Genomic DNA, 114,224 nt, shown 5'->3' on the forward strand with positions numbered 1-114,224 from the left:
GTCCATGATGGGTACCCAGATAGTTGCCTTCGCTCAACGAAAAAACCTCGCCGCCTGGCGCCGTGATCAACGCCACATGGCGGCTACCCATGCGCAGCGTACCCACCAGCCGGAGCTCCTGGAGGAGATAACGCTCCAATGGCTCCTCAGGGCGCTGCTGGTTTGGGGCCAATCGATCGTCAAACGATTCATCTGGATCGGAAAGGATCGCTTTGCGAGGTAGAAATGGGCTGCGTAACGCCTCGTTACGATATTCCAGTGGCTGGTATTCAGGTACCACGGGGATCACGATTCGCGGCGGCCCGCCCGGCATCTCGCGAATTTTCTGCATGCGTTGGTCAAGCTGGCCTAGCTGGGGGTCACCACAGCCGTAAAGCCCAATTCCCGCCAGGAGCACACCGCACAGAAGTCGCCCCATCACCCGCCGGGAGCTCATCATTCAGCCTTCTCCTCGGCACGGTAATTGTAAGTGCGTGCCAACATGGATAGGCGCAATTCATCACCCTGTGATTGATCACCCTGGCGTGCCACTGGCTCCAAGGTAAAATCGTGCTGAGTCACAATGCGCGGCAAGGCGGCCATATCGGCAATGAAGTTGGCAATCTGGTGATACCCCCCACGCACCTGAATATCAAAGGGCTGTTCGACGTAATGCGTGCGGGCTATTGAAGAGCGCAACCGAATGGCATCGATCATCAAACGGTTATCGATAGCGGCATCACTGATACTGTCAAGTAATGAAGGCACTTCCGCAGTGGTAGGCAACATGTCGCGTAGACGTTGCATCTGAGTTTCAAGTGACATCAGCTGTTCCTGCATCTCCGGCAAATGCGACGCTTCCGCCGCTTTCATGCGATAGTCGTCAAGCAGGCTGGCCTCACGACGCTGGGCGCTTTCCAGCGTATCGCGTCGTTCGCTGATCACGAACCAGTCCATTGCCGCCAAAGCGACAACCAGTCCCAGCACGCAACATAGTATCTTGAGCAGCAAAGGCCATGAACCGGCTTCCTTGACATCCAGCTCACGCCAGTCGGTATTTTTCAGGCGTCGTCCTTCCTCCGCCAACCGCTCCCATTGGGCATTGAGATTCACGCCTCATTCTCCCCGCTGTCGTCCTCGGTAACCAACAATGAATCCGGGGCTTTCAAGATGACCGAAAGGCGAAAGCGACGCCCGGCGCCTCCGGATTCGCTTTCCACCTCGGATAGCTTGGGCACATCGAAGGCCGGGGCGTTCGCCAGGCTACGCAGCTGGTCGGAAACTTGGCGATTACTGGCAGAAAGGCCCGTCACATTCAAGCTCTGACCAATGAGTTCCTGGTGAGTGTAATACACGCCATCAACCAAGCTTTCGGCAAGGTTATTGAAGACCTGCACCACTTGCGTCCGCCCTGACTGAAGCTCCTGGAACACCATGATTTGCTTCTCGAGACGATTCAAATTGCTTTCATAATCCTGGATGGCGCGTATATCCGCCTCCAGCTGGCGCACTTGACGAGTGATATGGGTGTTACGTTGCTGCTGGTTATCCAGTGCCATTTGGTAGCCTTGGGCTACGCCGAACCCGATGATGGTCCCCAGCGTCACCATGAACCCCACCAGCAGATGAACATGCCGCGTGCGTTTTTCGCGTCGGGCTTCACGCCACCCCAGCAGATTGATATCCACGCTCATTTATCCCCTCCCCTGACAAGCCCTTTGCCTACTCGCATGGCAAGCCCGCAGGCGGTAAGCATCGCCGGAGCATCGTTGGCCAAGGCTTGAACATCGAGACGCTTGTTAATTTTCATGTTTTGAAAAGGGTTAGCGATAGTGACTTGCATACCGCTGTCCTCGGCAATGCGCTCGGCCAGCCCTGGAATCACGCTGGAGCCACCCGCCAGGATAATCTGCTTGACTTCCTGTTTGCGCCCAGCGGTGTAATACAGCTGTAACGAACGTCCCACCTGCTGGACGACGGTTTCCAGGAAAGGATTGAGCACGCTTTCCTGATAATCGTCGGGTAGTGCGCCACGTTTCTTGGCGAACCCCGCTTCATCCATGCTCATACCGTAACGCTCACGAATCGCATCGGTCAGTTGGCGCCCACCGAACACGGTGTCCCGGCTATACACGATGTGACCGTCCTGCATGACATGGAACGCGTTCATGTTGGCACCGATGTCTACCAACCCTACGCTGGCATGCGGATCGTCACCCGCCAGCAACTGGCGCCGCAAAGCGTCGAAAGTGCGCTCCATGGCAAAGGTTTCGACATCCACCGCCGCCGGCTCAAGACCAGCGCGCTCCAGGGTTTCGGTCAACTGGGTAACATCCTGTTGCCGACATGCGACCAGCATCACTTGCTGCTGCTCTTCATCGAACGGCGAAGGACCCAGACACTGGAAATCAAACGCCACTTCGTTGAACGGAAATGGGATGTGGCGGTCTGATTCAAGCACAATACGCTCTTCGATTTCATCCTCTTCGAGCGAGATGGGAAAGTTCAGCGTCTTGGTAATGGCAGCACTCGCCGGCACCGCGACCGCCACCTTACGGGTAGAGGGTTTGGCATGTTCCACCGCACGACTGAGCACGCTGGCCACGGCATCGATGTCGCGAATGCGACGTTCGACCACTGCGCCTTCACGAACCGGGCGTACGGCATAACTTTCCACTTGGTAACCATCGCCGGAACTTTTCAATTCGAGCAACTTGACGGTCGCCGAGGTAATATCGACACCGATCAACCCTTTACTGGGTCTGAGAAAGCGCATCTCGGTTCGGCTCCGCCTGCATAATTGAGTAAATTCGAGGTTACATGATTTTATGGGAACTCACACCCACCCTCATTGTGGCATATCAAGGCTGGTGACCGACTCGCCACTTTTCTATAATGGTTGTCGGTAGAGTCACCCGACAGCCAGCGCGCGCTGACCCCTCATTATTTCCATGGATGTCACTTTTTCATGAAGTTTTTCCGAACTCTGATTTTTTCCCTATTCTGGCTGTTGGTGTCATTGCTGGGCGCCATCTCTCTGTCGGTGGTCGGTGCGGCGTTGTATTTCTCCCCAGGCTTACCCGATGTCCGTCAGCTACAGGATTTCGAACTGCATACCCCCCTGCGCATCTTCACGCGCGACGGCAAGTTGATCGGCGAGTTCGGCGAAGAGCGGCGCATGCCGGTGGATTTCGATGAAATCCCCCAGAACATGGTGAATGCGCTGATTGCCGCCGAAGACAGCAGTTACTTCGAACACCGCGGCGTCGACCCGCGCGGGCTCATGCGGGCAGCCTTCGAACTTGTGCAGAGCGGAGGGGATATCCAGTCAGGGGGGTCGACCATCACCATGCAGGTAGCCCGTAACTACATGCTGACGCTGGACCGTACGTTCACCCGCAAAATTCGGGAAATCCTGTTGGCTCTGCAGATGGAACAATTGCTTTCGAAGCAAGAAATCTTCGAACTTTATGTCAACAAGATTTTCCTGGGTAACCGTGCCTACGGTATCGCGGCGGCGGCTGAAACCTATTACGACAAACCCCTAGCAGAACTCAGCCTGGCTCAGACGGCGATGATCGCCGGTCTACCCAAGGCCCCTTCAGCGTTCAATCCACTGGCCAACTCGGAGCGCTCCTTGATCCGCCGTAACTGGATCCTGTTTCGTATGCGTGGGCTGGGGCATATCGACGAGAGTGTTTATCAGGAGGTGGTGCAAGAGCCGGTTAGCGCCAAGCGTCACTGGACGCAAGCCGAAGTGGAGGCGGCTTACGTGTCGGAAATGGCCCGCCAGTATGCAATCGAGCGTTTCGGCGACAATGCCTATACCGGCGGTTACCGCATTCACACCACCCTCGACAGTGAGCTTCAACCTGCTGCGCGTCTGGCGCTGTCTCGGGGTCTACTCGACTATGATTTGCGTCATGGCTGGCGCGGCCCGGAACAACGCGATATCGCCTCGAGCCTGGTGGAAGCTCAGGAACAGATCACCACGCAAGGCCTGGAGGAAGAGCTTTCCGAATCACCGGAAATTCGCGAGACCGCGCGCCAGGCAGCCGAGCGCAGCCAGACCCAGGTGGAAGGTATCGATGGCGATGTCAGTAACTGGTTGCAAGTGTTGGAACGCACACCCAATTACGGTTTGCTACAAGCTGCCATGGTGGTGGAAAGCGAAGGTCGTGACATGCAAGTCATGTTGCGTGGCGGTGAGCTGCACACCATCGACTGGGATGGCTTGAGCTGGGCACGCGACTATCTTAGCCCTCATAGCCGAGGCGCCGAGCCCGCCTCAGCCGAAGCAATTGCGACTCGCGGCGACCTGGTACGGGTGGTGATCAACGAAGACGGCAGCGCCCGTCTTTCTCAACAGCCGGATGTCGAAGGTTCGCTCGTGGTTCAAGACCCCCGCACCGGCGCCATTCTGGCCTTGCAAGGTGGTTTCGACTTCAACGCCAGCAAGTTCAACCGCGCCGTTCAGGCTCAGCGTCAGTCCGGCTCCATCTTCAAGCCGTTCATCTACCTGGCGGCCCTGGAAGATGGGGAAATGAACGCAGCAAGCGTGGTCAATGACGCCCCCGTGGTACTCCAGGATGGCAGTAGTGAGCTGTGGCGCCCGGTCAATTCCAGCCGTGACTTCCGAGGGCCGACCCGGTTGCGCTCGGCGCTGGCTCGTTCACGCAACCTGGTGACTATTCGCGTGCTTCAGGCCATTGGGCTGGATCACACCATCAACTACCTGGAAGGCTTCGGCTTCGCCCCTGGGCGCTTGCCGCGCGGCCTTTCCCTGGCGCTGGGCAGCGCCAACCTGACTCCGATGGAAATGACCAACGCCTATGCCATTCTGGCTAATGGTGGCTACAAGGTTTCGCCTTGGATCATCGAGCGCGTCACGCGGATCAATGATGACCAGCTCATCGAGCAGGCTACTCCGCATGTCGCTTGCCCTGAGTGCAGCGAAGGCCAGGAAACCGTCACCATCGGTGGGCGCGACTACCCGGTTGCCCCGCGTGTGGCGGATGCCGCCGCCGTATACATTCTGCGTGACATGCTGCGCGATGTTATCGAAGTGGGTACCGGGCGCGCCGCGTTAAGCCTGGAACGAGACGATATCGTGGGCAAAACCGGCACCACCAATGGCCAGCGCGATGCCTGGTTTGCAGGTTACAACAGCGACCTCGTGACCACCGTATGGGTCGGCAAGGACAATAACGAAACCATAGCCGAATACGGCGCCAATGCCGCTCTGCCGGTGTGGATGGACTTCATGGGAGAAGCCCTCGAGGGTCGCCCGGAAGCGGTTCTAGAACGCCCGGAGAACATCGTTACCGTCCGTGTCGACCCCACGACCGGGCGCCGGCTACCTAACGACCAGTCCGGGGGCATTTCCGAGATATTCCATAACGATCATCTGCCCGAGTTTCAGCAGCGCGGCATCAGCCGCGAACTGGAAGAAGTCAGCGGCTCCCAAGGGTCGGGAACCGTTGAATCGATCTTCTAATAAGCTGCTGACCACCTGCAAGACAAGTCTCAGGCCACCGGCGCGACCTCGCGCCGGCTGGCCAGCCAGTTTCCAGCGATGGCGATTGTCATCACCGCAACGCCCGCGACTTCCGCCAGGAAGTTGGGATAAAACACCCCAACGATTGCCGGCACGATCAGCACCCTAGGTATCAATGACATCCGTGTGAACAGATACCCTTCCAGAACGGCGGCAAAGGCTCCTAGCGCCAGAATGGCGATCACTCCGTTCCAGATCACTATCGGCCAGGCCCCTCCCATGATGATTTCCGGATTGAAGACCATAAACAGCGGAATCAGATAAAGCCCCTTGGCAAACTTCCAGGCCTGGAAACCGGTCGCCATGGGCTTACTTCCGGCAATCGCCGCCCCGGCGAAACCGGCCAAGGCGATAGGCGGCGTCACGTTGGAATCCTGGGAATACCAGAACACCACGAGATGCGCGATCAGCAACGGAATACCGAACTCTGCGGTCAAGGCAGGCCCGACCAGCACGATCAACACGATGTAGCTTGCGGTCACCGGCAGCCCCATACCCAGCACCAGGCTGGCCAGCAGCACCATGAATAGCGCCAGGACGATATTGCCGCCGGAAAAGGCCATCATCATAGATGAGAACTTGAGCCCCAGCCCTGTCAGGCCAACCACCCCCACGATGATTCCGGCCACGGCGCAGGCCAGAGACACCGCGACTGCATTACGTGCCCCCAGTTCCAGACCTTGCACGAGTTTGACGATACCCGCCCACACCACATCCAGGGTGCTACGCAACGTCACCGCCTGCCCTTGCGCCGGTGCCACGAAAAAGAACCACGCTGCATAACGCAGCGCAGCCACCAGTACCATCGTGACCACGGCGTAATAACCCACCCGCATCGGCGACATGTTCATCGCCAAGAGGTATACCAATACCCCGAGCGGCAATAGAAAGTGCCAACCGTCGTGCATCACCTGGCGCATTTTCGGCAATTCGGAGCGCGGCATTCCCTGCATGCCTTGTTTCAGGGCAATGATATGCACGAAGAGATAGACGGTGGTGAAATACATGATCGCCGGCAGGATGCTCACCTTGACCACCTCGAGGTACGACACCCCAGTGTATTCGGCGATCAAGAAGGCCCCGGCCCCCATCAGTGGCGGCATGATCTGGCCACCGGTGGAAGCCGCCGCTTCGATCCCTCCCGCCTGATGCGGTTTGTAACCCAGACGCTTCATCAGCGGAATGGTAAAAGCGCCGGTAGTCACCACATTGGCGATGGCGCTGCCGGAAATCGATCCCATGCCCGCCGAGGCCAACACCGCCGCCTTGGCGGGGCCACCGCGCTGGCGTCCGGTGGCGGAATACGCCATATCGATGAAGAACTTTCCCGCTCCGGTACTTTCCAGAAAAGCGCCGAACAACACGAACACGAAGATATAGGTCGCCGCTACCCCCAGTGGCAACCCGAAAATACCTTCCTGGCCCAGATAGAGCTGGCCCACCAGACGGTCAACGTTATAGCCGCGATGTTCGAGAATCCCGGGCAAGAAAGTTCCCAGCCACGGAAGCTCGCCGCGTGGCCCGGCAAAGGCATAGAAAATCGCCGTCAAGCCGATAACGGTCATTCCCAGCCCCACTGCGCGACGGCTGGCTTCAAGTACCGTCACCACGGCGATACCGCCCACCACGATATCGGTCTGGCTCCAGAAACCCGCTCGGCTGATGATCTCATCCAGAAACAAAGCCAAATAACCGCCGGTAACCAAGGCACCGGCAAAAAATACAAGATCGATTGCTCCACCCAATACGCCGCGTTTACGGCGTGGGCCAAACACCGGAAACAGCAGAAACGCCAGCATCATGATCAACATCAAGTGAATGCTGCGCTGGTAGAACAGGCCCAATGGCTGGATACCAGCGGAATAAAGCTGGAACAGTGACAAGGCCACGGCTACCAGGGAGATCGCCCACATGATCGGGCGGGGCTGCAGGACTTGCCCCCCCGAGGCACTGGCGGTGGAAGGGTAAAGATCACTCATGCAGCAGCCTCTCAAGAGCTGTTACCAGCAGAATGCGCCGGCAAACGAAAAGGGAAATTTCAAGGGTCGGTTTGGAGCTGAATAGTCACTGCCTGATCTGCAGCCTGCTCGCTAAGACTGATCCGACGCCCTTCATGCAGCAGGCGATGATTCACTGCAAGCGAACCGACTCGCAAGCGATAGCGATTGCCGGGAACGGGTTCGTTGATGTCTTCGATCCAGTAACCCCCGTCGCCATCCGACACCTGGCGGCCTCGGCCCAGTACATGGCCGAGGCCGGCGGCGAAGTCAGGCTGGTGGCTGCGTTCAAGCACCATGCGCCCGGCATGGTGCCGATAGCAATCCTGCACTCGAATACCGGTCACCGAGTGATTCCACTCCAGGCACCAGGTCGCGCCTTCCGGCATGGGGATACTGACCAACGTATCCCCTTGCGTATTGCGCACCACCAATGCCGCCTCAACCTTCGACTGCGCCATGGACGCCCAGGCGCCGCCGCTATTCAACAAAGCACTGGTCCACAGGGCGCCAGCCACTAGCAAGCTGAAGATGGCCAGGCGACTCATCGCGCTGCTTAAGAAGCCACGATGAGTCGAACGTTCAGGCATGCTTACTTGCGCTGATGGTCGGCAATCTCAGCACCGACCTCTTCGTAGTAGCGCAAGGCTCCCGGATGAAAAGCAATCGGCGTGGAGTTGACGCTGAACTTCACCGTGGTGTCATTGGCCGCCGGATGAATCGCAATCAGGTCTTCGGTTTCTTCGAACAGCAGCTTGGTGACTTGATAGGCCAGCTCCTCGTCCATTTCGCTGTTCGTCACCAGCACGTTGGGAATGCTGACGGTCTGAACGGCTTCATCCATGCCCTCGTAAAGGCCTGCGCGCAGCTCGTATGCAGCAAATACCGGTTCTTCTTCCTTAGCATTGGCGATTTCTTCATCGGAAAGCCCGACCAAGCGGATATCCCTGGTGGTCGCCAGGTTGAGGATCGAACTGGTCGGTGGACCCACGCTCCAGAAGCCGGCAGCGATATCGCCGTCACGAAGGGCATCTGCGGTCTCGTTGAAGTTCAGGCGTCGCGGGTCGAAGTCATCATAACTGATGCCGTTAGCCTCGAGCAGGGTCTGAGCGTTGACCTCGGTACCACTGCCCGGGGCGCCCACGGAAACCGTCTTGCCCTCGAGATCGGAAAGCGACTCGATACCCGAGTCGGCCAGGGTTACCAGCTGCACGGCGTTGGGGTAGATGGACGCCAGTGCCCGGATGTTTTCAAGCTGCCGATCTTCGAAATCGCCGGTGCCGTTATAGGCCGCATACACCGTATCGGCCAGCGCCAGAGCGATATCGGAATCGCCGCGCCACACAAGCCCCATGTTTTCCACGGAGGCGCCGGTGACTTCGGCAACCGCACTGACTCCTTCAATGTGGTTGTTGATAAGCTCGGCCAGGCCGCCACCGTAAGGGTAATAAGTGCCGCCCGTGCCCCCCGTGGCAATGGAAAGCTGCTGCGCAGATGCCGGTAGCGCCACGGCCAGAAGAGATGCCGCCGCTGCATATTTGAGAACGCTCATTATGCTTCCTCCATCCTGATTGGACTTGTTGGTTTCGATGACGAAAAGGAAATGGGAAGACATTTTCTATCACCGCACCTTCTATCAAGCGGTGACAAAGAAACACCTTGATTCGAAATTAGCACGGCTTGTGCGTTGGATGCCAATGGCTTGCGTTAACATGACCAATGATTTAAGTGAGTAGTGCGACGGGAGAGGAGCATGTTCAAGAGGGAAGATTGCATGGACAAGTGTCCATGACGACTTGGGAAGCTATCGCTCTGGTGGGCATTGGAATTATCGCGGGGTTCATCAACGTCCTTTCCGCCGGCGGGTCGATGCTGACTTTGCCGCTGCTGATGTTTCTGGGCTTGCCCCCTCAGGTGGCCAACGGCACCAACCGTGTGGCGATCGTGCTGCAAAGCGTGTCGGCTGTGGGCAATTTCCTGCGTGCCGGGGCCTCGCATATCGGCCTGAGCTTGCGCCTTTCCGTACCCGCCGTGGCCGGTTCACTCCTTGGGGCCTGGCTAGCGCTGCACGTCAGCGATGTACTCTTCGAAGCTATCCTGATCGCCGTCATGGCCGGCTCCGCGGCAATGATGGTATTGCCCCAGCCAAGGCTGGGTACACGCCCATTGACACCCGAGCGTCTGACGCTACCCATCTACGCGGCAATGTTTCTGATCGGCATCTATGGTGGCTTCATTCAGGTCGGTGTGGGGCTCTTGTTTATCGTCGTGCTCTACCGTCTGCTCAAGATCGACCTGGCCCAGGTGAATGTGTTCAAGGTCTTCATCATCCTGATCTACAGCCTTCCCGCCCTGGCGTTATTCATATGGTTCGACCAGGTCCGCTGGAATTACGGTCTGCTGCTGGCGCTGGGCAGCATGACCGGTGCCTGGCTTGCGGTTAAAGTCAACATGAGCCCAAGGGGGGCGCTATGGATCAAGCGCCTGACGCTAGCCGTGATCACCGCGATCTTGCTGCGTTTACTGCTCGGCTAACGATATTATGCAGGCAATAACGGTAAGTTTGCCTAGCTTACTTACCAACCGAACGCACGTTCCATTATGATGGTGGGAAAATTTCGGTTATTTGCTGTTTTATGGACACAATACCTTTATGGACAACACTCCCCGACAAAATCTAGGCATCAGTGCCTACCGCTGGTTGAAAAACGACATCATCAGAGGCGTCTATCAACCCGGTGAAAAACTGTTGATGAGCCGCCTGAAAGATACCTACAACTTAGGTATCGGCCCACTGCGTGAAGCCCTTTCGCAACTTGTGGCGGAACATCTGGTGGTGGCGATCAGCCAACGTGGTTATCGAGTCGCGCCCATGTCGCTCGCCGAACTGCAAGATATCTACGACGCCCGCGCCCAGCTCGAAGCCATGGTTCTGAGGCTGGGCATCGAACGCGGTGACGATATATGGGAAGCGCAAATTCTGGCCAAGGCCCATGCGTTGGCCAAGGTCACCGAGGTCAACACACCGGATGACCTCCTGGAGATATGGGATTCCAGGCATAAAGATTTTCATAGTGCCATTGCCGCCGGGTGCAATTCGCCGCATTTGCTCCAGGTCCGCGAAGGCTTGTTCGACAAGGTGGAGCGTTATCGCCACCTCTGGCTACGGGAAACGGTATTTTCCGATGCCGCCCTTGAAAAAAAGCGCCAGGAACACGCCGCTCTGGTCGACGTCATCTTGGCACGAGATACCCAGCTTGCAACCGATATGATGCGGGAACACCTGATGACGCCGGTGCCCATCATCACCGAGGTCATGCGCCGCCAAGGCATGGCTTGAAAACAGCCTGGTAAAAATGTAGAAATTTTAAAATAATAGCGATACATTGATACTATGCTGGGTTTTGAGGTGGTTTATCGTCACCCGAATCCTTTTGCCTGGATCACGCCAAGGAGTTACGCCATGACCCATTTCAACTGGGATGACCCCCTACTGCTGGAACAGCAACTGAGCGAGGAAGAGCGCCAGATCCGCGACGCCGCCTATGACTATTGCCAGGAAAAACTGCAACCCCGCGTGCTGAGCGCCTTTCGTGAAGAACGTTTCGACCGTGAAATCATGACCGAAATGGGTGAACTGGGCCTGCTCGGCGCTACGGTTTCACCCGAATACGGCGGTGCCGGAGTCAATCACGTGGCCTATGGTTTGATCGCTCGAGAAGTCGAGCGGGTGGATTCCGGCTACCGCTCGGCGATGAGCGTGCAGTCCTCGCTGGTCATGTACCCCATCGAAGCCTATGGCTCGGAAGAGCAGAAGCAAAAATTTCTGCCCAAGCTTGCCAGCGGTGAAATGGTCGGCTGTTTCGGTCTGACCGAACCCGACCATGGTTCCGACCCCGGCTCGATGATTACACGGGCCGAGAAAGTCGACGGCGGTTATCGCCTCACCGGCCAGAAAATGTGGATCACCAACAGCCCGATTGCCGATATCGCCGTGGTCTGGGCCAAGTCCGCCGCTCACGACAACCAGATCAAGGGATTCATCGTCGAGCGTGGTGCCGAGGGTTTCACCACGCCCAAGATCGAAGGCAAGGTCTCGCTACGCGCTTCGATTACCGGGGAAATCGTGCTGGATAACGCCTTCGTCCCGGAAGAAAACCTCTTGCCCAAGGTGGCAGGTCTGAAAGGTCCTTTCGGCTGCCTGAACAAGGCACGCTACGGCATTGCCTGGGGCGTGATGGGCAGTGCTGAGTTCTGCTGGCACGCGGCACGTCAGTACACCCTGGACCGCAAGCAGTTCGGCCGCCCCCTGGCCGCCAACCAGCTGATCCAGAAAAAACTCGCCGACATGCAGACCGATGTCACCCTAAGTCTGCAGGCGGCGCTTCAGGTCGGGCGCTTGATGGATAGCGGTAACTGGGCACCGGAAATGGTCTCGCTGATCAAGCGCAACAATTGCGGCAAGGCGCTGGATATCGCCCGTCAGTCCCGCGACATGCACGGCGGCAACGGTGTCTCCGATGAGTACGGCGTGATCCGGCATATGGTCAACCTGGAGTCGGTCAACACCTACGAAGGCACCCATGATGTTCACGCCTTGATTCTGGGCCGCACCCAGACCGGCATTCAGGCGTTTTTCTGAATGGATGAGCCCATGAACGCTACCTCTACACCCAAGCCGCTGGCCGGGGTCAAGGTGCTCGATCTTTCCCGAGTGCTGGCCGGCCCTTGGTGCGGCCAGTTGCTGGCTGACATGGGCGCCGACGTGATCAAGGTCGAGCGCCCCGGCAGCGGCGACGATACCCGCCACTGGGGGCCGCCGTGGCTCCCGGGCACCCGGGAGTCCGCGTATTACCTCTCCGCCAATCGCGGCAAGCGCTCGGTCACGGTGGACATGGCCAGGCCCGAAGGCCAACAGTTGATCAAACAGCTGGTGGCCCAGTCCGACGTCCTGCTGGAAAATTTCAAGGTCGGCGGACTGGCGAAATACGGCCTGGATTACCCGAGTCTCAAGGGCGAAAACCCGCGGTTGATCTACTGCTCGATCACGGGTTTCGGGCAAAAAAGTCCTTATTCTCACCGTGCCGGCTACGATTTCATGATTCAAGCCATGGGCGGCATCATGAGCCTGACCGGCCAACCGGACGATGCTCCCGGAGGCGGGCCAGTGAAAACCGGTGTGGCCACGGCCGACATCTTTACCGGCCTGTATGCCGCCAATGCGATTCTCGCGGCCCTGTTTCAACGCGAACGCAGCAATAGCGGTACCCATATCGACATGGCGCTGATGGATGTTCAAGTCGGGGTGCTCGCCAATCAGGCATTGAACTACCTGACCTCTCATCAGGTGCCGCAACGCCTGGGCAACGCCCATCCCAATATCGTGCCTTATCAAGCGTTCGCCACGGCGGACGGCCATATGATCCTTGCGGTGGGCAACGACGACCAGTTCAAACGCTGCTGCACGGTGCTCGAACTGGGTGCACTGTCCCATGATCCGCGCTTTGCCAGCAACGGCGCCCGAGTGGCTAACCGCGAACAACTGATACCTACCCTTCAGGCGGCCTTCTTGCGTCATGACACCGCGCATTGGCTGGCGGCGCTAGAAGCCGTAGGAGTGCCCAGCGGGCCGATCAACACCCTGGACCGGGTCTTCGATGACCCCCATGTCAAGGCACGCCAACTCAAGCAGACCTTGCCTCACCCTCAAGCCGGACAAGTGGACCTGGTTTCCAACCCGATTCGCTTCAATGATGTTGCCTTGAATGCCGACATGCCCCCGCCCGGCCTGGGTCAACATACCCAGCAGGTCCTTGAAGAAATGTTGCAACTCGATGCGCAACAAATCGCCACCCTGAAACAACAAGGCATCATCTGACGCTTGATCGAAGGTGCCATTGCTTCCAAGTTTCGTAACTCGGGACAGACCTGCGTATGCACCAATCGTTTTCTGATCCAGGCCGGGGTATATGACGCCTTTGCCGAAAAGTTAGCCGCTCGAGTGGCCTCGCTATTTCGCTTTGAAACGGTTGGCGAGGCCATCGCCATGGCCAACGCCACCGAATTCGGTCTGGCCGCTTATTTCTATGCCCGCGATTACAAGCGTATCTGGCATGTGATGGAAGGCCTGGAATATGGCATGGTGGCAGTCAACGAGAGCATTCTCTCGACCGAATTGGCGCCCTTTGGTGGCGTCAAGGAATCGGGCCTGGGTCGCGAAGGGTCGCACCATGGCCTGGATGAATACACTGAACTAAAATATGTCTGTATCGGCGGTCTGTGATCGCCCAAGCACGTTCCAAACAAGGAGTCAGGATGAACAACGCACAGCTCAACGAACTCAAGCAGAAATATGTCGCCCATGGCGCCGCCAGCCCTGCCACCCAATTCGCCGATCATGCTGAAAATGCCGAACTCTGGGATGCGGACGGCACACGCTTTATCGACTTCGCCGGCGGTATCGGGGTACTGAACGTCGGGCACCGCCACCCCAAGGTGGTGGAAGCGATCAAGGCCCAACTCGATAAACTCATGCATACCTGCCAGACGGTAATGCCTTACGAAGGCTACGTGAAGGTGGCGGAGAAACTCAGCCATATCACCCCGGTGCGCGGTCACGCCAAGGTGATGCTGGCCAACTCCGGCGCCGAGGCCCTGGAAAATGCGGTCAAGATCGCTCGTGCCGCCACTGGCAAGAACAACGTGATCTGCTTCGACGGCGGCTACCACGGCCGCACCTTCATGACCATGGCAATGAACGGCAAGGTCGCGCCCTACCAGACCGACTTTGGCAGCATGCCGGGCAACGTTTTTCGCGCGCCTTATCCGGTGCCGTATCATGGTGTCAGTGAAGATGAAGCCCTGCGTGGCCTGAAGATGACACTCAAAACCGATGCCAATCCCAAGGATACCGCCGCTATCGTTCTCGAGCCGGTGCTTGGTGAAGGCGGCTTCTATCCGGCGCCGACAAGCTTCTTGAAAGCCATTCGTGAGATTTGCGACGAACACGGCATTCTGATGATCGTCGACGAAGTGCAGAGCGGTTTCGGGCGCACCGGCAAGATGTTCGCCATCGAGCACAGCGGCGTGGAGCCGGACATCATCACCATGGCCAAGAGCATGGCCGATGGCATGCCGATCTCGGCCATCGTGGGTACCGACAAGCACATGGATGCCTCCGGCCCCAATTCACTGGGCGGCACCTACACCGGCAGTCCGACCGCCTGTGCTGCGGCCTTGGCGGTGATGGAAGTATTCGAGGAAGAAAACATTCTCGAAAAGAGCCAGGCGCTAGGCGACAAGCTGGCCAAGCGTTTCGCCAAGTGGCAGGAAAGTTACGACTGCATCGATAATGCCCGTAACATGGGTGCCATGGCAGCATTTGATCTGATATCGGACAAAGCCAACCACACCCCGGATGCCAACCTCGCCGGCGCCCTGTGCAAGAAAGCTCGCGAGAATGGGCTGATACTGCTTTCCTGCGGCCTGTACGGCAACACCATCCGCTTCTTGATGCCAGTCACTATCGAGGACAACATCCTCGAAGAAGGCCTGGATATCCTCGAAGCCTGCTTGAAAGAACTGGTCTGAAACGACTGAGCGTCTGACAAGCTGCCGAACCGGCCGTGTCGCCTACGCCCTCCCTGGGGCCGAGGCGGCACGGCCGGTTTTTTTTATTTTTCGGATGAAATTTAATGGCTTGCCGTTATTGTCGCGATCCGGCTCACTGCAATCGTGCTTCGCCAAGCACTTGGGTCAAGCGTTCCAGTACCTGGCCACTATGGCGCCAGAAGTGCCAGTACAGCGGAATCTCGAGTGGCTGTTCCGGGGCGAGGCTGGCGAGCAGGCCTTTTTCCACCCAGGGGGCCACCTGCATCCACGGCATCATGCCATATCCCATACCGGCGGCTGCCAGCCTGAGGAACCCTTCTGAAGAGGGACAGAGATGGTAAGGGAATGCGCCGTGGTAGCCGACCTGGGCCAGGAAGCGGTGCTGGAGCTGGTCGTGGGGGCCGAAGACGATGGCCGGGGCGCGCTGAAAGGCATCCGCCGACAACCCCTGGGAAAAGTAGCGCTCGATATAATCGGGCGTGGCGCAGGGGTGATACAGCATCTTGCCCAAGGGAACGCAGCGCGCCCCGGCGATGGGTTGCGCACTGGCACATAGACAGGCCGCGACATCACCGTCACGCAAGCGTTTCAAGCCGACGTCCTGATCCTCGATGACGATATCCAGCAACAGCCCCTCGGATTGGCAAAAGCGGCCGATCGTATCAGCCCACCAGGTCGCCAGACTATCGGCGTTAAGTGCGATGCGCAGGCGTGGCGAGGCCTCTTCAAGGGTGGGCAGCGTACCGCGCAGGTCGCGCTCCAGCAGTTGCACTTGCTGGTAATGGTTGAGTAGCCGGCGTCCCGCCGGTGTCGGCTGCAGGTGCGGGTGGCGCAGCAACACCGGTTGCCCCAGGCGAATTTCCAAGGCCTTGATGCGTTGAGAAACTGCCGACTGGGAAAGCCCCAGCGCGTCGCCGGCGCGCTCGAAACCGTCGCACTCGATGACCGTGGCCAAGGCTTCGAGCAATTTGTAGTCCAGCATGCGGTACCCAATATAAGAAAAACTGATGTGCCATTAGCAGGATGATTTTTAAGTATAACGGCTTGTCGCTATGCTTGCCGCCACAACAACCCAGGCGCGCCCCTGAGCGACCTGTTTCGTCGCAGGGTCGCAGCCAAGAGTGCAAGGATACGAGAAATGCTGGAAAGCTATCTCACGGGACTGCTGGTGTGCGGTGGGATCATCGTGGCCATCGGCGCGCAGAATGCCTATGTACTGGGCCTGGCGGTACGCCGTGAACACCACTGGTGGTCGGCCGGCCTGTGCATGAGCAGTGACCTGCTGCTGCTCACCGCGGGCATGTTCGGGGTCGGAGCACTGTTGCTGACCTTTCCCGATGCCATGGAAGTCATGCGTTGGCTGGGCGTAGCGTTTCTCGGCTGGTTGGCGGGCCAAGCCCTTTTCCGGGCGATTACCGGCAGGCAGGGGCTGGCATTATCGGCCTCCGGGGAGCGCAGCCTGAAGCAGGTGCTGCTCGCCACTCTGGCGGTAACGGTGCTCAACCCTCAAGTCTACCTGGATACCTTGTTGTTGATCCCGGCGGTCGGCGCCCAGCAGGAGAGCGCGGCTGTGTTCGTCGCCGGTGCCGGTACCGCTTCGATCCTCTGGTTCAGCCTGCTGGCCTGGGGCGGGTCAGCACTTTCGCCCTGGCTTTCGCGCCCTTGGGCCTGGCGCATGATCGACGGGGCCATCGGCCTGATGATGGCAGCGATTGCCTTCCACCTCGCCTTCAGTGGTCTAGGGAGTTAACGATTGCCGCAATGTCCGCATGAACTTGAGCGCGCTCATCTAGACACTCATAAAACCTACCTCGAACTTGAATAGAAAAATTCATAAAAGGCTAACTAAAATAATAATATATGATTAAAAAAATCTAATGCTTAGGCACTGCAAAAGTCACCAAACACCTAAGAGCATCTTAATATAGTTAGCTTATTTTATCCTTTCCCTATTCTATTATAACTTGCATCAACGTTTTTCAGGCAATCTCTCTCTACCTTAATAGGGACTAGGGAACGCCCTAAAGCTGTAAGCATTACGAAGGAGTCGCCAAATGCTAATGACCTCAACAAAAAATCTAAAAACTGCCTCAAGAACAATGCCGAGCACCAGCGTCCAGAGACCTTTTCGTACCTGTTTGCCGGAAGAGCAATTCTTGCTGGCCAGAGATCATGAAATCCAGGAACGCCACCGGTACCGGGGGTTTGAGCTGAGTTTCCTACCTCTCAACCCGGCCACCAGTCAACTGATGGCGATGCTTGGGCTCGAGTGCGAGCAACGACTGGCCAGCCTCGCCCAGACTGCCGGACACCTTCAGCTAGGCGTTGGCCTGGAAGAATGCGAGGTGCATGGCGTTATCCCGCCTGAAATGCGCAGACAACATTTTTTTGTGGTCAATGAAGACATGGCCTATCAGGCACTGAACCATGCCTTGGCTGCAGCACATCATTCTCATCAATTTTATGAGCTTCTGTTGAAATCATGCAGCACTCTGGAACTGCATGTCTTGCTAAAGGAATTCGTCACCCAAAAGAAAAATGCCTGCAGTATTCTCGAGGAAGTGCAAGACAGCCTAAGGCAGCTCGCCGGTTAAAGAAAACGGCTAAATAAAACAAAAGGTCTTGTCCGGCATCATCACGGTGGGCAAAAGAGTCGACTGTCGGTTGCCGGACACACCATAGAAACAGCTGCGAAATGCCATGGAGCCGTTGATGCCTGATTTTTCCTGGGGGAAGCCCTCGCCTGTTATCTCGTATCTTCCAAACCACACCGAAGAACGGCGCCTCGCCGCCTTGCATGCCACCGGCCTATTGGACACCCTGCCCGAAGAGCGCTTCGACCGACTGACGCGTCTGGCGTATCGTCTGTTCGAGGTGCCTATTGCATTGGTATCGATGGTGGATCGAGACCGTCAATGGTTCAAGTCATGCCAGGGGGTAAGCCTTCGGGAAACGCCACGCAATATCGCTTTCTGCTCTTGGGCGATCCAGAACGATGAACTCATGGAAGTGCCCGATACCCGCCTGGATGAGCGTTTTCGCGACAACCCCTTTGTGACCGGCCCACCGTATGTTCGTTTCTATGCAGGCCAGCCATTGCACCTGGCAACAGGCGAGAGGATTGGCACGCTCTGCCTGATAGAACCGGAGCCACGCCAGCTTCTGGCCCGAGAGAAGCAACTACTTTCAGACATTGCGCTGTTGGTCGAACAAGAGTTTTCCCTTGGCACCCAATATCCAACGGATAATATTACCGGGTGCCTGGAGGAGCTGGCGTTTACCCCCCGAGCCACGAACACCCTCGCCTTATGTCGACGTTACGACATCAATGCCGTGTTGATCAGAATACGCATCCTCAACATGGCGCGAATCGGTCAGCTTCATGGTGATGAAGATGGCGGCGAAGTTGGTAGTAACGAGAGCCATCAACTGCTTGAGCAGTTGGGTAAGACCATGGTGAAGATTGCTTCTCAAGCCGAGGTGGTCGGTCGTTATGGCAACGATACGGTCGCGGCGTTGTTAATGGATGCCACCCTAGGGGAAATCAGACTGCTGTGCGCGCAGCTTAAAGCCGCCCTACAGCGCTGGAACGGTCTGCGCCGCCCCGGCGAAACAAAGCTTTACTGTCATATTGAAGTGACTTCCGCCAGCCTCGACGACGAGGAAACCTTAGCGCACCTCTTTGAAGGCGAGTGGACGCACTATTTCACTATCGACGAGAGATGAGGGCCAAAAGCTGAATCTGATAGGTGATAACCGAGAATCGCCGCCCTTTAGACGGCGAGGAGGTCAATGGCTTTCACTTTCCTGGCCGGCGGTCGCCTTCGATGAAATTGGCCGTGAACGCCGCCTTGCCGTGGGTTTCATAGGCCCATTTCATGGTGTCCGAAATCACTCGCATCACCTCATCAAACTCACCGAATAACTGCGTGCTCATGCGGTTGGGATAGACCTCAAGGCCGCTTTGCTCTAGACGTTTGACGATTTCGCTCACGATGGGTTTGAAATCGTCGGTCAGGGGGTAATAGCTGAGTTGCGCGGAAAGATACATGATTCGTCTCCTTAATTTCTGGTTTTCAAGCGCTCCCAAGCCTTGAGCAACGCCTGTCGAGTTTCTTCTGGATGTTCCAACGGAAACATATGAGTACCCGGCACCATACTGAGCGCCACGCCACGTCGGCGTAACCGCCGAATGCGCGCGGGCGTCAACAAGTCCGACTCATCACCGGCAATCACATGGAGCGGCACTGCCGCGCGCTCGGGCAATCGCGATAGATGATCCGGCAAATGACGAAATATCTCGATTTCGACCGCTGGGTCAAATGTCAGCTCGGCTCTGCCGTCTTCCAGCACTCGGGTTCCTGCTTCAATGTAGTCGTGAAGTGCTTCGGGCGTAAAGCGGCGAAACAGCCCCCTTCGGCGCAATGAAATCGCCATGGTCTCGCGACTCGGCCATAGCGTACGCCGCCCCTGGGTTTTGCCTGCGGGCGTGATCCGATCAATGAAACCGAAACGTTTGGCGGCTTTCATGACCCAGGCGTCCATCCCCAGCATCAAGGGCGGGTCGAGCATGATGACGCCCATGAAGCGCTGAGGTTGTTTTTGCGCCGCCATGGCCATCAGGGTACCCCCCAGCGAGTGCCCTACCCCCAGCATCGGTGCCTGCGTCTCGGGCAGGTGAGCCAATAACTCATCCACCAGATTGGCCCAATTGTGGTTGACCGGAAATTGAGGATGGTGCCCAAGACGATCCACCGGGTGCAGATCGAATTTCTCGGCCAGAGGAGCCAGCAGGCTGCGATAGCTCAGGCCGGGAAAACCATTGGCATGGGCGAATACCAGCCGAGGCCGAGGAGAAGCAGGCGAAGACGTCATGGCGAACTCGTGATTGGCAAGTGAATCCAAAGGCTATCATACGACTGTTTTAACACCAGTCTTCAAAACTGTTATCGTCAAAACTGTCGTCAAAACAAGGAAAGCTGCGCCTCGGCACTCACGTCGGCCAGACGATAGCCCACTCCCAACAAGCGCACCGGCTTGCTGCCTCTTTGCCAGCCCACTTCCAACAGCATCTCGAACTGCGCCAGACTCGACACTGGAGCAACATGCTCCACCGTGGTCTGGGTGAAGTCGTTGAACTTCACCTTGAGGATTAGGCCGCGCACCTCACACGGCGGGTCAAGCCGCCCATGGCGGGCATCCAGATCGGCAAGCAGCTCCGGCAGGCGTGCTCGGCAGGCGGCCAGATCGGGCAAGTCTTGCGAATAAGTATGCTCGGTGCTTACCGACTTGCGTTCGCGCGAGGTGCGTACCGGCCGGTCGTCACGGCCCCAGCCGAGTTCATGCAAGCGATGCCCGAAGCGGCCGAAATGCTCCACCAGCTGAGCCAGCGAACGGCAGCGTAAATCAGCGCAGGTGGCGATCCCCAACTCAGCGAGTTTTCCCGCGGTACGTGGCCCCACCCCGTTGATACGTTTGACGGAAAGCGCCTGGACGAAGGCATCTACCTCCTCCGGAGGAATCACGCACAAGCCATCGGGTTTGTGCCAGTCGCTGGCCACCTTGGCCAGGAACTTGTTAGGCGCCACCCCAGCCGAGACAGTAATGCCCACTTCGCTTTCGACCCGATGACGTATCAGCTGAGCGATGCGCGTGGCACTGCCTTGGTAAAGGGTCGTGTCACTGACATCCAGAAATGCCTCATCCAACGACAGCGGCTCGACAAGCTCGGTAACATCGCGATAGATGGCGAAAACCTGATGCGCCACGGCCTTGTACTTGGCCATATCCCCGCGCATGAGGGTCAAGTGCGGGCAACGCTTGAGCGCCTGGGCGGTGGACATGGCAGAGTGGATACCGAACCGGCGCGCCGGATAGTTGCAGGTGGCAATCACCCCGCGCTGCTCGATACTCCCGCCGATTGCCAGCGGAATATCGCGCAGCGCGGGGTTGTCGCGCATTTCCACCGCGGCGAAGAAACAGTCACAATCGCAATGAATAATCTTGCGCCGGCTAACGTCCTGGTTCACTCCCTCGCCCTGAAAAGCTGTATATAATCACAGACTACCACGAATCAGGAATAGTGAAAGAGACGTCATAATCAAGCTTGATCAAGGCGCGGCCTTGAGCCTCTCGCTGCGCCGACGCAGAAACTCCATGGTAATCAACAGCAATGTCGAAAGCAGGATCAGAATGGTAGCCATCGCGGCGATGGCCGGGCTGATATTCTCGCGGATACCGGAAAACATCTGGATCGGCAGGGTACGCTCGGTGGGGCTGGCAATGAACAGCGCCACCACTACTTCATCAAAGGAAGTGGCGAAGGCGAACAACCCGCCGGAAACCATGCCCGGCACGATCTGCGGCAATACCACGGTGAAGAATACCCGTACCGGGCTGGCGCCCAGGCTTGCCCCTGCGCGCATCTGGTTGAAATCGAACCCTTGTAAAGTGGCATTCACGGTGATTACCACGAAAGGCACCCCCAGGACAGTATGCGCCAGCACCAGCCCCGTGTAAGAGTTGAGCAGGCCCACCTGAGCGAAGAAGAAATACATGCCCACCGCCACGATGACCAGCGGCACCACCATGGGCGAGATCAGAAGCGCGAGGATTAGGCCCTTGCCGGGGAAGTCCGCACGATTGAGCCCTACCGCCGCCAATGTGCCGAACGTCATGGCCAGCAATGTCGCCAGCGGCGCCACGATCAAGCTATTCTTGAGCGATTCCATCCACGGACCGTCACTGAAAATTTCTTCGTACCAGCGCAACGAGAAACCGGGCAGCGGATAAGTGAGAAAGGAGCCGCTGCTGAACGACAGCGGAATGATTACGAAGACCGGTGCAATCAGAAACAACAGGACCAGGCCGCAGGAACCGCGGAATATCCAGAACCAGAGCTTTTCCACCGGTGAGGCATAAGGAGGCAAGGCCATCACTTAACTCCTGATCAGCTGTTTGCGGTTTACCAGACGGTGGTAAACCAGATAGAGCAATAAGGTCAACGCCAGCAGGATGCTACCCAGTGCCGCTGCCATGCCCCAGTTATTGGTGGTATTGGTATAGTAGGCCACGTAATAGCTGACCATCTGGTCCGCTGGGCCACCCACCAGGGCCGGAGTGATGTAGTAACCCAACGCCATAATGAACACCAGAATGGTACCTGCCGCCACCCCGGAAATCGTCTGTGGCGCATAGACCTGCCAGAAGGCGGCAAAAGGATGCGCCCCCAACGATACCGCCGCGCGTTGATAGCTGGGCGAGATACCCTTCATCACGCTGTAAAGTGGCAATATCATGAACGGTAGCAAGATATGCACCATGGCAAAGAAAACCCCGATGCGGTTGAACACCAACTGCAACGGCGTGTCGATTATCCCCGTAGCGATCAAGCTCTGGTTTATCAGGCCATTGGATTGCAACAGGATGATCCAGGCTGCCGTGCGTACTAGAAGCGAGGTCCAGAACGGCAAAAGCACCAGTATCATCAACAGATTGCTGGTCTTGGGCGGTAACGTCGCCAACAGATAGGCCAGCGGAAAGCCCAGCGCCAGGCAGATCAAGGTCACCCCACCGGCAATCACCATGGTGCGCTTGAATACCGACTGATAGATGCGATTCTGAGCATCGATGCGCTGAATCTCACCGTCGGCACCACGCTCCAGGTCCAGCGATGCCAGGACATAACGATCCGTGACCGGCGGTGACGCTCGCTGAATCTCGCGCCAAGTGGTGGTTTCGCCCCATGCCGGATCGATCTCGATCAGGGTCTGCGTCCAGTTCTCGCTGCTCGCCGGAAGTCCCCGCAGGGTACGCATCAACAAACCGCGATACTGGTTATCTTCATAGTTGAGACGCCGACCGACCTTGCCCAATCCTCCGCCACGCCGTGAGTCGCGCAACTCAGCGGCGAACGCCGCCAAGGTGGCTTCTTCCGGAAGGTCGCTGCCATCCCATTGCTGCAACCCGGCCACGGTTCTTGGCATGACCGATTCAAGCTCGGTGTTATCCACGCTACGCCACAGCATGCTGCCGATGGGAAGCACAAAGACCACGATCAAGAACAGGGCGAGCGGCGCTACCAGACCGATGGCCTTGAACTTGCGCAGCCGATCGGCACGCTTGAGCTGTTTTTTGAGATTAGCTTCAGGCGGAGCCTCCGGCCTCGCTGCTACCGCATTTGTGCTCATGCCACCCCCAGCGAAGAATATGATGACGCCCCGGCAGAGCCGTGACGTTCAAGAGAAGGGGCAGCGGCCCGAAGACCGCTGCAGGCGCCTTGAATCAGTGTGTCGCCCAGGCGTTGAAGCGTTGTTCCAACTGTTCGCCGTAATCCACCCAGAAGCCTGTGTTGATGGCAAGGGCGCCTTCCAGGTTGTCGGCATGCGTCGGCATGCGCCGAGCTTGCTCTTCATCGAGCTGGTCGATGGCGTCCGGATGCACCGGGCCATAGGGAATTTCGCTGGAATATACCGCCTGATTTTCGGGCTGGCTGGCGAATTCGATGAACTGATAGGCCTCATCCACGTGCTCGCTGCCCGAGACAATCGCCCAATAATCCAGGTCGTAGAGACTGCCGTCCCAGACGATTTCCAGGTTATTGCCCTCTTCCTGGGCGGCGGCGATGCGGCCGTTGTAGGAAGAGGTCATCACCACGTCACCGGCGACCAGCCACTGAGGCGGTTGAGCTCCGGCTTCCCACCACTGGATGTGATCCTTGAGTTCATCGAGCTTGGCGAAAGCACGGTCAACGCCTTCCTCGGTCATCAAGACGTCATAGACTTCTTCGTTGGGCACCCCATCGGCCATCAGCGCAAATTCCAGGGTGTACTTGGCACCGCGACGCAAGCCACGGGTGCCCGGAAAGTCTTCCACGTTCCAGAAATCCTCCCAGGAAGCTGGAGCGGCCTCCAGGGCATCGGCATCGTAGGCAAGTACCGTGGACCACACGAAGGAGCCAACCCCGCATTCATCAAAGGCTGAATCGATCAATACATCGCCAAGCCCCAGACGCTGCCAGTCGATAGGTTCGAACAACCCTTCGAAACAGCCGCGCACCATTTCGGGCGACTCCATTTCCACCAGATCCCAGCTGACGTTACCGGTCTCGACCATGGCGCGGATACGGGAAAGCTCACCGTTATAATCGCCAGGGGTGAGTTCGATGCCGGTCTTTTCCTCGAAGGGCCCGTAGTAAGCCTTTTGCATGGCATCGCCGGAGGCGCCACCGAAGGAGATCACGGTCAATGCCTGCGCACCGGCGGATGCTGCCAGCCCCGCTGTCAATAAACCACTAACCGCCACACTACGGGCCAGACGGGTACGCATAAGGTTGTTTTTTTTCATGCCATTCTCCTGGTCGCAAGCGACCTTTCATGGGTATCGAAAGTGCACGTTGGAAATCGTGCGGTGGAAAATTTTTGTTCTGTAAAGCTAAGCGGTTAGACAAAAAACCAGCTATCAGGAAGCGTTCAAGGCGCGAACATCTTCGTTTCGCCAACCGAGTTCCACGATATCGCCCGGCTGCAAGCGGCTGGAAAAATCATCCACGGGAACGCGAGCCACGAAATCATCGTTGCCTGCCAGCTCGCAGCGCACCCTAAGGTGATCACCCAGGTAGATGAATTCGTGCACCTTGCCTTGCAGGCGATTGGGAAGTTGGGTCGCGGCACCGTTGAGTTTGACTCGTTCAGGGCGGATCGAAAGCCGGGTGGCATCGCCTTGCGCAAGATTCGGGCCGAGCAGCGCCCCGGTGCTGAAACCTTCGCCGAAACTCACCCGGCAATCACGCCCCTGTACCGACTCGACACGACCGGGCAGCGTATTGTTCTCACCGATGAACTGGGCCACAAAAGCGTTGGCAGGGAATTCGTAAAGATTGGTAGGGGTGTCGATCTGCTGGATGACGCCATCGTTGAAGACCGCCACTCGGTCCGACATGGTCAAGGCTTCGCTTTGATCATGGGTCACGAAAACCACCGTCAGCCCGAGCTGTTTGTGAAGATGCTTTATCTCCAGCTGCATTCGCTCGCGCAACTGCTTGTCCAAGGCACCTAGAGGCTCATCCATCAAGATCAATTGCGGCTCGAACACCAGCGAACGAGCCAATGCCACCCGTTGCTGCTGGCCGCCTGAAAGTTGTGTCGGGCGCCGCTTGGCGAATTCCCTGAGCTGAATCATGTCGAGAATGTCGGATACCTTACGCTCGATTTCGGCGGCAGGCAGGCGGCGGGTTTTCAGCGGGTAGCGAATATTTTCTTCCACCGTCATATGCGGGAAAAGCGCATAGTTCTGAAACACCATGCCGAAGTTACGCTTATGGGGCGGCACGCTATTGAGGCGCTGGGACTCGAGGAAGATATCGCCGCTGGTAGGTACTTCAAAACCGGCCAGCATCATCAGGCAGGTAGTCTTGCCGGAGCCTGAAGGCCCCAGCAAGGTAACGAATTCTCCCTTATGAATGGAAAGATTGAGATCCTTGACGACCAGATTTTCGCCATCGTAAGTCTTCTGTACGGCGTCAAAGCGAACCAAGGGTGTCGAGTGATCGGAACTGGAAAGATTCGTATTAGTCGGCATCGATTTTCCCGCGGCGTGAAGGTGGCGCGGTGACGTCATAAAATTCAGACGATCACGCAAAATTTCTACATTAAAAGCTAAGCGTCGACACCTCTGACGTCAAGTAGATTAGCTCAGCTCCTTTTACAGTGTTTCAACGCAAGGCCGCGTCAGCGCTTTACCACCTGATTCAAGTGCCGCAGAAAGTACGTAGCACTTCTTGACTGGGCGCAGGCGGAACGGCCCAGTCACGTGCCTGCTGAGTATCTTCGAACGGCCGTGTCACCAAAGCCAACAATGTTTCGAAGGGAGTGAAATCTTCTTGCTCCACGGCAGCGGCGATCACCTCTTCCACCCGGTGGTTGCGCGGAATGATCAAAGGGTTGGCGTGGCGCATTCGAGCCAGGGTGGCCGGTGTGGGGGTGGCATGTTCCTGACGATGGGTTTGCCACCGCGAAAGCCAGGCTTCAAGTGGCTCGGGGGCTTGGGTAAGCGCCAAGAGCGCTTCATGGGCGGCCCGCCGGGCATTGTCGTCTTCGCTGGCTGCCAGCTGGTATAGCCGATCGAAACTCAAGGTGAAGTCCATCCACCCGGCCTGCATGAGCTCCAGAAAGTCATCACCCAGGGAAAGCGCCTCAGGGTCGTCTTTTTCAAGGCCCAACTTGGCGCTCATGATGACCTGGCGTTGCGCCTGAAAATGCTCGGGGAAGCTCTGAAGGACCTGCGTCGCCCTTTCCACGGCTCGGTCACCGTCATTATCGATCAGCGGCAGCAGGGTTTCCGCCAGGCGAGCCAGGTTCCACTGGGCGACAGTCGGCTGGTTGTGGTAAGCATAGCGCTTGCCTTCATCGATCGAGCTGAAGACGGTCTCGGCATGATAACGGTCCATGAACGCACAAGGACCGTAATCGATGGTGTCTCCAGCCACGCTCATGTTGTCGGTGTTCATCACCCCATGAATGAAACCGACGCCCATCCATTGCGCCACCAAAGCCGCTTGGCGTTGCAAAATGGCATCGAACAAGGCCAGGTAACGTTGATCGTTCGGCAGTTCGCCAAGCTCGGGATAATGACGTTCGATGCTGTGCTCGGCCAGCTCCTGCAGGCTCTTCTCATCGCCTACGTAGGCCAGAAACTGGAAGGTGCCGATCCGAATGTGGCTCGAGGCCACCCTTGTCAACACCGCACCGGGCTCAAAGGTTCGCCGATGTACCCGTTCGCCGGTGGTCACCGCCGCCAGCGCTCGAGTGGTGGAAATCCCCAAGGCGTGCATGGCTTCGCTGACCAGGTATTCACGCAGCACCGGACCCAGCGGTGCGCGGCCATCGCCACCTCGGGAGAACGGCGTGCGCCCGGCACCTTTGAGTTGAATGTCACGCAGCCGCCCTTCCCCATCGCGCACCTCACCCAGCAACAGGGCGCGGCCATCGCCCAATTGAGGAACGAAGGTACCGAACTGATGCCCGGCATAGGCCATGGCCAAAGGATCGGCACCGGGAGGCAGTTGATTGCCACTCACCCACTTGGCCAATTGTTCGGGGTCAGGCGACTCTTTCATTCCCAGTTGCTGGGCAAGCGGTGCATTGAATGCAATCAAGCGTGGCGCAGGCACCGGGGTAGGATCGCAGGCCGTCCAGCAACGCTGTGGCAACTGCCGATAATGGTGTTCGAAATCAAGGAACATGAGCATCTCCTGTTGTCGTATTGACTGTGCGTATACGCATTAGCCTAACAGACATACCCGAGTGGCCAAGTCAGGCTTTCCGTCCCAGAAAAATCAGGCGGAATAATAGTACCCAGCCTAGACGAGTCACTGCTAGAAAGCCGTTTCCCAAGGAGTGCTTAAATGCCTGCCACGCTTTCGATACCACCCCATATGACCCCGCTCTCGCGCGACTTCTATGCCCGCGACACCCTGGTGGTCGCTGAGAATCTGCTGGGATGTCATGTGGTTCGCGAGCTGGAAAGCGGTCTGCATTTGATGGCACGTATCGTCGAAGTGGAGGCTTACATGGGCCCGCATGACAGTGCCTGCCATGCCGCCAAGGGGCGTACCGCGCGCACGGAAGTGATGTTCGGCCCACCCGGCCATGCCTATGTATATCTGATCTACGGCATGCACCACATGCTCAACTTCATCACTTTGCGTGACGGTTATCCGTGTGGCGTCCTGCTGCGTGCCGTGGAACCGGTGCTGGGGGAGCCGCAAATGCGCCTGCTACGCTCCGCCAAAGGCAAGCAACTTAGCAATGGGCCGGGCAAGCTGACACGGGCGCTGGGTGTGGATAAATCGCTTTATGGCCACGACCTGACCTTGGGAACCCAGCTATGGGCCAGCCCTCGATCCGCTGGTTTCAAACCACAGATCGCCTATGGCCCCAGGGTGGGTATCGGTTACGCCGAATCCGAACATCGGGAAGCCCCTTGGCGGTTGTGGTTAAAAGGCAATGAATGGGTGTCTAAAGCCCGCTAGGTGGACTGCAGGCATTTGACCGTCGCTTCCAGGACCGGGGTCAAGGGGGCGTTCAATTTGAGCGATAACAGGGGGTCGGCGCGGGTAACGCCCAAATTGAGTGCGGCCAGGGGAAGCTTGCGGGCGTGGGCATGGCGAAAGAAGCGGTAACCGGAAAACACCATCAAGGACGTGCCCACTGCCAGAACCGCATCGGCTCGGTCGAGTGCGGCTTGAGCCTGTTCACGCCTTAATGCCGGCACCACGTCACCGTAAAACACCACATCGGGTTTGAAGATACCGCCACAACGTGGGCAGTCATGTACCTGGAAGGTATTGAAGTCGGTTTCAAGGTCGGCATCGCCGTCTGGAGCATGGCCGGCATCCAGGGTGGCAAAGGCCGGGTTCAAGTGGGCCATTTCCGCATGCAGGGCATGGCGCATCATGCGGTAATCGCATTGCATGCAGACCACCAGATCCGCTCGCCCATGCAGGTCCACCACCCGCCGCGAGCCGGCGCGCTGATGCAGACGGTCGACGTTCTGGGTCACCACTTGCTCCACATGACCCAAGGCTTCCAGCTGCGCCAGTGCCCGATGAGCACCCCCCACCTTGGCATCGCTCAGCGCCTTGAACCCCACTAGGGCGCGCGCCCAATAGCGTTGACGAACGCTGTGGGAACCCACGAAATCAGCGTGCTGTACCGGCGGCGGGCGCTTCCATTGCCCAGCCGCATCGCGGTAGTCGGGAATACCACTATCGGTACTCACGCCCGCCCCGGTAATCACCCACAGCCTGGGATGGCGCTGCACAAATTCCACCAAGGCCTCGCTGGCCGCATGCACGTTATCGGTAATAAAAGCGCTAGGCTCTGGCAAGACATGGCCCTCGAAACAATACTTGGAAACAATAAGAGTTCATCTATATGACAGCTGATCATGGCGCAAAGTGCCAAAGCTGGCATGTTAACTGAATGCCCGCGTTGAACCTGAATCCCCAGGCTCGACTATGCTGGGATCACGGAATAACAACCACAACGCTCATCATCTGAAAGGAGCCATTATGGCCTGGTTTTCTGGATCTAGCGGTTTGGCGAATGATGTGAATTTTTCTGCCCAGCGCCCGGCTGCGCCGTTGGTATGGGGAATGCTTGTAGGCGCCGGTCTGCTGGCCTCCCAATCCGCCTACGCCTGGGATGGCGTCGTGGAAAAACAGATATTCGAGATGGAGGAATACACAACGCAGGGCGGCGACACCATCGAGGATCTCAAGGTAGGCTGGGAAGCTTACGGCACCCTCAATGAAGCCCGTGACAACGTCATTTTAATTACCCATTTCTTCTCCGGCACCAGCCATGCCGCCGGTCGTTACCAAGAGGATGGCGACAACAACGGCTATTGGGATTCAATCATCGGCCCTGGCAAGCCGCTGGATACCGACCGCTACTACATTATCTCTTCGGATACCCTGGTCAACCTCAATGCCCACGACCCCAATGTCACCACTACCGGGCCGGCCTCGATCAACCCGGCTACCGGCGAGCCCTGGGGGATGGAATTCCCCATGGTCACCATTCGCGATTTCGTCGAGGTGCAGCGTGAGTTGCTGGAAAGCCAGGATATCGATCAACTGCATGCCGTGATGGGCGCCTCCATGGGAGCCTTGCAGGCCATCGAATGGGCCAGTGCCTACCCGGACAAGGTGGAACGCTTGATTTCAGTGATCGGCGCCGGCGTCACCGATCCTTGGTTGCTGACGAAGCTCGGCACCTGGGCGGCGCCCATTCGCCTGGATGCCAACTGGAACGAAGGCGATTATTACGATGATCACCCCCCGCTGGATGGGTTAAAGGAAGCACTCAAGCTGGTCACCATCGATGCCAATCATCCGGAATGGTTCAACGAAACCTTTGATCGCAGCTGGGCGGAACAGAACGCTGACCCCGCACGCAACATCGACGCCCGTTATGCCCTCGAGAAGACCCTGGATGAGCTTGCCGCCGCTCGCGCGGAACAATCCGATGCCAATCATCTGCTCTATCTGGTTCAAGCCAACCAGGCATTTGTTGCCGGCCACGGTGATAGCCTGGAACAAGGCCTCGCTGCAATCGATGCACCCACCTTCATGCTGTACAGCGAGAAAGACCTGATATTCACTCCCGAAGGCGTGCGCCGGACGGCGGAACTGATAGAAGCCGACGGCACTCAGGTGGATATTCAACCCTTGGAAGGTAACCGGGGCCATCTGGATGGTGTGGTGAGTATCGACCAGGCAAGCGAGCAGCTGCGTGAATTTCTGGAGCAGGACTGAACGCCGCTAAAAACGCTACAGAATTGGCGTGACGACATACCCCCTCCCTGCTAGCGGCGTTGAAGCCAAGTGGGGAACTGCTTAGGCTGAAGCCTTGGCAAGATTCCCCGCTGCATCATTCATGAGATTCAGGATCGCATTATGCCCCGTTACCCCGCGCATTTGACCGGCTCCGGCCCCAACAATCCGTTTCCCGGCATCAAGGTACTCGAGCGGCGTCTCGGCCATGAGATTCCCCATCGCCTGGGGTCGAACGAAGGTCTGGACATGCCTCATGCCGCGCTTCGGCGGCATTTCGGCGATGCCATGGTCGAGCATGTGTATTGTTATGGCGATTCGGAAGCCGTGGGCGTGCGCGAGCGGATAAGCCGCCAGCAGACGATCCCGTTCGATGCGCTGCTGGTGGATGCCGGTGCCGACAGCCTGATTGCCCTGACGTTGCGCACCGTCGCCGAACCCGGCACAACAGTGGCCAGCGCTCAAGGGACCTACCCCACCTTCGGATACTTTGCCCGGGGCCAAGGCTGCCGTCTGGTCGAAACGCCTTATCGTGAAGCCCCCGGTGTGCTGGCCCCGGATATCGATGCGCTACTGAAGACCGCCAAGCGCGAACAGGCCCGGTTGGTATATCTGGCCAACCCTGACAACCCCAGCGGCCACTTGCATCGTGACGAGGATATCCGCCGCCTGCGCGCCGACTTGCCCAAGGATTGCTGGCTGCTGTTGGATGAGGCCTACCATGACTTTCGCGATGATGCCGAAAGCCCCTTTGCCTCTGAAGTGATTCCCGGTGTAATCCGCCTGCGCACGCTTTCGAAAGCGCATGGGCTGGCCGGCTTGCGTATCGGCTATGCAATTGCCGAACCGGACACCTTGGCCATGATGATGAAAGTCCGCATCCATTATGCAGTTTCAACCTTGACCCAGGCCGCGGCGGAAGTGGTGCTCGACCACCCCGAGGAGGTAAAGGCGCATATCCAGGCGGTAAAGACGCGTCGCACCCGGTTAGCTGCGCACTTTCAGGGGCTGGGGGCCGATGTCCTGCCCAGCGCCACCAACTTCATCGGCATTCGCCTGCCCAGTGCGGCGCTGGCCGAGCGCATCAACCGTGAATTGCTCGATGCCGGACGCTTGATCGCACGCCCGGTCAATCCAGCCTTGGGGCATATTCTGCGCATCACGGCAGTTGAGGACGCCCTGCAACCGGGGCGCCTGGCGATACTGGAAAACGCCTTGAAATAAAAAATTCGGGGCATCCTGATTAAAGCACCATGAGGGAGACAAGTCCCATGCCGCTTGCACTGATCATCCTGCTGCCCCTCACAGGCGCCTGTCTCCCCGCGCTGATGCGGGGTCAATCATCTCGCCTGCTGGCGTCGGTCTCGGCCCTCCCCGCCCTTTTCTCCCTGCTGCTGCTGCTCAGCTGGCTACCCCACGCCATGAGTGGCGGAGAGACCGTGGTCCAGCAGCTCGACTGGCTGCCCTCACTGGGCCTCAACGTGGCCTTCCGTCTCGACGGCCTGGGACTGCTCTTTGCGCTGCTGATCACCGGCATCGGCTGTCTAGTCCTGTTCTATGCGCGCTACTATTTTGAAGGCAGTAACACCTCGGCGCGTTTCTTCACCCTGATCCTGCTGTTCATGGCGGCCATGCTGGGCATCGTGCTCTCCGAAAACCTGCTGTTCCTGCTGGTATTCTGGGAGCTGACCAGCTTGGTCTCTTTCCTGCTGATCGGCTACCACACTCAGGACCATGCGGCCCGGCTCGGGGCCCGCATGTCGCTGGTGATCACCAGCGGTGGCGGCCTGGCGCTACTCGGCGGCATCGTGCTGCTGGGCCATGCCGCCGGCAGCTACGAACTCTCTGTAGTGCTCGACGCCGGCGAGCGCATCCGCGCCTATGAACACTACGGCCTGATGCTCAATCTGATCCTGCTCGGTGCCTTTACCAAGTCCGCCCAGTTCCCCTTCCACCTCTGGCTGCCCCACGCCATGACGGCGCCGACGCCGGTCTCCGCCTATTTGCACAGCGCCACCATGGTCAAGGCGGGACTGTTTTTGCTCGCTCGGCTGCACCCGGCGCTGGCCGATACCTCGCTGTGGTTCCACCTGGTCACCCTGACCGGCATGCTGACACTCATGGTGGGCGCCTTCGTGGCCATGTTCATGCACGACATGAAGGGGCTGCTGGCCTACTCCACGGTTTCTCACCTGGGATTGATCATGCTGCTGCTGGGCCTGGGCACCTCCATGGCGCTGGCGGCCGCTCTTTTCCATCTGGTATGCCACGCACTGTTCAAGGCGCCGCTGTTCATGATGGCGGGCTACGTGGATCGTGCTACCGGCACCCGCGACATGCGCCGAGTCAACGGCATGTGGCGTTTCATGCCCGTTCTGATGGTGCTGTCCGGCATCTCCGCCGCCGCCATGGCCGGTCTGCCGCTGATGAGCGGCTATCTGAGCAAGAAGATGCTGTTCACCGAGAGCCTGCTACTCTCCACCCCCGACTGGGCGGTCGTGGTGATTCCCGTCTGGGTGGCTCTGGCCGGGCTGTTCTCGGTGGCCTACTCGATCCGCATCTTCCATAACGTCTTCTTCAACGGTCAACCGATCGACCTTCCGGTATGGCCACCCGCCTCGCCGCGGCTGGCGGCCCTATCGCCCATCGTGCTGCTGGCCCTGGCCACGCTGCTGGTGGGACTGGTGCCGGAACACATCTATTCCGCCCTGATCCAGCCAGCCTTCAGCGCCGCGCGTCAGGCGCTTGTCGATTCCTACGATTTCTCGACACTGGGCGGCAGCGTGCCAATGCTCATGAGCCTGTTCGCCCTGGCCGGTGGCGTGCTCTTCTACCATTTCCGCGACCCCCTGTTCCGCCTGCACGCGCGGCTGCCCGAGGTCGATGCCAAGGAGATTTTCGACTGGATCATGCGCCGCTCCATCGCTCTCTCCCAGCGCCGCGTCTTCCAGCTCGAGAACGGCTCCCTGCAGCGCTACCTGAGCTTCATCTTGGCTACTGTGGTGGTGGTGGTCGGCATGGAGCTGCTCGCCGTCACCCACTGGGACGGCGGCGTGGCGCTCTCCCCGCTCGACCCCCTGACCCTGCTGGCAGCCATCCTGCTGTGCCTAGCGGCGATCGGCGTGACGGTCCATCACCATCGCCGCCTGCCGGCGTTGTTGCTGCTCGGCGTCACCGGGCTCTTCATCACCGTCACCTTCGCCCGCTTCTCGGCGCCCGACCTGGCCCTGACCCAGCTGATGGTGGAAGTGATGGCGGTGGTGATCATGATGCTGGCACTCTCCTTCCTGCCTCAAACCTCGCCTAGGGAATCGAGCGGCTTCAGGATGGGCCGTGACCTTACTATCGCCGTGCTGATGGGCCTTGGCGTGGCAGCCTTCAGCTTTGCCATCCTCACCCGTCCCCAGGAGACGATCTCCGACTTCTTCCTGGCCAACAGCGTCCCCGGCGGCGGGGGCACCAACGTGGTCAACGTCATCCTGGTGGACTTCCGCGGCTTCGATACCCTGGGCGAGATTACCGTGCTGGGCATTGCCGCCGTAGCAGTGTTTGCCTTTACCCACGACCTGCACCTCAAGGAGCGCGTGGTCGAGACCAATCCCGCCCACTGGGTGGCCGAGCCGCACCCGATCATGCTCAGTACCGTGGCCCGGCTGGTGCTGCCCATTGCCCTGCTGGTCTCGGCCTATATCTTCCTGCGCGGCCACAACCTGCCCGGCGGCGGCTTCATCGCCGGGCTGATCACCGCGGCGGCGCTGACCCTGCAGTACATGGCCGGTGGCCTGGTATGGGCCCAGGAACGCATGCTGTCCCCTTTCCGGCCGCTGATCGGCGCCGGCCTGCTGACCGCCACCTTTACCGGCCTGGGCAGCTGGCTGTTCGGCTTTCCCTTTCTCACTTCGTCCCACGGTTACCTTCACCTGCCGCTGATCGGTGAATTCGAACTGGCCACCGCCATGCTCTTCGACCTTGGCGTCTACGCCACCGTGGTCGGCGCCACGCTGCTGATTCTGGCCAATCTCGGCAAGCTGATGACGGTGACCGGCCCCGGCAAGGAGATCGGCTAATGGAACTGCTCTACGCACTCACGCTCGGCGTGCTGACCACCTGTGGGGTCTACCTGCTGATGCGGGCGCGCACCTTCACGGTCATCCTGGGACTCACCCTGCTCTCCCACGCAGTCAACCTCTACCTGTTCGCTTCGGGACGCCTGGTCGCTGGCGCCCCGGCCATTGTCGGTCTGTCGCAGCGCTCGGCGGACCCGCTGCCTCAGGCCCTGGTGCTCACTGCCATCGTCATCGGCTTCGCAATGACCGCCTTCGTGGTGGTGCTGGCACTCAAGGCCGCGGTGGAGTTACGCAATGACCACGTGGACGGCGAGAACCCTGAGGAAGACCGCGCATGAATCACGCCCTGATCTTGCCCATCCTGCTGCCCCTGCTGACCGGCGCCGGTCAGCTGCTGTTCTATCGGGCGCCTTTCGCCCTGCAACGCCTGCTGGGGTTCGCCAGCACCGCCTGGCTGGTGCTGATGGGTATCTGGGCGTTGTCCACGGCCGGCTCGGGCGACTACCTGATCTACCAAGCCGGCGACTGGCCGGCGCCCTTCGGTATCGTGCTGGTCCTTGACCGCCTCGCCGCCATCATGCTGGCGCTGACCGCCGTGCTGGGGTTCTGCTGCCTGCTCTATGCCAGCAGCGGCACCGACCAGCGTGGAGCACACTTCCATGCGCTCTTCCAGTTCCAACTGGCTGGGCTCAATGGCGCTTTTCTGACCGGTGATCTGTTCAACCTCTTCGTATTCTTCGAGATCCTGCTGATCGCCTCCTATGCCTTGCTGCTGCACGGTGGCGGCCGCGCCCGCAGCCGTGCCGGCCTCCACTACGTAATCATCAATCTGGTGGGCTCCGCGCTCTTCCTGATCGCCCTGGGCACCCTCTACGGCCTCTCCGGCACCCTCAACATGGCGGACCTGGCCTTGAGGGTGGCAGAGGCTCCGCCGGAAGATGCGCCGCTGCTCGCCGCCGCTAGCCTAATCCTGCTGGTAGTTTTTGGCATCAAGGCCGCCATCCTGCCGCTGCTGTTCTGGCTGCCCCGCGCCTACTCGGCCGCCAGCGCCCCGGTGGCCGCGCTCTTTGCCATCATGACCAAGGTGGGCATCTATGCCATCTTGCGCATCTTCCTGCTGGTCTTTGCGCTGGGCGAGTCCCCGGTTGCCGCGACCGCCTGGGGCTGGCTGTGGCCGCTGGCGCTGCTGACCCTGGCATTGGGCGGCATCGGGGTGCTGGGCTCGGACAGCCTGCGCACCCTGACCGCCTACCTGGTGATTCTCTCGGTGGGCACCCTGCTGGCCACCATTAGCCTCGGCACCGCAGCCAGCCTCGGCGCTGCCCTGTTTTACCTGATTCACAGCACCCTCATGGCCGCGGTCTTCTTCCTTCTAGCCGACCTGCTGGGCCAGCAGCGCGAGACCGGTTACGACCGCTTCTCGGCGACCGGCCCCATCGGGCATCGCTGGGTGTTGGGCACGCTGTTTTTCGTCTCCGCCATCGCCATGGCGGGCCTGCCGCCCTTCGCTGGCTTCGTCAGCAAGGCGTGGATACTCCAGGCCAGCCTCGAGTCGGCCCAGGGGCTGTGGCTATGGGGGGTGCTGCTAGCCTCGGCGCTGCTGGTGATTATCGCCGCCAGCCGCACCGGCAGCAGCTGGTTCTGGCGCCCCGGCGACATGGCCAAGCCCTACCCGCTTGAGCGCGGCCCCCTGACACTGGTGTCCATCATGGTCGGTCTCAACGGTCTGCTGGCCATCTTCGGCGACCCGGTGATGGGCTATCTCGAGCTGACCGCTGAGCAGCTTCGCGCACCAGGCGGCTATATCGCCGCCGTGCTGCCAGAGGTCGGCATCTCACTGGAGGAAATCTCGCCATGAATCTTGCTTACCGACGCTGGCAATACTGGCTGCCGCGCCCGCTGTTCTCGCTGTTCCTGGCGCTACTGTGGTTGCTGATGGTCAACGAATTCAGCGCGGCTCACGCCCTGCTGGGGCTGGCCCTGGGCGTGGCCATTCCCTTCGTGACCCACGGCTTCTGGCCCGAGGAGGCGAAGATCAAGCGCCCCCTGCCGCTGGTGCGCTATCTCCTGGTGCTGTTGGTGGACATTCTGCGCTCGAATCTGGTGGTGGCCCTGCGCATTTTGCGCCCCGCCCGATACCTGAAACCGGGTTTCTTCAGCTACCCGCTTGCCCTGGATGACGACTTCGCCATCACCATCCTGGCCAGCACCATCTCGCTGACCCCCGGAACCGTTTCGATCCACTACGACGCCGAGGCCAACACCCTGCTGGTCCACGCCCTGCACTTGGAGAACGAAGCCGGGATGGTTGCTGACATTCGTGAACGCTACGAGAAACCACTCGAGGAGATCTTCCGATGATTGCTGCCGTCATACCGGTGGCCATGGCACTTTTCGCCATCGCCGCTCTGCTCAACCTCTACCGACTGGCCATCGGTCCCGACATTGTCGACCGGATCCTTGCGCTGGACACCCTGATGATCAACAGCATCGCCTTGATCGTACTGTCCGACATCTGGATGGGGCTCGGCATGCTGTTCGAACTGGCCTTGCTGATCGCCCTGATGGGCTTCATCAGCACCGTGGCCATGAGCAAGTACCTGCTGCGGGGGGATGTGATCGAATGACCAGCATCGACATGCCGTGGTACCTGGAGCTTGTCATTGTCGCCTTCCTGCTATTCGGTGCCTTGGTGGCGCTGATTGGCTCTTGGGGACTGGCCAAGCTACCCGACTTCTATACCCGGCTCCACGGCCCCACCAAGGCCAGCACCCTAGGCGTCGGCTGCACCCTGATCGGCTCGCTGCTCTACTTCAGCCATCAGCAGGATGGCGTCTCCGTCCAGGAAGCCCTGGTGACAATCTTCCTGTTTGCCACTGCCCCGGTCAGTGCCCACATGATGGGCAAGGCCGCCCTCCGACGACGCCTCAAGGGCATACAGGGCACCCGCAACATGCCCGACAGGTAGATATTCGCCGCCTGCGCGCCGATTTGCCCAAGGATCGCTGGCTGCTGCTCTGCGCATCACGGCGGTGGAAGACGCGGAGCGCCTGGCGATACTTGAAAACGCCCTGAAATAAAAAAATCCTTGGTGTATGGTCGCTCCTCTACAGAGGCACAGAGGCGGAAGATTTTCAGATGATCCCTATTGCAGAAGCGTCAAATACAGAAGAGTCAAAGCGTTATGCAGCGGAGGTTAAACGCTGATGGTAGAAAGCATGGTCTTGTTTCTCGCCGCGGGGTTCGGGCTGGGTTGGCTTCCCTGGGCGCCGGGAACCGTTGGTTCGCTGCTCGGCATTCCCCTGGCCTGGTGGCTGCTCGGCCACCCACTGACGAAGCAGGCCACCATCATAGTCCTGCTGCTGATCGTTGGAGTACCGCTCTGCCACTGGGCATCGCAGTGGCTTGGTGGTGGCGATGCCTCGCAGATCGTTGCCGATGAGTTCCTGGCTTTCCCATTAGTCACGCTAGGCCTCGCGGCGGCTCGATCCCCCTGGATGATGGGGGTGGCGTTCGCTTTGTATAGATTATTCGACACCACCAAGCCCCCACCCATCAGCCACCTCGAGGCCATCGGCGGAGGACTGGGAATCGTGTTGGATGATGTTCTGGCCGCCCTACTTGCCTGGATAGTGCTCGCCGTGGGAATCGCCCTATGGCGACGGCGCCAGCCATTGCATACGAAGGGATGACGTTGGAAACCCACAATCTTTCATACAAAAGAGGGGAGTATCAAAGCGCAGCGGTGCCTTGCTGAAACCCACGCATGAAGGCCGCCAGGTTGGCGCTCAGATGTTCGGTTGGATAGCCGCCTTCCTGGACCAATACCATGGGCAGGTCCAGGGCCGCCAGACGTTGGCCGATCTGGAAAAAGGCCTCGGTTTCCAGAACAAAACCGGCCAGAGGGTCATCCTTGTGAGCGTCCAGGCCCAGGGCCACCACCACCGCCTCGGGGCGATAGGCCGCCAATGCTTCCAGCAGCGTTTCCAGAGTGGCTAGAAACAGCGCACCGTCGCTGCCCAAGGGTAACGGAAAGTTGAGATTGCTTCCGTCGCCTTCGCCGCTACCGATTTCTGCCGCCCCGCCCCAGAAGAATGGATAGAACTGTGCCGGGTCGGCGTGTAGCGAGCCCGTCCATACATCGCCACGGGCATAGAAGATGTCCTGAGTGCCGTTGCCGTGATGCAGATCCACATCGACAATCGCCACGCGCTCAAAACGTTCGCGCAGCACCGTGGCCGCCAGTGCCGAGTTGTTCACGAAACAGAAGCCGCCAGCGCGGTCCGGCCCGGCATGATGACCCGGCGGGCGGCACAACGCATAAGCGTGGCGGTCACCGCTCAGCACCGCCTCCGCCGCGGCCTGGGCACTGGCCGCACTGGCTAGAATACCCTTGAAGCTTCCGGCACTGATCGGACAGGCCATGTCATGCAGGTGCCAACCTGCCTGGCCGATAGGATGGTCGGGGTAATGCCATCCGCCTCCGCAAGGATGCACGTTGGGCATTACCATTTCCGAGGCTTGTGGCAATGCCTGCCAGCGCGCATGGATGGTTTCCAGGAAAGTGAGATAACGCGGTGTATGGATACATTCCAGCCGCCTGCGCAACAGCGGACTATCGATCTGTGTCGGCGCGGTAAGCGATAACCCAACCTCGGCCAGACCCTCAGACAACAGTACCGCGCGTTGCGGCCCTTCCGGGGAAGGCACCGGTTGGCCACGCAGCAAGAAGGTGGGCGGTGCGTGATATTCCTGGTCAGGATGGTAAAACAGCTTCATCGAATAATGTCCTTACAGTGAGGCGCTACCCTAGCAGCGACGGTATCCAGGTCGACAGGGCCGGAAAAGCCGCCAATAACAAGATAACCCCGATAAAGGCCACATAAAATGGCAGTGAAGCGATGATGGCCCGCTCATAGGGCACCTCGGCAATACGTGCAGCCGTCATCAATGTCATGCCTACCGGTGGCGTCACATTAGAGATATTGAGCACCACGATCATCAGGATGGCGAAGTGCAGGGGGTCAAACCCCAACTGAATCATCGCCGGCACCAGTACCGGTGCCACCACCACCAGCGCTGGGAGCACATCCATCACTGTGCCGATCAGCAGTAGTAATAGGCAGACCATCATCAACTGCAGAAAAGCCGAATCACTAAAGGTGGTGATGAGCCCCGACGCATCCCGAGCGATACCCGAACGCGTCACGAACCAGCCTAGTACTGCCGAGGTCGCCAGCAGGAAGAACACCACACCCGAGAAACGCACGGTCACCACTAACGAATCCCATATCTTGCGCCAAGTAAGGTTGCGGTAAAACACTACACCGATAACGATGGTGTAGACGGCGGCGAATCCCGAGGCTTCGGTAATGGTGGTAAGGCCCGACAGGATACCGCCCAGAATGATCAACGGCACGATCATGGCGGGCAGCGCCAGCACGAACGACATCACCGCCACCTTAAAGGGTGTCGGCGCCTGCTTGGGGTAACCGCGTTTCCAGGCCAGGAAAAAGCTCACGCCCAGCAAGGCGCCCGCCATCAATAACCCGGGAATAATACCGCCGGCGAACAGGTCGATCACCGAAATATCGCGCAACAGGGTGGCATATACCACCATCACCACGCTTGGCGGAATGATGGGGCCGATTATCGATGAACAGGCGGTAATCGCCGCGGCATACTCAGCGTCGTATCCCTGTTTTTTCATCTCCGGAATCATGATCTTGCCGATGGCGACGGTATCGGTAATCGCCGCGCCGGTCAGGCCGGCGAAGAACACCGACACCGAGACATTGACATGGGAAAGCGCCCCGCGGACCCGCCCGAACAATGCATTATTGAAGTCGATCAGCTTATGAGTTAGCCCGCCCTGGTTCATCAGTTCGGCAGTGAAGATGAAATAAGGCACGGCGATGAGCAGAAAGCCCGAAACACCGGCAAACATGCGATCAGCGATGATGCCCAGCATGCGCTCCCCACCCATCGCAAACCCACCCGCCAGACCGGACATAGCCATGACCACAGCTACGGGTGCGCCGATCAATAACAACACCACAAAGGCCACCATTGCCGGCATCATGAGCGTTTCTCCCCTTCATTGGCCTTGATCAGTTCATCGAGTTGCGTCTCGTCATCGATGAAATGCTCCAGCAGATCGAACCCCTGCACCAGATGTAACAGGATGATCACCCCGGAAAGCGGGATCACGATAGCCGTGAACTTGCTGGGAATCTGAATCTGGTCGGATACCATGTAGACCTGTGTGGCACCCTGGAAGTAGCTCCAGCCATACCACACCAACATCAATGCGAATAACGCAATCACCGCCAGACAGGCCCCCGCCGCCGCCTTAAGCAGTACCCGTGGCAAGCTACGCACCAGCAGGGTCATGGCCACATGCTCGCCATAGCGCAGCGAGATCGTCATGGAGAGAAATCCAATCCAGGGCAGGAAAAGCCGTGCCAGTGAGTAGGTCCAGCTCAAGGTACTGCCGGTTGCCAGCTTGTACAGGAAAGCCGTAAAGGAGATGCCCAGCATGATCAGCACGCAGCCCACACACATCACGATGGCCGCCTGATTGACTGCATCGCTCAGGCGGCGAAGTGGCTGAAGTAAATGCATCAGATAACCTCACAGGCGACATCGACCGGCCGGAAGGCCCGGTCGGTCGGTCGGTCGATGGGTAGCGGATCGATATCAATCCTCAGCGGCCGTAAATGGACACATCCGATTCGCTCACTTGCTCACCGACACGCGCCACTTCCTCGAGGAAGGCATCGACCTTGTCAGCTTCGATACCGAAGTCATTGACGATCCAGTCCCGCCATTCCGGACGTGCGATATCGGCCATGCGCTGACGCTCCTCGGTAGGCATGATGTAGCACTCCTCGAAGCGTTCACAGGACTCTTGCCAGCTGGCAGTGGCCAGAGCGCCTGACATGCCGTGACCGATCGCGACGGCTTCCCTCGCTGAGGTAAGAATCGCTTCTTGCTGCTCTTCGGTCAGCCCCTGGAACCAGTCCTCGCTGACCAGCCAGGCGGCGCTGTTGTAAACGTGCCCCGTCAGAGTGGTGTAATCGGTTACCTCATCGAAGTTGAAGGTAGTGTTGAGCACCGGGGCGTTGAACTGACCGTCGGCCAGGCCGGTTTCCAGGGCGGTAATTACCTCACCCCAGGGCAGCGGTGTCGCCGAAGCGCCCAGCGCCTTCATGATCGCCACATGGCCGGGGTTTTCCTCGGTGCGGATGTTCAACCCCTCAAGATCTTCCACCGTCTCGATCAGTCGCTCGTTGTTGGTGAAGGCCACGAAGCCACCGCCGTCATCGAAGGTGCCCAGATAACGCATGTCGGCTTCGTCGATGGTGCCGGACATGAAGTCGGCAAACCATTCACTATCAAAGAACGTCCAGGCCTGGCGCCAGTTGTCGAACAGGAAAGGGGCCGTCATTAGCTGATAATCATCGTAAAACGACGACATGGCACCGGTCGTGATGATTGTCGATTGCAGGGAGCGCCCAGCCTGCACCTCGGAAGCGGTTTCCACCTCGGAGCCAAGCTGACTACTACCGAAGATGTTCACTTCCACTTCACCGTTGGTACGCATCTCGACCAGATTCTTGAAGTGCATCAAGGCCGGGTAGACTTCGTTATTACTCATGTTCTCGGGCAGGATGGTGGCGATAGCCATTTCCGTGGATTGTGCCTGGACATGGGTACTGGCGATCGCCAAGGGCAAGGTTGCCATTGCTGCGATGAGTGGTAAACGTTTTGTTGTTGTCATAACACACCTCATTCTACGTGGAGTCGAACTTGCGTTATTACCCTTCAGGAAGGCACTTGGCTCAAGAGATCGCTCTCCCTTAATGAGCGTCGGGTAGCGCCTCCCACACTTCAATGGCGGCAGCTAGATCCTCCAGCGACGCCCCTACTGACTTGAATAACGTGATGGTGTCGGCCGACGAGCGACCGGCCTTTTCGCCTTTAAGCACTTCTGCCAGTTCCGCTTGAATCTGGTCGAAACGGAAAGTCCCTTCCTCGATGGCTTGCAGGATATCGCCCGCTTCCCCCTTGGCACCGGCATAGGTATCCACAAACACCTCGGCGCGGCGCAAGCATTGCGCATCGGTTTCGCGCATTTGCGGGCGAAACGCACCGATCAAATCCAGATGAGTACCCGGCGTGAGCCACTCCCCCTTGATCAGCGGCTGAGTGGAGAGCGTCACGCAGCTGACGATGTCTGCCTGGGCCACCGCGGCTCCCAGATTTCCAGCTACGGCGGTATCGAAGCGGTCAGCATAAATCTCGGCAATCGCGGCGGCTTTGTCGGGATTACGCCCCCACACCAGCACGCGCTTGATAGGTCGCACACTGGCGTGGGCTTCAATCACCATGGGCGCCAGCTTACCGGTACCCACGACGAGCAGCGTCGAAGCATCTTCGCGAGCCAGTTCACGCGCCGCCAGGGCCGAGGCTGCCGCCGTTCGGCGACGGGTCAGTTCACTGCCATCGATACAGGCCAACGGTTGGCCGTGGGCGCCTTCGCTGAGTAAATACAGACCGGAAATCGCCGGGATGCCGTGATCTGCATTCTGCGGAAAGACGTTGACCACCTTCACGCCGATGTAACCGGCCTTTTCCCAAGCCGGCATCAACAGCATGGTGGCTTCGCCATCCGGGCGATGCATGGCGTGATGATGGCGTGGCGGCGACTCGACACCCTGGGCAAAGGTGAGCGCCAGGCGCTCTATCAGGCCTTGCCACTCGAGGCATTGGGCGACTTCATCAGCGGAGACGACTCGCATGTCACGCCTCCGGCAGCGCGGCTATTACCATGATTTCCACTTTCCATTCTGGCTTGGCGAGTTTCGCTTCCACGGCGGCACGCACCGGCGGCCGGCCGGGCGCTACCCAGGCATCCCAAGCTCTGTTCATCTCGGCGAACTCATCCATGCTGGTTACCCAGATCTGGGCGGAAAGCAGCTGATCTTTGGAGGTTCCCGCCTTGGCCAGCAACTCATCGATACGCGCCAGCACCTGCTCGGTCTGGCCATGCATATCGGCACCGGTATCCGTCGGCACCTGGCCTGCCAGATACAGGGTTCCCTTGTGAATGGTCGCTTGGCTCATACGGGAATTGCTGTCGTGGTAGCTAATGCTCATTGTCGGTCTCGCAAGTCAAAAAAACACAGAAGTGATCTTTAAAGACTAGACCGATGTAAAGAACTACGCTTGCCCGAAGCTTCGAAAAATTTGCCCAAAAATCATATTACGAGGGGCGATTGGCGGTCACGGGAAGGGGAAACGTCAAAGTAACGTCTGTACGCCCGCGAGAAACTGCCTTGGTCGCGAAAGCCTACCAGGGCGGCAACATGCCCAAGACTCAACGAGCGTTTCTGAACAAGGGTACGCGCATGCTCCAGCCGTCGGCGCTGCACATAGGCGAGCGGTGTCATGCCAACCATGTCGCGAAAGCAGACATGAAAATGGCCGGGGCTGAGGGCACATAACCCGGCTAACTGTTCAACCCGCACCTCATCAGCCAAATGCTGGTCCAACCAGGCGTTCAGCCGCCCCATGTCCAAACGTTGCGTGACACAGCGTGTACCTGCCGGTTGAGAGCCAGCGGGCGAGTCTTGCAAATACACCTCCAACGCGCGCAGCAACAGCATGGCAATTTCATTTTGCAACGCTGGGCACTGCTCCAGCTGGTAAGCCAAGCTGTGGGCCAATTGATTGAGAGCGGGGGGCACATTAAAAAATCGCGGGGTATCGAACAGTCTCTCGATATCAGTGTTTTTATCCAGTGGCGTCAACCCTGTCACAGGAATGTCGAGCACAAGGGTGCAATTGCTGCCGTCACCCTGGTATTCATGCGCGCGTGAACAGGGAATCAAACAGCCCCGCCGAGACGTCACCTGGCCACCGCCCCGCCCCTCCAAGGCGAGTTCGGTCACGCCGCTGGTGGCAAGAATCAACTGATGGTGGTCATGGCTATGGGCGACATGTTCGTGGTCGAGATTGCAGCTGCGCAGTTCAAGCGGAAGCATGGTCTTTCCATCCTGGCGGCAGGAATCTTTGACTATACGCCTGCTCGCACCTTCTCAGTGTTTAGCCAACAAACCTTTAATTAACGTCACTAAAAGTCCTTTGAACCAAACATTCTTTGTCTCGATGAACAACCAAAACGCCCGCAAAACGGGCGTTTTTCACAGTGGACAGGATGGATCAGCGATACACGAGATTAGGCAACCACGTGACCAGGCTGGGGAATACAATTACCAAGAATAGCCCCAGTGCCTGAATGCCCAGGAAGGGAAAAGAAGAACGGAAAATCTGCGCCATGGTGATGTGCGGCGGGCATACCCCCTTGATATAGAAAAGCGCATAGCCGAATGGTGGGCTGAGAAATGACATCTGCATGTTGACCAGATAAATGACACCGAACCACAGCGACACATTCATCGGCTCCACGCCCGGCATCCCGAACAGGCCATCGAAGTTCAACCCCTGGATCAGTGGGACGAAGATAGGCACCGCCAACAGCAGGATACCCACCCAATCGAGGAACATGCCCAGCGCCACCAACAGCACCATCATCAACGCCAGCACCATGTAGGGACTCAGGCCCGCGCCGGAGATCAGCTCCTGAACGAATGTCTGGCCGCCCTGCAAGATGTAAAAGCCCACGAAGATGCTCGCCCCGAAAATAATCCACATCACCATGGCCGTGGCCACCAGGGTAGTCATGCAAGCGGCATGCAGGTTAGGCCAGGTGAGACGCTTGTGCATCGCCGCTACCACCAGCGCACCGAAGGTACCGATGCCCGCCGCTTCCACCGGGGTAGCAATCCCGGTAAAGATGATCCCTAACACCAACATCACCAGAATGATCGGCGCCAGCATGTTGCGCAGCAGACGCAGCTTTTCGGTCATGCTCACCCGATCCTCGACCGGCATGGGCGGAGCCAGTTTCGGGTTCAAGGTGCCACGCATCCACACATAGAAACCATACATGCCCGCCAGCATCAGGCCGGGAATCAGCGAGCCCAGGTAAAGTTCACCCACCGATTGCTGGGCGATAACGCCATAGATGATGGCCAGAATGGAAGGTGGAATCAAAATCCCCAAGGTACCCCCCGCCATGATCGAGCCGATCGCGATTTCCGGGTCGTAATGACGTTTGAGCATCGCCGGAAGCGCGATCAACCCCATGGTCACCACGGCAGCGCCGATCACCCCGACCATCGCCGCCAGCAGCGTGGAAGCGACGATGGTGGCAATCGCCAGACCCGCCTTGAGCCCCCCCATCCATTTGTAGACCACATCGAACAGCTCTTCGATGATGCCGGCCTTTTCCAGCACCGTGGCCATGAAGATGAACAAAGGAATCGCCGATAACTGATAGTTGGTCATCATGGGAAAGATGCGCGACGGCATCAGGTTAAGCATGGCCTGGTCACCCACCAGATACAGAAAGCACACCCCCAGGCCGCCGGTGACGAAGGCCAAAGGCAGCCCGGCCACCAGCACCACCATCAGCGTGCCGAACATCACCAACGTCAAACCGCCGATGCCTACGTTAGAGAGGCTGTTTTCCAGGCTCAGCGCCAAGCTTTCATAGTCGGTAACGGCAATATTGACCATTTCGAACAACGCCCAGGCGGCAATGATCACCCCACTGATCACCAAGACATTGGCAAAGGTCTGGCTGCCCTCGTGGCGCTTGCGATGATGAAAAAAGGCCTGAATATCACGGATCAATTGCGCGATGCCTTGGAGCAACAGCAACAAGCCCCCAAAGAACAGCATGAATTTCACTGGATAGTACTGCACGGCCCATTCGGTAAAAGACACTTCACTGGAATAGCTCGTCCCAAAGAAGTAGGCATCACTGACCGACTGAGAGAAAAACTTCCAACCCGTCGTCAACAAGGCAATCGTGAAGATAAAAAAGAACACCGAGGTCAGCAAGTCGAGTGCCACTTTGTTCAATGGCTTGGCCCGGCTGTAGAGGATGTCCACTCGCACATGACCACCTTCGCGCAGGGCAAAGGCCCCCGCCAGCAGGTACTGCATGCCGAACATCAATGTCATCGACTCATGTGCCCAATTAGTCGGAGAGTTGAACGCATAGCGCATCAACACTTCATAAGCGAAGACAAAGGGGGCAATCAATGACCAATAAGCGACGTAGCGCCCGAAGAACCCGGAAATACCGTCAATTCCGGTAGTGAAAAAATTACCCGGCACCTTGTAGCCGGTATCGGTTTGCGGAACTTCAGCCGTATCACCTCCGCTGACGGTTTCTCCGCGGCGAAAACTTCGCTCGACGAAAAACATCACCACCAAAGGAAGAAATATCAGCACCGACCAGTAGAGCCAATGCGGCAAGACGAAATTGATCTCAAGATTCATGGACACTCCTCCGAGAGGCCATCGCCTGTTGGCAATAACCACGGATCAACGAACCGAGGGGATGCTCGATTGGGTCGGGTTAGACACAAACGTTGCCACCCGCAGATGGCAACATTCATGGGTTCCGGCATAAGCTCTCGGCAGGTCAGATGTTCAACTGGTAACCCTTGATGTCCTCTTCTGTTATCAAGCCTACCGCTGGGTCCATCATGGTATCCAGATGGGCTTTGAAAAGCCGGGCGGCATCGGGGTCCTTGTTGGCCCATTTGAACCATAAGGGAATAGCCGCTTCGCGGAAGCGAGTGGCATCCTCTTCCGAGAGGTGAATGATCTCCACGCCTTTCTCACGGTATTTGGGCCATGCTTCAGCGTTGGCCTTTTGAATGGCGGCGTAATGTTCACGCGAGTAAGCAGCCACTAGGTCATGCATCAGATCCTGGGTTTGAGGCGACATCCGCTCAAAGGTGCGACGGTTGACAGAAATGTCCATGAGATCGACGGCCTGGTGCAGGCAAGGTGTCGAAGGCGGCCCCATGATGATGTAGTCGGCCACTTGCCAGAAACCCAGTTCGTAGTTCACCGCAGCGCCGACGTAATCGGCGGCATCGATGGTGCCTTTCTCCAATGCGGGATAGACCTCGGAACCTGGCAGCAGGGTGGTACGCGCCCCTATGGCGGCAAACGTCTCGGCCACAATGCCCCCCGGCATGCGCAACTTGATGCCTTCGAAATCATCAAAGCTGCGCAGCGGTTTCTTGGAGTGGATCAGGTTCATGTCATGGTGGACATAACCGAGCAGTTCCTGGCCCTGCTTGCGGTAGAGATCCTTGGCGATGCCGAAACCACCGTAGGCGCCAAACATCATGTCCCACTGGTGGGGCACGGAGAGACCCATCGGGTAGGCGGTCAGGAATACGCCAGCCGGCATCTTGCCGGGCCAGTAGACGGTGAACCAGTTCTGACCATCGATCACGCCGTTACGCACCGCATCGGCCACCTCGAAGGCGCCGGCCACGGCCCCAGCGGGAAACGGCTCTATACGCACTTCGCCACCCGTGGCTTCGGCAACACCGGCCGCCCACTTCTCGAATATTTGATACCCCGTGGTGCCTGGCTGCCAGGAAGACTGCATTCGAATCCGAATCCCTTCCTGCGCCTGAACATTGCCAATCCAGGGCGCGGCAACTGCAGCAGCGGAGCCGATAGCCGCGGTCTTGAGGAAATTACGTCGGCTGGGGGTCTTGAGCGCGTCGAGAGGGTTTGTGGTGTTATTAACGGAAATGTCTGACGGTTTCTTGTCGTTTGGCATGACAGAGACTCCTAATGGAAAAGCACGCCCTCGATACAATAGATAGCAAGTGGCGGCTGAATCTTGTTGTTATCGTCCGTAGACCATCGGGATGTGCGCTTACCCCCCTTTGGAGCGTCGCACGATGAAGCGTATCTTCATGCCGGGCTGATAGAAATTTCATGAGCACTGGAAAACGCTTCCACACTCAAAGTTAACGAAAAGCCTCAAATTGACCAATCGAAACATTCAACGCAACCCACGTCAGTCAATGGTAAGACCAATTTATCGAGCTGCCTAAATCCGCATGGATATTGAGGAAATTATGGTATTACCAATATTCCCGAGGCAAAAACCTACGACTAAAGCGCAAGCAGGTTGGCTTTGAAAATCTCCCTTCCGACTCAAGGCGTATCTCTGTGAGTATCTTTGGGCCGCTCAAGAGCCCTGACATCTCAGAAGCTTTGAAGTCCGAACAGGCCACATTCTGGAGTAGAGGATGCCTCAGTGACTTAGCCGCAGCTAACGCCAGCTAGCCTTACCGTTTGTGCTCGATTTTGAACAGCAAGCCAGGGCATTCAGCCCATTTCCACCCGAGGCCAGGCTCCAAGATCGTGCTTTGTAATGCAGACTTTTGGAAAGCTTGTCGACCTCGAGGAGATCGATGACACAACCAAGGCTTTCGGGTGCAGTTCACCATCGAGGCGGTTTTTTGTGGGGTAATTACTATATGGCCCTATATAGCGTCGTCCCCTGCTATGGCAAGCTGAGCAATGTAATACCTAAGAAAAACTAAAGGGGGAACACTATGACTGAAGGCATTATCGTCCTGTTAGTGGTGCTTGGCCTTATATTGACCGGCTGGATCGCAGCCCTGGTCTACAGGCAAAAGTCTAAACGCAAGGACCAAAAAATTAATCAGATAAAAAAGTCTGTCGAGCACCTATGGCAGTACGAAGGAATTCACGACACGAGTAGGCATGCACAGGAACTGGTCAGCCAGGCCGAAGAAGCTGCCCTCCAGACTCGGCAACATGCCGTCGAACGCGAACGCCAAGCCGAGCAGGCTGCCACTAGGTTGCGGCAAGAAGCCGAGCAAGAGAAGCAACGAATCCTCAGCGAGGGGCGTGCTCAGGGCAAAGATGCTAGGGAAAAAGCCGATGCCGTCATCGCTCGAGCAGACGAGCAGGCCCGCCATATCATCGAGGATGCCCGCCGCCAAGCCGAGGAAACCGCCGGCAACGCGCTGAAGGCGGTCGAGGATGCCAAGCACTACGAGCGGACTGCCAAGGCAATGCGTAACATCATTGAGGGGTATCACGACGACTACATCGTGCCCAATGCTAGCCTGCTCGATGATTTGGCCGAAGACTTCTCCTACAAAGATGCCGGCGAGAAGCTTAAGCAGGCGCGCGCACACAGCCGTGAAATGGCCAAGAATGGTCGCGCTGGTGACTGCGACTACAAGGAACAAGTGCGGCGCGAGTATGCCATTCACTTTGCCGTCGATGCCTTCAACGGTAAGGTCGATTCCATCCTATCCAAGATCAAGCACGACAACTATGGCAAGCTAAATCAGGCGATCTTAGACGCCTTCGCCGTGGTAAACCACAATGGCAAGCCATTCAAAGACGCTCGCATTACCGACCTGTATTTACAGGCTCGTCTGGAAGAGCTGAAGTGGGCAGTAGCCACCATGGAGTTGCGAAAGCAAGAGCAGGAGGAGCAGCGTGAGATCCGCGAGCAGATGCGCGAAGAAGAGAAGGCCCGCCGTGATATTGAAAAGGCTCGAAAGGAAGTCGAAAAGGAAGAGCGCATACTGGCCAAAGCCATGGAGGAAGCGCGCAAACAACTGGAAAGCGCAAGCGAAGCAGAGCGTGCCGAGTACCAGACTCGCCTAGCCGAATTAGAACTGCAGCTGAATGAGGCCGAAGCCCGCGGCCAGCGTGCTCTTTCCATGGCACAGCAAACCAAGCGTGGGCATGTGTATATTATTTCCAACATCGGTTCGTTCGGTGAGAACGTACTCAAGATCGGCATGACGCGCCGACTCGAGCCCTTGGATCGAGTAAAAGAGCTAGGAGATGCCAGCGTTCCCTTCTCTTTCGACGTGCATGCGATGATTTATTCAGAGGATGCCCCAGCATTGGAACGCGAACTACACCATCAATTCGCTGAGCACCAGGTCAACCGCATCAATCCTCGCAAAGAATTCTTCAATGTTCCTCTCGTTGCCGTACGCAAACTTATAGAAGAAGAGCAGCACGAAGTACATTGGACCATGGCAGCTGAGGCGTGGGAGTACCGTGAATCTAAGGCTCTCGCCGAGCACCCACTACAAGCTGTTTCGTAACCCCTCCCACTCCACTACACCCACCTATCGAGTCGGTTTTTGGCCACTCCACTAAATGCTTAGTCACGCAAAGAACCGGCTCTCTGATGAGGCAATGTGGACACTTCACCCACCTTGCAATTATTACCAAATAGGTATATTTTACCCTATGGATACCACACCACCAAGACCCTTGCGATGGGTAGCTAGCTCAAAAAAAGACCTCCAAGCCATGCCCGAGGATGTGAAGGACGTTTTCGGGTTTGCACTCCATCTGGCTCAGGCCGGCTCCAAGCACTCACAAGCAAAACCACTCAAGGGCTTTGGTTCGGCTGGTGTTCTTGAGGTCATGGAAGATTACCAAGGTGACACCTACCGTGCTGTTTACACGGTTCGCATTCAGGAAGCGGTATATGTATTGCATTGCTTTCAAAAGAAGTCATCCAGTGGTATCGCCACACCCAAACCCGATATACAGAAAATCCGAGAACGGTTAAAAGCGGCGGAAGAACACACCAAGGGGAAACCTGATGATCATTGAAGAAAGTACCGGCAACGTCTACGAAGATATTCACAGCCCTGATGCTGATGAAATGCTGATCAAGGCACAGCTTGCCGCCAAGATCGGTGAGGTCATCAAGCGTCGCCGCCTTACCCAGGTCAAAGTGGCTGAATTGACCGGCTTACCCCAGCCAAAAGTTTCAGCGTTGCTCAAAGGTCAGTTTCGAGGCATCAGTGAAACTAAAATGCTTGATTGCCTAGCCCGCCTTGGTCGTGAGGTGCGTATTGTGGTTGGGCCAGCTCGCCCGCGTTCTAAACCAGGTCATGTTGCCTTGGAATTTAATAGCTAACTTCAACTTATATTTAATAAAAAAATAGCCATTCCACTAAAAAGATGGCCATTTTACAATCTAATTCTTAAAACAATTATTTTTCTTTACCGTTAAAAAATTCTTCTAAAAACCTGCCAACTTCTCAATTTCTTCACTAAATCCATATTCCAGTTTTAGCCTTTTTATTTCTAGCCTTTCACGCTCAGCTTTAACCGTGGCATATTGTTTCTGAGACTTTTTAAGCCTCACGCTTTCATCAACAAGTCTTTTATAATTAATGACATACACACATAAGAACCATAAAAAATGCACAATGCCGCTAACAAAATTAAATCTTTAATTAACTCATAATAAATTGCTTGCTGAAGCCCTCTTTCTAATTCTTCCCAAGCTCTATTTAATGATTGATCCATTTCTATTTCCTTTTCATCCTTTTGTTTTTCCACTTTATCAATAACTTGGCTTCAAGCCATATATACAAAATGGCCACCCCGCCAAACAGGATGGTCATCTTTATAGCCTGATGAAATATTTCTTTCATCGCATCTTCTGGACCCATTACTCCTTTCTCCCTTTATCCACAACGCCTTCCTCCCTGGAACCATTTATCCACAACCCGTTGGGCTAGTTGGTATCCGTCCCTGTTTTCTTCAACGTACGGCATGCCCTTTCAATCTCAGGGCTTACTTGGCCACACGATTCATCTGTCTGATCTGTCATTAGCCAAAGTGTGTATTTTGGCCACTGTTTACATATTTCTTGCAGCATTATCAAGGTTGGCCGCCGTCGCCTGGTTAACGTCGCCCTATTTACAGCCGGCATTTGATCCAGGTCGGTACTCCAACCGCCCTTGGTTGCTCTTGGAACACGATTTAAAAGCGTTAGAGCATGGCGACCTGAACGCTGCTGCCACCGCTAGGCCCCGCTCCTAACAGCACTGGGGCTTAAATCAACGTCCACTGCCCGCCTCCCGACCATTTAGCCGACGCGATTAGGTACACACCAATAATCGAGGTGGACAAAAAATAGACAAATTTAGATATTCAGGAGGGAAAGCACAAATTTCAGACACAAAAAAAGACGCATAAGCGTCTGATTTTGAAATATTGGTGCCGGTGGTCGGACTCGAACCGACACACTGTTTCCAGCGGCGGATTTTGAATCCGCTGCGTCTACCAATTCCGCCACACCGGCAACGGTTGCGTATTATACGTAGGCAGCCGGAGAGGTCAATCACAAATGCTGACTTTGGCGATGTTAATCGCTATCCTATGCCGCCCGATTCATTCCAAGAGTCCCTTTTTTCATGCAGCGTGCCGATTTCGATTACCCGCTTCCCGAGGAGCTGATTGCCCGCTATCCCTCTGAGAGCCGCAGTGACTGCCGCCTTTTGTGTGTGGACGGTCCTTCAGGCGAGCTGGCCCATCGGCGCTTTCCCGACCTACTGGAATTGCTGGCGCCGGGCGACTTGCTGGTGTTCAACGACACCCGCGTGATCCCCGCGCGCCTGCACGGCCACAAGGCCAGTGGCGGCAAGGTGGAGATGTTGCTTGAACGCCCGCTGGATGCTCATCGAGGGCTTGCGCATATCCGCTCGAGCAAGTCGCCCAAGCCGGGGACCGAGCTGATTTTCGAAGGCGATATCCGTGCCGTCGTGGAAGGTCGTCAAGACGCTCTTTTCGAGCTGCGCTTTTTGGGTGAGACGCCATTGATCGACCTGCTGGAGCGCCACGGCCACATGCCGTTGCCGCCTTATATTACCCGTGAAGATGAGCTCAGCGACCGCAAGCGATACCAGACCGTCTATGCGCGACGCGATGGCGCCGTGGCCGCTCCCACCGCAGGGCTGCATTTCGATCAACCGCTGCTCGATGCGTTGAAGAAAAAAGGCATCGAAAGCGCTTTCGTTACGCTGCATGTGGGGGCCGGCACCTTCCAGCCGGTGCGCGCCGATGATATTACCCAACATCACATGCACAGCGAATGGATTGAGGTGAACGAGGAGGCTTGCCGCCAGGTCAGAGCGGCCCAGGCAGGTGGCAAACGCGTGGTTGCCGTGGGTACCACCAGCGTGCGCTGTCTGGAAAGCGCCTGCCTGAAAAGTCCGGATGGAAACATAGCGCCTTATAGTGGCGATACCGATATTTTCATTTATCCGGGTTATAAATGGCGCTGCGTGGATGCCTTGATCACCAACTTTCACCTGCCTGAATCCACCTTGTTGATGCTGGTCGCCGCCTTTAGCGGTTACGACAGCATGATGGCCGCTTACCGGGAAGCCGTCGCCAGGCGCTACGCCTTCTTCAGTTATGGCGACGCCATGTTTCTTAGCCGCCGTTGAGCACTTTCCAAGCGCTTTTCCCAGATTTTCACGATCCTTTTTAACAATTTTCTTTTAACGACCCTTTTAGACCCAGAGGGCAAGAGACCCCCATGCGAAATGATTGTTTTATGCGCTTCGAGCGTCTGGCCGACGATGGCCGTGCACGTCGCGGCCGCCTGCACTTTCCGCGCGGCACCGTGGAAACCCCGGCATTCATGCCGGTTGGCACTTACGGTACCGTCAAGGGCATGACGCCTGACTCAGTGAAAGAGATTGGCGCGGAGATCATTCTCGGCAACACCTTTCACCTCTGGTTGCGGCCCGGCACCGAGGTCATCGAAGCCCACGGTGACTTGCACGACTTCGCCCAGTGGGACAAACCGATTCTGACCGATTCCGGTGGCTTTCAGGTCTTTTCTCTGGGAGAAACCCGCAAGATTACCGAACAAGGCGTGCACTTCCGTTCTCCGGTGGATGGTGCCAAGGTATTCATGGGGCCGGAAGAGTCGATGGCCGTACAGCGTTCCTTGGGCTCGGACGTGGTGATGATCTTCGACGAATGCACGCCCTATCCGGCGACATTCGATGAAGCAGAAAAGTCGATGGAGCTTTCGCTACGCTGGGCCAAGCGCTCCTACGAAGCACATGGGAACTCGCCTTCCGCACTGTTCGGCATCATTCAAGGTGGCATGCATCCTGAGCTACGTGAACGTTCGCTGAAAGGCCTTCTCGAGATTGGCTTTGACGGCCTGGCGATTGGCGGGCTTTCCGTGGGCGAGCCCAAGGAAGAGATGATCAAGGTGCTCGACTATTTGCCCGACTGGATGCCCGACGAAATGCCGCGCTACCTGATGGGCGTGGGCAAGCCTGAAGACCTGGTAGAAGGTGTGCGGCGTGGTATCGACATGTTCGATTGCGTCATGCCGACACGCAACGCCCGCAATGGTCATTTGTTCACCGCCGAAGGCACCGTCAAGATTCGCAACGCCAGGCATCGCTTTGATACCCGACCGCTTGAAGAAGGCTGCGACTGCCATACCTGCCAGCATTTTTCCCGTGCCTACCTCCATCATCTGGACCGCTGCAACGAAATGCTCGGCTCGATGCTCAATACCGTTCACAATTTGCGCTACTATCAACGCGTCATGGCTGATTTGCGCGCGGCTATCGAAGCGGGTACATTGACGAACTTCGTGGAAGGCTTCTACGCTCGGCGCGGCATGCCTGTGCCCCCCGCCCCGAATTGACCACAGCCACTCACTTTATCGCATTATTTCATTCCCTCAATCAGGAGCTCGTTTCAATGCTGGATTTCTTCATTTCCCCAGCCCTTGCCCAGGATGCCCCCGGCGGCGGCGGCATTGCGCAAATTGTCATGCTGGTCGGTTTCGTGGCGATCTTCTACTTCCTGCTGTGGCGCCCCCAGGCCAAGCGGGCCAAGCAACACAAGCAGCTGATCAGCGGCTTGGCCAAAGGCGATGAAATCGTTATCGGCGGTGGCCTTGTGGGTCGTGTCACCAAGGTGGGCGATGAGTTCATTACGCTGGAAATCGCCGAGGGTACCGAAGTCAACGTGCAGAAGAATGCCGTGGCCGCCGTATTGCCCAAAGGCACCATCAAGTCCATCTAAGCACCTCTTCCCCCTGCCGAACCTAGTGCCAGCCACCCCGGCAGGGGTGGAAATGGTCTGAAAGATGGTGACCTTCCGTTGCACGTCGCATAAGTGACGTGCAACGTTCCGTCCGTTATTGAAGGCAGGGCTTGCATGCTCAACCGTTACCCCCTGTGGAAGTATCTGCTGATTCTGGTCATTCTGGTGACCGGGCTGATCTACTCGCTTCCCAATCTGTATCCCGAAGATCCTGCAGTACAAGTCAGCAGCGATCTCGCGCTGGATGTACGCCGTATCACGCAGATCGAAAATGCACTGTCCGATGCCGACATCGAGATCAAGGCTTTCGAAGAGCAAAACGGCCAATGGTTAATCCGCCTGAAACATCCCGACGACCAGCTTAAAGCGCGCGACATCCTCAGCGATATGCTGGAACAAGATGCCACGGTGGCGCTTAACCTCGCCGAAGCCACGCCGGGCTGGCTCCAGGCACTGTCCGCCTCACCAATGACCTTGGGGCTCGACCTACGCGGCGGTGTGCACTTCTTGCTCGAAGTGGATATGGAAGCCGCCCTCACCCAGCGCCTGGAAGTTAACGCCAGTGCCATGCGTGAAATGCTACGCAGCGAACGTATACGCTACCGCAACACTGAAATCGACGAGCGTCGCCTATCGTTCGACTTTGCCAGCAGTGAAGATCGCGATGCCGCGCGGCGCTTGATCAGCCGGGAATTTCCCGACTTCGACTATGAAAGTCCCGGCGAGGACCGTAGCGCCAGTCTGGCAATGACGTTGACGGAGCAATCCATCAACGAAATCCAGGATTACGCCATCAACCAGAACTTGACCACTCTGCGTAACCGAGTGAATGAGCTGGGCGTATCCGAACCGCTGGTACAGCGTCAAGGACCGGACCGCATCGTGGTGGAGCTTCCCGGTGTGCAGGATACCGTCGCCGCCAAGCGTATCGTCGGCGCAACGGCCAACCTGGAATTCCGTCTGGAAGCCCGCCCGGACACACCCAGCACCGAAACCGAAACCTTCAGTTTTCGCAATGAGCCTTCGCGCACCGCTGAGCTGATGCGCGATGTGATCATCACCGGGGACAGCGTCTCCAGCGCCAGTCATAGCTTCGATGAAAATGGTCGCCCCCAGGTCAATATCAACCTGGACGGCACCGGCGGCACCCTGATGAATCGCGCCACTCGCACCAATATCGGGCGCAACATGGCGGTGCTGTTCATCGAGCACAAGACCGAAGACCGAGTGGTCATGGAAGACGGTGAAGAAACCGTGGTGCGTGACCCCTACGTGGAACGTGGACTGATCAGCCTGGCCACCATCCAAAGTGCGCTGGGCAACAGTTTCCGTATCACCGGGCTGGACTCCCCCACCGAAGCGGGGGAACTGGCGCTATTGCTGCGTTCCGGCTCATTGGCCGCACCGATCTACTTTGTCCAGGAGCGCACCATCGGCCCGAGCCTTGGGCAGGAAAACATCGAACGCGGTTTGATGTCGGTGATCGTCGGCCTGTTGCTGGTGGTTGCGTTCATGCTGATTCGCTACAAGGTATTCGGGATAATCGCCAATATCGCCCTGGCGCTGAACCTGACGCTGCTGGTGGCAGCCATGTCGATGCTGGGTGCCACACTCACGCTTCCGGGGATTGCGGGTATCGTATTGACCCTGGGCATGGCGGTGGATGCCAATGTCTTGATATTTGAACGGATACGCGAGGAACTACGTAACGGCCTCTCGATACAACAGGCCATTCATGCCGGTTACGAGCGTGCCTTCACCTCGATTCTGGATGCCAACATCACCACGCTGCTGGTGGCGGTGATTCTATTTTCGATCGGCACCGGGCCGGTCAAGGGCTTCGCGGTAACCCTCTCGCTGGGCATTATCTCGTCGATGTTCACCGCCCTGCTGGTCACCCGCGCCATGGTCAACTTGCTTTACGGCACCAAGCCGGTGAAGAAGCTCTGGATTTAAGAGGTGGTAATGAAACCCATAACACATCGACAACTCGACTTCATGGGCAAACGCCGCCTGGCGTTTATCGTCTCGGCGATACTGCTCAGCGTCTCGATATTGTCCATTCTCTTTCAGCAATTGAGCCTGGGGCTGGACTTCACTGGCGGCACCTTGGTGGAAGCCCGCTTCGCGGTCGCGCCGTCACTCGACGCCATCCGCCAGCTACTCGAAAACGCCGGCTTTCAGGATGTCTCGGTGCAAACCTTCGGCGCCTCTACCGAGGTGTTGATTCGTTTGCAGCAAGCCTTCGACCCGGAAGTCGGTACCGAAGTCGTCAATCTGTTACGTGACGATGGAGCGACGGTGGAGCTGATCCGGGCCGAGTTTGTCGGCGCCCAGGTCGGTGACCAGCTACGCGACCAGAGCGGGCTGGGCATGCTTGTCGCCCTAGGCGTGGTAATGCTCTATGTCGCGCTGCGCTTCCAGTACAAATTCGCCATCGGTGCGCTGTTGGCGCTGCTGCATGACGTGATTATCGTGTTGGGTGTCTTTTCGCTGTTTCGGCTTGATTTCGATCTCACCGTACTGGCCGCCCTATTGGCAGTGATCGGCTATTCATTGAATGACACCATCGTGGTGTATGACCGGATACGCGAAACCATTCGCAAGTCTCTGCTGAATGACATGCCGGCCATTTTCAATGAAGCGATCAACGCCACCCTGGCACGCACCCTGGCGACATCCGGCACCACCCTGCTGGTATTGCTGGCATTGCTGGTGCTGGGCGGCGACATGATCTATCACTTCTCCATCGCGCTTATCATCGGTGTAGTGGTAGGCACCTTTTCGTCGATCTATATCTCCGGTGCGCTGCTCCTACCGCTCAAGCTCAAGCGCGAAGACTTGATCCCGGCGAAGAAAGAAGACGAAGACGCCGAGGAAGAACTTCCTTGAAGACCGCGTTACCCAAGCGGCGCTGACTCGGCCGCAACGCAAAAAGCCCCCTGTCGAGAACCGACAGGGGGCTTTTTCATTGATCAAAAACGCAAAATCCGACTCAGAAGTGCGGTGTCAGCTGCTTGACCAGCGCCTTGTAAAGACGCGGCCCGGCGGCCATCAATTGGCCTTCGACCGTGACCGAGGGTCGGCCGTCCGGCGTTCCCATCAAGGCTCCGGCTTCCTTGAGCATCAGGCTACCCACATGCATATCCTGTTCTTCCAACCCCAGCACGAAAGCACTATCGACTCGGCCGCTGGCAAGTTCACAGATATCCAACAAGCCACTGCCGCTGGCCAGCAGGGTATTCACCTGAGGTCCAAGCTGCTGGGTCAGAGTGAGGTAGGCCGGCAGATGACGACTACGTAAAAAGAGTTCAGGCAAACTCATCGCCATTCGAGTGGCTTCGACCGCGGTAGGTTTGCTTACCCGGATACGCTTGTCGTTATGCTGAGCACCCCGGCCACGGCTGGTGATGTATTCGTCATCGCTGAAAGGACAGACCACGACGCCATGTTCCGGGCGGCCCTTGACCAGGCAGACTACCGAGATCGCAAATCCCTTGCCCGCTACCGCAAGATTGGAATAGCCGTGTATCGGCTCGATTTTCCAGAGAATCTCCTCGCTTTCCCCCTCACCTGGCTTGTGAGGCGTAAAGCGCCCCATGAGCCCGTGCTGGGGATAGCCGCGTTCCAGCTGTTGCACAATGGTGGCTTCCGCCTTGTGGGCGGTCTCTTCCAACAGGCGGTCGAGGTTGAACTCATCATGAGCGTTTTCGATGCGTTCACGCACACGCAAGAACTGTTCGGAGGCACTGCGCGCAGCACGCAGTGCGAATTGGACCATCGGATGCATGATCAAGCCTTTTTACGAATATGTTAAAGAACGGGTATTGAAGAACAAACGCTAAAAAACGGTTGTTGAAGACAACCAAATAAAGAACAGCAGACAGCGGCAAGCACATTGCGTATCTTGTTGGCGCGCAATCCTAGCAGATCCCCCTCCGGCACGCCACGCAGCCGTGCTAAACTCGACGTTTACTCAGACAGGTTCCGCTTCGGTGCGGCTTATCTAGCTTGACCGTATTTCCTTGCCCGTATTTTCGACTTTTGAGTTTTTCTTCATGCTTGAGCGCATTCGCATCGTCCTTATCGGCACCAGCCATCCCGGCAATATCGGCGGCGTCGCCCGTGCCATGCACAATATGGGGCTTGCCGACCTTGCCCTGGTCGCACCGCGCTGTGAGGTGATCACCCAGGACAGCATTTCCCGCGCGTCCGGCGCCGACCACCTTCTGCACCGTTCGCTAAGCCACCCCACTCTGGAGGCGGCGGTGAACGATTGCACCCTGGTGGTGGGCGCCAGCGCGCGTTCGCGCACCCTGCCCTGGCCGATGATTTCACCTCGCGAACTGGGCCAACGGCTACCCGAGGAGTGTCGCGACCCCCAGGCACGAATCGCCCTGGTGTTCGGCCGCGAGGACAGCGGCCTGACCAATGCCGAACTTCAGCGCTGCCATGCCCATGTGCACATCCCGACCAATGCCGACTTCAGCTCGCTCAACCTCGCCGCGGCGGTACAGGTGCTGGCTTACGAATGTCGCATGACTTGGCTCGAGCAGCTTGAAAATGCGCCACAGCCGCAAAAGGCGGATGACCCCGTGGCGCAAGCCTTGGCGACCCATGCCGAACTGGAGCACTTTTTTGCTCACCTGGAGCGCACCCTGATCGCCATCGAGTTTCATGATCCCGCCCAACCGCGCCAACTGATGGCGCGGTTGCGTCGTTTGTACCTGCGCGCCCGGCCGGAACGCATGGAACTCAACATCTTGCGCGGGATACTTTCCGCTACAGAAAAAACCGCCAAGTCAGCCGAGATGCCGCCTTCGGAACACCCTTGAAGCCCACTGCTTACGCCCTCACTATATGAAAGGCACGGCTCCACTCCCTCAAGGAACGCCGCATGTTTCAACTTCTTCGTGAAGACATCAATAGCGTGTTCGACCGCGACCCCGCCGCACGCAATTTTTTTGAAGTGCTGACCAATTACCCAGGCCTGCATGCCTTGCTGCTGCACCGTTTGAACCACTGGTTGTGGGGCAAGAACCTGAAATGGCTGTCGCGTACGCTTTCGACGTTTTCCCGCTGGTTGACCGGTATCGAAATTCACCCTGGCGCCACGATAGGGCGACGCTTTTTCATCGACCACGGCATGGGTGTCGTGATCGGTGAAACCGCTCAAGTGGGTAACGATGTTACGCTGTATCAGGGCGTCACGTTGGGGGGTACCAGCTGGAACAAGGGCAAGCGTCATCCCACCCTGGAGAATGGCGTGATCGTCGGCGCCGGCGCCAAGATACTCGGTCCTTTCATTGTAGGGGCCGGAGCCAAGATAGGCTCGAATGCCGTGGTCACCAAGGAAGTACCCCCCGGCGCCACGGTAGTCGGCATCCCCGGCAAGATCGTCAAGCGCCTGGAGCCGGACGCGGAGGAAGCGCTTGACGTCGACCCGGCACGCCGCGAAGCCATATGCCAGAAATTCGGCTTTGACGCCTACGGCGTCAGCCAGGACATGCCCGACCCCATGGCTCGCTCGATGCAGGCCATGCTCGACCATATGCATGCCGTGGATGAGCGTATCGAGCATATATGCACTACCTTGCGCAAGCTCGATGCCAGCTACCGTGACGGTAGCCTGCCGGAATTGCGCGATGAGGATTTCGCCGAGATACTCGATGAAAAACCCACCGGCAGTTCTGGCACCGGCCGCTTTCGATCACAGGATGAACAGCACAATGGTTGACCTTAGCACTCAGGCTTTCCCATAATGGCTATTACATTTGCTGATTGTTCGCCGGCCTTGCCGGCACCGAGGTGCTTGTCATGCGCTTGACCACCAAAGGTCGCTACGCGGTAACCGCCATGCTCGACATGGCGATGCACACCGGCCAAGGCCCGACCAGCCTGGCCGATATTTCTCAGCGACAGGAAATATCGTTGCCGTATCTTGAGCAGCTTTTCGCCCGGTTGCGCCGGGCAAAGCTGGTCAGCAGCGTACGTGGCCCCGGTGGTGGTTACCTTCTGGCCATGGCGCCTGAAGACATTTCGGTATCGCGAGTGATCGATGCGGTGGATGAAAGTGTCGACGCCACTCGCTGTCAGGGCCTGTCCGACTGCCAGCAAGGTGACACCTGCCTGACGCACTATCTGTGGAGCGAACTCTCGACGCGTATCCGTGATTTTCTGGATGACGTCACCCTCGAGCAATTGATGCACCGCCACGACGTTCAGAAAATCGCTACACGCCAGGATCAGAGAGTCACGGGCAATATCCTGGCGTCTTCCTGAGCCTCGCCTCCTCGATAGTGTTTATCCATTAGCCGTTGGCTTGTTCAACTTGCACCCTTCAAGCGTAGACATCCTTAAATGAACGCAACCGCTCCCACCCTACCGATCTATCTGGATTACGCTGCCACCACGCCAGTGGATGCCCGCGTGGCTGAAGTGATGCACCGCTATCTGACGGTGGACCAACTGTTCGCCAACCCGGCGTCACGTAGCCACATGCTCGGCTGGCAGGCGGAACAGGTAGTCGAGCAGGCCCGGCGCCAAGTGGCCGATGTCATCCACGCCGACCCGCGTGAGATCGTCTGGACCAGCGGCGCCACGGAAGCCGACAACCTGGCGCTGACAGGCTTCATGCGGGCCAATCAGGCACGCGGCCGCCACCTGGTGACCTCCATTATCGAGCATAAAGCCGTGGTGGATACCGCCAAGGCATTGGAGCGAGAAGGGTTCGAGGTGACCTGGCTAACACCGCAACGCGACGGACGGATTCAACCCGGGCAACTGCGCGAGGCCATGCGCGAAGATACCGTGCTGGTATCGCTGATGGCGGTAAACAACGAACTGGGCAGCATCAACGACATTGCTTCACTGGCAGCGGTGGCCCATGAACACGGCGCCGCCTTCCATAGCGACGCCGCTCAGGCGGTTGGCCGTATCGAACTTGATGTCGAGGCACTGGGCGTCGACTTGATGTCACTCTCTGGCCACAAGGCTTACGGCCCCAAGGGCGTCGGCGCGCTTTACGTCAAACGCCATCCAGATATCCGCCTGGAAGCATTGATTCACGGTGGCGGCCATGAGCGCGGCATGCGCTCGGGCACCTTACCCACCCACCAGATTGCCGGCATGGGCCAAGCCTTTGCCTTGATACAGAACGAAGGCCTGGAAGATCAAACCCGCATTACCGCTCTGCGCGACAGGATGCTGCAAGGGCTGGCGGATCTACCCGGCGTGCATGCCAACACGGCCATTGAAGTGTCGGTGCCCAACATTCTCAATTTGGCATTTGCCGATGTCGACGGTGAATCATTGCTGATGGCGTTGCGGGATATTGCCATTTCCACCGGTTCGGCATGCAACTCCGCAAGCGTTGACCCGTCTTATGTATTATTGGGGATCAAAACGCCCCGGGCATTGGCGCTGGCATCGCTGCGTTTCAGCTTTGGTCGCTTCACCACCGATACCGAAATCGACCACGCCCTGACCGTGCTGCGCCATGCGTTGCAAGGGCTGCGCAGCACAGCAAACCAGACATAGCGCTATCTATACAAAGACTTATCGATGGACGTCAAGCGGTTACCGCTGTCACTTATTTTTGCAGGAGAACCACCATGGCGACTCTCAATATTACTACCGCTGCGGCAAATCAGATCCAACACGTGCTCGCTGAACGCGGCCAAGGCTTGGGGCTGCGCGTCTCAGTCAAGCCCAGCGGCTGCTCGGGTTATAGTTACGTGCTGGATTTTGCCGATGAAGCCAACCCCGACGATATCTCTTTCGAGGCTCACGGGGCTCAGGTGTTCGTCACGCCTAATGCGCTGGAAATGCTCGACGGCAGCGAAGTGGACTTTGTCAACGAAGGCTTGAACCGTTTTTTCCGTTTCAACAACCCTAACGTCAAGGATGAATGCGGCTGCGGCGAAAGCTTCACCGTTTAACCAGCGTCACACCGGTATTCAATGCCTTGACGAGGCGCTATAATCGCGCCCACTCGGCATGCCTGCCGCCGCAACTAATATCGCGCCGGCTCCCGAACCGCTTGTCTTGCGTGCCGCCCAGGCATTTCCCCGGGCGGCACCTTCTGTTTAAATCCATTTAAGGAGAGCCTTTACCATGGCAACTGAACGCACCCTGTCAATTATCAAGCCCGATGCCGTCGCCAAGAACGCCATTGGCGAAATCTACACGCGTTTTGAAAAGGCCGGCCTGAAAATCGTCGCGGCTAAAATGATGCACCTCTCGCGTGAAAAGGCCGAAGGCTTCTACGCCGAGCACAAGGAACGTCCTTTCTTCGGTGACCTGGTCGGCTTCATGATCTCCGGCCCGGTCATGGTGCAAACACTCGAAGGCGAAGACGCCATCGCCAAGAACCGCGATCTGATGGGTGCCACCAACCCCAAAGAAGCCGAACCCGGCACCATTCGCGCCGACTTCGCTGAATCTATCGATGCCAATGCTGTCCATGGTTCCGATGCACCTGCCAGTGCCGAGCGTGAAATTGCTTATTTCTTTACCAATGACGAAATCTGCCCGCGTTAATACTGCCCGCGCCAAGGCAGTCTTGCCGGCCACTTTTGCGGGGGTTGACACCCCCGCCTCTTCGAATCGCTGATCACCATGACCACTGTTTCCGTAAGTACTCAACCCGAAAGGACTAACCTACTGGGTCTTTCTCGCGAAGGCATGGAAGCTTTTTTTCTTTCCATCGGCGAGAAGAAATTCCGCGCCGCCCAGCTCATGAAATGGATCCATCACGAAGGTTGCGATGATTTTTCCGCCATGACCAACCTGTCCAAGCCACTGCGTGAGCGCCTGGAAGAGGTGGCTGAAATTCGCGGCCCGGGCGTCGTCTACGAAGGCACCTCCAACGACGGCACCCGCAAATGGGTACTCGAAGTCGAAGACGGCAGCTACGTGGAAACCGTATTGATTCCTGCGGAGAACGGCAAGCGCCGCACCCTTTGCGTGTCCTCTCAGGTGGGTTGTTCACTGGACTGCAGCTTCTGCTCCACCGGCAAGCAGGGCTTTCAGCGCAACCTGACCGCCGCCGAGATCATCGGCCAGGTGTGGGTCGCCCAGCGCAGTTCAGGTCCGCAGAAGGATTCGGCCAATCGCGCCGTGACCAACGTGGTGATGATGGGCATGGGCGAGCCGTTGATGAACTATGACAACGTCCTGCCGGCGATGAAGCTGATGCTTGACGATAACGGTTACGGACTTTCCAAACGTCGGGTGACGCTTTCCACCTCCGGCGTCGTGCCCATGATCGACAAACTCGGCGACGATATCGACGTGAGCTTGGCTATTTCCCTGCATGCCGCCACCGACGATCTTCGCACCGAGCTGGTGCCGCTCAATCGCAAATACAACATCCGTGCGCTGCTGGATGCTTGCCATCGTTACCTGGCCAAATGTGGCGATGCTCGCCTGATCACCATCGAGTACACCCTGATCAAGGATATTAACGATCAACAGGAGCATGCCGAACAACTGGCGGCATTGCTCAAGGAGTTGCCCAGCAAGATCAACCTGATTCCGTTCAACCCCTTTCCGCACTCAGGCTATGAAAAGCCTTCGCGTAACCAGACCATGCGTTTTCAGCAATGGCTATATGATTTGGGTCTTAACGCTACGATTCGCTCTACCCGGGGTGACGATATCGATGCTGCTTGCGGCCAATTGGTGGGGCGGGTCAAGGACCGCACCAAGCGCAATGCGCGTTATATTCAGTCCATTCAACTCGATGCCGACTAAATCGGTCACCGCCTTGACTTGCGCAAGGCACGGCGCTTTGATTGAACAGGCTTTTTATATCAGGCCGACAGTTTGCTTCCAACGCCGTGAGGATTTACATCATGCATCGTCGCTATAACGCTGAGCGCTGCAAGCGGACGCCTTTGCTGTTCACGCTGTTGAGTGCCCTGTGGCTGAGTGGATGCGCTGCTCAGGCGACACCTTCTCCAGGCGCCAACAACAATGCAGTCGAAGCCTACACGCAACTCGGGGTGGCTTACCTGGAGCGCGACAACCTCTCGCGTGCCTTGAATGCCTTGGATCGCGCCTTGCAGCTAGCCCCCACCCATAGCGAAGCCTTGCAAGCGATTGCCCTGGTGTACCAGCGCCAGGGGGAAAGCGCCTTGGCTGATGAGTACTTTCAACAAGCACTACGCGCCGACCCGAATTTTACCCGAGCACGCAACAACTATGCCGCCTTCCTGTATGATCAGGCACGTTTCAAGCAAGCCTGCGAGCAACTGGAAAAAGCGTCGCAAGACGCTCAATATGCCAATCGCACCCAGCTATTTACCAATCTAGGCCAATGTTACCTGGCGCTGGGCGAAACAGAGGCGGCGCGCACCAGTTTGCAGCGTGCCCAACAGATTGACCCGCGTAACCCGCGTAGTTATTTGATGTTAGCCGAACTGGAATATTCTCAGGGCCACTACCAACGTGCCCGGCAACCGCTGGAAACTTTTTTACGCCTTGCCGGCCCTAATCAGATGGCATTATCGATGGCTATCGATATCGCTCACGCCGAGGGCGAACACGCCCAGGCGGCCGACTATCAGCGCCAGCTTGATGCCTTGCGCTGAACCGGCATACGGCTTACGCCCTGACCACTGCTTATTATAATGAAGGATGCTCAGCCATGAGCGAGACTCACAACCATGAAACGCCCGAGAACAGCGTGAGCCGCGTGTCTCCCTCTCCCGGCGAGCTATTGCGCCGCGAACGCGCTCAGCTGGGCCTGCCGCTTAGCGATGTGGCCGAAGCGCTCAATCTACGCCCCGCCGTCGTGGATGGTCTCGAACGCGACAATTACGACGAGATTCCCGTTCCTGCCTACCGGCGCGGCTATTTACGCGCCTACGCCAGGCACCTGGGCATGGACGAACAGGAAGTGCTCGATGCCTACAAGGCCCAGGCTGGAAGTAGCGAGCCGGAACGCAAGGTGACCTCGATCCAAGCGTCCAGACCTCCGTCACACCTGGGTGCCTGGTTATTCAAGCTGGTCACCTTGCTGGTGATAGTTGGGCTTATTGTGGTCACTGCGATGTGGTGGCAAAGCCGTGGCGGCAACGAGCCACCCGGTTTCGGCGGCACCTCTTCAGAGTATGAAGAAACCGGCTCGCAAACCGGCAGCGAGGTGCCGGAAAGTCTTTCAGAAAGTTCTTCGGCAACGCAGCCCGAAACAGCGCAAGCGTTGGCCGAACGCAGCAACGCTCTGGCTGAAGAAGAAGCGACCGGTATGTCGCAAGGCACACAGCCAACCTCGCCTGATGCCATGGCAAGCCGCGACTCCGCCGAGGTAGATCCCATCGTGCCTCAGGCAGAGGAGGAGCCGACCCAGGGGATTGCGTCAACTGACGCCGAGGCAACGACTGAGACGGCAACTAACCAGGCCGTCGAAGAGCAAGAGACCGCCCCTGCCACCAACGCCAACACCTTGGAGCTGAGTTTCAACGAGCAGTCCTGGACGGAGATCTTCGATGCCACGAACCAGCGCATCCTGGTTGGCTTGCAGTCACCCGACACTCAAGTCAGTGTGGAAGGTCAACCGCCGTTTCGTCTGACCATAGGCAACGCCACCGGTGTCGAGCTGCGTTATCAGGGCGAACCGGTCGATCTGCCTGCCCGCGCCGGCGCCAATAACGTCGCCCGTTTCACCTTGAAAGAGTAATCCCTCCTATGCACGCTCCTTCTCCGATCAAACGCCGTCTCTCACGTCAGATCCATGTGGGCAACGTTGCTGTCGGCGGTGATGCCCCGATTTCCGTGCAGAGCATGACCAACACCAACACCCTGGATGTGGCCGCCACCGTGGCTCAGATTCAGCAGCTGGAAAGGGCCGGTGCCGATATCGTGCGCGTTTCCGTGCCTGACATGGACGCCGCCGAAGCATTCGGCAAGATCAAGCGTGAAGCAAACGTGCCGCTGGTCGCCGACATTCACTTCGACTACAAGATCGCCCTGCGCGTGGCCGAGCTGGGTGTGGACTGCCTGCGCATCAACCCCGGCAACATCGGCCGCGAGGATCGGGTGCGAGCGGTGGTCAATGCCGCCCGCGACAACGGCATTCCGATCCGGATCGGCGTCAACGCGGGTTCCCTGGAAAAGGACCTGCAGAAGAAATATGGCGAGCCCACGCCGGAAGCGCTGGTCGAATCCGCCATGCGCCATATCGACCATCTCGAGCGGCTCGACTTCCCCGAGTTCAAGGTCAGCGTCAAGGCCTCGGATGTGTTCATGGCGGTCGCCGCCTATCGATTGCTGGCGACACGAATCGAGCAGCCCCTGCACCTGGGGATCACCGAGGCGGGTGGACTGCGTTCCGGCACGGTCAAGTCATCGATCGGTCTGGGCATGCTGCTGATGGATGGCATCGGCGATACCATTCGCGTGTCGCTGGCCGCCGACCCGGTCGAAGAGATCAAGGTCGGTTACGACATGCTCAAGAGCCTCAAGCTGCGTGCCAAGGGCATCAACTTCATTGCCTGTCCCAGCTGCTCGCGCCAGAACTTCGACGTCATCAGCACCATGAATGCCCTCGAAGAACGTCTGGAAGACGTCATGACGCCTCTCAACGTCTCGGTGATCGGCTGTGTGGTCAACGGCCCCGGCGAAGCCAAGGAGACCGATATCGGCCTGACCGGCGGCAGCCCCGCCAACCTGGTGTATATCGACGGCAAACCGGCCAGCAAGCTGCGCAACGACAATCTGGTGGATGACCTGGAAGCCTTGATTCGAGACAAAGTGCGCGAAAAACAGTTGAAGCAACAAGATACGATAGCCCGCAGTGACTAGCCTCTCTCGATGGCCCGCTTGCAAGCGGATCACGTCCAGCCGGCCATTGAAGACCCGGTCCTGCTCGTCAAGGAGTTTGCATTGAGCAAGAAAATCCAGGCCATTCGTGGCATGAACGACCTGCTTCCCGACGTCAGCCCGCGCTGGCAGTTTTTCGAGTCTCGGGTGCGCGACCTGATGCAGCGCTACACGTTCGACGAGATTCGCATGCCGATCGTCGAACAGACCGCGCTTTTTGCCCGTTCCATCGGCGAAGTCACCGACATCGTCGAAAAGGAAATGTATACCTTCGAGGACCGCAACGGCGACAGCCTGACGCTGCGTCCGGAAGGCACCGCCAGCTGTGTGCGGGCGGCCCTGGAGCACGGCCTTCTATACAACCAGACCCAGCGGCTGTGGTATCAAGGCCCCATGTTTCGTCACGAGCGCCCGCAAAAGGGCCGCTACCGTCAGTTTCATCAGGTCGGCGTGGAAGCTTACGGCTTCGAAGGCCCGGATATCGATGCCGAAGTCATCCTGCTTTCCGCCCGCCTGTGGCAAGAGCTGGGGCTGACCGAACACGTGACCCTGGAGTTGAATTCGCTGGGCTCTTCCGAAGCCCGAGCGGCCTATCGCGAAACGCTGCTGAGCTACTTCGAGGCCCACCGCGAGCTGCTCGATGAGGACTCCCTGCGACGCCTTGCCAGCAACCCGCTGCGAATTCTCGACTCCAAGAACCCCGCCATGGCGGAGATGCTCAACGGCGCTCCCCGGTTGTTCGATCATCTGGACGAGGAGTCGCGTACCCATTTCGAGCAGCTCACCGCCATGCTCGATGCCGCCGGCATCGCCTACGTTCTCAACCCACGTCTGGTGCGAGGACTGGATTACTACTGTCGTACCGTATTTGAGTGGACCACCACCGCGCTGGGTAGCCAGGGCACTGTCTGTGCCGGTGGCCGCTATGATGGCTTGGTCGAACAACTCGGCGGCAAGCCGACCCCCGCAGTGGGGTTCGCCATGGGTATCGAACGCCTGATTCTATTGCTCGAAACCCTCGACTTGGTACCGGAAGAGGCGCTTGGCGGCTGTGATGTCTACCTGCTGCCGATGGATGAAAGCGCCACGATTCCTGCCCTTACCCTGGCGGAAACGCTGCGTTCGGCAGTGCCCGGTCTGCGCCTGCAGTTGCACTGTGGTGGCGGCAGTTTCAAGAGCCGCATGAAAAAGGCCGACAAGAGCGGCGCCACCCTGGCGTTGCTGCTAGGACCCGACGAACTGGCCAGCGACGCCATAACGCTTAAGTTTTTGCGCCAGGAACGCGATCAGCAAAATCTGCCACAGGCAGCGCTTTCCGTGACCCTGGCAGAGCTGTTGAACCTGGCTACGGTGACCCGACCGGCGTAACGTACGCCCGCCGGCAACACACAGAAGTCGCGTAACCCTACGCTCAACGTCCAACGATAAGACAAGACAGGAGACCGCCCGTGGCGGAGCTGAGAACCGAAGAAGAACAGCTGGATGCGATCAAGCGCTGGTGGAAGGAAAACGGCACCTCCCTGATCGTTGGCGCGGCACTCGCTGCCGCGGGTATTTTCGGCTGGAATGCCTGGGAAACCCACCAGGAAAACCAGGCCGAAGCTGCCTCATTGCGCTATCAGCAGTTGACCAATCTGAGCACGGCCGACGAGCTCGATGAAGAGGCGCTTGGCGAGGCTCGCCGTCTGGTCAGTGAAATCACCGACAACCACGCCGATACCCTGTATGCCGAGATGGCGCTATTGCTGGATGCCGACATGGCCGCCCAGCAAGGAGAGCTTGAAAACGCCAAGGCCGCGCTTGAGCAAGTGCTCACCGAATCTTCACGGCCTTATGTGAAAAGTCTGGCCTGGCTGCGTCTGGCCCGAGTGGAAGTAGCTGATGGCAACCCGGAGCGTGCGCTTGAATTACTTGATGAACCCATCAGTGATTCCCTGGCCGCTCAACGTGCCAATGTGCGTGGCGACGCTTACTTCGCTCTGAACCGTGAAGGCGAGGCGCGCAACGCCTGGAACGAAGCCCTGAACCTAGCTGAAAACCAGGAACAGCCTCTTTACGGTGTCCAGCTCAAGCTGGATGACCTCGGCACTCAGGAGACTGCGCTATGAGAGATTTTTGTCTTTCCCGCCGTTTCGCCACCTTGACCGCCGGCATGCTGGCCCTGGGACTTATTGCCGGCTGTGCCAGCAAAGGCGCACCGGTATATACCCCGGCGGAGCTGACCAACATCGAGGCAACCTCCCAACTGGACACCCAGTGGCGCTACGGCATGGACAGCGGCCTGGGTCGGGCGCGTTATCCCATCGCCCCGGCACGCGAGGACGACACCCTGTTCGCCGCCGATGTTGAAGGCCAGGTGGTGGCGCTGGACGCCGATGATGGTTCACGCCAGTGGGAGGTCGACCTCGATGTTCCCGTTTCCAGCGGACTCACGGCGGTTGCCGGCCAGCTGTATCTGGGCACCCGCAATGGCGAAGTTCTGGCACTTTCCCAGCAGGACGGCAGCGTCACCTGGCGCTCGCGCGTCTCCAGCGAAATACTGGCAGCGCCTCAGGCCAACCAGCAGTTGTTGGTCGTGCAAAGCGTCGATGGCAACGTCACCGCGCTGGATCGGCAAAGCGGCGCAGAACGCTGGGTGTATACCAGTTCACAGCCTGCGCTAACGTTACGCGGCACCGCCACGCCTCAAGTCATTGACCCGGTCACCTTTACCGGCCTGGCCAATGGCCGCCTGGTAACGCTGGACAACCGCAGCGGTCAGCCGCTGTGGGACATGCAAATCGCCACGCCCCAAGGCCGCAGCGAAATCGACCGTTTGGTGGATGTCACCAGCCAGCCGGTTCTGACCCCGGATGGGCGTTTGTACGTCACCAGCTACAACGGGCGCCTGGTCGCACTCGAAGCCACTCGAGGTGAAGTAATCTGGGAGCGCGAGCACTCCAGCCGCCACACTCCGATTCTGGTGGGCGACTTCCTGTTCACGGTCAACGATGCCAGCCATGTGCTGGCGCTCGATGCCGAAAACGGTCGCGAAATATGGCGTAACGAGTCATTGGAAGGTCGCTGGCTCACCGCTCCGGCCTTTGCTGACGGACGCCTGGTATTCGGCGATTTCGAAGGCTACCTGCATTTACTCGATGCCCGGGAAGGTGAAGTAGTGGGCCGTACCCGCATTCACAAGTCCGGCATCAGCGTACGTCCGGTGACCGAAGGTAATATCATTCATGTGCTGGCCAATAATGGTCGCCTGGAAACTCTGGAAGTAACACCATGACCCCAGTCATTGCCCTGGTCGGCCGCCCCAATGTGGGCAAGTCAACCCTTTTCAACCGCCTGACCCGCTCACGCGATGCGCTGGTCGCCGACTTTCCGGGGCTGACCCGGGATCGCAAGTACGGCAACGGCATGTTGGGTGGCAAGGCCTATACAGTCATCGACACCGGCGGCATCAGCGGTGACGAGGAAGGCATCAATGCCGCCATGGCCGAGCAGTCGCTGGCGGCGATCGATGAAGCCGATATCGTGCTGTTCATGGTCGATGCGCGGACCGGACTCAACGTGGCTGATGAAGCGATTGCCAACCATTTGCGCGTCAACCAGAAAAAGACCTGGGTAGTGGTCAACAAGACAGACGGCCTGGAAGAGCATTCGGCAATGGCCGACTTCTGGAAACTCGGCCTGGGAGACCCCTTCCCGATTGCCGCTGCCCATGGACGCAATGTCTCCAGCTTGATCGACATCGTGCTGGAGCCTTTCCCCGAGCGTGATGAAAGCATTCCCGCCGACACCGGCAGCAAGGGCATTCGTATCGGCGTGATCGGTCGTCCCAACGTGGGCAAGTCGACCCTGGTCAATCGTCTGCTCGGCGAAGAACGGGTGGTGGTGTTCGATGAAGCCGGCACCACCCGCGATGCCATCGAGATTCCTTTCGAACGCCGCGGCAAGCCTTTCGTGCTGATCGATACTGCTGGGGTTAGGCGACGCAAGAATGTCAGCGAAATCACGGAAAAGTTCTCGATCATCAAGACCCTCGAGGCGATCAAGGAATGCCACGTTGCCGTCATGGTGCTCGATGCCCGCACGGGCCTGGTCGAGCAGGACATGCACCTGCTGGATTACGTCCTTACCTCCGGGCGTGCCCTGGTGCTGGCGGTCAACAAATGGGATGGCCTGGAAAGCGAAGCCAAGGACAAGATGCGCAGTGAGATCAAGCGTCGTCTGGGCTTTGCCGACTATGCCGAGATGCATTTCATTTCAGCTCTGCACGGCACGGCCGTGGGCGATCTTTATCCGTCCATCGAGCGCGCCTTCGAGGCTGCCAATGCCCATTGGTCGACCAACCGCCTGACCACCTTGCTGCAGGATGCGGTAAGCCAGAACCCGCCCCCTATGGTGCATGGCCGACGTATCAAGCTGCGCATGGCTCACCAGGGCGGCAGCAATCCGCCGATCATCGTGGTGCACGGCAACCAGACCGGCTCGGTCCCTGAGTCGTACCGACGTTACCTGATCAACATCTTTCGCAAGGTGCTCAAGGTGCGCGGTACGCCCATGCGTTTCGAGTTCCGTTCCGGTGCAAACCCCTTCGATCAGATGGCCGGCGCCAGCGACAAGGAAAAAGCCAAGAAGCGCGAACTCAACCGCACCAAGGAGGCGCGCAAGAGCCGTCGCTGATGCCTGATACCCAAGGGTAACGTCACGGGATGCCGGGGCGTTTCAATATCAGGTCTTGTGTCCATGCAGGCATTTGCGACCCACCCACTGTGCCGCAAACTGCCATGCCGCGCGGCCGCTGCGCCCGCCCCTCAGGGTGGCAAAGCGAATCGCTTCGGCACGTGCCTCAGGCCCCCAATCCTGGGGCTCGCCCAATTGCGACACCCAATGGCAACAGGCTTCAAGATAGACATCCTGATCAAAGGGATAAAAGCCCAGCCACAGGCCGAAACGATCCGATAGCGAGATTTTCTCCTCCACCGCATCGCCGTGATGCAGCTCGTTGCCCACCAGGCGCGAGTCCTGGTTGTCATCCATGGATTCCGGCAGCAAATGCCGGCGGTTCGAGGTGGCGTACAACAGCATATTGGCCGGCGGCCCCGTGAGCGCCCCATCCAACACGCTTTTCAATGCCTTGTAGGCATCGTCATGTCCCTCGAAGGAAAGATCATCGCAGTACACCACAAAGCGGTGAGGTTGATGGCGAAGCTGTTCCACCAGCATCGGTAAGCCGGCAAGATCATGGCGGTCCACCTGAATGATACGTAACCCTTGCGGAGCAAGAGTGTTGAGTAACGCCCGAATCAACGACGATTTACCACTCCCACGTGATCCCCACAAAAGCGCATGATTGGCCGGGTAGCCTTCGAGAAACGCCCGGGTATTGTCCACCAGCGCCAGCTTCTGACGTTCGATGCCCAGTAGATCATCCAGACTCAGGGCGTCACGCGGCGGCACCGGGAGCAACCGCCCACCCAAGGGGTGGCGTTGCCATAACGCCGCCACATGGATATCCCAATCCATCGCCTCGGGTATCGGTGGCAACCAATGCTCGACCTGTTCCAGCACCTTTGCCAACCGGTGGCTTAACTCGGCATCCATGACTATCTCCTCATGACTATAAAACGATAGTTGACCTTACAACGCTTCCGGGTATCTTGTGGGGAATATTCCGTATCGCCTTGCCTTTCATTGGTGCGGTTGATGCATTTTACTTTGCTACCAAGGATTTTCTCCATGCGCTGGTTCCGCCCACTCGCCATTGGCGCCTTATGCGCTGTTCTTGCCGCCTGCACCACCTCACCCACAGGCCGCTCGCAATTACTTTTGCTCTCCGATCAACAGCTCAATGAAATGGGGCGTGAGGCCTTCATTCAATACCAGCAGGACCTTCCCACGGCAGGTGGCGCCAGACAGCGTTACGTGCAGTGCATTGCCGATGCGGTGGTAGCCGAATTGCCTCCCCAGGAGCGCGAACAGGGCTGGGAGATTCAGGTCTTCGAATCCGAGCAGCCTAATGCGTTCGCTTTGCCCGGTGGCTATATGGGGGTCAACACCGGCATGCTCGACATTGCCGAGAACCAGGATCAACTGGCCTCGGTCATCGCGCATGAAATCGCTCATGTGTTAGCCAACCACGCCAACGAACGCGCCTCCACTCAGAGCGCTACCCAACTGGGCTTGTCGGTCATTTCCAGTGCCTCTGGCTTGCAAGGCCCCGGCGGCCAGCAATTGATGGGCGTCCTGGGAATGGGCGCGCAATATGGCATCATCCTGCCCTTCTCGCGGCGCCATGAAAGCGAAGCGGACACCATCGGCCTGCACCTGATGGCCCAAGCGGGTTTCGATCCACGTGCCAGCGTTACCCTGTGGCAAAACATGCAGGCCGCTTCCGATGGCTCTCCCCCGGCTTGGTTGTCGACCCACCCCAGCCAGGGCCAACGTATCGAAGGCTTGCAGGCGGACATGGATCGCGCCCTGGAAATGTATCAGCAGGCGCGCAACAGCGGTCGCACCCCCAACTGCCCACGCCCATAAAACCAGCGACTTTTCTTCCCGGCACCGAGCCCTTGAACGGGCTCGGTGCTTTTTAGCGTTCACGAGAGGCATTGCATGATTCGACTTGGTTTATTGCTGTTGATACTGCCGATTTTCATTCTACTCGGGGTATATTTCTGGGAGCTCGGCGACGTTCGCGAGTGTCAGCTGGGGGGCGGTTACTGGGACTATGTGGCGGGCGTTTGTAGCGACACACCCCAGCCATTCGTGTCCTGGCTGGAGCGTTATCCGTGGCTGGTCAATGGCGGCATGCTGTTGTCGGTGGTGGGTCTGGGGCTGTGCATGGTCGGGTTTTACGTCAAGAAGCGCTGAGCTGGGCGAAAGCTGTTTGCCCAAGGAATCTCTTAACCGCGGAAATAACGTAATCCTCATTCTCACGATGCGGTACATGCCCGCAACCCTCGACTATCTCGGTGACGGCAGGCCCTGTCGTGAGGCCGGCAATGCGCTCGGGGTGCCGGGTTGATCCGTATTCGTCATGCTCGCCATGGATGGCAAGCGTGGGGCAGGTCACCCTAGGTAGCATCGAGTCCAGGCTCCACGCCCGGAAATCTTCCGACAGCCAGGTATCGATCCAGGCACTCAGCACCCATTCGGCCTTTTCAGCGTGATATCTTTTCAGACGCTCAAGCTGGTTGGCCTCGGAAAAAGCCTGCCTGGCGTCGAGAATCCCTGCGAGCGTGCGGTCTTCGACAAATGCCTGGGCGGCCTCGGTGATCAGCGCATCGCACTTGTCCGAGTAAAGGCCTGCGGTCACGGCGGCCATTCCGCCTCCCACGCTATGCCCAAACACCACAAAACGATCTAGCGTCAACTGCTTGCGCAGGGCGGCAAAGGTGCCTTTCGCTTCGTCACTTACAAAGCTCAACGACAGTTGCCCCGGAAAGGGGTCGGAGCGCCCGAAGCCCAGCCGGTCATAAGCCACCACCTCACGCCCGGTTGCCTGGGATAGCCGTGCCGGAAAGTCTCGCCATAGTGCGACACACCCCAAGGAGTCGTGGAAAAGCACGATGGGAGAAAGGCCGACTTCGACAGGCTCGACCGGATGCCAGCTAACCGCATAGACGCGGCCCTGGGGCACATCGATCCAATGCTCTTTCACCACACAAGACTCCTTGGATATCAAAGCTTCAGTAATTCAGCGACTGGCGCAAGGTGTCGCGCACCATGCTGGTATCCGGGTGAACGTTGCGCCACAGAAAAAACGATTCCGCGGCCTGTTCTACCAGCATTCCCAATCCATCGAGCAGCTTGGCGCCTCGCGGCCCGGCCCATTGCAGAAACACCGTCGGCTCTACACCGTACATCATGTCGTAGGCCCAGCCACCCTTGATGAAAAGTTGCTCCGGCAAGGGCGGCAAGTCGCCTGCAAGGCTGGCGCTGGTGCCGTTGATCACCAGATCGAAGGTACCTTGGATATCTTCATACCCACCGCCCTGAAGCTTGCCCAGATCGGTGAAGTCATCGGCCAATTGCTGCGCCTTCGCGGCCGTGCGGTTGGCGATGACTACCTCGCTCGGCGCTTTCTGCAACAGTGGCTCGAGAAGCCCGCGCACCGCCCCCCCCGCGCCCAGCACCAGTATCCGCTTGCCGGCCAGTTCCAGCCGGTGGTAGGCCAGATCCCGCACCAGCCCCACGCCATCGGTCGTATCGCCGTAAGTGCGCCCGTTGCCGCCCAGGATCAGGGTATTGACCGCCCCGGCACGCTTGGCGCGATGACTCAGGGTATCGCACATTTCAAAGGCGGTTTGCTTGAACGGCAGGGTCACGTTGGCGCCCCGCCCACCTTCGGCCACAAATTGCCGCCAAGCGTCGACAAAGCCATCCAGCGGTGCCTCAATGGCGGAATACTCAATGGACTGGCCTGTCTGGTGGGCGAATTCCTCATGAATCAACGGTGACTTGGAGTGCTCGACCGGATGGCCGAATACGCAGTAACGGTCCGTCATATTGAAGGCTCCTAGGCTGAATTTTCCCCCTGAGCGGCTTCATCGAGCCAGTCGCGGGGAATGAGGTAGTCTCGGGTAAGCACGGCTTCAGGGCTCTCGGGGTCAGGTTGCCAGTCGTATTCCCACCGAGCCAGTGGCGGCAACGACATCAGGATGGATTCAGTGCGCCCACCACTTTGCAGTCCAAACAGGGTGCCACGATCCCATACCAGGTTGAATTCGACATAACGCCCACGCCGATAAAGCTGAAAATCACGTTCGCGCTCGCTCCATTCATCATGACGCCGCCGCTCGACAATCGGCAGGTAGGCGTCCAGAAAGCTGTCGCCCACGGCGCGCTGGAAGGCGAAGCAGGTTTCAAACTCCCAATCGTTCAGGTCATCGAAGAACAGACCACCCACGCCCCGCGTTTCATTGCGGTGCTTGAGAAAGAAGTACTCGTCGCACCAGGCCTTGAAGCGTGGATAAACCTCTTCGCCGAACGGCAGGCAGGCGGCTCGCGATACGCGGTGCCAATGCAACACATCGTCGAGCACCGGATAGAACGGCGTCAGGTCGAAACCGCCACCGAACCACCATACCGGTGGCTCGCCTTCCTTCTCGGCGATAAAAAAGCGCACATTGCCGTGGCTGGTAGGCACATGGGGGTTATGGGGGTGCATCACCCAGGAGACGCCCACCGCATGAAAACTGCGCCCGGCCAATTCCGGTCGGGCGGCCGTCGCGGAGGGCGGCAAGGTGGCACCGTACACATGCGAGAAATTGATGCCGCCCTTTTCGAATACGACACCGTTCTCGATCACTCTGGAGCGACCGCCTCCACCGTCTTCACGCTGCCAATTGTCTTCCTTGAAATGCCCCACACCATCCGCCGCTGCCAGGCCTTCACAGAGACGATCCTGCAAGTCCAGCAGGTAGTGTTTTACATCATCGAGACGCTCATGAGCCACGCTGCCTCCTCGCTTAGTGTCCGTTAGTCAAAATAGCGCCCATCATTCGCGCAACACCTGGCCGCTGACCAGGTCACGAATGCAGCTGGGGCGAGGGTTCCCGCCCAGGTTGCCATCCAGGATACCATCCAGTTGGTCGCCGAAAATTTCCAGAACCTCATCAGGGCTCATGGCCGGTGGCTCGTCGCTACGGTTGGCTGAGGTCGAGACCAGCGGCCCACCGAAGGCGTCGCACAAGGCAGCCATGCCGGGGTGGTCGGTCACGCGCAACGCCACCCGGCTATGGCCGCCACGCACCAGTCCGTGGCTGCGGCCGTTATCGGGCACCAGCCAGGTATTCGGCCCCGGCCAGCTGGCCACCAGAGGTGCATGCAGTTCTAGCGGCAACCCTTCAAGCCAGGGCTGAAACTGGTCAATATGGGCCGCCACCAGTATCACGCCCTTGGCCGGGTCTCGCTCTTTGAGGCGCATCAGCCGAGCCAGGGCGGCATCGTTATCCGGGTCACAGCTAAGCCCCCATACTGCTTCGGTGGGGCAAGCAATCACCCCCCCGCCACGCAGGGTGCGAACAGCGGTTTCAAGGTCGACAGCCTGGTTCATCACTTCTCCTGAGGGTTGGAATCAAGCGCTTGGGCATGGTATCACGCACGCAGCAGACGCACCCAGCCACCGGCTTGCTGCGTGACCCAGCCATCCAGTTCGAGCATCAACAGGCGCTGCTGGCAGTCGCTGACCGATACCTCCGATGCCTGTACCAGCGCATCGATGGGGGTGGGCGAAGTTCCCAGCCAGCGGAGCAGATCGTCCGGCAGCGGCCCTTCCATCCCAGAGGCGGAGTTTTCAGCCAAGGCTGATTGCTCAGTCGTCGATACCGAATTATCAGACGTCATCAGCGCATCACAGGGAAGAAAACTGGAGGCCCAGTGACCGAGTTCGCCCAGAATATCCTGGGCATCACGCACCAGATGGGCATTGCCTTCACGGATAAGCTTGAGACAGCCGCGGGCCTGAACGTTATGAATCGAGCCCGGCAGCGCAAACAGCTCTCGGTCCTGTTCCAGCGCCAAGCGGGCGCTGACCAGCGAACCGCTTTTCTCCGCTGCTTCCACTACCAGCACGCCCAGAGACAACCCCGTGACGATCCGATTACGGCGAGGAAAAAACGCCGGGCGGGCCTGGGTACCCGGTGGGTGCTCGGAAAGTAACAGCCCACCGGGGGATTCAGTTAGACGTTGATGGAGTTCGCGATGGCGCGGCGGATAGACCACATCCGTACCACACCCCAGCACCGCCACGCTGGCGCCACCGGCATCCAGTGCCGCCTGTTGTGCGATGCCATCTATACCCAATGCCATGCCGCTGACGATGCACCAGCCACGCCGGGAAAGCTCCTTGGCGAAGGCGCGAGCGTTGCCCGCCCCTTCCTGGGTGGGCCGGCGGGTGCCCACCATGGCAAGGGTGGGCAAACCCAACGCCTTAAGATCACCTTGCGCCCATAATACCACCGGCGGGTCGGGCAGCTGCCTGAGCAATGCCGGCCAATCAGGGTGGCCTGGATAAAGCAAATACCGCCCAGGCGCGCCATCCAGCCAAGCCTGGGTGTGTTCGAGGATGTCTCTCAGCGGGCTACGGGCGGGATATTCAAGCCATAAACGCAGAGCCTGGGCGGCTTTGTGGGGCATTCCAGCGAGCCAACCTTCCGGCCATTTGGGTTCGCGGGCGGCAAGTTCGGCAATACGCAGCGCTCCCATACCGGGTAGCGAGGCCGCCACCAACCATTCCCTGGCATCCATACGTTCTCCTCGATTTATTTTTATCCAAGCTCACTTCAATGCCGGGTTCACTTCAATGCCAAGATCAATCGGGCCGGTGCACGCGATCACCCACTTCGAGTGGGCGTGAGGCACGCATCACCAAGGCATAGCTCACTTGATCGTAAGGCCGAAATACCAGTACCACTCCGGCTTCTTCGCCGGGTAATTGCAGCACTTCCTGTGTACGGGGATCATGCACCTGTTCGCCTTGCTGCTCCACCCGCAGCACATGCCCCGGCTGCAAGCCGTGCAGAGTACCGCGATTCAAGGTGACTATCTGTAGCCGCCCGATGAAGCGCACCCCGCCGGGTGCGGCGATAATGCGCCCTTCGATGTCATTGAGTGGCGGGCGCGGCTGAAATTCGCTTACCAGCGCACGGCTTTCCAGCGGCAGGACGATATCGTTGTTGCGAACTTCCCGGCGGGCCTTGAGCACTTCCAGCTGGACGATATCGCCTTCGGTGCGTACATGCCGCGCCTCACCGATGCCCTCGAGCTCCTGACCCAGAAAGTCACCTTCCGGGGACAGATAAGCCTCCCCCATGCGATAGATGCCGAAGCGCCCGCTACCGCTGACACGGCCTCGGGCATAGAGGCGATCCCCGGCACCGCTGATCAAGCGCCGATCGTCGCCCGCTACCACATAAGCCAGTTCATCGAGGCTTTCCGGCTCATTCACCACCCGGTGGTCATTCAGGAAGGCGCGGGTGATATTCAGCGGGATCGGTTCGATGGCTTCGCGTGCGGGGGTCGTGCGCATTTGAGGTGACAGCTTGACGACATTGCGGCCTCGCTCGAGCTTCACGCAAGGGCTACCGTCGCAGTCATGCAGGGTCAGGTGATCGCCGGGATAGATACGATGAGGATTGCCAATCTGGGGGTTTTCCCGCCATAACTCAGGCCACTGCCAAGGGCTTTCCAGAAAGCGCCCGGCGATGTCCCACAAGGTATCGCCGGATACCACGGTATAGCGCTCGGGGGCGGAGTGATGCAGGTTATCCCAATCGAGTGCTTGCGCCGCAGCCGAACCGGCTCCCCCCAGCACACCGATGGCGGCGATCAGACAAGCCGTCAGCCGACGCAACCGGTACAACCGGCGCTGCGCCCGGCCTTCTGTGATGGAATCTTTGCTGTATGTATTCACTCGCACCTGCCTCCAAGGAACATTCTCGGCATGGTATAGTCTCACGCTATCATGATGATAGGTATTGGGTGGTTCCCCGGAACGTCCCCGCTGCCTAGAATATGCCTTACAGACATCAGCATAACGGTGATTCCAACGCCATGGCCAAATTACCCATTCTTGAATTCCCCGATGAACGCCTGCGCACCAAGGCAGTTGCCGTGGAAACCGTGGACGATGACGTACGCCGGCTGGTCGACGACATGCTGGAAACGATGTACGACGCCAAAGGTATCGGCCTTGCCGCCACCCAGGTGGACATCCATCGCCGCGTGATCGTGATGGATGTCAGCGACGACCACACCAGCCCTTTGGTCTTCATCAACCCGGTTTACACCCCTCTGGGTGAAGAACGTGAGCCGCTGCAGGAAGGCTGCCTGTCGATACCCGAATACTACGCCGACGTTTCCCGCGCATTGAAAGTGCATGTCACCGCCCTGGATCGTCACGGTGAACCGTTTGAACTCGAAGCCGACGGTCTGCTGGCCCACTGCATTCAACATGAGCATGACCACCTCGAAGGTGTACTTTTCGTCGACTATCTGTCGCCGCTCAAGCGCGACAGAATCATGAAAAAAATGCAGAAACGTCACAAGCAACTGCAGGACGCCTGACCCCCTTTCTCTTACAAGCCAGGCTTACCAGTCAGGCTGTCCAATCCAACCAGCGCGACTCTTGTCGGGCCGAGAAAACTGCTTTCAAGCTTGTTTTCTCGGCCTTTGTCGTTAAGTTAGGCTTTATAATCACGCTCACACTCCTCAGGTGCTTGTTTTCATGTCTCGACCGTTGCGCATTGTCTTTGCCGGCACCCCGGATTTCGCCGCCGCCAGTCTTGCTGCCTTGCTGGAAAGCCGCCATCAGGTCATCGCGGTGTACACTCAGCCCGACCGACCCGCCGGGCGTGGGCGTAAGCTGACGCCCAGCCCGGTCAAGCAATTGGCCCTTGAGCATGAATTACCGGTGTACCAGCCCGCCTCGCTCAAGGCCGCCGAAGCCCAGTCACAACTCGCCGACCTGCAACCCGACATCATGGTCGTGGTGGCCTATGGGCTGTTGCTACCCAAGGCGGTGCTGGAAATTCCCCGGCTGGGGTGCCTCAATGTGCATGCGTCGCTACTACCCCGCTGGCGTGGGGCCGCGCCCATTCAGCGGGCCATTGAAGCCGGCGACCCGGAGTCAGGTGTCGCCATCATGCAGATGGATGAAGGCCTGGATACCGGCGCGGTGCTGCTGGAAGCGCGTACCCCGATCACCGCGACTACCACCGGTGGCGAACTCCACGAATCCCTGGCCACCCTGGGAGCCACCGCGCTGATAGATGCCCTGAAAGGCGTCGCTGAAGGCAAGATGACCCCCAGCCCCCAGTCTGAGGATGGCGTGACCTACGCGGCCAAGCTTTCCAAGGCCGAAGCCGAGCTGGACTTCAGCCAAGGCGCCGCCACCCTGGCCGCCAAGGTGCGCGCCTTCAACCCCTGGCCGGTGGCCTGGTGCGCCTTGGGTGATGAACGCTTGCGCCTGTTGATGGCGCAAGCGGGGGAGCCTGCCCAGGAAGCCACTCCACCAGGAACGCTGCTGACACCCGGCGACGATTGCCTGCGGGTTGCCTGCGGAGCGCAGGGCGAGGAAACCCTCGAAATCAGCCGCGCCCAACTGTCCGGTGGCAAAGCCATGGCCGTTCGCGACTTACTCAATGCCCGGCATCCACGGCTGGTACCAGGCTCACGCCTGGGTGCTAGCGACCAAGGAGTTACCCCATGAGCCGTAACAGCTCGCGCAATAGCTCACCTCATAACGCTCCTGCGACAGGCAGCGGCCAGGAAGTCCGCGCCGCCGCCGCTCGCGCCCTGGTGCCGGTGATCACCGATCAAGGCTCGCTTGCCGCCCTGGATGAATTCAGCGTGGTCGCCCGCGACCGTAGCCTGCTCAAGGCCCTGTGTTTCGGCACCTGCCGTAGCCTGCCGCGACTCGAAGCGCTTGCTTCCCTGCTTCTCAAGCAACCGCTCAAGCGCCGGGACAGTGATGTCCAGGCGCTGCTATTGCTGGGTATCTATCAGCTGTTGTATCTGCGCATTCCCGCTCACGCCGCCGTGGGAGAAACCGCCGGTGCCGCCCGCCTTTTAGGCAAGAGCTGGGCCACTCGCGTGCTCAACGGCTGCTTGCGCCGGCTGCAACGCGAATCGGAAGCCCTGCAGGAAGAGGTCGACCAGGACCTCAACGTGGCGCTGGAACATCCCGCCTGGCTGCTCGATGCATTGCGTCATGCTTGGCCGCAACAATGGCGCGAAATAGCCCAGGCCAATAACCAGCCGGGGCCGATGACCTTGCGTGTCAATCGCCGCCACCTGGATCGTGAAGCCTATATCGAGATACTCACCGAACACGGTTTCTCCGGCACGCTATGCCCTCATGCACCGGATGGCATCACCTTGCACACGCCCTGCGACGTCAGCGCTCTGCCCGGCTTTGCCCAAGGGCATGTCAGCGTTCAGGATGAGGCGGCCCAGCTTAGCGCCAATCTGCTCGGCCCGGCCCTGGCGCCGCGCCCCGGCGCACGCGTGCTGGACGCCTGCTGCGCTCCTGGTGGCAAGACGGCGCACCTGCTGGAGCAGTTCGACAGCGCCTTGACCGCCATCGACAGCGACAACACCCGCCTGGCCCGCGTGGAAGACACCCTGGAGCGGTTGGGCCTCAAGGCGCATCTGATTCACGCCGATGCCACCCGGAACGACTGGTGGGATGCCACGCCGTTTGACGCCATCCTGCTGGACGCCCCCTGCTCGGGTACCGGGGTGATTCGCCGCCATCCGGACATCAAGCGCTTACGGCGCAAGGAAGACATCCGTTCTCTGGCCAAATTGCAGGCCGAGCTTCTGGATACCCTCTGGCCCAAGCTTCGCCCAGGTGGCACACTGCTGTATGCCACTTGTTCGGTATTGCCGCAGGAGAACTGCGATCAGGTCAGCGCTTTTCTTGAGCGCACCCCCGATGCTGCGACCACCACACCCGAGGATGTCGCCTGGGGCCAGGCAAGCGGCAGCGGGCGCCAATTGTTTCCCGTAGAGGGCAGCCACGATGGCTTCTTCTATGCCAGACTAGAAAAGCGCCCTGCGTGATAGACGGCTTGCACGCCCAGAAATGAGCTTTATGACGGCGCCCATTTCGAGGGTAGGTTCAAGCGCTTATCTCACTAGCACTTATTTCACTAGCAAAATAGGGAGAGCTCATGAGTCATCATACCTACAAGCATGTAGAGCTTACCGGCACCTCGGAAGTCAGCTCGGATGAGGCGGTAAAAAGTGCCTTGGCCAAGGCCTCACAGTCACTCAAGCACATGCGCTGGTTTGAAGTGACCGACACCCGCGGCCATATCGAAGACGGCCAGGTGGCCCACTGGCAAGTCACCCTCAAGGTCGGTTTCACGCTGGAGTAAGCGTCGCCCACCTGCTTTTTATCGGCGGCTGGTTTACACTAGCCGCCGATTTATTGCGCCGCACAATTCGCGTCGGTGCTTAGCGACGGATAGGGTGACACGATGAAAATCATCATTCTCGGCGCCGGCCAGGTCGGCGGCACCTTGGCGGAGCACCTGGCCCGCGAGGAAAACGACATTACCGTGGTGGATACCGACGGTGCCCGGCTGCGTGAGCTGCATACCAAGCTGGATATTCGTACCGTCACCGGGGCCGGTTCCTACCCCATGGTATTGCGCCAGGCCGGCTGCGCCGATGCCGACATGCTGATAGCCGTCACCAACTCCGACGAAGTCAACATGATCGCCTGCCAGGTAGCCCACACCCTGTTTCGCACCCCCACCAAGATCGCCCGGGTACGCGCCACCGCCTACCTCACTCGCAAGGGGTTATTCGCGCATGAAGCGGTGCCGATCGACGTCCTGATCAGCCCGGAGCAAGTGGTCACCGACCATGTACGCCGCCTGATCGAGCACCCGGGTGCTCTTCAGGTGCTGGAGTTCGCTGGAGGGCTGGTCCAGCTGGTCGCGGTCAAGGCATTTTACGGCGGGCCGCTGGTAGGTCAGGACCTAGCCTTTCTGCGCCGTCACATGCCCAACGTGGACACCCGGGTGGCCGCCATCTATCGGCGTAACCGCCCGATCATTCCGCGCGGCAGCACGGTGATCGAGTCCGATGACGAAGTGTTCTTTCTCGCCGCCCGGCGCGATATTCGCGCGGTAATGAGCGAACTGCGCCGCGTCGAGCGTGACTTTCGCCGCGTGGTGATCGCCGGCGGTGGCAATATCGGCGAACGCCTGGCCGAACACCTCGAACACAGCCACCAGGTCAAGATCATCGAACACAGCCTGGAGCGCTGCACGCAGCTTTCCGAGCGCCTTGACCGCACCGTGGTGCTCCACGGCAGCGCCACCAGCAAGCGCCTGCTCGAAGAAGAGAATATCGAAGACTGCGATATCTTCTGTGCCCTGACCAACGACGACGAAGTCAACATCATGTCGTCGCTTTTAGCCAAGCGTCTGGGGGCCAAAAAAGTCCTTACCCTGATCAATAACGCCGCCTACGTGGACCTGGTTCAGGGCGGCGAAATCGATATCGCCATCTCGCCGCAACAGGCCACCATCGGCAGTCTGCTTACCCATGTGCGTCGCGGCGATATCGTCAACGTCCACTCCCTGCGACGGGGCGCGGCGGAAGCCATCGAAGCCATTGCTCACGGCGACAAGCAGTCATCAAAAGTGGTCGGCCGGGCCATCGGCGAGATCGATCTGCCGGAAGGCACCACTATCGGCGCCATCGTGCGTGGCAAGGAAGTGCTGATCGCCCATGATGACGTGGTCGTGGAATCCGGCGACCACGTCATCCTGTTCGTCATCGATAAACGCCGAATTCGCGACGTGGAACGGCTTTTTCAGGTCGGATTGAGCTTCTTCTGATGAGTGATATTGATTCAAGACAGCTGGCTAGAAGGCCTAGGCCATGAGTCTGCGGGTAATTCTGCGCATTCTTGGGCTGCTGCTGATGCTGTTCAGCCTGACCTTGTTGCCCCCGATACTGATTTCATTATGGTTTCGTGACGGCGTCTGGGATGCCTTCGCTATCGGTGTGGTGATCACCGTGACGACCGGGCTGCTGCTGTTTCTGCCCAATCGCAACGAGCACAAGGAACTGCGCATCCGCGACGGCTTCTTGATCGCTGCCATGTTCTGGACGGTGCTGGCCCTGTTCGGCTCCTTGCCGCTGATGCTGTTCGGCGAGGGCTCGCTGACGATCACCGATGCGGTCTTCGAATCCTTTTCCGGCCTGACCACCACCGGCGCCACGGTGATTACCGGTATCGATTTCTTGCCCGAATCGATTCTCTATTATCGCCAGCAGCTACAGTGGCTGGGCGGAATGGGGATCGTGGTGCTGGCGGTGGCAATTCTGCCCACCCTCGGTGTCGGTGGCATGGCCTTGTACCGCACCGAAATCCCCGGCCCGCTGAAAGACTCCAAGCTCACCCCGCGCATCACCGAAACCGCCAAGGCGCTATGGTATATCTATGCCACCTTGACCATCACTTGCATGCTGGCCTACATGGCCGCCGGCATGAGCTGGTTCGATGCTTTGGGCCACAGTTTTTCCACCGTGGCGATTGGGGGCTTCTCTACTTACGATGCGAGTATCGGTTACTTCGATAGCGCCCTTATCGAGCTAATCTGCGTGGGGTTCATGCTGATTTCCGCCTTCAGTTTCAGCCTGCACTTCATCGCCTGGCGCGAAAAACGTCTGACACATTATTTCCAGGACCCCGAAGCGCGTTTCCTGATGCTGTTTCTGCTCAGTTTGACTGTTATTACAGTCGTTTCGCTATGGTTGACTAACACCTATGACACCGTGCGCGGCCTACGCCACGGCCTGTTTCAGGTAGTCTCTGTGGCGACCACCGCAGGCTTCGGGGTAGCCGACTTCGCCGCCTGGCCGGGCGCCTTGCCCTTTCTGCTGTTCATGGCGGCATTCGTGGGGGGCTGTTCCGGCTCCACCGGTGGCGGCATGAAAGTCATCCGCATTCTGTTGATCGTCAAGCAGGGCATGCGCGAAGTGATGCGACTGATTCACCCAAACGCCGTGATTGCGGTAAAAATAGGCAAGGTCAGCGTGCCCGACGGCATCGCTCAGGCCGTTTGGGGCTTTTTCTCGGTGTATGTATTACTGTTTTTCTTGATGCTGGTTGGGGTGATGGCGACCGGCGTGGATCAGGTGACCGCCTGGTCGACCGTGGGGTCGGCCCTCAACAACCTCGGCCCCGCCCTGGGCGATGCCACCAGCCATTACGGCAATCTGCCGGCACTGGCCAAATGGATTCTGGTCGTTGCCATGCTGCTGGGTCGCCTGGAAATTTTTACCGTATTGGTGCTGTTTACTCCCGCCTTCTGGCGGCGCTGAACGGGCCGGTATTCCCCGTATTGAATTGAGAGCTTGTTAATGACTGACGAATCCCAAACGCCGGCTTTCGATGCCCAGGACGCCACCACCCAGACGCCGACTATCAGCGGCCCCCTTCAGGTGGTCACGGTAGGCAACACTCGCTACACCCTGTTGGGTACCGCCCACGTCTCGGCCCAGAGCGCCGATGACGTTCGCGGTTTGATTCAAGGCGGCGCCTTCGATGCCGTGGCCATCGAGCTGTGTGATGCCCGGCATCACAGCCTGGAAAACCCCGACGCCCTGGGTGAGCAGGACCTGTTTCAGATCTTTCGCGCAGGCAAGGCAGGCATGGTCGCGGCCAGCCTGGCGCTGGGCGCCTTTCAGCAGCGCATCGCCGAGCAGTCCGGCATTCAACCCGGTGCGGAAATGCGGGCGGCGGTGGAAGAGGCTCGCCGCCATGAATTGCCGCTGCTGCTGATCGACCGGGACGTGGGCATTACGCTCAAGCGCATTTACAGCAACGTGCCTTGGTGGCAGCGATTTTCGCTGTTTTCCGGCCTGCTGGGCAGCGTGCTTTCGCGCCAGGAAATCTCCAGCGCCGATATCGAGAAGCTCAAAGAAGGCGATATGCTCGAAGCCACCTTCAACGAGTTTGCCGAACAGTCCGAAGCGCTCTATATTCCCTTGATCAGCGAGCGCGACCGTTACATGGCGCTGCGCCTGGCCGAGGAAGCACCGCCCGGGCGTTATCGCAATGTTCTGGTGGTACTCGGTGCCGGTCACCTGAAAGGCACCCAGGAACACCTTTCCACGCCCTTGCCGGCGTCGCCCACTCAGGAACGTGAAGCGCTTGAAGCAACCCCGCCGCCGTCAAAACTCTGGAAAGCCCTGCCCTGGCTGATCACCGCCCTGGTACTCACCGGCTTTCTCATCGGCTTTTCCCGCGACACCAACCTGGGCTGGCAACTGGTCATCGAATGGTTCCTGATCAACGGTGTGCTCTCGGCAGCAGCGACGCTAGTCGCCTTGGCGCATCCGTTCACGGTCATTGCGACCTTCTTTGCCGCGCCGCTGACCTCACTCAACCCCACCGTGGGCGCCGGGTTCGTCGCGGCCGGCGTCGAACTCTACATGCGCAAGCCCAAGGTGCGCGATTTCTCGTCTCTGCGCCATGATGTCACCGCCCTCAAGGGGTGGTGGACCAACCGTGTCTCGCGCACTCTGCTGGTGTTCCTGCTGGCAACGCTGGGGTCTGCCGCCGGCACCTGGATCGCAGGCTTCCGCATTGCCGGCGCCCTGTTCGGGTAGCGCTCTCTTGGGCGCTTGCCTGAAAAGCCTGGGCTTTGAAAACTAGGCTTCTCGGCGCTCAAGCAGGCGCCGCATCGCCGGGGAAAGCTCATGGAGCTTGTGATAGCCCCGGCTGGCTGCGTAGCTTGCATTGAACACCTCGAAATAATCATCCAACACTTCCGCTGCGTTCACATCGCCACTTTGTCGCAAGAGTTCTATGGCCACTTCCGCCGTACACAGGTGCGCACTGGAAGCCGGCTTGCGTAGCCGATAGCGGGTTTCCCGTTGGGTACGAAGCGGTAATACCGGCAGGTTTGCCAGATAAGGGCTTTTGCGAAAGATCCGCCGGGCCTGGCGCCAAGTGCCGTCCAGGATGATGAATACTGGAATTCTAGCCTGGACCTTGGCCTCCTGTACCGCCTCGATATTAACCACCCGATCGGCATAATCCGGTTGATCGTCCGGGAAAATCACAAAAGGTGCATAACGCTCATCGGCCAGCAATGCCAGAAGCCCTTCATCCGGTGTGGTGCGATACCAGGTGAATACCTGGGTCTCGGTCAGCACATCGCCAATCAAGCGTCCGGTATTGGTGGGTTTGTTATGTTCCAGGGAATGGGTCAGCAGCCATACCCGGGCAACGCTTTGCGCCTCCACCCGATAAGGACACAGGCAGTTCAGGACCGGCAAGTTGCACCCTGTGCAACGCTTGACAAAGCTGCCCCGCGCCTTGAACTCGCGGCTTGGCGGTTTCGGATACCCGGTGGCGGGGTCGCGTTCGCTTGACACTGCTGACGAGGTTTCTGAATCCGGCATCCTGGCTCCAGCCATAAGGAAAGGCCGCCGAGTATAAAGCAGACGCCCGAGCGTGACGAACAGACCATGACGGCCAGGTTTGAGAGAAACAGGCCACATCGCGTAAACCAAAAATAAAAAACCAGGTTGACTCGAAAAGCCGTCAGGTTTTAAGGTGCCGTCAACTACCAAGAAATAAAAGGTTTACCAGATGCCGGTCATTGCAGCTACCCAACCCCGCCACGACTGGACGCTGGACGAGATCGATGCGCTCTTCGCCCTGCCGTTCAACGACCTGCTGTTCCACGCTCAGCAGGTGCACCGTGCGCATTTCGATCCTAATGCGGTCCAGATCTCGACGCTGCTCTCGATCAAGACCGGTGCTTGCCCGGAAGACTGCAAGTATTGCCCCCAGTCAGGCCACTACAACACAAAGCTGGACAAGGAAAAGCTGCTGGAAATCGAGAAAGTCGTGGAGCAGGCCCAGGCGGCAATCGATGCCGGTGCCAGCCGTTTTTGCATGGGGGCGGCCTGGAAAAGCCCGCGGGAAAAAGACCTGAACGTGGTGTTGGAGATGGTCAGCCGGGTCAAGGCGCTGGGGCTTGAAACCTGCATGACGTTGGGAATGGTGGATACCGCCCAGGCCAAACGTCTCTCCGAGGCGGGGTTGGATTACTACAACCATAACCTGGACACCTCTCCGGAATATTACGCTGAAATCATCACCACCCGTACTTTCGCCGACCGTCTGGATACACTGGCCAATGTACGCGAAGCCGGGATGAAGGTCTGCTCCGGCGGCATTCTGGGCATGGGTGAAGCTCCCCGTGACCGTAGCGCCTTGCTGCAACAGCTGGCCAAGCTGGAACCGCATCCGGAATCGGTGCCCATCAACATGCTGGTCAAGGTACCCGGCACACCACTGGAAGACGTCGAGGACCTCGACCCCATCGAATTCATCCGCGCCATTGCCGTGGCGCGTATTCTCATGCCGCAAAGCCACGTACGCCTTTCCGCCGGGCGCGAGCAGATGAGCGAATCCACCCAGGCCCTGGCGTTCATGGCCGGTGCCAATTCGATTTTCTACGGCGACAAGCTGCTCACCACCGGCAACCCTCAGGTCGATCGCGACAAGGCATTGTTCGCCAAGCTTGGCCTGCACCCGGAGCGTCGCGATACCTGCCAGAGTGACGACCTTCACCAGGCACAACTCGCCCAGACCATCGCCCAGCAGGAAACCCAGCAACGCGCGGCGGCCTTGGCGGTGGATGTCAGTGGCGCCTGACGTCGACTCCCCTTGGGGGCACTGGCTCGATCAGCAGGCACTCAGCCGGCGTGAGCAGGGCCTATGGCGTCAACGCCGGGTGATGGGCAAGGGCTACCTGGATTTTGCCGGTAATGATTATCTCGGCCTGGCCCTTGATCCCCGGGTGATCGCCACCCAGGCCGAAGGGGCTAGGCGCTGGGGTGCCGGCGCAGGGGCGTCGCACCTGGTCAGCGGGCATCTCGCCGTGCACGAGGAGCTCGAGCAGCGCCTCGCCGCCCTAGTGGGGCGCCCACGGGCACTGCTGTTTTCCACCGGCTACATGGCCAACCTGAGTGTACTCCAGGCACTCTGCGATTCGCATACCGCGGTGTTTCAAGATCGTCTGAATCACGCCTCGCTGCTCGATGGTGCACGCCTGGCCGGGGCTCGTTCACGGCGCTTTCATCATCGCGATCTGGACGATCTTCACCGGCTGCTGGCTCGCAGCCGGGAAGAGCGCAAGCTGGTGGTAAGCGACGGGGTATTCAGCATGGATGGCGATAGCGCCGACATTGCCGGGCTTGCCGCCACCGCGGCTTCGCATCGGGCCTGGCTGATGATCGACGACGCCCATGGCCTGGGCGTATTGGGTAGCGACGGCGATGGTTGCGTGGGCCGGGCCTACGATTGCGACCAGGTACCCATTCTGGTGGGCACACTGGGCAAGGCGCTTGGCACGGCGGGGGCTTTCGTCGCCGGCAGCCAGGCGCTGATCGAACACCTGATTCAGTACGCCCGTGGGTACGTATATACCACTGCGCAACCCCCGGCCATTGCCGCAGCCACCCTGGAAGCCTTGACGATACTTGAGCAGGAGCCCGAGCGCCGTACTCGCCTGCACGCCAACATTGCCTATTTTCGCCAAGCCGCCGCGCAAGCCGACTTGCCTCTCGCGGCGTCATCGACACCCATCCAACCGCTGATGTTGCACGACACTGAACGGGCCATGTGCTGGGCCGAGCAGTTGAACTCGCACCATATAGCGGTAGGCTCCATCCGCGAGCCCACCGTGCCCAAGGGGCAGGCTCGCCTGCGTATCACCTTGAAAGCCACCCATCAGCGCCACGAGATCGACCGCTTGGTAAGTGCGCTGATCGAGTGCCAAGCTCGCGAAAGCGGCTCATGATCCACCTGACGCTGCTTTCCGGCTGGGGTGTGAACGCCCGGGTGTGGCAGCCGTTGGCGCCTCATTGGCCCGCCGACTGCCAGGTAAATACCGTGGAGTGGCCGGGCTACGCAGAGCACGATTCCGCTCCCCAAGCGCACGACCTAGCGGCGCTGGCCGAAGCCATGCGCGATACTTTATCCCCCGAGAGCATCTGGGTCGGTTGGTCGCTGGGGGGCTTGCTGGCGGCTTGTTTATTGAGCCATCTCCCTCCACCCAAGGCGTTGATACTCTTGGGAACAGGGCCGAAATTCTGTCAGCCGGGCGGGGTAAGCAACGCTGAGCTGGGTGCCTTCCAGGAGGCTTTCGCGCGCGACCCCGAGGCTACCTGGCGGCATTTTCTACGCTGGCAAACCCAAGGCGAACCCAAGCCAGGCGACGCCCACCGCCGTTTGCGGGAATTGCTGGGCAGTCACCCCAGTGCCGATATCGCCACGCTGCGTGCCGGGCTTGGCCACTTGGCCACGCTGGATGCCACCCGGATACTCGAACAGCCTCCGTGCCCGGTGCAGCATGTCTACGGCGGACGTGATCGTCTGGTGAGCCCCGAACAGCGCCAGAAAGGCATGTTGATCGAAGGAGTCGGGCATTGCCCCATGGTCTCCCAGCCCGTTCGGCTCGCCTTCACCTTGGCACGCCTGACCAAAACATCAATGCTTAATTCATCCGCCCTGGAAACACCGCCATGAGTGCCGCCACCCCCTTGCCATTTTCCGCCTGCACTTGGCACCAGCAAGTAGCTCATGCCTTTTCCCGTGCCGCACCACATTACGAAACCCGAGCCATAGCGCAACTTGCAATGGGTGAAAGGCTCTGGGGGCAGCTGCCTGCATCGGCATCGCGGGTGCTGGACCTGGGTTGCGGCCCCGGCCTCTGGAGCGCACGGCTAGCACAGCATTACGGCGCGCGCAGCCGGGTCATCGGCATGGATATCGCCCCCGGCATGCTGCGAGTTGCCCGGCAACGCTACGGCAACCAGGCGCAGTGGCAAAAGGGGGATGCCGCCGAGCTGCCCTTGGTCGATAACGCCATCGATCTGGTGTTTTCCAACCTGACCATTCAGTGGTGTACGTCACTCCTCCCGGTAATGCAGGAAATACAGCGGGTATTGCGCCCCGGCGGCCTCGCGCTGATCAATACCCTGCTGCCCGGCACTCTCCAGGAAGTCGCCGACGCCTGGCAACGCCCGCAAGCCTTGCTGCAATTTCATTCCCGGCAGGACTACCTGAATGCCGCCCGAGAGGCGGGACTTGCCCTGGGGCACCACCAGACGCAGGCCGAACGGTTTTTCTACCCAGACATGGCCGCGGTGATGGTCTCGATCAAAGGGGTCGGGGCACAGGTCGCCCGACCCGGCAAGCGGCTAACCCGCCAAGCGTTGAACCAAGCCACCCAACGCTATGAAGAACAGCGCGAGTCCCAGGGCCTTCCGGTCAGTTATCGACGCTTGACCCTGAGACTGGAGAAGCCGCAGTCATGAGTCGATATTTTATCACCGGCACCGATACCGATGCCGGCAAGACCCTGGTCACCGCAGCCCTTTTGGCCCGCGCCCGTGCCCAGGGGCTGAGTACCCAGGGGCTGAAACCTGTCGCTTCCGGCAGCCATTCAACCCCCGAAGGGCTTCGCAACAGCGATGCGCTGAGCCTTCAAGCCCAGAGCTACCCGCCACTTGAGTACGCTCAGATCAACCCCTTCGCCTTCGCCCCAGCCATTGCCCCGCATCTGGCAGCACAGCAGGCGGGAGCCGAACTGAGCGTGGCCGGGATACTCCAGGCGCTTGAGCCGACGCTGGCAAGCCCGCCTGATGTCACCCTGATAGAGGGCGCGGGCGGCTGGCGGGTGCCACTCAATGATCGGGAAGACCTGAGCGACCTGCCTCGGGCGCTTGAGCTTCCGGTGATTCTGGTCGTGGGATTGAAACTGGGGTGTCTCAATCATGCGCGCTTGACCGCCGAGGCCATCCGCGCCGACGGCCTGACGCTGGTCGGTTGGGTGGGTACGGTCATCGATCCGGCGTTTGCCGCGGATAGCGCTCTGTTCGACGCCAACATGGCGACGCTTTCGCGGACGCTGGGTGCGTCTGCAACGACAGCCTGCCTGGGCGTAATTCCGCCTCTTGCCGAGTCAACCGAGGTGCTGCGCATCGCCAAGGCCGCCGCCTATCTCAACCTTCCCCGGCAGGCCACTTCCCCTTCCATGGAGTCGCCATGAAGTCACCTATCTGGCATCCCTATGCCCATCTGAAAACCCAGACACCGGCGCCCAAGGTCAGCGGTGGCCAAGGCGCCTGCTTCACCCTGGAAACCGGCGAGCAGCTGTTGGATGCCACCTGTTCCTGGTGGTGCATGATTCACGGCTACGGCCATCCACGTCTGATCCAGGCCATTCGCGACCAGGCCGGAGAACTCTGCCATGTGATGCTTGGCGGGCTTAGCCATGAGCCTGCCGACCGCCTGGCTCGGGAGCTGGTACGCATCACCCCGGCCGGGCTGAACCATGTGTTCTATTCCGACAGCGGCTCGGTAGGCATGGAAGTAGCCATGAAAATGGCCGTGCAGTATCACCGCCTTCAGGATAAGCCGCACAAGCACCGCATGCTCGCGCTGATGAAGGCCTACCACGGTGACACCGCAGGCTGCATGGCGGTATGCGACCCGGAAGAAGGCATGCACGGGCTGTTTTCCGGTTACCTGCCCCAGCATCATTTCGCCCCGGCGCCCACCGCCGCCTTCGATGCCGACAAGGCGGATGTACACCACGACCTGCAAGCGCTGCGCGCCGTGCTCGAACGGCATCATCATGAGATAGCGGCCCTGTTGATGGAGCCGCTGCTACAGGCGGCTGGCGGCCTGAACATGACCTCGCCGCACTATGTGAAAGGCGCCAGGCAGCTGTGTGACGAATTCGACGTCTTGTTGATCTTCGATGAAGTCGCCACCGGCTTCGGACGCACCGGAAAGATGTTCGCCGCCGACCACGCCGAGGTGACGCCGGACATCATGGTGCTTTCCAAGGGCCTGACCGGCGGCTACCTGGGGCATGCGGCCACCCTGGCCACGGGTCGCGTTCACGACGCTTTCATCGGTGATTCCCCCGAGCACGCCTTCATGCACGGCCCTACCTTCATGGGCAACCCCCTGGCCTGTCGCGTGGCGCTGGAAAGCCTGGCGGTATTCGAGCAGGAAAATTACCTGGACAAGATCGCCCGGCTAAGCGAGCTATTGCGCCGCGAGCTGTGTGACGACACCCAGCTGCGCCAACACCCGGACGTAGTGGATGTGCGGGTACTGGGGGCCGCCGCCGTGATCGAGACGCGTTGCGCCGATAACCTGGAAGGGGTGGGGGAGTTCGCCCGCCGGCACGGCGTATGGCTGCGTCCTATTGGCCGCTGGCTTTACACCATGCCCGCCTACATCACCACCGAAGAGCAGATCCGCCGGATTACCTCGACGATGAAGGCGTGGTTTCAGCGTTAATCAGCTGGGATGTCCGCTTCGCCGACGAAACGCTGCCTGGCACTGGAACACGCTGCCGCTTAACGAGCCGGGGCGCAGCTTCTGGTTAGGTGTGAATTACACCTTTTGACCACTTACGGCAACAAGAGCGCACCTTGTTGCTTCCAGTGTTTGACTAAGGCAGGCACCCCTTTCCCCGCGGTATCGTTGATCGCCAGCACGCCGGCTGGGCTGAGTTCAGTGGCGTTGGGGTCAACCACGGCGCAAGGGGTGTCGTAGGCAACATGGTTGAGCAGCGAGGCAGCGGGCATTACCGCCAGCGACGTACCGACCACCAGCAGGAAATCCGCTTCGCTGACCAGATCGCAGGCATCGGCGAATAACGGCACCGACTCCCCGAACCAGACCACATCCGGACGCAACTGACTGCCCTTGTCGCATAGATCGCCCAGCGCGATGCCGCCCTTGGCCAGGCGGTATTGCATGCGAATATCCACGCTGGATCGCGCCTTGAGAATTTCGCCATGCAGATGCAGCACCTGACGTGATCCCGCCCGCTCGTGAAGGTCATCGATATTCTGGGTAATCACATTCACCCGGAAACCGGCCTTCTCCAACCCCGCCAATGCCTTGTGGGCGGCATTGGGCCTGGCGCGACGAATCTGCTCGCGGCGGGCGTTGTAAAAGCCCAGCACCCGCTCAGGATCACGTCGCCAGGCGCTGGGTGTCGCGACATCTTCAACTGGATGCTCGTCCCATAGCCCATCACTGGCACGAAAGGTCTTGATACCACTTTCGGCACTGATGCCGGAACCGGTAAAGACCACAAGGTGCGGTGTTCTGGCCATTAGCCCTCCTCAGCCGGTGCCTATCAATATACCAATTCCTCGCTCGCGCCACTGAAGCGCTGCTTGTTTCGATAGGGGTAAACGTCGATCACTCGGCCATCGAGAATCGCCTGCTGGAGTCCTTTCCAGTAGGCGGCTTCGAACAATTCCGGATGAAGTTGATAGAACAACTTGCGCAACTGGATGTTGGCAAATAGGAAGGGACCGAATTCCTCAGGAAAAATATCATTCGGCCCGACGGAATACCAAGGCTCGTCAGCCAATTCCTGCTCCGGGTACATGGCTTCGGGAATGTGGCGAAAGTTGCATTCGGTGAGGTAACAGATCTCGTCGTAATCATAGAAGATAACCCGACCGTGGCGCGTCACGCCGAAATTTTTCAACAGCATGTCACCGGGGAATATATTGGCCGCCGCCAGCTGCTTGATGGCATTGCCGTAGTCCTTGAGGACCGTGGTGGTTTCTTCTTCGCCGCACTGCTCCAGATAGATATTCAGCGGGATCATCATGCGCTCAGTATAGCAGTGCTTGATGATCACCTTGTCACCCTTGAGGTAAACCGTGGAAGGAGCGACTTCCAGCAAATGTTCCAGGCATTCGGGTGAGAAGTGATCCTTGCGGGCGATGAAGTTGGAAAACTCCTGGGTGTCGGCCATGCGCCCTACCCGGTCGTGGCGTTTGACCAGGCGATACTTCTCGCGCACATTTTCCCGGCTCATGTCTTTGGTGGGATCGAACTTGTCCTTGATGATCTTGAATACCGTGCGGTAAGAAGGAAGCACAAAAACCGCCATCACCATGCCGCGCACACCAGGGGCGATGATGAACTGATCCTCCCGCTTGGCCACCTGATAATTCAACCCCCGGAAAAATTCGGTCTTGCCGTGTTTGAAGAAACCGATGGAGGCATAAAGCTCTCCCTCCGGCTTGCTCGGCATCAATTGCTGGAGATAATCGACGAACTCGCCTGGCACCACCACTTCCACCTGGAAGTAAGCACGGGTAAAGGAAAAGATGATCGAGACTTCATCCGACTCTATCAATACCGTATCCAGATGCAGCCCGGCACTGGCGCCTTCCTTTTCGCCGAAGCCTTCACCATGCAGCACCGGCAGCACTAGCGGCACCTGCTCCCCCCCTCCGCGAATCCGACCCACCAGGTAGGCGCCCTTATTGCGGTAGAACACACTATTGAGCAGTTCGATCTCGGCATCTTGCGCATCGCGAATTACTGCCGGCAAATGTTCCTGCAGGAAGTCGGTGCCCAGCTGGGTATCACGTTCGATATCGTCGAAAGGATTATCCAGCGGCGCTTCGAGCAAGGCCCATTTCAACGCTTCCTGCCAATTGCCATTGACCGGACGCGAGCGGCACAACTCGATACCCGAGTGATGGGCCGCACTTTCGCGTGAGCTGTAAACGAACATCCAGTCGTTACGGATGTGGCGATGATGAAAGATCGAGCAGAACAGAGAATTGAAGAACGTTTCCGCCAACTCGTAATCCAGCCGCTGGCTGATCAGGTCGGCATAGTGGTTACGCGCTTCGCGCCAGTGTTCACAGTGAGAAAGCATCTCGTCGTCATCGAAGCTACGCTTGAGCCGCGCCAAGGTATCCAGCACTTTTTCTTCATACAGGTTGATCCGCTCGGCGGATGCCTGCTGGGCTTCACGCCAGGCCGCTTCACGAAAACGACGGCTGGCATCGTGGGTGATTTCCTTGAAGCGAGCACGGTATTCATCAAAGCCATGCAGAATGGTGGTGGCCAGGCGATAGGCGGGGGTCAATTTCACAGTGAAAACTCCGGCAATTTCGGCTCAGCTTCCCTTATGCGCAAGCCAAAAGCGAGACGACCAAGGTGGCGTTCAATGGCTATTCAGCGACTCGATACGCGACACTTCCAGACGAAACGTGCCCGCCCGACGATCGGCAATCAAAAAGCCCAGCCGATGAATACGTGCGGGATCAAGCGTGGGGGCATCGCTCAGCAGACGGCCGCGACACACGGCTTCGAACGCCTGCCAAGGCAAGTCGATGGTTTCCCAGGCATCCGTTTTCGGGGTGAAACGTGCGCGATAGGCACTGCTGTCATCCAGATCATGACTTTTCAAGCGTAGCTGATAGGTGCGCCCGTCTCCCCTCACCTTGAGACGCACCCCGTCGGCCACTGCCAAGACCTGCTGTAGCGGTGGATGAGGTGCTCGCCGCACCGAGGCAAAGCCGCCACCATTTTCCAAAGAGAGTTCGCCATGAAATATTCCTTTGCCATTTTCCACCTGGAAATCACTTTGCGAAACACCGCCCATCACATCGTCATTCACCGCCTGCCAATGCGTGGCTTCCGCTGGGTCTTGAAATTCGATTGGTTGCATATCGTCTCCTAATTCGTTGAGAAAGCGTTGCACTGATCCAAGGAAATCGAAAGACTCATGGCTAAAGATACTCTCTAGTCACTTTCCTCAAGAGTGCTTATATGTTCAACACGACCGCTTGGAACCGATTGCGTTATAGCTGCTATGCACCCCTGTACGACATCGTTGTCGAGCCTGCGTTTCGCCAGGCCCGCCGCCGAGCGCTTGCCCAAGCGGCATGGCAACCTGGCATGCAGGTGCTGCTGGTAGGTGCCGGGACAGGGCTGGATTTGCCTTGGCTGCCCAAGGATATCGAACTGCATGCCACTGACCTTTCCCCGGCCATGGTAAGACGCACACAAGCACGCGCCGATGCCATGGCGCGTGACGTTGAATGTCGCGTGGTGGATGCTCAGTCTCTCGATTACCTCGATGAATATTTCGATGTAGTGGTCATGCACCTGATTGTTGCGGTTATGCCGGACCCGGCACAAGGGCTCCAGGAAGCCTACCGCGTCCTTAAACCCGGCGGCCAGCTATGCGTGATGGATAAGTTTCAGGCGGATGACCACCCCTCGGGGGCGGGTCGGCGAGCACTCAACGCCCTAACCTCCGCCTTGGCCACAGACATTACCCGCCAAGCCCGGCCACTTCTGGAAGACGCCGGGTTTATTATTCACGCAGATCAACCGGTCATGATGGGAACACTGTTCCGCGCTTTGCTGGCTTACAAGCCATCCTAGGTGTTGGGTCCCGAAGAATAACGGCCTATGTTATGAATCATTACCGGAGGAGGTCGGTATCCAGCAAAGTCGGGTTGCCGATGCGATAAATACCCCGGGCGGGATGACACCGAACGCTCAAGCCGCGACAATGGCGCCTCGTTTTTTCGTCGGGGAGCGGTATGCCACCACTGAGAATTGTGTATCAGGATGAATACCTGGTTGCCGTACACAAGCCCTCCGGCTTGCTGGTGCACCGCACGGTGCTCGCTCGCGGAGAAACCGAGTTTCTTCTCCAGCAGTTACGCGACCAGCTGCAACGGCGTGTCTATCCCATGCATCGCCTTGACCGGCCGACTTCCGGCCTCATCGTGTTCGGCTTAACCCCCGAGGTGGCGCGCGCCCTGTCGGAAAGCTTCACCGAGCGTCAGGTGGAAAAACGTTACTTGGCGGTGGTGCGCGGCATGGCGCCGGAGCAGGATCGTCTGGATTATCCGCTGCGCGAGGAAGATGGTAGCCGTCCCAAGGCTCAGATGCCCCCCATGCCAGCGATGACCGATATTCGCCGTCTGGATAGCGTCGAATTGCCGGTACGAGTGGACCGTTACCCCCAAGCGCGTTATTCGCTGGTGGAAGCACGCCCCCTGACTGGCCGCCGCCATCAGATTCGCCGCCATCTTTCGCAACGCGGCTATCCGATTATCGGCGATGCCAAGCACGGCAAGGGGAAGCACAACCGCTTCTTTGCCGAACAGCTCAAGGCCCCCCGTTTGTTGTTAGCCGCCACTGGCCTGGCATTTGACCACCCGGTGCTCGCCAAGCGCGTCATGCTGAGCTGCGCCCTGGATGACACCATGACCCAGCTTTTCCAGCATTTCGGCTGGGCTGGTCATCTCCCGCTGGATAGTGTTCGCACACCGCCGCTCGAGTCTCTCAAGGTGCTTTCCAACGCCAGTGCCATCTAACGCCAGAACTCTTCCAACCCCCTGATGATTTCCGCGAGACGCGCTGCCATGTCTGATGTGAATTCCGATGATTATGCTTTTCGCTTTGGTGGCATTCGCCGCCTGTACGGGGCGCGGGCCTTCGAACGCTTTCGCCACGCGCATGTCGTGGTGGTGGGCGTTGGCGGCGTGGGTAGCTGGACGGTGGAGGCGCTGGCACGCTCGGGCATCGGCAAACTGACGCTGATCGATCTCGACGATGTCTGCGTTTCCAATATCAACCGGCAACTCCACGCCCTGGACGGCACCATCGGCCGCCCCAAAGTCGAGGTACTGGCCGAGCGTTGCCGCTTGATTCAGCCGGGAATCGACGTGGTCGCCGATGCAGCTTTCGTCACTCCCACCAACCTTGCCGAGCGCATTCCCGAAAACGCCGACCATGTGGTCGATGCGATCGATAGCGTTATCGCCAAGGCAGCGTTGATCGCCTGGTGCAAGCGGCGCAAACTGCCGATTACCGTTACCGGTGCCGCCGGTGGACAAACCGACCCCACGCGCATTCGCATAGCCGACCTGACGCGTACCGAACACGATCCTCTGCTGGCCAAGGTGCGTTCTCGGCTGCGCCGCGATTACGGCTTTTCGCGCAACCCCAAGCGACGCTTCTCCGTGGAGTGCGTCTACTCGGATGAGCAATTGATTTACCCGGGGAATGACGGCGAGGTCTGCCTGCAGAAGCCCGGCACCGGCGAGGTCACCCGGTTGGATTGTGCCGAAGGGTTTGGCGCGGCGACGTTCCTGACCGGCAGCTTCGGCTTCACTGCCGCTTCGCGCGTTCTGGCACGGCTTGCTCAAAAAGCGCAGGCCCTCTCCCCTCTTGAGTCACAGGAAAGCAGCTCATGAAAGGTACCGTTCAACACCCGGTGCCCGGCATCTACCGGCACTACAAGGGTAATCTTTATGAAGTGATAGGCAGCGCACAGCATAGCGAAACCGGAGAAGCCCTGGTCGTCTACCGGGCGTTATATGGCGAATACGGCCTTTGGGTGCGGCCTCTTGAGATGTTCATGCAAAGCGCGGAAGTTCAGGGAGAACCGGTCGCCCGCTTTGCCCTGGAAAAACCTTTTCTGAAAGGTTGACTGCCAAGCGGTGTTATAAAAAAGGCAGCCAAATTGGCTGCCTTTGATCAGTTGCCGCGACGATGGATTATTCGTCGCCGGCGGTCTGCATCTGAGTCTGGAGATAGTTCTGAAGGCCGACCTTATCGATCAAGCCCAGCTCGGTTTCGATGTGGTCGATGTGGTCTTCTTCATCGGCCAGAATATCGCGGAAGATGTCACGCGTGACATAGTCCTTGACCTGTTCGCAGTAGGTGATGGCTTCGATGTAATCATTGCGGCCGTCATGCTCGATCTTGAGATCGCTTTCTAGCATTTCCTTGACGTTTTCCCCAATGTGGAGCTTGCCGAGATCCTGGAGATTGGGCATCCCTTCAAGAAACAAGATGCGCTCGATCAGCTTATCCGCATGGTTCATTTCTTCAATGGATTCTTCATATTCCCACTTGGCCAGTGCTTTCAGACCCCAGTCCTTGTACATCTTGGCATGCAGAAAATATTGGTTGATGGCAACCAGCTCGTTTCCCAACGCTGTGTTGAGATAAGCAATAACCTTCGGATCACCTTTCATAATGGCACCTCACGTTGCGCTATTGCAGGGATGGATTGCCTTTGCCGGCGAAGCCCATTACGCAATAGAAAAATTTATGGAGAGATCGAGTATAAGCCAATATGGCCCACTCTCCCAGCGTGAGGGAAATTATAGACAATTGAGAGAAAAATCAAATTAAATCATAAGGTTGTTAATGTTAATCTAGGTGAAAATGATTAACATCACACGGCGTAAGCGAGTCCCATATCGGCCTGTTGCATTTCCGACTTGATCGCTTCACGGGTCACGCTCTTGGCTACACAGGCGCATTTACCGCACTGGGTGGCACACCCCGTGGTTTCACGCACTTCGCGCCAACTGCGGGCCCCATCGCTGACATGGCGACGAATCTGGTGGTCGGTTACGCCCTTGCACACGCATACATACATGTGGTTCACCTCACAAAAGACATTAAGGTGAATGTAAATGATTCGCATGCATCTTTGCAAGTGAGATTGTATTTTTTTTATCGTCCGGATAAAGCGCCCCAATCCAAGATATTGCGTATGTTCTGGCCGTCACTGCTTTTTTGGTTTTCCTTATTCTTTGGGCTCATTTGTTGCGTTTGGGCAATACCACCGTGCGTGTGCCGGAAACGATGTCCGGCCAGCTGCGTCGCTCACCATCGAAAAGCACCCACCAATAGCCCAGGCCCAGGGCCGCCAACGATACCCAGGCAGTCAGGCAACGGATGAGGCTTTGCATCACACTGATTGAAAAGCCATCGGGGGTCTGGACGCGCAGCCGCCAGGCCTGCATGCCCAGCGTCATGCCGCCACGCGTCCATGAATAGGTAAAAAACGCCATCGCGGAAAGCACCAGCAACAGGCGCAAGCTAGCTACCTGAAAAGGCCCCTGGCCCACCTGCTCCGCCTCCAACCCCAGCACGAAGCGGGCAAAGACCACATGGGCCACGGTCACCACGAACCAGATGCCCGCCACCAGAAAGCCGTCGTAGAGCATGGCGCCCAAGCGTCGTGCCAGCCCGGCCGCCCATACGCTGTCCAGCTGTGAGAATTGTCGTTGCATCATTATTAACATTACACCATCAAGAAAGTTGCGCGCCGCTACCCATTGCGGCGCAGTAGATACAAGCCGACCAGCGCAACGCTCAGGGTAGGCACCAGTACCGCCCAGACGGGTGAAAAACCGAAAATCGTCGACGCCGGCGCCAGCAGGTCCTGGGTGTATTTAAACACCAGGCCCGTCACTACGCCGTAGAATACCCGTGTGCCCGCCGCCACAGTGCGCAGCGGCCCGAACACGAATGAAGCGGCGATCAACACCAGTGAGGCCATGGTTAACGGCATCAACATTTTCTGCCAGAAATGCAAAAGCGGCTGGTCGGCCTGCAAGCCCTGGGCCTGCAAAAATTGCGCGTAAGCCCAGAGTTCGCTGGGCGCCTGGCTTTCGATACTGCGCAGCAGGCGTTCAAGCTGCATGGGTGTGAAAGCGGTATCCCAGTCGATTCTGGCATATTGTTCAGACTGGGTCCGGGTATCGGAAAGCTGGGTGATCGAGACATTTTCCAGCGTCCAGCTACCTTGCTCCCATACGCCTCGTTCCGCATACAAGGTCTCGGTCAAGCGTTGGCCTTCGAAACGGTAACGCGTCAGGTCGAGCACCACGTTATCGGCACGAATCGCGCCAAAACGATAAACGCTGTCGCCTTCGAGCTGCCAGCCGCTCCGGCTGACCAATAACGCCCCTTCTCCCTGGCGCTTTTCCAGCCGCCAGGCTTCGGCGAACTGTTCGGTGCGGGGACTTACGTATTCTGCCACCAGCAAGACCACGACCACCACCAGAAGCACCGGCTTCATCACGCCCCACAAGATACGGGTCAGGGAGCGCCCGGCGACGCGCATCACGGTCAGTTCATTGCTTGAGGCCATTCCCCCCAGGCCGATCAAGGCGCCGATTAACACCGCCACCGGGGCATACTGATAAAAGCGCCAGGGCATGCGCATGAACAGATAGAGCAGAACGTCGAAGGCGCTGTAACCCGCCTCGACATGGCCGAGGTCGCCGATGTAGGCAATCGTCAAGTCCAGCCCCAGCAGGACTATCTGCACGACGATGATCGCCACCAGCACATTACGGGCGATATAGCGGTCAAGCCGGTCAGCTATTGTCAGCATCAGCGCATCCCCTTGCGTTGCGAGTGCCACAGCAGCCCAAGGCCGACCAGCAGAAATACTGCATGCACAGGCCAGACCCCCGCCTCTATGGGCCAGGTACCGCTACCCACGGCATCCACCACCGCCAACAGCAAGCTCAAATAGGCAACATACAGAAATACCGCGGGTAATAACTTGGCAAAGCGTCCTTGGCGTGGGTTGACCCGAGACAGCGGCTGAGCGATCAACGCCAGCACAAAGACCATCAACGGCAATCCGGCTCTCCATTGCCATTGCGCTTGGGCACGCGGGTTGTCGTCATGCCATAGTTCCACCGTGCTGGCGTATTCCAACGAGTCCAGCTCGCGCCGGTCACGGCTCAGCCCCAGGCGCAGGGTATACCGTTCGAATGCCAAGTGCTCGGCTTCCTGTCTTCCGGGCGTGACGCCGTAACGCTCGCCCTCTTCCAGCACCAGAAAGCGGCTGCCGGTTTGCGGGCTGGTTTCCTGGTAACCACGTTGGGCACGGGTAACATAGTTGTGAACGAAGTTGTCTCCGCGCCGCCCCTGTTGATGCACGAACACGTCCTGCATGAGCGTGTCGTCGTCACTGAAACTGCCGATGTAAGCGGTACGCCCGCCCCCGAAATCCTGGAAGCGCCCGGGGGAGAGTAACGAGACATCCAGTCGGCTACGTTGTTCTTCCAGTGTTACCGCATTATGCAAGGCCCCGGCCGGGGTCAGCCACAGGCTGCATAGACCTACCAGAACCGCCACCACCGCTGCCGGCAATAACGTGACTCGCAGCAGTCGGGAAGGGCTGATGCCACAGGCCACCATCACGGTAATTTCGCTGTTCATGTAAAGCTGCCCGTAGGCCAGCAGAATGCCGAGGAAAAACGCCAACGGCAGAATCAGTTCGAGAAAGCCCGGGAGGTGAAACAGCATCAGGTTGCCGAGTATGGTCACCGGGATATCGCCTTCCGCCGCACTGCCGAAATAGCGGATAAAACGGCTACCCATGATGACCAGCAGCAGAATACCGGTCACCGCCGCCATGGTCAGCAGGACTTCACGAGTCAGGTAACGAAATAAAATCAACGCACTCTCCGGCTTGTCGTGCAGGATGCCATGCAATGCAAGCATGCCTTGGGTACACTGAGGCTATGCGGCAAGGCGTAACGCCGAGCCGACATTATCCCGAATCCCTCGATGCTTGTCTTGTTGGAGACGTCATGGAATTTTCCGTTCAGACAGCCAATCCGGCCAAAGCCGAAACTGCCTGTTTAGTGGTACCGGTATTCAAGGACAGTGAATTGCTGCCCGCTGTCGCCAAGCTGGATGATGCCAGCGAACGGCTGATCGGCCAGCTGCTTGAGCGCGGCGACTTCGACGCCGCCTTGGGTAATGTACAGATGATCCCCTTCGCCCCGGGTCTTGGCGCCGAGCGCCTGATGCTGGTAGGGCTGGGCAAGCGCGACAAGTGTCAGGAAGCCGCCTTTATCAAGGCATTGGATAGTGCCTTTAGCGCTCTGGTCAAGCTTCCTCTGGATGATATCACCATCGCCTTTACCGATGTGCCGGTGGAAAACCGCGATTGTGCCTGGAAAGCACGCATGGTGCTTGAAGCGAGCCAACGCGGCATTTACCGGTTTGACCATTTCAAGTCCGACCCGACCCCAGCGCCTTCGCTCAAGCACATTACCTTGGTCGTCAGCGAATCCGCTAACACCGAGGCCGCTCAGGCAGGCGCCCGAATAGGCAATGCCATCGGTGAAGGCGCCAGCCTGGCCCGTACCCTCGGCAACCTGCCGGGCAATGTCTGCACGCCAAGCTATCTGGCCGAACAAGCTCAGGAACTCGGCAAGAGCGCCAAGGGTGACCTGGAAGTCGAAATTCTCGACGAGGAAGCGTTGGAAGCGCTCGGCGCAAACTCCCTGCTTTCCGTAGGCCGGGGAAGCGCCGAGCCGACACGCCTGATCGTGATGAAGTATTTCGGCGCCGATGACAGCGAAGAGGCGCCGCATGTGCTGGTGGGCAAGGGTATTACCTTCGACAGCGGGGGCATTTCGCTCAAGCCCGGCGAAGGTATGGACGAAATGAAATTCGACATGTGCGGTGCCGCCAGCGTGCTGGGTACCACCAAGGCAATCCTCGGCATCAAGCCCAAGCTCAACCTGGTGTTCGTCGTGGCTGCCGCGGAAAACATGCCTGACGGCCACGCCACCAAGCCCGGCGATATCATCACCACACTGAAAGGCTTGACCGTCGAAGTGCTCAACACCGATGCCGAAGGCCGTCTGGTGCTGTGTGACGCCCTGACCTATACCGAACGTTTCAAGCCGGCAAGTGTCGTGGATATCGCCACGCTCACTGGCGCCGCCATCATCGCGCTCGGCCATCATGCCACCGGGCTTCTGTCCAATGATGATGACCTGGCGCTGGATCTTCTGGATGCCGGGGAAACCGCCTGGGATCGTGCCTGGCACTTGCCGCTGTGGGACGAATACCAGCAGCAACTGGAGTCCAATTTCGCCGACCTGGCCAATATCGGTGGACGCCCGGCGGGTACCATTACCGCCGCCTGCTTCCTGTCGCGCTTTGCCGATAGCTTCCCCTGGGCTCATCTGGATATTGCCGGCACCGCCTGGCACTCCGGCAAACAAAAGGGAGCGACGGGACGTCCCGTCGGGCTGTTGACTCAGTACCTGATGGACCGGGAAAGCGATGTACAGGTAGAAAATAGTGGCACCTGATCCACTAGAGGTTGCCTTTCGGCACCGCAACCTTTAAAACCTGCGTAATTAAACAAACACCGAAGTTTATCCTTCGGTGTTCCCGGATTCCATAATAAAACGCCCAAGGGCGTTTGATTACAGCGGAGATTATCAGTCGTGTCCACTCGCTTTGATCCCTTGCCGTCGACTCAACCCACGGCAGACCACATTCGTGACAATATTCTCGAAAATCCGGGCTTCGGCCGTTATTTCACCGACCATATGGCCCACGTTCGCTGGACGGTGGATAACGGTTGGCACGGCCATGAAGTACGGCCTTACGGCCCGCTGACCCTTGATCCAGCTGCCGCCGTGTTGCATTACGGCCAGGAAATTTTCGAAGGCGTCAAGGCGTATCGCCATGCTGACGGTTCGGTGTGGACCTTCCGCCCGGAAAAGAATGCCGAGCGCTTTCGCCGCAGCGCCCGCCGCCTGGCACTGCCGGAGCTTTCCGATGACGACTTTATCGGCTCCCTGAAAGCGCTGCTGGCCCAGGATCACGCCTGGGTGCCCACGCCGTCCAGTGACGCCGACGAATGCAGCCTTTATCTGCGCCCCTTCATGATCGCCAGCGAGAAATTTCTCGGGGTACGCCCAGCGCATGAAGTGGATTATTACGTGATCGCCTCACCGGCAGCAGCCTACTTCAAGGGCGGAATTGAACCGGTATCGATCTGGTTGTCGACCAACTACAACCGGGCAGCACCCGGCGGCACTGGTTTTGCCAAGTGCGGCGGCAACTACGCCGCTTCGTTGGCGGCACAGAAAGAAGCCGAAGCCCACGGCTGTGGCCAGGTAGCCTTTCTGGATGCCACGGAAAACAAATGGGTGGAGGAACTCGGCGGCATGAACTTGTTCTTCGTCTTCAAGGACGGTCGCATCGTCACGCCCAAGCTCACCGGCACCATTCTTGAAGGGGTGACCCGTGATTCCGTCCTGACCTTGGCCAAGGATGAAGGCCTGACTCCGGAAGAACGCCATATCAGCATCGATGAGTGGCGTGACGGCGCGGCATCCGGCGAAATCACGGAAATATTTGCCTGCGGTACCGCGGCGGTGATCACACCGGTGGGCGAACTGGTGGGTGAAAACGAACGCATTCGTCTGACTGCCGGCGGTGACAATGATATCGCCAAGCGCCTGCGTACCAAGCTGCTCGACCTGCAGTACGGGCGCAGCGAAGATACCCGCGGCTGGCTAACCCAACTGATCTAACGCTTCATTGAGGCGATGACAGTGGCATCGCCGCCTGCGGGCGGCGATATTTATTTTCCAAGCTCCTCTACCAGGACAGCTCATGCCAAGCCAGCGCCCATGACCCGTATCGACTTCTACATTCTGCCCGACACGACCCTTGAGGCACGCCTGATCTTTGCATGCCGTCTGGCCGAAACCATCCATGGCAAAGGTTATCGCCTGCATCTGCATTGCGCAGACCGCAGCATGGCCGAACAGCTCGATAACATGCTATGGACGTTTCGCCCGGACGCCTACCTCCCCCACGCGGTACTCGAAAGCGACATGGCCGGGAGCGTCCCCGTGACACTCGGTTGGGCAGCCCTGTCCACTCCCACCGAACCCACGGCACTGCTCAACTTGCACCCGGAGATTCCCGAAGGCGTCAATGATTACGCGCGAGTTGCCGAAATCATCAACCAGCACCAGGAAGTATTGCTCACCAAGCGTGCCTGCTGGCAACGTTACAAGCAGCTCGGCCATGAGGTTGTTCCCCATCAGCTGAAGTCTTGAGTCCTTACCTTCAGGCAAAAACTGAATGATTGACTATAGTTAGGAAAACACCTGACCAAAATGATTCAACAGACGCCAATCGGCGCTGACACCTGTAAGGAGACTGCTATTATGGTTAAACATATTGCCGGCGTATATGAATCGGTCGATCAAGCGCTAGGTGCGCTGCGCGACCTGGTTTCTTGGGGTATTCCTAGCGAAAAGGTTCATCTTATCGGTCAGGAAAAGAAGACTCATGAGCTTCATGCTGGATTGATGGGCAAGGAATTGACGCTGGATGAGGTTCCCGAAGCCGTCATCAACGAGAATGAATCCACCGATACCTACCAGAAGTGGAAACAGCATATCGACCAGGGCCGCACCTTGGTGATTGCCTCTATCAATGACGACATTGCAGGCAATGTCATCGAAAAGATGAAAGGCCATCAGCCTCTCGAAGTCAGCTGAGGGCTGAATGCCGCCTGATTCATCTACAAGCCTGGCAGGTTCCATCTGTCGGGCTTTATGTTTTCGAAGATAGCTATTTTGAAGAGGTCTTGGTATTTCTCGAAAGTGGCGAAGGGTAGACTGGTGAGACCCGACTCGTTTCAGGCATCACTCCATGCTGGTTTCCTTGCTCGCGCGCCATCCTCTTGCCACCATCGTCGTTGCGCAACTTTTCGGCACTTCATTGTGGTTCAGCGTCAATGGTGTGGGGTTGGCCTTGAGCGAGGCCGTCGGCTTGACCGAACGCGGCTTGGGGCTGCTTACCATTGCCGTCCAGGCGGGTTTCATCAGCGGTACCTTGATGATCGCCACCACCGGGCTTGCCGACAGAATACATGCCAGCCGGTTGTTCGCCTGTTCCGCCGTGGCCGGTGCCTTGTGCAATGCCGCTTTCATCGGCATGGCCGAATCGCTTTCTCTTGCGGTGATTGCGCGATTTTTTACCGGCCTGTGCCTGGCCGGCATTTATCCCTTGGGCATGAAACTGGTGGTCAGCTGGACCCCCAGCCACGCCGGAGCGGCACTCGGCTGGCTAGTGGGCATGTTGACCCTGGGCACCGCTTCACCTCACTTGTTGCGCGGTCTCACCCTGGCACTACCCTGGCAGTGGCCGCTGCTGTTGGCCTCTCTTCTGGCATTGATTGCCGCCGTGTTGATCTTTCGCCTTGGCGATGGCCCACACCTTCCCGGTCCCGCCAAGGGAGGACGCCCCTGGGTGGGGCTTGCAGCGTTTCGAGTCAACAATTTTCGCGCTACGGCCTTGGGTTATTTCGGCCATTGCTGGGAACTGTATGCCTTCTGGGCGCTGGTGCCTTACCTGGTCAGTCGTGAAGTCGCACGGTTAGGCTGGAACACTTCCTGGCTGCCCTGGCTTGCGTTTCTGGTGATCGCGCTTGGCCTTCCCGGCTGTGTCGGCGGCGGCTGGCTGAGCCGTCGCATGGGCAGTGACCGCGTGGCCGTCGGTGCCCTAGCGGTTTCCGGCATTCTATGTCTGACCTACCCCTTCCTCGGCGGCTCTTCGCCCCTGCTGTTGCTTGGGCTATTGGCCATTTGGGGGCTTTGTGTGATTGCCGACTCCCCCCAGTTTTCTGCTTTGGCCTCTATCACCGCGCCCCGTGAGCGCCTAGGGGCGGCGCTGGCGATTATGAATGCCATCGGTTTTGCCCTGACCATTCCCGCCATTGCCCTCACCACCACGCTCTGGTCAAGCCAGCAACTGACGGTTCTGTGGTGGCTGTTTCCCGGTCCAGTGCTGGGACTGATCGCCATGCGCTTTTACAATTCCAATCGCATAATCGAAATCTCAAGCACTTGATTGACGGTTAAGTTTACTTTGGTTCATCGGCGCTCCTGTTACTTGCTACATACCTAAGCCCCTGTTGGGCTTTGCCACCTGACGCCGCCACCTCTCACGCGCTATACTTGGCGCCATTTTTCGGAACGTTTCCGCCCATTCGATTCGATGCTCCGTTGGCGCGGGGTATCTTTGTTGCGAGCCGCTATTCATGGAAAAGACCTACCAACCTGAACAGATCGAAATCCGCTGGTACGAACGCTGGGAAGCCGATGGCCGCTTCGCGCCCAGCGGCGAAGGTGAACCTTTCTCGATCATGATTCCGCCGCCCAACGTTACCGGCAGCCTGCACATGGGCCATGCGTTCCAGGACACCATCATGGATACGCTGACGCGCTGGAAGCGCATGCAGGGGCGCAACACCCTGTGGCAGGTAGGTACCGACCATGCGGGCATCGCCACGCAAATGTTGGTGGAACGCAAGGTGGCCGCCGAAGAAGGCAAGACCCGCCATGACTTGGGGCGCGAGGCATTCATCGACAAAGTATGGGAATGGAAGCACGAATCGGGCGACCATATCACCCGCCAACTGCGCCGCATGGGAGCCAGTGTCGACTGGTCCCGCGAACGCTTCACCATGGACGAAGGCTTTTACAAGGCGGTTCAGGAAGTCTTCGTGTGTCTTCACGAAGAAGGCCTGATCTATCGCGGCAAGCGCCTGGTCAACTGGGACCCTACCCTGCATACCGCGATTTCCGATCTGGAAGTCGAAAACCGTGACCAGCAGGGTAGCTTCTGGCACTTCCGCTATCCCTTGGCCGACGGCGTCACCACCGACGATGGCAAAGACTATCTGGTGGTCGCCACCACCCGTCCGGAAACCCTGCTGGGCGATACCGGCGTGGCGGTCAACCCGGCGGACCCGCGTTACGCCTCGCTGGTGGGCAAGTTCATCGAACTGCCTTTGGTCGGCCGCCGGATTCCCATTGTGGCCGACGAACACGCCGACATGGAAAAAGGCTCGGGTTGCGTGAAGATCACTCCCGCGCATGACTTCAATGACTACGAGGTCGGCAAGCGCCAGGATCACATGCTGATCAACGTCTTCTCCAAGGATGCGGCGATTCTCGAGCGAGCCGAGGTTTACAACTTCAAGGGCCAGCCGCAACCGGACGTCGACCCCACCCTGCCCGCCATGTACGCAGGTCTTGACCGCTTTGAAGCACGCAAGCAGATCGTCGCCGACATGGACGCACTCGGCCTGCTGGAGCAAGTGGAAGCGGTCAACAATACCCTGCCCTATGGCGACCGCAGCGGCGACGTCATCGAGCCGCTGCTTACCGACCAATGGTTCGTGGCCGTCGAGAGCCTGGCCAAACCGGCCATTGAGGCAGTGGAAAACGGCGACATTCAGTTCGTGCCCAAGAACTACGAGAACATGTACTTCGCCTGGATGCGCGACCTTCAGGATTGGTGTATTTCGCGCCAGCTGTGGTGGGGACATCGCATTCCCGCCTGGTACGATGCCGAGGGCAATATATTTGTTGCCCGCACCGAGCAAGAGGCTCGCGAGAAGCACGGTCTTGGCGCCGACGTGACGCTTACCCAGGACGAAGACGTCCTGGATACCTGGTTCAGTTCGGGCCTCTGGACCTTTGGCACCCTCGGCTGGCCGGAGAAGACCCCGGAACTGGAGACTTTCCACCCTTCGAGTGTGCTGGTCACCGGTTTCGACATCATCTTCTTCTGGGTGGCACGCATGATCATGCTCACCCTGAAGTTCACGGACGAAGTGCCGTTCAAGACCGTCTATGTGCATGGCCTGGTGCGTGATGCCCAGGGCCAGAAGATGTCCAAGTCCAAGGGTAACGTAATCGACCCCATCGACTTGATCGACGGTATCGAGATTGAAACGCTGGTCGAAAAACGCACCGGCAACATGATGCAGCCGCAGAAAGCCAAGGCGATCGCCAAGGCCACTCGCCAGGAATTCGACGGTGGCATCGAAGCCCACGGCACCGATGCGCTGCGCTTCACCTTCCTTTCCCAGGCCACCACCGGCCGTGACATCAAGTTCGACATGAGCCGTCTGGATGGCTACCGCAACTTCTGTAACAAGCTGTGGAACGCCTCACGCTACGTGCTGATGAACGCCGAAGGCGAAGATTGCGGTGCTGAATTTGATAACGACAAGAGCAGTGAAGTCGAACTTTCCCTGGCCGACCGCTGGATCATTTCCCAGCTGCAGAAAACCGAGGCCCAGGTCACCAAGGCAATGGAGGAGTACCGCTTCGACCACGCCTCCCAGGCGCTCTATGAGTTCGTCTGGAACGAGTACTGCGACTGGTACCTGGAACTTTCCAAGCCGGTGCTGTGGGACGCAGAGGCCAATGACGCCGCCAAAAGAGGAACGCGTCGCACCTTGGTCCGTGTTCTGGAGGCAATCCTGCGCCTGGCCCATCCGATGATGCCGTATATTTCCGAGGAAATCTGGCAGCGCGTGGCGCCCATGGCCGGTACGTTCAAGGGCACGAACGACTCGATCATGGTCCAGCCCTGGCCGCAGGCCGAACAGGCCAAGGTCGATGAACAGGCCACGCTGGACATTGAATGGCTCAAGGGCGTGATCATCGCGGTGCGCAACATTCGCGCCGAAATGAACATCGTCCCCGGCAAGCCATTGGATGTGATGTTGGCCAAGGGAAGACCCGAAGATCAGTCACGGCTCGAGAGCAATCGTCTGTTCCTATCCAAGCTCGCCAAGCTGGAAAGCGTGACCTGGCTTGCCAACCCCGACGACGCCCCGCTTTGTGCCACCCAGCTGGTGGGTGAGATGGAAGTGTTGGTGCCCATGGCCGACCTGATCGACAAGGACGTTGAGCTCAAACGCCTGGTCAAGGAAATCGACAAGCAGGACAAGCTGATCGGCGGCATTGAAAAGAAACTAGGTAACGAAGGCTTTCTTGCCAAGGCCCCGGAAGCGGTAGTGGAAAAGGAGCGTGGCAAGCTCAAGGACTTCCAGGCCGCCCGCAAGCTACTATTGGAGCAGCACGAAAAAATCCAGGCGTTGTAAAGCCAGCAGCAGCCTTGTCCTTGCATTTACGCCCGCACCCTTGGTGCGGGCGTATTGGTTTGGATGGACCCATATCGCTGAACCGCTAGGTCACATTCCCTCTTGCCTACGTATAGTCACTTTAAAAACAGTAAATTAACTACGCAATGCTCGGAAAGCAGTGGGTTTCTTCCAAGCATAACGGTTGATTTTTCTTTCTTTTGCTTGGAAGCCCCTCCCTCCTTTACTACGTTAATGGAGTAGGGTTCAGCTTAGCTGCTTTACCTTGAGCTACTTGGCCTATTTCGCAATGCATTGCATAAGCATAGGATTAATTAACCAAAACGAGGTTAATTTATTCTGGAGCTTATTCTGCTCAAGGAGATAGAGGGATGAAGCGCAATGTATTTATCATCGCCTTGCAAGAGCAGCAGAGCAAGGTGATTCCTGAATGCCTGTCTGCCTTTTGCAGTATTAACCCTTTTGAGAACTATCCCTTGGCCCAAGTCACCCTGGACTACCCTTTCTGGTTAAAACCCATCAAAGCCTTCTCGTCACAGCTGGATTTCAAAATAGAAAACAAGCAACAATTCGACGAAGCGATAAAGAGCATACATGATCATATTCATCATTTCGGTGGCCCCTTTAATGAAGCCCTTGACGAGGAAGGCTCACGACTTAGCGTACTCGTTAATCAAAATGCCTTTTGTTATCAGTTAGGCACATTATTTATCCCTGCAGAAAGCCATGAACAACTTCATGAGCGCTATATGGCTTGTCTGGATGCACTTTAATTCAAGATCGACCCCATTCATCAATGAATCCCGAGGAGGCATAATGAAGATTGTTTCTTCCTACCCCTATAAGACGGAAATCATAGAAAACGTCTTTATCCCCATGCGGGATGGCGCACAGCTCGCTGCACGCATATGGTTGCCGGAAAACGCCCAGGCTGAACCATTACCGGCGATAATGGAATATATCCCCTACCGTAAGCGGGACGTTACCCGAGGCCGAGATGCCACGAACCATAGCTATATGGCAGGCCATGGCTATGTATGCGTCAGGGTGGATCTTCGTGGCAGTGGCGACTCCGACGGCATCGTCACGGATGAA

General features: G+C 58.4%; 112 protein-coding genes, 1 tRNA gene and 1 pseudogene (2 of these 114 running past the window's edge). 69 read left to right on the plus strand and 45 right to left on the minus strand.

Features of this window, described 5'->3' with window-relative positions:
- The 4 genes in view from GPM19_RS03085 to pilM are tightly spaced (each overlapping or abutting the next) and all read right to left on the minus strand, a layout consistent with a single transcriptional unit that may run on beyond the window.
- Positions 1–439, minus strand: partial view of a pilus assembly protein PilP gene (locus GPM19_RS03085; protein ID WP_227842112.1) — the 5' portion only. It extends 137 nt beyond the left edge of the window; the window shows 439 of its 576 coding nt (coding positions 1–439); its start codon is at positions 437–439; its stop codon lies beyond the left edge, outside the window.
- Positions 436–1,092, minus strand: a complete 657-nt coding sequence (locus GPM19_RS03090) for a type IV pilus inner membrane component PilO (protein ID WP_160417413.1) — start codon at positions 1,090–1,092, stop codon at positions 436–438. The genes GPM19_RS03085 and GPM19_RS03090 overlap by 4 nt, the downstream gene beginning before the upstream one ends.
- Positions 1,089–1,673 carry a PilN domain-containing protein gene (locus GPM19_RS03095; RefSeq protein ID WP_160417414.1) on the minus strand — a complete coding sequence of 195 codons (585 nt, stop codon included), beginning with the start codon at positions 1,671–1,673 and terminating at the stop codon, positions 1,089–1,091. Before GPM19_RS03095 ends, GPM19_RS03090 begins: the two co-directional genes overlap by 4 nt.
- On the minus strand, positions 1,670–2,755 hold the full coding sequence (pilM, locus tag GPM19_RS03100; RefSeq protein WP_160417415.1) for a type IV pilus assembly protein PilM: 1,086 nt from the start codon (positions 2,753–2,755) through the stop codon (positions 1,670–1,672). The genes GPM19_RS03095 and pilM overlap by 4 nt, the downstream gene beginning before the upstream one ends.
- Before the next feature lie 192 nt (positions 2,756–2,947).
- On the opposite strand from pilM, the gene GPM19_RS03105 reads away from it, so the two are divergent.
- Positions 2,948–5,476 (plus strand): penicillin-binding protein 1A, encoded by a 2,529-nt coding sequence (locus tag GPM19_RS03105; protein ID WP_160417416.1) that lies wholly within the window; start codon positions 2,948–2,950, stop codon positions 5,474–5,476.
- A gap of 29 nt (positions 5,477–5,505) precedes the next feature.
- On the opposite strand, the gene GPM19_RS03110 is transcribed toward GPM19_RS03105, so the two are convergent.
- The 3 genes from GPM19_RS03110 to GPM19_RS03120 all read right to left on the minus strand — a co-directional run bounded on the left by GPM19_RS03110 (position 5,506) and on the right by GPM19_RS03120 (position 9,085).
- Positions 5,506–7,515 carry a TRAP transporter permease gene (locus tag GPM19_RS03110; protein ID WP_160417417.1) on the minus strand — a complete coding sequence of 670 codons (2,010 nt, stop codon included), beginning with the start codon at positions 7,513–7,515 and terminating at the stop codon, positions 5,506–5,508.
- Between the two features lie 59 nt (positions 7,516–7,574).
- On the minus strand, positions 7,575–7,994 hold the full coding sequence (locus tag GPM19_RS03115) for a DUF1850 domain-containing protein (RefSeq protein ID WP_160417643.1): 420 nt from the start codon (positions 7,992–7,994) through the stop codon (positions 7,575–7,577).
- A 131-nt stretch (positions 7,995–8,125) separates the two neighbouring features.
- A complete protein-coding gene (locus GPM19_RS03120; RefSeq protein WP_160417418.1) occupies positions 8,126–9,085 on the minus strand; it encodes a TAXI family TRAP transporter solute-binding subunit in 960 nt (319 codons plus the stop codon).
- Positions 9,086–9,321: 236 nt separating this feature from the next.
- On the opposite strand from GPM19_RS03120, the gene GPM19_RS03125 reads away from it, so the two are divergent.
- The 6 genes and pseudogenes from GPM19_RS03125 (at position 9,322) to gabT (ending at position 15,123) form a co-directional block, all read left to right on the plus strand.
- Positions 9,322–10,068: a sulfite exporter TauE/SafE family protein gene (locus tag GPM19_RS03125; protein WP_160417419.1), complete on the plus strand. Its 747-nt coding sequence runs from the start codon at positions 9,322–9,324 to the stop codon at positions 10,066–10,068.
- A 118-nt stretch (positions 10,069–10,186) separates the two neighbouring features.
- A complete protein-coding gene (gene csiR / locus GPM19_RS03130; RefSeq protein WP_160417420.1) occupies positions 10,187–10,873 on the plus strand; it encodes a DNA-binding transcriptional regulator CsiR in 687 nt (228 codons plus the stop codon).
- A 123-nt stretch (positions 10,874–10,996) separates the two neighbouring features.
- Entirely contained in the window at positions 10,997–12,175 is a 1,179-nt protein-coding gene (locus GPM19_RS03135; RefSeq protein ID WP_160417421.1) for an acyl-CoA dehydrogenase, read from the plus strand.
- A gap of 12 nt (positions 12,176–12,187) precedes the next feature.
- A complete protein-coding gene (locus tag GPM19_RS03140) occupies positions 12,188–13,411 on the plus strand; it encodes a CaiB/BaiF CoA transferase family protein (RefSeq protein WP_160417422.1) in 1,224 nt (407 codons plus the stop codon).
- A gap of 6 nt (positions 13,412–13,417) precedes the next feature.
- A pseudogene (locus GPM19_RS03145) lies at positions 13,418–13,816 on the plus strand (aldehyde dehydrogenase family protein); the annotation flags it as partial.
- A 32-nt stretch (positions 13,817–13,848) separates the two neighbouring features.
- Positions 13,849–15,123 carry a 4-aminobutyrate--2-oxoglutarate transaminase gene (gene gabT, locus GPM19_RS03150; protein WP_160417423.1) on the plus strand — a complete coding sequence of 425 codons (1,275 nt, stop codon included), beginning with the start codon at positions 13,849–13,851 and terminating at the stop codon, positions 15,121–15,123.
- A 133-nt stretch (positions 15,124–15,256) separates the two neighbouring features.
- Here gabT and GPM19_RS03155 read toward each other — a convergent pair whose 3' ends face one another.
- Positions 15,257–16,126 (minus strand): LysR family transcriptional regulator ArgP, encoded by an 870-nt coding sequence (locus GPM19_RS03155; RefSeq protein WP_160417424.1) that lies wholly within the window; start codon positions 16,124–16,126, stop codon positions 15,257–15,259.
- A 156-nt stretch (positions 16,127–16,282) separates the two neighbouring features.
- Between GPM19_RS03155 and GPM19_RS03160 the strand changes: the two genes are divergently transcribed.
- The 3 genes from GPM19_RS03160 to GPM19_RS03170 all read left to right on the plus strand — a co-directional run bounded on the left by GPM19_RS03160 (position 16,283) and on the right by GPM19_RS03170 (position 18,870).
- Complete coding sequence (locus GPM19_RS03160; protein ID WP_160417425.1) at positions 16,283–16,894, plus strand: LysE/ArgO family amino acid transporter; 612 nt, start codon at positions 16,283–16,285, stop codon at positions 16,892–16,894.
- 406 nt (positions 16,895–17,300) lie between these two features.
- Positions 17,301–17,738, plus strand: a complete 438-nt coding sequence (locus GPM19_RS03165) for a hypothetical protein (RefSeq protein ID WP_160417426.1) — start codon at positions 17,301–17,303, stop codon at positions 17,736–17,738.
- A gap of 118 nt (positions 17,739–17,856) precedes the next feature.
- The gene (locus GPM19_RS03170; protein ID WP_160417427.1) at positions 17,857–18,870 is read left to right on the plus strand and encodes a sensor domain-containing diguanylate cyclase; all 1,014 of its coding nucleotides are present in this window, start codon (positions 17,857–17,859) and stop codon (positions 18,868–18,870) included.
- A gap of 73 nt (positions 18,871–18,943) precedes the next feature.
- Here GPM19_RS03170 and GPM19_RS03175 read toward each other — a convergent pair whose 3' ends face one another.
- From GPM19_RS03175 to GPM19_RS03210, 8 genes are all read right to left on the minus strand, one after another.
- Positions 18,944–19,195 (minus strand): YkoF family thiamine/hydroxymethylpyrimidine-binding protein, encoded by a 252-nt coding sequence (locus GPM19_RS03175; RefSeq protein ID WP_160417428.1) that lies wholly within the window; start codon positions 19,193–19,195, stop codon positions 18,944–18,946.
- An 11-nt stretch (positions 19,196–19,206) separates the two neighbouring features.
- A complete protein-coding gene (locus tag GPM19_RS03180) occupies positions 19,207–20,019 on the minus strand; it encodes an alpha/beta fold hydrolase (RefSeq protein ID WP_160417429.1) in 813 nt (270 codons plus the stop codon).
- A gap of 89 nt (positions 20,020–20,108) precedes the next feature.
- On the minus strand, positions 20,109–21,173 hold the full coding sequence (gene dinB / locus GPM19_RS03185) for a DNA polymerase IV (RefSeq protein WP_160417430.1): 1,065 nt from the start codon (positions 21,171–21,173) through the stop codon (positions 20,109–20,111).
- Between the two features lie 81 nt (positions 21,174–21,254).
- Entirely contained in the window at positions 21,255–22,079 is an 825-nt protein-coding gene (locus tag GPM19_RS03190) for an ABC transporter permease (protein WP_160417431.1), read from the minus strand.
- A 3-nt stretch (positions 22,080–22,082) separates the two neighbouring features.
- The gene (locus GPM19_RS03195) at positions 22,083–23,333 is read right to left on the minus strand and encodes an ABC transporter permease (RefSeq protein WP_160417432.1); all 1,251 of its coding nucleotides are present in this window, start codon (positions 23,331–23,333) and stop codon (positions 22,083–22,085) included.
- A 94-nt stretch (positions 23,334–23,427) separates the two neighbouring features.
- Positions 23,428–24,489 carry an ABC transporter substrate-binding protein gene (locus GPM19_RS03200; protein ID WP_202114664.1) on the minus strand — a complete coding sequence of 354 codons (1,062 nt, stop codon included), beginning with the start codon at positions 24,487–24,489 and terminating at the stop codon, positions 23,428–23,430.
- A gap of 114 nt (positions 24,490–24,603) precedes the next feature.
- On the minus strand, positions 24,604–25,722 hold the full coding sequence (locus tag GPM19_RS03205; protein ID WP_160417433.1) for an ABC transporter ATP-binding protein: 1,119 nt from the start codon (positions 25,720–25,722) through the stop codon (positions 24,604–24,606).
- A 169-nt stretch (positions 25,723–25,891) separates the two neighbouring features.
- Positions 25,892–27,385: a protein adenylyltransferase SelO gene (locus GPM19_RS03210; RefSeq protein ID WP_160417434.1), complete on the minus strand. Its 1,494-nt coding sequence runs from the start codon at positions 27,383–27,385 to the stop codon at positions 25,892–25,894.
- Between the two features lie 162 nt (positions 27,386–27,547).
- On the opposite strand from GPM19_RS03210, the gene GPM19_RS03215 reads away from it, so the two are divergent.
- Positions 27,548–28,174 carry a DNA-3-methyladenine glycosylase gene (locus GPM19_RS03215; protein WP_202114665.1) on the plus strand — a complete coding sequence of 209 codons (627 nt, stop codon included), beginning with the start codon at positions 27,548–27,550 and terminating at the stop codon, positions 28,172–28,174.
- Here GPM19_RS03215 and GPM19_RS03220 read toward each other — a convergent pair.
- On the minus strand, positions 28,171–29,031 hold the full coding sequence (locus GPM19_RS03220) for an NAD-dependent protein deacetylase (RefSeq protein ID WP_202114666.1): 861 nt from the start codon (positions 29,029–29,031) through the stop codon (positions 28,171–28,173). The genes GPM19_RS03215 and GPM19_RS03220 overlap by 4 nt on opposite strands.
- A gap of 223 nt (positions 29,032–29,254) precedes the next feature.
- On the opposite strand from GPM19_RS03220, the gene GPM19_RS03225 reads away from it, so the two are divergent.
- The 9 genes from GPM19_RS03225 (at position 29,255) to GPM19_RS03265 (ending at position 38,240) form a co-directional block, all read left to right on the plus strand.
- Complete coding sequence (locus GPM19_RS03225) at positions 29,255–30,463, plus strand: E22 family MetX-like putative esterase (protein ID WP_319928086.1); 1,209 nt, start codon at positions 29,255–29,257, stop codon at positions 30,461–30,463.
- A 141-nt stretch (positions 30,464–30,604) separates the two neighbouring features.
- Complete coding sequence (locus GPM19_RS03230; protein ID WP_160417435.1) at positions 30,605–31,705, plus strand: pyridoxal phosphate-dependent aminotransferase; 1,101 nt, start codon at positions 30,605–30,607, stop codon at positions 31,703–31,705.
- A gap of 47 nt (positions 31,706–31,752) precedes the next feature.
- Positions 31,753–34,548, plus strand: a complete 2,796-nt coding sequence (locus GPM19_RS03235) for a monovalent cation/H+ antiporter subunit A (protein WP_160417436.1) — start codon at positions 31,753–31,755, stop codon at positions 34,546–34,548.
- Positions 34,548–34,886, plus strand: coding sequence for a Na+/H+ antiporter subunit C (locus GPM19_RS03240; RefSeq protein ID WP_160417437.1), 339 nt, complete (start codon positions 34,548–34,550; stop codon positions 34,884–34,886). Before GPM19_RS03235 ends, GPM19_RS03240 begins: the two co-directional genes overlap by 1 nt.
- Positions 34,883–36,406 (plus strand): monovalent cation/H+ antiporter subunit D, encoded by a 1,524-nt coding sequence (locus GPM19_RS03245; RefSeq protein WP_160417438.1) that lies wholly within the window; start codon positions 34,883–34,885, stop codon positions 36,404–36,406. The genes GPM19_RS03240 and GPM19_RS03245 overlap by 4 nt, the downstream gene beginning before the upstream one ends.
- Positions 36,403–36,909 (plus strand): Na+/H+ antiporter subunit E, encoded by a 507-nt coding sequence (locus GPM19_RS03250; protein ID WP_160417439.1) that lies wholly within the window; start codon positions 36,403–36,405, stop codon positions 36,907–36,909. Before GPM19_RS03245 ends, GPM19_RS03250 begins: the two co-directional genes overlap by 4 nt.
- Positions 36,906–37,175, plus strand: a complete 270-nt coding sequence (locus tag GPM19_RS03255; protein WP_160417440.1) for a K+/H+ antiporter subunit F — start codon at positions 36,906–36,908, stop codon at positions 37,173–37,175. Before GPM19_RS03250 ends, GPM19_RS03255 begins: the two co-directional genes overlap by 4 nt.
- Entirely contained in the window at positions 37,172–37,516 is a 345-nt protein-coding gene (locus GPM19_RS03260) for a Na+/H+ antiporter subunit G (RefSeq protein WP_227842113.1), read from the plus strand. The genes GPM19_RS03255 and GPM19_RS03260 overlap by 4 nt, the downstream gene beginning before the upstream one ends.
- Before the next feature lie 238 nt (positions 37,517–37,754).
- Entirely contained in the window at positions 37,755–38,240 is a 486-nt protein-coding gene (locus GPM19_RS03265) for a phosphatidylglycerophosphatase A family protein (RefSeq protein ID WP_160417441.1), read from the plus strand.
- Between the two features lie 40 nt (positions 38,241–38,280).
- Here GPM19_RS03265 and GPM19_RS03270 read toward each other — a convergent pair whose 3' ends face one another.
- The 9 genes from GPM19_RS03270 to dctP (GPM19_RS03310) all read right to left on the minus strand — a co-directional run bounded on the left by GPM19_RS03270 (position 38,281) and on the right by dctP (GPM19_RS03310) (position 48,274).
- Positions 38,281–39,327 (minus strand): histone deacetylase family protein, encoded by a 1,047-nt coding sequence (locus GPM19_RS03270; protein WP_160417442.1) that lies wholly within the window; start codon positions 39,325–39,327, stop codon positions 38,281–38,283.
- Positions 39,328–39,352: 25 nt separating this feature from the next.
- On the minus strand, positions 39,353–40,630 hold the full coding sequence (locus GPM19_RS03275; protein WP_160417443.1) for a TRAP transporter large permease: 1,278 nt from the start codon (positions 40,628–40,630) through the stop codon (positions 39,353–39,355).
- Positions 40,627–41,172, minus strand: coding sequence for a TRAP transporter small permease (locus tag GPM19_RS03280; protein ID WP_160417444.1), 546 nt, complete (start codon positions 41,170–41,172; stop codon positions 40,627–40,629). The genes GPM19_RS03275 and GPM19_RS03280 overlap by 4 nt, the downstream gene beginning before the upstream one ends.
- 82 nt (positions 41,173–41,254) lie before the next feature.
- Positions 41,255–42,331 carry a TRAP transporter substrate-binding protein DctP gene (dctP, locus tag GPM19_RS03285; protein WP_227842114.1) on the minus strand — a complete coding sequence of 359 codons (1,077 nt, stop codon included), beginning with the start codon at positions 42,329–42,331 and terminating at the stop codon, positions 41,255–41,257.
- 79 nt (positions 42,332–42,410) lie between these two features.
- Positions 42,411–43,352 carry a bifunctional Delta(1)-pyrroline-2-carboxylate/Delta(1)-piperideine-2-carboxylate reductase gene (gene lhpI, locus GPM19_RS03290; RefSeq protein ID WP_160417446.1) on the minus strand — a complete coding sequence of 314 codons (942 nt, stop codon included), beginning with the start codon at positions 43,350–43,352 and terminating at the stop codon, positions 42,411–42,413.
- Position 43,353: 1 nt separating this feature from the next.
- Positions 43,354–43,710 (minus strand): RidA family protein, encoded by a 357-nt coding sequence (locus GPM19_RS03295; RefSeq protein ID WP_160417447.1) that lies wholly within the window; start codon positions 43,708–43,710, stop codon positions 43,354–43,356.
- 101 nt (positions 43,711–43,811) lie between these two features.
- The gene (locus GPM19_RS03300) at positions 43,812–44,597 is read right to left on the minus strand and encodes a helix-turn-helix transcriptional regulator (protein WP_160417448.1); all 786 of its coding nucleotides are present in this window, start codon (positions 44,595–44,597) and stop codon (positions 43,812–43,814) included.
- Between the two features lie 178 nt (positions 44,598–44,775).
- Positions 44,776–46,965: a TRAP transporter large permease subunit gene (locus GPM19_RS03305; RefSeq protein ID WP_160417449.1), complete on the minus strand. Its 2,190-nt coding sequence runs from the start codon at positions 46,963–46,965 to the stop codon at positions 44,776–44,778.
- A gap of 145 nt (positions 46,966–47,110) precedes the next feature.
- The gene (gene dctP / locus GPM19_RS03310) at positions 47,111–48,274 is read right to left on the minus strand and encodes a TRAP transporter substrate-binding protein DctP (RefSeq protein ID WP_160417450.1); all 1,164 of its coding nucleotides are present in this window, start codon (positions 48,272–48,274) and stop codon (positions 47,111–47,113) included.
- A gap of 787 nt (positions 48,275–49,061) precedes the next feature.
- On the opposite strand from dctP (GPM19_RS03310), the gene GPM19_RS03315 reads away from it, so the two are divergent.
- The 3 genes from GPM19_RS03315 to GPM19_RS03325 all read left to right on the plus strand — a co-directional run bounded on the left by GPM19_RS03315 (position 49,062) and on the right by GPM19_RS03325 (position 51,436).
- A complete protein-coding gene (locus GPM19_RS03315) occupies positions 49,062–50,606 on the plus strand; it encodes an SNIPE associated domain-containing protein (protein ID WP_160417451.1) in 1,545 nt (514 codons plus the stop codon).
- A 148-nt stretch (positions 50,607–50,754) separates the two neighbouring features.
- Entirely contained in the window at positions 50,755–51,126 is a 372-nt protein-coding gene (locus GPM19_RS03320; RefSeq protein ID WP_160417452.1) for a type II toxin-antitoxin system RelE/ParE family toxin, read from the plus strand.
- Positions 51,116–51,436, plus strand: a complete 321-nt coding sequence (locus tag GPM19_RS03325; protein ID WP_202114667.1) for a helix-turn-helix domain-containing protein — start codon at positions 51,116–51,118, stop codon at positions 51,434–51,436. Before GPM19_RS03320 ends, GPM19_RS03325 begins: the two co-directional genes overlap by 11 nt.
- Before the next feature lie 227 nt (positions 51,437–51,663).
- Here GPM19_RS03325 and GPM19_RS03330 read toward each other — a convergent pair whose 3' ends face one another.
- Positions 51,664–51,831, minus strand: a complete 168-nt coding sequence (locus tag GPM19_RS03330; RefSeq protein WP_160417453.1) for a hypothetical protein — start codon at positions 51,829–51,831, stop codon at positions 51,664–51,666.
- Between the two features lie 694 nt (positions 51,832–52,525).
- Positions 52,526–52,612, minus strand: a tRNA-Leu gene (locus GPM19_RS03335).
- A gap of 112 nt (positions 52,613–52,724) precedes the next feature.
- Between GPM19_RS03335 and queA the strand changes: the two genes are divergently transcribed.
- From queA to secF, 5 genes are all read left to right on the plus strand, one after another.
- Positions 52,725–53,759, plus strand: a complete 1,035-nt coding sequence (gene queA, locus GPM19_RS03340; protein ID WP_160417454.1) for a tRNA preQ1(34) S-adenosylmethionine ribosyltransferase-isomerase QueA — start codon at positions 52,725–52,727, stop codon at positions 53,757–53,759.
- Positions 53,760–53,869: 110 nt separating this feature from the next.
- Positions 53,870–54,988 carry a tRNA guanosine(34) transglycosylase Tgt gene (tgt, locus tag GPM19_RS03345; protein WP_160417649.1) on the plus strand — a complete coding sequence of 373 codons (1,119 nt, stop codon included), beginning with the start codon at positions 53,870–53,872 and terminating at the stop codon, positions 54,986–54,988.
- A gap of 56 nt (positions 54,989–55,044) precedes the next feature.
- A complete protein-coding gene (yajC, locus tag GPM19_RS03350) occupies positions 55,045–55,371 on the plus strand; it encodes a preprotein translocase subunit YajC (protein WP_160417455.1) in 327 nt (108 codons plus the stop codon).
- Positions 55,372–55,506: 135 nt separating this feature from the next.
- Positions 55,507–57,348: a protein translocase subunit SecD gene (gene secD, locus GPM19_RS03355; protein ID WP_160417456.1), complete on the plus strand. Its 1,842-nt coding sequence runs from the start codon at positions 55,507–55,509 to the stop codon at positions 57,346–57,348.
- A 9-nt stretch (positions 57,349–57,357) separates the two neighbouring features.
- On the plus strand, positions 57,358–58,284 hold the full coding sequence (secF, locus tag GPM19_RS03360) for a protein translocase subunit SecF (RefSeq protein ID WP_160417457.1): 927 nt from the start codon (positions 57,358–57,360) through the stop codon (positions 58,282–58,284).
- A 103-nt stretch (positions 58,285–58,387) separates the two neighbouring features.
- Here the strand turns inward: secF and GPM19_RS03365 are convergent, their stop codons facing one another.
- The gene (locus GPM19_RS03365) at positions 58,388–59,182 is read right to left on the minus strand and encodes an inositol monophosphatase family protein (RefSeq protein ID WP_160417458.1); all 795 of its coding nucleotides are present in this window, start codon (positions 59,180–59,182) and stop codon (positions 58,388–58,390) included.
- A gap of 268 nt (positions 59,183–59,450) precedes the next feature.
- Here GPM19_RS03365 and GPM19_RS03370 point away from each other — a divergent pair, with 268 nt between their 5' ends.
- The 14 genes from GPM19_RS03370 to der all read left to right on the plus strand — a co-directional run bounded on the left by GPM19_RS03370 (position 59,451) and on the right by der (position 72,891).
- The gene (locus GPM19_RS03370) at positions 59,451–60,227 is read left to right on the plus strand and encodes an RNA methyltransferase (RefSeq protein ID WP_160417459.1); all 777 of its coding nucleotides are present in this window, start codon (positions 59,451–59,453) and stop codon (positions 60,225–60,227) included.
- A gap of 62 nt (positions 60,228–60,289) precedes the next feature.
- Complete coding sequence (cysE, locus tag GPM19_RS03375) at positions 60,290–61,129, plus strand: serine O-acetyltransferase (protein ID WP_160417460.1); 840 nt, start codon at positions 60,290–60,292, stop codon at positions 61,127–61,129.
- An 80-nt stretch (positions 61,130–61,209) separates the two neighbouring features.
- Complete coding sequence (gene iscR / locus GPM19_RS03380) at positions 61,210–61,674, plus strand: Fe-S cluster assembly transcriptional regulator IscR (RefSeq protein WP_160417461.1); 465 nt, start codon at positions 61,210–61,212, stop codon at positions 61,672–61,674.
- Between the two features lie 78 nt (positions 61,675–61,752).
- Positions 61,753–62,931 carry an aminotransferase class V-fold PLP-dependent enzyme gene (locus tag GPM19_RS03385; protein WP_160417462.1) on the plus strand — a complete coding sequence of 393 codons (1,179 nt, stop codon included), beginning with the start codon at positions 61,753–61,755 and terminating at the stop codon, positions 62,929–62,931.
- 74 nt (positions 62,932–63,005) lie between these two features.
- Entirely contained in the window at positions 63,006–63,332 is a 327-nt protein-coding gene (locus GPM19_RS03390; protein WP_160417463.1) for a HesB/IscA family protein, read from the plus strand.
- A gap of 175 nt (positions 63,333–63,507) precedes the next feature.
- Positions 63,508–63,933 (plus strand): nucleoside-diphosphate kinase, encoded by a 426-nt coding sequence (gene ndk / locus GPM19_RS03395; protein WP_160417464.1) that lies wholly within the window; start codon positions 63,508–63,510, stop codon positions 63,931–63,933.
- 78 nt (positions 63,934–64,011) lie between these two features.
- Complete coding sequence (gene rlmN / locus GPM19_RS03400) at positions 64,012–65,148, plus strand: dual-specificity RNA methyltransferase RlmN (RefSeq protein WP_160417465.1); 1,137 nt, start codon at positions 64,012–64,014, stop codon at positions 65,146–65,148.
- A gap of 101 nt (positions 65,149–65,249) precedes the next feature.
- A complete protein-coding gene (gene pilW / locus GPM19_RS03405; RefSeq protein ID WP_160417466.1) occupies positions 65,250–65,987 on the plus strand; it encodes a type IV pilus biogenesis/stability protein PilW in 738 nt (245 codons plus the stop codon).
- Between the two features lie 56 nt (positions 65,988–66,043).
- Positions 66,044–67,075 (plus strand): RodZ domain-containing protein, encoded by a 1,032-nt coding sequence (locus GPM19_RS03410; RefSeq protein WP_160417467.1) that lies wholly within the window; start codon positions 66,044–66,046, stop codon positions 67,073–67,075.
- A gap of 8 nt (positions 67,076–67,083) precedes the next feature.
- Positions 67,084–68,199 carry a flavodoxin-dependent (E)-4-hydroxy-3-methylbut-2-enyl-diphosphate synthase gene (gene ispG, locus GPM19_RS03415; protein WP_160417468.1) on the plus strand — a complete coding sequence of 372 codons (1,116 nt, stop codon included), beginning with the start codon at positions 67,084–67,086 and terminating at the stop codon, positions 68,197–68,199.
- Positions 68,200–68,280: 81 nt separating this feature from the next.
- Positions 68,281–69,585, plus strand: coding sequence for a histidine--tRNA ligase (hisS, locus tag GPM19_RS03420; RefSeq protein WP_264766787.1), 1,305 nt, complete (start codon positions 68,281–68,283; stop codon positions 69,583–69,585).
- 80 nt (positions 69,586–69,665) lie between these two features.
- Entirely contained in the window at positions 69,666–70,325 is a 660-nt protein-coding gene (locus GPM19_RS03425) for a YfgM family protein (protein WP_160417470.1), read from the plus strand.
- The gene (gene bamB / locus GPM19_RS03430) at positions 70,322–71,491 is read left to right on the plus strand and encodes an outer membrane protein assembly factor BamB (protein ID WP_160417471.1); all 1,170 of its coding nucleotides are present in this window, start codon (positions 70,322–70,324) and stop codon (positions 71,489–71,491) included. Before GPM19_RS03425 ends, bamB begins: the two co-directional genes overlap by 4 nt.
- A complete protein-coding gene (gene der / locus GPM19_RS03435) occupies positions 71,488–72,891 on the plus strand; it encodes a ribosome biogenesis GTPase Der (protein WP_160417472.1) in 1,404 nt (467 codons plus the stop codon). Before bamB ends, der begins: the two co-directional genes overlap by 4 nt.
- A 48-nt stretch (positions 72,892–72,939) precedes the next feature.
- On the opposite strand, the gene GPM19_RS03440 is transcribed toward der, so the two are convergent.
- Positions 72,940–73,812, minus strand: coding sequence for an ATP-binding protein (locus GPM19_RS03440; RefSeq protein WP_160417473.1), 873 nt, complete (start codon positions 73,810–73,812; stop codon positions 72,940–72,942).
- A 135-nt stretch (positions 73,813–73,947) separates the two neighbouring features.
- Here GPM19_RS03440 and GPM19_RS03445 point away from each other — a divergent pair, with 135 nt between their 5' ends.
- Positions 73,948–74,748: a M48 family metallopeptidase gene (locus GPM19_RS03445; RefSeq protein ID WP_160417474.1), complete on the plus strand. Its 801-nt coding sequence runs from the start codon at positions 73,948–73,950 to the stop codon at positions 74,746–74,748.
- A gap of 75 nt (positions 74,749–74,823) precedes the next feature.
- Positions 74,824–75,081, plus strand: a complete 258-nt coding sequence (locus GPM19_RS03450; RefSeq protein WP_160417475.1) for a hypothetical protein — start codon at positions 74,824–74,826, stop codon at positions 75,079–75,081.
- On the opposite strand, the gene GPM19_RS03455 is transcribed toward GPM19_RS03450, so the two are convergent.
- From GPM19_RS03455 to GPM19_RS03480, 6 genes are all read right to left on the minus strand, one after another.
- Positions 75,068–75,871 carry an alpha/beta fold hydrolase gene (locus GPM19_RS03455; RefSeq protein ID WP_319928087.1) on the minus strand — a complete coding sequence of 268 codons (804 nt, stop codon included), beginning with the start codon at positions 75,869–75,871 and terminating at the stop codon, positions 75,068–75,070. The genes GPM19_RS03450 and GPM19_RS03455 overlap by 14 nt on opposite strands.
- Positions 75,872–75,899: 28 nt before the next feature.
- Positions 75,900–76,718 carry a shikimate dehydrogenase gene (gene aroE / locus GPM19_RS03460; RefSeq protein ID WP_160417476.1) on the minus strand — a complete coding sequence of 273 codons (819 nt, stop codon included), beginning with the start codon at positions 76,716–76,718 and terminating at the stop codon, positions 75,900–75,902.
- 11 nt (positions 76,719–76,729) lie between these two features.
- The gene (gene hemF / locus GPM19_RS03465) at positions 76,730–77,668 is read right to left on the minus strand and encodes an oxygen-dependent coproporphyrinogen oxidase (protein ID WP_160417477.1); all 939 of its coding nucleotides are present in this window, start codon (positions 77,666–77,668) and stop codon (positions 76,730–76,732) included.
- Positions 77,669–77,710: 42 nt separating this feature from the next.
- Positions 77,711–78,268 (minus strand): L-threonylcarbamoyladenylate synthase type 1 TsaC, encoded by a 558-nt coding sequence (gene tsaC / locus GPM19_RS03470; RefSeq protein ID WP_160417478.1) that lies wholly within the window; start codon positions 78,266–78,268, stop codon positions 77,711–77,713.
- A gap of 41 nt (positions 78,269–78,309) precedes the next feature.
- Positions 78,310–79,461, minus strand: a complete 1,152-nt coding sequence (dprA, locus tag GPM19_RS03475) for a DNA-processing protein DprA (protein WP_160417479.1) — start codon at positions 79,459–79,461, stop codon at positions 78,310–78,312.
- Positions 79,462–79,525: 64 nt separating this feature from the next.
- Positions 79,526–80,545 carry a LysM peptidoglycan-binding domain-containing protein gene (locus tag GPM19_RS03480; RefSeq protein WP_443089486.1) on the minus strand — a complete coding sequence of 340 codons (1,020 nt, stop codon included), beginning with the start codon at positions 80,543–80,545 and terminating at the stop codon, positions 79,526–79,528.
- Positions 80,546–80,766: 221 nt separating this feature from the next.
- On the opposite strand from GPM19_RS03480, the gene def reads away from it, so the two are divergent.
- The 7 genes from def (at position 80,767) to GPM19_RS03515 (ending at position 88,353) form a co-directional block, all read left to right on the plus strand.
- On the plus strand, positions 80,767–81,279 hold the full coding sequence (gene def / locus GPM19_RS03485) for a peptide deformylase (protein WP_160417480.1): 513 nt from the start codon (positions 80,767–80,769) through the stop codon (positions 81,277–81,279).
- Positions 81,280–81,439: 160 nt separating this feature from the next.
- Positions 81,440–82,423 carry a methionyl-tRNA formyltransferase gene (fmt, locus tag GPM19_RS03490; RefSeq protein ID WP_160417481.1) on the plus strand — a complete coding sequence of 328 codons (984 nt, stop codon included), beginning with the start codon at positions 81,440–81,442 and terminating at the stop codon, positions 82,421–82,423.
- Positions 82,420–83,778 (plus strand): 16S rRNA (cytosine(967)-C(5))-methyltransferase RsmB, encoded by a 1,359-nt coding sequence (rsmB, locus tag GPM19_RS03495; protein ID WP_160417482.1) that lies wholly within the window; start codon positions 82,420–82,422, stop codon positions 83,776–83,778. Before fmt ends, rsmB begins: the two co-directional genes overlap by 4 nt.
- A gap of 110 nt (positions 83,779–83,888) precedes the next feature.
- Positions 83,889–84,095 (plus strand): dodecin, encoded by a 207-nt coding sequence (locus tag GPM19_RS03500; protein ID WP_160417483.1) that lies wholly within the window; start codon positions 83,889–83,891, stop codon positions 84,093–84,095.
- A 102-nt stretch (positions 84,096–84,197) separates the two neighbouring features.
- The gene (gene trkA, locus GPM19_RS03505; RefSeq protein ID WP_160417484.1) at positions 84,198–85,571 is read left to right on the plus strand and encodes a Trk system potassium transporter TrkA; all 1,374 of its coding nucleotides are present in this window, start codon (positions 84,198–84,200) and stop codon (positions 85,569–85,571) included.
- Between the two features lie 43 nt (positions 85,572–85,614).
- Positions 85,615–87,063 (plus strand): TrkH family potassium uptake protein, encoded by a 1,449-nt coding sequence (locus GPM19_RS03510; protein ID WP_160417485.1) that lies wholly within the window; start codon positions 85,615–85,617, stop codon positions 87,061–87,063.
- A gap of 39 nt (positions 87,064–87,102) precedes the next feature.
- Entirely contained in the window at positions 87,103–88,353 is a 1,251-nt protein-coding gene (locus GPM19_RS03515; RefSeq protein ID WP_160417486.1) for a TraB/GumN family protein, read from the plus strand.
- Between the two features lie 42 nt (positions 88,354–88,395).
- Here the strand turns inward: GPM19_RS03515 and GPM19_RS03520 are convergent, their stop codons facing one another.
- Entirely contained in the window at positions 88,396–89,151 is a 756-nt protein-coding gene (locus GPM19_RS03520; RefSeq protein WP_160417487.1) for a tRNA-uridine aminocarboxypropyltransferase, read from the minus strand.
- 190 nt (positions 89,152–89,341) lie between these two features.
- Between GPM19_RS03520 and bioB the strand changes: the two genes are divergently transcribed.
- From bioB to bioA, 6 genes are read left to right on the plus strand one after another with little or no spacing between them, the layout of a single operon-like run.
- Positions 89,342–90,415: a biotin synthase BioB gene (gene bioB, locus GPM19_RS03525; protein WP_160417488.1), complete on the plus strand. Its 1,074-nt coding sequence runs from the start codon at positions 89,342–89,344 to the stop codon at positions 90,413–90,415.
- Entirely contained in the window at positions 90,399–91,562 is a 1,164-nt protein-coding gene (bioF, locus tag GPM19_RS03530; RefSeq protein WP_160417489.1) for an 8-amino-7-oxononanoate synthase, read from the plus strand. The genes bioB and bioF overlap by 17 nt, the downstream gene beginning before the upstream one ends.
- Complete coding sequence (locus GPM19_RS03535) at positions 91,559–92,290, plus strand: alpha/beta fold hydrolase (protein ID WP_160417490.1); 732 nt, start codon at positions 91,559–91,561, stop codon at positions 92,288–92,290. Before bioF ends, GPM19_RS03535 begins: the two co-directional genes overlap by 4 nt.
- The gene (locus GPM19_RS03540) at positions 92,287–93,081 is read left to right on the plus strand and encodes a methyltransferase domain-containing protein (protein ID WP_160417491.1); all 795 of its coding nucleotides are present in this window, start codon (positions 92,287–92,289) and stop codon (positions 93,079–93,081) included. The genes GPM19_RS03535 and GPM19_RS03540 overlap by 4 nt, the downstream gene beginning before the upstream one ends.
- On the plus strand, positions 93,078–93,815 hold the full coding sequence (gene bioD, locus GPM19_RS03545; protein ID WP_160417492.1) for a dethiobiotin synthase: 738 nt from the start codon (positions 93,078–93,080) through the stop codon (positions 93,813–93,815). The genes GPM19_RS03540 and bioD overlap by 4 nt, the downstream gene beginning before the upstream one ends.
- Complete coding sequence (gene bioA, locus GPM19_RS03550) at positions 93,812–95,080, plus strand: adenosylmethionine--8-amino-7-oxononanoate transaminase (RefSeq protein WP_160417493.1); 1,269 nt, start codon at positions 93,812–93,814, stop codon at positions 95,078–95,080. Before bioD ends, bioA begins: the two co-directional genes overlap by 4 nt.
- Before the next feature lie 113 nt (positions 95,081–95,193).
- Here bioA and GPM19_RS03555 read toward each other — a convergent pair whose 3' ends face one another.
- From GPM19_RS03555 to GPM19_RS03565, 3 genes are all read right to left on the minus strand, one after another.
- Positions 95,194–95,907 (minus strand): SIR2 family NAD-dependent protein deacylase, encoded by a 714-nt coding sequence (locus GPM19_RS03555; RefSeq protein WP_160417494.1) that lies wholly within the window; start codon positions 95,905–95,907, stop codon positions 95,194–95,196.
- Between the two features lie 23 nt (positions 95,908–95,930).
- Positions 95,931–97,700, minus strand: coding sequence for a bifunctional isocitrate dehydrogenase kinase/phosphatase (aceK, locus tag GPM19_RS03560; protein WP_160417495.1), 1,770 nt, complete (start codon positions 97,698–97,700; stop codon positions 95,931–95,933).
- 72 nt (positions 97,701–97,772) lie between these two features.
- Positions 97,773–98,279 (minus strand): CIA30 family protein, encoded by a 507-nt coding sequence (locus GPM19_RS03565; protein WP_160417496.1) that lies wholly within the window; start codon positions 98,277–98,279, stop codon positions 97,773–97,775.
- A gap of 101 nt (positions 98,280–98,380) precedes the next feature.
- Here GPM19_RS03565 and GPM19_RS03570 point away from each other — a divergent pair, with 101 nt between their 5' ends.
- From GPM19_RS03570 to GPM19_RS03585, 4 genes are all read left to right on the plus strand, one after another.
- Positions 98,381–99,001 (plus strand): class I SAM-dependent methyltransferase, encoded by a 621-nt coding sequence (locus GPM19_RS03570; protein WP_160417497.1) that lies wholly within the window; start codon positions 98,381–98,383, stop codon positions 98,999–99,001.
- A gap of 161 nt (positions 99,002–99,162) precedes the next feature.
- Complete coding sequence (locus GPM19_RS03575; RefSeq protein ID WP_160417498.1) at positions 99,163–99,945, plus strand: pseudouridine synthase; 783 nt, start codon at positions 99,163–99,165, stop codon at positions 99,943–99,945.
- A 48-nt stretch (positions 99,946–99,993) separates the two neighbouring features.
- Positions 99,994–100,827 (plus strand): tRNA cyclic N6-threonylcarbamoyladenosine(37) synthase TcdA, encoded by an 834-nt coding sequence (gene tcdA, locus GPM19_RS03580; RefSeq protein ID WP_160417499.1) that lies wholly within the window; start codon positions 99,994–99,996, stop codon positions 100,825–100,827.
- Entirely contained in the window at positions 100,824–101,063 is a 240-nt protein-coding gene (locus GPM19_RS03585; RefSeq protein WP_160417500.1) for a DUF1653 domain-containing protein, read from the plus strand. Before tcdA ends, GPM19_RS03585 begins: the two co-directional genes overlap by 4 nt.
- A gap of 67 nt (positions 101,064–101,130) precedes the next feature.
- Here the strand turns inward: GPM19_RS03585 and bfr are convergent, their stop codons facing one another.
- The 5 genes from bfr to lptF all read right to left on the minus strand — a co-directional run bounded on the left by bfr (position 101,131) and on the right by lptF (position 104,851).
- The gene (gene bfr, locus GPM19_RS03590; RefSeq protein WP_160417501.1) at positions 101,131–101,613 is read right to left on the minus strand and encodes a bacterioferritin; all 483 of its coding nucleotides are present in this window, start codon (positions 101,611–101,613) and stop codon (positions 101,131–101,133) included.
- A gap of 203 nt (positions 101,614–101,816) precedes the next feature.
- The gene (locus GPM19_RS03595; protein WP_114485920.1) at positions 101,817–102,023 is read right to left on the minus strand and encodes a bacterioferritin-associated ferredoxin; all 207 of its coding nucleotides are present in this window, start codon (positions 102,021–102,023) and stop codon (positions 101,817–101,819) included.
- Positions 102,024–102,186: 163 nt separating this feature from the next.
- Positions 102,187–102,666: an RDD family protein gene (locus GPM19_RS03600; RefSeq protein WP_227842115.1), complete on the minus strand. Its 480-nt coding sequence runs from the start codon at positions 102,664–102,666 to the stop codon at positions 102,187–102,189.
- Between the two features lie 35 nt (positions 102,667–102,701).
- On the minus strand, positions 102,702–103,772 hold the full coding sequence (gene lptG, locus GPM19_RS03605) for an LPS export ABC transporter permease LptG (RefSeq protein WP_160417502.1): 1,071 nt from the start codon (positions 103,770–103,772) through the stop codon (positions 102,702–102,704).
- The gene (lptF, locus tag GPM19_RS03610; RefSeq protein WP_202114687.1) at positions 103,772–104,851 is read right to left on the minus strand and encodes an LPS export ABC transporter permease LptF; all 1,080 of its coding nucleotides are present in this window, start codon (positions 104,849–104,851) and stop codon (positions 103,772–103,774) included. The genes lptG and lptF overlap by 1 nt, the downstream gene beginning before the upstream one ends.
- 134 nt (positions 104,852–104,985) lie before the next feature.
- Between lptF and GPM19_RS03615 the strand changes: the two genes are divergently transcribed.
- From GPM19_RS03615 to GPM19_RS03650, 8 genes are all read left to right on the plus strand, one after another.
- Positions 104,986–106,506 carry a leucyl aminopeptidase gene (locus GPM19_RS03615; RefSeq protein WP_160417504.1) on the plus strand — a complete coding sequence of 507 codons (1,521 nt, stop codon included), beginning with the start codon at positions 104,986–104,988 and terminating at the stop codon, positions 106,504–106,506.
- Positions 106,507–106,644: 138 nt separating this feature from the next.
- Positions 106,645–107,742 carry a branched-chain amino acid aminotransferase gene (locus GPM19_RS03620; protein WP_160417505.1) on the plus strand — a complete coding sequence of 366 codons (1,098 nt, stop codon included), beginning with the start codon at positions 106,645–106,647 and terminating at the stop codon, positions 107,740–107,742.
- A gap of 99 nt (positions 107,743–107,841) precedes the next feature.
- On the plus strand, positions 107,842–108,276 hold the full coding sequence (locus GPM19_RS03625) for a DNA polymerase III subunit chi (RefSeq protein WP_160417506.1): 435 nt from the start codon (positions 107,842–107,844) through the stop codon (positions 108,274–108,276).
- Between the two features lie 111 nt (positions 108,277–108,387).
- On the plus strand, positions 108,388–108,723 hold the full coding sequence (locus tag GPM19_RS03630) for a hypothetical protein (protein ID WP_160417507.1): 336 nt from the start codon (positions 108,388–108,390) through the stop codon (positions 108,721–108,723).
- 154 nt (positions 108,724–108,877) lie between these two features.
- On the plus strand, positions 108,878–110,077 hold the full coding sequence (locus GPM19_RS03635; RefSeq protein WP_160417508.1) for an MFS transporter: 1,200 nt from the start codon (positions 108,878–108,880) through the stop codon (positions 110,075–110,077).
- 190 nt (positions 110,078–110,267) lie between these two features.
- Positions 110,268–113,129, plus strand: a complete 2,862-nt coding sequence (locus GPM19_RS03640; protein WP_160417509.1) for a valine--tRNA ligase — start codon at positions 110,268–110,270, stop codon at positions 113,127–113,129.
- A 371-nt stretch (positions 113,130–113,500) separates the two neighbouring features.
- Positions 113,501–113,902: an ATP-grasp domain-containing protein gene (locus GPM19_RS03645; RefSeq protein WP_160417510.1), complete on the plus strand. Its 402-nt coding sequence runs from the start codon at positions 113,501–113,503 to the stop codon at positions 113,900–113,902.
- A 43-nt stretch (positions 113,903–113,945) separates the two neighbouring features.
- Positions 113,946–114,224, plus strand: partial view of a CocE/NonD family hydrolase gene (locus GPM19_RS03650; RefSeq protein WP_160417511.1) — the 5' portion only. The gene runs 1,764 nt beyond the window's last position; only the first 279 of its 2,043 coding nucleotides appear in the window; its start codon is at positions 113,946–113,948; its stop codon lies off the right edge, out of view.

The organism is Vreelandella zhuhanensis (genome assembly GCF_009793355.1).
Taxonomy (GTDB): Bacteria; Pseudomonadota; Gammaproteobacteria; order Pseudomonadales; family Halomonadaceae; genus Vreelandella; species Vreelandella zhuhanensis.

Excerpts from the sequence above, each read along its gene's own strand:
- GPM19_RS03095 (WP_160417414.1), bottom strand. The coding sequence starts at position 1,673 with ATGAGCGTGGATATCAATCTGCTGGGGTGGCGTGAAGCCCGACGCGAA.
- pilM (WP_160417415.1), bottom strand. The coding sequence starts at position 2,755 with ATGCGCTTTCTCAGACCCAGTAAAGGGTTGATCGGTGTCGATATTACC.
- GPM19_RS03105 (WP_160417416.1), top strand. The coding sequence starts at position 2,948 with ATGAAGTTTTTCCGAACTCTGATTTTTTCCCTATTCTGGCTGTTGGTG.
- GPM19_RS03110 (WP_160417417.1), bottom strand. The coding sequence starts at position 7,515 with ATGAGTGATCTTTACCCTTCCACCGCCAGTGCCTCGGGGGGGCAAGTC.
- GPM19_RS03115 (WP_160417643.1), bottom strand. The coding sequence starts at position 7,994 with ATGGCGCAGTCGAAGGTTGAGGCGGCATTGGTGGTGCGCAATACGCAA.
- GPM19_RS03120 (WP_160417418.1), bottom strand. The coding sequence starts at position 9,085 with ATGAGCGTTCTCAAATATGCAGCGGCGGCATCTCTTCTGGCCGTGGCG.
- GPM19_RS03125 (WP_160417419.1), top strand. The coding sequence starts at position 9,322 with ATGACGACTTGGGAAGCTATCGCTCTGGTGGGCATTGGAATTATCGCG.
- csiR (WP_160417420.1), top strand. The coding sequence starts at position 10,187 with ATGGACAACACTCCCCGACAAAATCTAGGCATCAGTGCCTACCGCTGG.
- GPM19_RS03135 (WP_160417421.1), top strand. The coding sequence starts at position 10,997 with ATGACCCATTTCAACTGGGATGACCCCCTACTGCTGGAACAGCAACTG.
- GPM19_RS03140 (WP_160417422.1), top strand. The coding sequence starts at position 12,188 with ATGAACGCTACCTCTACACCCAAGCCGCTGGCCGGGGTCAAGGTGCTC.
- gabT (WP_160417423.1), top strand. The coding sequence starts at position 13,849 with ATGAACAACGCACAGCTCAACGAACTCAAGCAGAAATATGTCGCCCAT.
- GPM19_RS03155 (WP_160417424.1), bottom strand. The coding sequence starts at position 16,126 with ATGCTGGACTACAAATTGCTCGAAGCCTTGGCCACGGTCATCGAGTGC.
- GPM19_RS03160 (WP_160417425.1), top strand. The coding sequence starts at position 16,283 with ATGCTGGAAAGCTATCTCACGGGACTGCTGGTGTGCGGTGGGATCATC.
- GPM19_RS03170 (WP_160417427.1), top strand. The coding sequence starts at position 17,857 with ATGCCTGATTTTTCCTGGGGGAAGCCCTCGCCTGTTATCTCGTATCTT.
- GPM19_RS03175 (WP_160417428.1), bottom strand. The coding sequence starts at position 19,195 with ATGTATCTTTCCGCGCAACTCAGCTATTACCCCCTGACCGACGATTTC.
- GPM19_RS03180 (WP_160417429.1), bottom strand. The coding sequence starts at position 20,019 with ATGACGTCTTCGCCTGCTTCTCCTCGGCCTCGGCTGGTATTCGCCCAT.
- GPM19_RS03190 (WP_160417431.1), bottom strand. The coding sequence starts at position 22,079 with ATGGCCTTGCCTCCTTATGCCTCACCGGTGGAAAAGCTCTGGTTCTGG.
- GPM19_RS03195 (WP_160417432.1), bottom strand. The coding sequence starts at position 23,333 with ATGAGCACAAATGCGGTAGCAGCGAGGCCGGAGGCTCCGCCTGAAGCT.
- GPM19_RS03200 (WP_202114664.1), bottom strand. The coding sequence starts at position 24,489 with ATGAAAAAAAACAACCTTATGCGTACCCGTCTGGCCCGTAGTGTGGCG.
- GPM19_RS03205 (WP_160417433.1), bottom strand. The coding sequence starts at position 25,722 with ATGCCGACTAATACGAATCTTTCCAGTTCCGATCACTCGACACCCTTG.
- GPM19_RS03210 (WP_160417434.1), bottom strand. The coding sequence starts at position 27,385 with ATGTTCCTTGATTTCGAACACCATTATCGGCAGTTGCCACAGCGTTGC.
- GPM19_RS03215 (WP_202114665.1), top strand. The coding sequence starts at position 27,548 with ATGCCTGCCACGCTTTCGATACCACCCCATATGACCCCGCTCTCGCGC.
- GPM19_RS03230 (WP_160417435.1), top strand. The coding sequence starts at position 30,605 with ATGCCCCGTTACCCCGCGCATTTGACCGGCTCCGGCCCCAACAATCCG.
- GPM19_RS03235 (WP_160417436.1), top strand. The coding sequence starts at position 31,753 with ATGCCGCTTGCACTGATCATCCTGCTGCCCCTCACAGGCGCCTGTCTC.
- GPM19_RS03240 (WP_160417437.1), top strand. The coding sequence starts at position 34,548 with ATGGAACTGCTCTACGCACTCACGCTCGGCGTGCTGACCACCTGTGGG.
- GPM19_RS03245 (WP_160417438.1), top strand. The coding sequence starts at position 34,883 with ATGAATCACGCCCTGATCTTGCCCATCCTGCTGCCCCTGCTGACCGGC.
- GPM19_RS03250 (WP_160417439.1), top strand. The coding sequence starts at position 36,403 with ATGAATCTTGCTTACCGACGCTGGCAATACTGGCTGCCGCGCCCGCTG.
- GPM19_RS03255 (WP_160417440.1), top strand. The coding sequence starts at position 36,906 with ATGATTGCTGCCGTCATACCGGTGGCCATGGCACTTTTCGCCATCGCC.
- GPM19_RS03260 (WP_227842113.1), top strand. The coding sequence starts at position 37,172 with ATGACCAGCATCGACATGCCGTGGTACCTGGAGCTTGTCATTGTCGCC.
- GPM19_RS03265 (WP_160417441.1), top strand. The coding sequence starts at position 37,755 with ATGGTAGAAAGCATGGTCTTGTTTCTCGCCGCGGGGTTCGGGCTGGGT.
- GPM19_RS03270 (WP_160417442.1), bottom strand. The coding sequence starts at position 39,327 with ATGAAGCTGTTTTACCATCCTGACCAGGAATATCACGCACCGCCCACC.
- GPM19_RS03275 (WP_160417443.1), bottom strand. The coding sequence starts at position 40,630 with ATGATGCCGGCAATGGTGGCCTTTGTGGTGTTGTTATTGATCGGCGCA.
- GPM19_RS03280 (WP_160417444.1), bottom strand. The coding sequence starts at position 41,172 with ATGCATTTACTTCAGCCACTTCGCCGCCTGAGCGATGCAGTCAATCAG.
- dctP (WP_227842114.1), bottom strand. The coding sequence starts at position 42,331 with ATGACAACAACAAAACGTTTACCACTCATCGCAGCAATGGCAACCTTG.
- lhpI (WP_160417446.1), bottom strand. The coding sequence starts at position 43,352 with ATGCGAGTCGTCTCCGCTGATGAAGTCGCCCAATGCCTCGAGTGGCAA.
- GPM19_RS03295 (WP_160417447.1), bottom strand. The coding sequence starts at position 43,710 with ATGAGCATTAGCTACCACGACAGCAATTCCCGTATGAGCCAAGCGACC.
- GPM19_RS03300 (WP_160417448.1), bottom strand. The coding sequence starts at position 44,597 with ATGCTTCCGCTTGAACTGCGCAGCTGCAATCTCGACCACGAACATGTC.
- GPM19_RS03305 (WP_160417449.1), bottom strand. The coding sequence starts at position 46,965 with ATGAATCTTGAGATCAATTTCGTCTTGCCGCATTGGCTCTACTGGTCG.
- dctP (WP_160417450.1), bottom strand. The coding sequence starts at position 48,274 with ATGCCAAACGACAAGAAACCGTCAGACATTTCCGTTAATAACACCACA.
- GPM19_RS03315 (WP_160417451.1), top strand. The coding sequence starts at position 49,062 with ATGACTGAAGGCATTATCGTCCTGTTAGTGGTGCTTGGCCTTATATTG.
- GPM19_RS03320 (WP_160417452.1), top strand. The coding sequence starts at position 50,755 with ATGGATACCACACCACCAAGACCCTTGCGATGGGTAGCTAGCTCAAAA.
- GPM19_RS03325 (WP_202114667.1), top strand. The coding sequence starts at position 51,116 with ATGATCATTGAAGAAAGTACCGGCAACGTCTACGAAGATATTCACAGC.
- GPM19_RS03330 (WP_160417453.1), bottom strand. The coding sequence starts at position 51,831 with ATGGATCAATCATTAAATAGAGCTTGGGAAGAATTAGAAAGAGGGCTT.
- queA (WP_160417454.1), top strand. The coding sequence starts at position 52,725 with ATGCAGCGTGCCGATTTCGATTACCCGCTTCCCGAGGAGCTGATTGCC.
- tgt (WP_160417649.1), top strand. The coding sequence starts at position 53,870 with ATGCGCTTCGAGCGTCTGGCCGACGATGGCCGTGCACGTCGCGGCCGC.
- yajC (WP_160417455.1), top strand. The coding sequence starts at position 55,045 with ATGCTGGATTTCTTCATTTCCCCAGCCCTTGCCCAGGATGCCCCCGGC.
- secD (WP_160417456.1), top strand. The coding sequence starts at position 55,507 with ATGCTCAACCGTTACCCCCTGTGGAAGTATCTGCTGATTCTGGTCATT.
- secF (WP_160417457.1), top strand. The coding sequence starts at position 57,358 with ATGAAACCCATAACACATCGACAACTCGACTTCATGGGCAAACGCCGC.
- GPM19_RS03365 (WP_160417458.1), bottom strand. The coding sequence starts at position 59,182 with ATGCATCCGATGGTCCAATTCGCACTGCGTGCTGCGCGCAGTGCCTCC.
- GPM19_RS03370 (WP_160417459.1), top strand. The coding sequence starts at position 59,451 with ATGCTTGAGCGCATTCGCATCGTCCTTATCGGCACCAGCCATCCCGGC.
- cysE (WP_160417460.1), top strand. The coding sequence starts at position 60,290 with ATGTTTCAACTTCTTCGTGAAGACATCAATAGCGTGTTCGACCGCGAC.
- iscR (WP_160417461.1), top strand. The coding sequence starts at position 61,210 with ATGCGCTTGACCACCAAAGGTCGCTACGCGGTAACCGCCATGCTCGAC.
- GPM19_RS03385 (WP_160417462.1), top strand. The coding sequence starts at position 61,753 with ATGAACGCAACCGCTCCCACCCTACCGATCTATCTGGATTACGCTGCC.
- GPM19_RS03390 (WP_160417463.1), top strand. The coding sequence starts at position 63,006 with ATGGCGACTCTCAATATTACTACCGCTGCGGCAAATCAGATCCAACAC.
- ndk (WP_160417464.1), top strand. The coding sequence starts at position 63,508 with ATGGCAACTGAACGCACCCTGTCAATTATCAAGCCCGATGCCGTCGCC.
- rlmN (WP_160417465.1), top strand. The coding sequence starts at position 64,012 with ATGACCACTGTTTCCGTAAGTACTCAACCCGAAAGGACTAACCTACTG.
- pilW (WP_160417466.1), top strand. The coding sequence starts at position 65,250 with ATGCATCGTCGCTATAACGCTGAGCGCTGCAAGCGGACGCCTTTGCTG.
- GPM19_RS03410 (WP_160417467.1), top strand. The coding sequence starts at position 66,044 with ATGAGCGAGACTCACAACCATGAAACGCCCGAGAACAGCGTGAGCCGC.
- ispG (WP_160417468.1), top strand. The coding sequence starts at position 67,084 with ATGCACGCTCCTTCTCCGATCAAACGCCGTCTCTCACGTCAGATCCAT.
- bamB (WP_160417471.1), top strand. The coding sequence starts at position 70,322 with ATGAGAGATTTTTGTCTTTCCCGCCGTTTCGCCACCTTGACCGCCGGC.
- der (WP_160417472.1), top strand. The coding sequence starts at position 71,488 with ATGACCCCAGTCATTGCCCTGGTCGGCCGCCCCAATGTGGGCAAGTCA.
- GPM19_RS03440 (WP_160417473.1), bottom strand. The coding sequence starts at position 73,812 with ATGGATGCCGAGTTAAGCCACCGGTTGGCAAAGGTGCTGGAACAGGTC.
- GPM19_RS03445 (WP_160417474.1), top strand. The coding sequence starts at position 73,948 with ATGCGCTGGTTCCGCCCACTCGCCATTGGCGCCTTATGCGCTGTTCTT.
- GPM19_RS03450 (WP_160417475.1), top strand. The coding sequence starts at position 74,824 with ATGATTCGACTTGGTTTATTGCTGTTGATACTGCCGATTTTCATTCTA.
- aroE (WP_160417476.1), bottom strand. The coding sequence starts at position 76,718 with ATGACGGACCGTTACTGCGTATTCGGCCATCCGGTCGAGCACTCCAAG.
- tsaC (WP_160417478.1), bottom strand. The coding sequence starts at position 78,268 with ATGAACCAGGCTGTCGACCTTGAAACCGCTGTTCGCACCCTGCGTGGC.
- dprA (WP_160417479.1), bottom strand. The coding sequence starts at position 79,461 with ATGGATGCCAGGGAATGGTTGGTGGCGGCCTCGCTACCCGGTATGGGA.
- def (WP_160417480.1), top strand. The coding sequence starts at position 80,767 with ATGGCCAAATTACCCATTCTTGAATTCCCCGATGAACGCCTGCGCACC.
- fmt (WP_160417481.1), top strand. The coding sequence starts at position 81,440 with ATGTCTCGACCGTTGCGCATTGTCTTTGCCGGCACCCCGGATTTCGCC.
- rsmB (WP_160417482.1), top strand. The coding sequence starts at position 82,420 with ATGAGCCGTAACAGCTCGCGCAATAGCTCACCTCATAACGCTCCTGCG.
- GPM19_RS03500 (WP_160417483.1), top strand. The coding sequence starts at position 83,889 with ATGAGTCATCATACCTACAAGCATGTAGAGCTTACCGGCACCTCGGAA.
- trkA (WP_160417484.1), top strand. The coding sequence starts at position 84,198 with ATGAAAATCATCATTCTCGGCGCCGGCCAGGTCGGCGGCACCTTGGCG.
- GPM19_RS03510 (WP_160417485.1), top strand. The coding sequence starts at position 85,615 with ATGAGTCTGCGGGTAATTCTGCGCATTCTTGGGCTGCTGCTGATGCTG.
- GPM19_RS03515 (WP_160417486.1), top strand. The coding sequence starts at position 87,103 with ATGACTGACGAATCCCAAACGCCGGCTTTCGATGCCCAGGACGCCACC.
- GPM19_RS03520 (WP_160417487.1), bottom strand. The coding sequence starts at position 89,151 with ATGCCGGATTCAGAAACCTCGTCAGCAGTGTCAAGCGAACGCGACCCC.
- bioB (WP_160417488.1), top strand. The coding sequence starts at position 89,342 with ATGCCGGTCATTGCAGCTACCCAACCCCGCCACGACTGGACGCTGGAC.
- bioF (WP_160417489.1), top strand. The coding sequence starts at position 90,399 with ATGTCAGTGGCGCCTGACGTCGACTCCCCTTGGGGGCACTGGCTCGAT.
- GPM19_RS03535 (WP_160417490.1), top strand. The coding sequence starts at position 91,559 with ATGATCCACCTGACGCTGCTTTCCGGCTGGGGTGTGAACGCCCGGGTG.
- GPM19_RS03540 (WP_160417491.1), top strand. The coding sequence starts at position 92,287 with ATGAGTGCCGCCACCCCCTTGCCATTTTCCGCCTGCACTTGGCACCAG.
- bioD (WP_160417492.1), top strand. The coding sequence starts at position 93,078 with ATGAGTCGATATTTTATCACCGGCACCGATACCGATGCCGGCAAGACC.
- bioA (WP_160417493.1), top strand. The coding sequence starts at position 93,812 with ATGAAGTCACCTATCTGGCATCCCTATGCCCATCTGAAAACCCAGACA.
- GPM19_RS03555 (WP_160417494.1), bottom strand. The coding sequence starts at position 95,907 with ATGGCCAGAACACCGCACCTTGTGGTCTTTACCGGTTCCGGCATCAGT.
- GPM19_RS03565 (WP_160417496.1), bottom strand. The coding sequence starts at position 98,279 with ATGCAACCAATCGAATTTCAAGACCCAGCGGAAGCCACGCATTGGCAG.
- GPM19_RS03570 (WP_160417497.1), top strand. The coding sequence starts at position 98,381 with ATGTTCAACACGACCGCTTGGAACCGATTGCGTTATAGCTGCTATGCA.
- GPM19_RS03575 (WP_160417498.1), top strand. The coding sequence starts at position 99,163 with ATGCCACCACTGAGAATTGTGTATCAGGATGAATACCTGGTTGCCGTA.
- tcdA (WP_160417499.1), top strand. The coding sequence starts at position 99,994 with ATGTCTGATGTGAATTCCGATGATTATGCTTTTCGCTTTGGTGGCATT.
- GPM19_RS03585 (WP_160417500.1), top strand. The coding sequence starts at position 100,824 with ATGAAAGGTACCGTTCAACACCCGGTGCCCGGCATCTACCGGCACTAC.
- bfr (WP_160417501.1), bottom strand. The coding sequence starts at position 101,613 with ATGAAAGGTGATCCGAAGGTTATTGCTTATCTCAACACAGCGTTGGGA.
- GPM19_RS03595 (WP_114485920.1), bottom strand. The coding sequence starts at position 102,023 with ATGTATGTATGCGTGTGCAAGGGCGTAACCGACCACCAGATTCGTCGC.
- GPM19_RS03600 (WP_227842115.1), bottom strand. The coding sequence starts at position 102,666 with ATGATGCAACGACAATTCTCACAGCTGGACAGCGTATGGGCGGCCGGG.
- lptG (WP_160417502.1), bottom strand. The coding sequence starts at position 103,772 with ATGCTGACAATAGCTGACCGGCTTGACCGCTATATCGCCCGTAATGTG.
- GPM19_RS03615 (WP_160417504.1), top strand. The coding sequence starts at position 104,986 with ATGGAATTTTCCGTTCAGACAGCCAATCCGGCCAAAGCCGAAACTGCC.
- GPM19_RS03625 (WP_160417506.1), top strand. The coding sequence starts at position 107,842 with ATGACCCGTATCGACTTCTACATTCTGCCCGACACGACCCTTGAGGCA.
- GPM19_RS03630 (WP_160417507.1), top strand. The coding sequence starts at position 108,388 with ATGGTTAAACATATTGCCGGCGTATATGAATCGGTCGATCAAGCGCTA.
- GPM19_RS03635 (WP_160417508.1), top strand. The coding sequence starts at position 108,878 with ATGCTGGTTTCCTTGCTCGCGCGCCATCCTCTTGCCACCATCGTCGTT.
- GPM19_RS03640 (WP_160417509.1), top strand. The coding sequence starts at position 110,268 with ATGGAAAAGACCTACCAACCTGAACAGATCGAAATCCGCTGGTACGAA.
- GPM19_RS03645 (WP_160417510.1), top strand. The coding sequence starts at position 113,501 with ATGAAGCGCAATGTATTTATCATCGCCTTGCAAGAGCAGCAGAGCAAG.